General features: G+C 54.1%; 103 protein-coding genes, 2 pseudogenes and 1 other annotated feature (2 of these 106 running past the window's edge). Of the genes and pseudogenes, 27 read left to right on the forward strand and 78 right to left on the reverse strand.

Annotated elements, in window-relative coordinates:
- The 6 genes from BLO43_RS01590 to BLO43_RS01615 form a co-directional block, all read right to left on the reverse strand.
- On the reverse strand, positions 1 to 1,257 hold the 5' portion of the coding sequence (locus tag BLO43_RS01590) for a copper-transporting P-type ATPase (RefSeq protein WP_090905389.1). It extends 966 nt beyond the left edge of the window; only the first 1,257 of its 2,223 coding nucleotides appear in the window; it begins with the start codon at positions 1,255 to 1,257; its stop codon lies beyond the left edge, outside the window.
- A gap of 402 nt (positions 1,258 to 1,659) precedes the next feature.
- Positions 1,660 to 4,785 (reverse strand): efflux RND transporter permease subunit, encoded by a 3,126-nt coding sequence (locus BLO43_RS01595; RefSeq protein WP_090905391.1) that lies wholly within the window; start codon positions 4,783 to 4,785, stop codon positions 1,660 to 1,662.
- Between the two features lies 1 nt (position 4,786).
- Positions 4,787 to 6,361 carry an efflux RND transporter periplasmic adaptor subunit gene (locus BLO43_RS01600; protein WP_090905393.1) on the reverse strand — a complete coding sequence of 525 codons (1,575 nt, stop codon included), beginning with the start codon at positions 6,359 to 6,361 and terminating at the stop codon, positions 4,787 to 4,789.
- A complete protein-coding gene (locus tag BLO43_RS01605) occupies positions 6,358 to 7,743 on the reverse strand; it encodes a TolC family protein (protein WP_090905395.1) in 1,386 nt (461 codons plus the stop codon). The genes BLO43_RS01600 and BLO43_RS01605 overlap by 4 nt, the downstream gene beginning before the upstream one ends.
- Positions 7,743 to 8,243 (reverse strand): copper-binding protein, encoded by a 501-nt coding sequence (locus BLO43_RS01610; protein WP_090905397.1) that lies wholly within the window; start codon positions 8,241 to 8,243, stop codon positions 7,743 to 7,745. Before BLO43_RS01610 ends, BLO43_RS01605 begins: the two co-directional genes overlap by 1 nt.
- 175 nt (positions 8,244 to 8,418) lie before the next feature.
- Positions 8,419 to 8,754 (reverse strand): hypothetical protein, encoded by a 336-nt coding sequence (locus BLO43_RS01615; protein WP_139149211.1) that lies wholly within the window; start codon positions 8,752 to 8,754, stop codon positions 8,419 to 8,421.
- A gap of 204 nt (positions 8,755 to 8,958) precedes the next feature.
- On the opposite strand from BLO43_RS01615, the gene BLO43_RS01620 reads away from it, so the two are divergent.
- The 4 genes from BLO43_RS01620 to BLO43_RS01635 all read left to right on the forward strand — a co-directional run bounded on the left by BLO43_RS01620 (position 8,959) and on the right by BLO43_RS01635 (position 14,336).
- Entirely contained in the window at positions 8,959 to 10,926 is a 1,968-nt protein-coding gene (locus BLO43_RS01620; protein ID WP_090905833.1) for a DNA repair helicase YoaA, read from the forward strand.
- Between the two features lie 246 nt (positions 10,927 to 11,172).
- Positions 11,173 to 12,966 carry a sensor histidine kinase gene (locus BLO43_RS01625; protein WP_090905402.1) on the forward strand — a complete coding sequence of 598 codons (1,794 nt, stop codon included), beginning with the start codon at positions 11,173 to 11,175 and terminating at the stop codon, positions 12,964 to 12,966.
- A gap of 12 nt (positions 12,967 to 12,978) precedes the next feature.
- Positions 12,979 to 13,635, forward strand: coding sequence for a response regulator transcription factor (locus BLO43_RS01630; RefSeq protein WP_090905404.1), 657 nt, complete (start codon positions 12,979 to 12,981; stop codon positions 13,633 to 13,635).
- A 242-nt stretch (positions 13,636 to 13,877) separates the two neighbouring features.
- On the forward strand, positions 13,878 to 14,336 hold the full coding sequence (locus BLO43_RS01635; protein ID WP_175443814.1) for a hypothetical protein: 459 nt from the start codon (positions 13,878 to 13,880) through the stop codon (positions 14,334 to 14,336).
- A gap of 234 nt (positions 14,337 to 14,570) precedes the next feature.
- Here the strand turns inward: BLO43_RS01635 and BLO43_RS01640 are convergent, their stop codons facing one another.
- Positions 14,571 to 17,702, reverse strand: a complete 3,132-nt coding sequence (locus BLO43_RS01640; protein WP_090905406.1) for an AAA family ATPase — start codon at positions 17,700 to 17,702, stop codon at positions 14,571 to 14,573.
- A 301-nt stretch (positions 17,703 to 18,003) separates the two neighbouring features.
- On the opposite strand from BLO43_RS01640, the gene BLO43_RS01645 reads away from it, so the two are divergent.
- Together BLO43_RS01645 and BLO43_RS01650 are read left to right on the forward strand one after the other, a co-directional pair.
- Positions 18,004 to 18,294 (forward strand): hypothetical protein, encoded by a 291-nt coding sequence (locus BLO43_RS01645; RefSeq protein ID WP_074632171.1) that lies wholly within the window; start codon positions 18,004 to 18,006, stop codon positions 18,292 to 18,294.
- The gene (locus tag BLO43_RS01650) at positions 18,294 to 19,115 is read left to right on the forward strand and encodes a class I SAM-dependent methyltransferase (RefSeq protein WP_090905408.1); all 822 of its coding nucleotides are present in this window, start codon (positions 18,294 to 18,296) and stop codon (positions 19,113 to 19,115) included. The genes BLO43_RS01645 and BLO43_RS01650 overlap by 1 nt, the downstream gene beginning before the upstream one ends.
- A gap of 87 nt (positions 19,116 to 19,202) precedes the next feature.
- Here the strand turns inward: BLO43_RS01650 and BLO43_RS01655 are convergent, their stop codons facing one another.
- Entirely contained in the window at positions 19,203 to 20,570 is a 1,368-nt protein-coding gene (locus BLO43_RS01655) for an ATP-binding protein (protein WP_090905835.1), read from the reverse strand.
- A gap of 166 nt (positions 20,571 to 20,736) precedes the next feature.
- Positions 20,737 to 21,435 (reverse strand): response regulator transcription factor, encoded by a 699-nt coding sequence (locus BLO43_RS01660; RefSeq protein WP_090905836.1) that lies wholly within the window; start codon positions 21,433 to 21,435, stop codon positions 20,737 to 20,739.
- A 222-nt stretch (positions 21,436 to 21,657) separates the two neighbouring features.
- Here BLO43_RS01660 and BLO43_RS01665 point away from each other — a divergent pair, with 222 nt between their 5' ends.
- On the forward strand, positions 21,658 to 22,149 hold the full coding sequence (locus BLO43_RS01665) for a Spy/CpxP family protein refolding chaperone (protein WP_090905410.1): 492 nt from the start codon (positions 21,658 to 21,660) through the stop codon (positions 22,147 to 22,149).
- Between the two features lie 94 nt (positions 22,150 to 22,243).
- Here the strand turns inward: BLO43_RS01665 and BLO43_RS01670 are convergent, their stop codons facing one another.
- The 22 genes from BLO43_RS01670 to BLO43_RS01780 form a co-directional block, all read right to left on the reverse strand.
- Complete coding sequence (locus BLO43_RS01670; protein ID WP_090905412.1) at positions 22,244 to 23,296, reverse strand: DUF2278 family protein; 1,053 nt, start codon at positions 23,294 to 23,296, stop codon at positions 22,244 to 22,246.
- Between the two features lie 286 nt (positions 23,297 to 23,582).
- Positions 23,583 to 23,828 (reverse strand): hypothetical protein, encoded by a 246-nt coding sequence (locus tag BLO43_RS01675; protein WP_074632177.1) that lies wholly within the window; start codon positions 23,826 to 23,828, stop codon positions 23,583 to 23,585.
- A gap of 416 nt (positions 23,829 to 24,244) precedes the next feature.
- On the reverse strand, positions 24,245 to 25,231 hold the full coding sequence (locus BLO43_RS01680; protein WP_254773272.1) for a cyanobactin maturation protease PatG family protein: 987 nt from the start codon (positions 25,229 to 25,231) through the stop codon (positions 24,245 to 24,247).
- Positions 25,232 to 25,613: 382 nt separating this feature from the next.
- Entirely contained in the window at positions 25,614 to 26,504 is an 891-nt protein-coding gene (locus BLO43_RS01690; RefSeq protein WP_090905416.1) for a S8 family peptidase, read from the reverse strand.
- Positions 26,505 to 26,741: 237 nt separating this feature from the next.
- Positions 26,742 to 27,965, reverse strand: coding sequence for a hypothetical protein (locus BLO43_RS01695; RefSeq protein WP_090905418.1), 1,224 nt, complete (start codon positions 27,963 to 27,965; stop codon positions 26,742 to 26,744).
- 412 nt (positions 27,966 to 28,377) lie between these two features.
- On the reverse strand, positions 28,378 to 28,479 hold the full coding sequence (locus BLO43_RS17135; protein WP_217628006.1) for a chlorhexidine efflux transporter: 102 nt from the start codon (positions 28,477 to 28,479) through the stop codon (positions 28,378 to 28,380).
- Between the two features lie 20 nt (positions 28,480 to 28,499).
- A complete protein-coding gene (locus BLO43_RS01705; RefSeq protein WP_090905420.1) occupies positions 28,500 to 32,165 on the reverse strand; it encodes a P-loop NTPase fold protein in 3,666 nt (1,221 codons plus the stop codon).
- Positions 32,166 to 32,517: 352 nt separating this feature from the next.
- Complete coding sequence (locus BLO43_RS01710; protein ID WP_090905422.1) at positions 32,518 to 32,688, reverse strand: DUF3330 domain-containing protein; 171 nt, start codon at positions 32,686 to 32,688, stop codon at positions 32,518 to 32,520.
- A 92-nt stretch (positions 32,689 to 32,780) separates the two neighbouring features.
- On the reverse strand, positions 32,781 to 34,235 hold the full coding sequence (locus BLO43_RS01715) for an NADH-quinone oxidoreductase subunit N (protein WP_090905424.1): 1,455 nt from the start codon (positions 34,233 to 34,235) through the stop codon (positions 32,781 to 32,783).
- Positions 34,232 to 35,734, reverse strand: coding sequence for an NADH-quinone oxidoreductase subunit M (gene nuoM, locus BLO43_RS01720; protein WP_090905427.1), 1,503 nt, complete (start codon positions 35,732 to 35,734; stop codon positions 34,232 to 34,234). Before nuoM ends, BLO43_RS01715 begins: the two co-directional genes overlap by 4 nt.
- Positions 35,731 to 37,704 (reverse strand): NADH-quinone oxidoreductase subunit L, encoded by a 1,974-nt coding sequence (gene nuoL, locus BLO43_RS01725; protein ID WP_090905429.1) that lies wholly within the window; start codon positions 37,702 to 37,704, stop codon positions 35,731 to 35,733. The genes nuoM and nuoL overlap by 4 nt, the downstream gene beginning before the upstream one ends.
- 1 nt (position 37,705) lies before the next feature.
- Positions 37,706 to 38,014 carry an NADH-quinone oxidoreductase subunit NuoK gene (nuoK, locus tag BLO43_RS01730; RefSeq protein WP_090905838.1) on the reverse strand — a complete coding sequence of 103 codons (309 nt, stop codon included), beginning with the start codon at positions 38,012 to 38,014 and terminating at the stop codon, positions 37,706 to 37,708.
- Between the two features lie 4 nt (positions 38,015 to 38,018).
- Positions 38,019 to 38,528, reverse strand: coding sequence for an NADH-quinone oxidoreductase subunit J (nuoJ, locus tag BLO43_RS01735; RefSeq protein ID WP_090905431.1), 510 nt, complete (start codon positions 38,526 to 38,528; stop codon positions 38,019 to 38,021).
- 34 nt (positions 38,529 to 38,562) lie between these two features.
- Entirely contained in the window at positions 38,563 to 39,087 is a 525-nt protein-coding gene (gene nuoI, locus BLO43_RS01740; RefSeq protein ID WP_090905433.1) for an NADH-quinone oxidoreductase subunit NuoI, read from the reverse strand.
- A 28-nt stretch (positions 39,088 to 39,115) separates the two neighbouring features.
- Positions 39,116 to 40,075 carry an NADH-quinone oxidoreductase subunit NuoH gene (gene nuoH, locus BLO43_RS01745; RefSeq protein WP_090905435.1) on the reverse strand — a complete coding sequence of 320 codons (960 nt, stop codon included), beginning with the start codon at positions 40,073 to 40,075 and terminating at the stop codon, positions 39,116 to 39,118.
- Positions 40,072 to 42,837, reverse strand: coding sequence for an NADH-quinone oxidoreductase subunit NuoG (gene nuoG, locus BLO43_RS01750; protein ID WP_090905839.1), 2,766 nt, complete (start codon positions 42,835 to 42,837; stop codon positions 40,072 to 40,074). The genes nuoH and nuoG overlap by 4 nt, the downstream gene beginning before the upstream one ends.
- 2 nt (positions 42,838 to 42,839) lie before the next feature.
- Positions 42,840 to 44,168 (reverse strand): NADH-quinone oxidoreductase subunit NuoF, encoded by a 1,329-nt coding sequence (nuoF, locus tag BLO43_RS01755; protein ID WP_254773275.1) that lies wholly within the window; start codon positions 44,166 to 44,168, stop codon positions 42,840 to 42,842.
- Positions 44,089 to 44,607, reverse strand: a complete 519-nt coding sequence (nuoE, locus tag BLO43_RS01760; protein ID WP_090905440.1) for an NADH-quinone oxidoreductase subunit NuoE — start codon at positions 44,605 to 44,607, stop codon at positions 44,089 to 44,091. Before nuoE ends, nuoF begins: the two co-directional genes overlap by 80 nt.
- Before the next feature lie 20 nt (positions 44,608 to 44,627).
- Positions 44,628 to 46,406, reverse strand: a complete 1,779-nt coding sequence (nuoC, locus tag BLO43_RS01765; protein WP_090905442.1) for an NADH-quinone oxidoreductase subunit C/D — start codon at positions 46,404 to 46,406, stop codon at positions 44,628 to 44,630.
- Positions 46,407 to 46,409: 3 nt separating this feature from the next.
- Positions 46,410 to 47,084, reverse strand: coding sequence for a NuoB/complex I 20 kDa subunit family protein (locus BLO43_RS01770; RefSeq protein WP_090905444.1), 675 nt, complete (start codon positions 47,082 to 47,084; stop codon positions 46,410 to 46,412).
- Positions 47,069 to 47,497, reverse strand: a complete 429-nt coding sequence (gene ndhC, locus BLO43_RS01775) for an NADH-quinone oxidoreductase subunit A (RefSeq protein ID WP_090905446.1) — start codon at positions 47,495 to 47,497, stop codon at positions 47,069 to 47,071. Before ndhC ends, BLO43_RS01770 begins: the two co-directional genes overlap by 16 nt.
- A 217-nt stretch (positions 47,498 to 47,714) precedes the next feature.
- A complete protein-coding gene (locus tag BLO43_RS01780; protein ID WP_090905448.1) occupies positions 47,715 to 48,443 on the reverse strand; it encodes a hypothetical protein in 729 nt (242 codons plus the stop codon).
- A 288-nt stretch (positions 48,444 to 48,731) separates the two neighbouring features.
- On the opposite strand from BLO43_RS01780, the gene BLO43_RS01785 reads away from it, so the two are divergent.
- A complete protein-coding gene (locus BLO43_RS01785) occupies positions 48,732 to 51,785 on the forward strand; it encodes a galactose oxidase-like domain-containing protein (protein WP_090905452.1) in 3,054 nt (1,017 codons plus the stop codon).
- A gap of 29 nt (positions 51,786 to 51,814) precedes the next feature.
- On the opposite strand, the gene BLO43_RS01790 is transcribed toward BLO43_RS01785, so the two are convergent.
- The 7 genes from BLO43_RS01790 to BLO43_RS01820 form a co-directional block, all read right to left on the reverse strand.
- On the reverse strand, positions 51,815 to 52,600 hold the full coding sequence (locus BLO43_RS01790; RefSeq protein WP_090905454.1) for a GAF domain-containing protein: 786 nt from the start codon (positions 52,598 to 52,600) through the stop codon (positions 51,815 to 51,817).
- Between the two features lie 220 nt (positions 52,601 to 52,820).
- A complete protein-coding gene (locus tag BLO43_RS01795) occupies positions 52,821 to 53,930 on the reverse strand; it encodes an ABC transporter permease (RefSeq protein ID WP_090905456.1) in 1,110 nt (369 codons plus the stop codon).
- A 4-nt stretch (positions 53,931 to 53,934) separates the two neighbouring features.
- On the reverse strand, positions 53,935 to 55,071 hold the full coding sequence (locus tag BLO43_RS01800) for an ABC transporter permease (RefSeq protein WP_217628007.1): 1,137 nt from the start codon (positions 55,069 to 55,071) through the stop codon (positions 53,935 to 53,937).
- A 36-nt stretch (positions 55,072 to 55,107) separates the two neighbouring features.
- On the reverse strand, positions 55,108 to 56,928 hold the full coding sequence (locus BLO43_RS01805) for an ATP-binding cassette domain-containing protein (RefSeq protein ID WP_090905458.1): 1,821 nt from the start codon (positions 56,926 to 56,928) through the stop codon (positions 55,108 to 55,110).
- Positions 56,925 to 57,947: an HlyD family secretion protein gene (locus tag BLO43_RS01810; protein ID WP_090905460.1), complete on the reverse strand. Its 1,023-nt coding sequence runs from the start codon at positions 57,945 to 57,947 to the stop codon at positions 56,925 to 56,927. Before BLO43_RS01810 ends, BLO43_RS01805 begins: the two co-directional genes overlap by 4 nt.
- A 117-nt stretch (positions 57,948 to 58,064) precedes the next feature.
- Positions 58,065 to 58,484 (reverse strand): hypothetical protein, encoded by a 420-nt coding sequence (locus BLO43_RS01815; RefSeq protein WP_090905462.1) that lies wholly within the window; start codon positions 58,482 to 58,484, stop codon positions 58,065 to 58,067.
- A 15-nt stretch (positions 58,485 to 58,499) separates the two neighbouring features.
- The gene (locus tag BLO43_RS01820) at positions 58,500 to 59,378 is read right to left on the reverse strand and encodes a hypothetical protein (protein ID WP_139149212.1); all 879 of its coding nucleotides are present in this window, start codon (positions 59,376 to 59,378) and stop codon (positions 58,500 to 58,502) included.
- Positions 59,379 to 59,676: 298 nt separating this feature from the next.
- Here BLO43_RS01820 and BLO43_RS01825 point away from each other — a divergent pair, with 298 nt between their 5' ends.
- Complete coding sequence (locus tag BLO43_RS01825; RefSeq protein WP_254773277.1) at positions 59,677 to 60,960, forward strand: esterase-like activity of phytase family protein; 1,284 nt, start codon at positions 59,677 to 59,679, stop codon at positions 60,958 to 60,960.
- Between the two features lie 174 nt (positions 60,961 to 61,134).
- Here BLO43_RS01825 and BLO43_RS01830 read toward each other — a convergent pair whose 3' ends face one another.
- A complete protein-coding gene (locus BLO43_RS01830; RefSeq protein WP_090905466.1) occupies positions 61,135 to 62,070 on the reverse strand; it encodes a universal stress protein in 936 nt (311 codons plus the stop codon).
- A 466-nt stretch (positions 62,071 to 62,536) separates the two neighbouring features.
- Between BLO43_RS01830 and BLO43_RS01835 the strand changes: the two genes are divergently transcribed.
- Positions 62,537 to 63,187, forward strand: a complete 651-nt coding sequence (locus BLO43_RS01835; RefSeq protein WP_090905468.1) for a potassium channel family protein — start codon at positions 62,537 to 62,539, stop codon at positions 63,185 to 63,187.
- Positions 63,187 to 64,545, forward strand: a complete 1,359-nt coding sequence (locus BLO43_RS01840; protein ID WP_090905470.1) for a TrkH family potassium uptake protein — start codon at positions 63,187 to 63,189, stop codon at positions 64,543 to 64,545. Before BLO43_RS01835 ends, BLO43_RS01840 begins: the two co-directional genes overlap by 1 nt.
- 188 nt (positions 64,546 to 64,733) lie before the next feature.
- On the opposite strand, the gene BLO43_RS01845 is transcribed toward BLO43_RS01840, so the two are convergent.
- The 4 genes and pseudogenes from BLO43_RS01845 to BLO43_RS01860 form a co-directional block, all read right to left on the reverse strand.
- Entirely contained in the window at positions 64,734 to 65,915 is a 1,182-nt protein-coding gene (locus BLO43_RS01845) for an NAD(P)/FAD-dependent oxidoreductase (protein WP_175443815.1), read from the reverse strand.
- Positions 65,916 to 66,077: 162 nt separating this feature from the next.
- Positions 66,078 to 67,430, reverse strand: a complete 1,353-nt coding sequence (locus BLO43_RS01850) for a SulP family inorganic anion transporter (protein WP_090905474.1) — start codon at positions 67,428 to 67,430, stop codon at positions 66,078 to 66,080.
- Positions 67,431 to 67,572: 142 nt separating this feature from the next.
- A complete protein-coding gene (locus BLO43_RS01855) occupies positions 67,573 to 68,088 on the reverse strand; it encodes a hypothetical protein (protein WP_090905475.1) in 516 nt (171 codons plus the stop codon).
- A 764-nt stretch (positions 68,089 to 68,852) separates the two neighbouring features.
- Positions 68,853 to 69,079, reverse strand: a pseudogene (locus BLO43_RS01860) (IS3 family transposase); the annotation flags it as partial.
- Positions 68,869 to 68,987: a sequence feature (AL1L pseudoknot), on the reverse strand. (Overlaps the previous pseudogene by 119 nt.)
- Before the next feature lie 128 nt (positions 69,080 to 69,207).
- On the opposite strand from BLO43_RS01860, the gene BLO43_RS01865 reads away from it, so the two are divergent.
- From BLO43_RS01865 to BLO43_RS01885, 4 genes are all read left to right on the forward strand, one after another.
- The gene (locus BLO43_RS01865; RefSeq protein WP_090905477.1) at positions 69,208 to 69,414 is read left to right on the forward strand and encodes a hypothetical protein; all 207 of its coding nucleotides are present in this window, start codon (positions 69,208 to 69,210) and stop codon (positions 69,412 to 69,414) included.
- Positions 69,415 to 70,738: 1,324 nt separating this feature from the next.
- Positions 70,739 to 71,596 carry a flocculation-associated PEP-CTERM protein PepA gene (gene pepA / locus BLO43_RS01875; protein ID WP_139149213.1) on the forward strand — a complete coding sequence of 286 codons (858 nt, stop codon included), beginning with the start codon at positions 70,739 to 70,741 and terminating at the stop codon, positions 71,594 to 71,596.
- 101 nt (positions 71,597 to 71,697) lie between these two features.
- Positions 71,698 to 72,468 carry a hypothetical protein gene (locus tag BLO43_RS01880; RefSeq protein WP_090905482.1) on the forward strand — a complete coding sequence of 257 codons (771 nt, stop codon included), beginning with the start codon at positions 71,698 to 71,700 and terminating at the stop codon, positions 72,466 to 72,468.
- Positions 72,469 to 72,874: 406 nt separating this feature from the next.
- Positions 72,875 to 73,192 carry a putative signal transducing protein gene (locus BLO43_RS01885; RefSeq protein ID WP_090905484.1) on the forward strand — a complete coding sequence of 106 codons (318 nt, stop codon included), beginning with the start codon at positions 72,875 to 72,877 and terminating at the stop codon, positions 73,190 to 73,192.
- A gap of 223 nt (positions 73,193 to 73,415) precedes the next feature.
- Here the strand turns inward: BLO43_RS01885 and BLO43_RS01890 are convergent, their stop codons facing one another.
- A complete protein-coding gene (locus BLO43_RS01890) occupies positions 73,416 to 74,063 on the reverse strand; it encodes a glutathione S-transferase family protein (protein WP_217628008.1) in 648 nt (215 codons plus the stop codon).
- Positions 74,064 to 74,399: 336 nt separating this feature from the next.
- Positions 74,400 to 76,595, reverse strand: a complete 2,196-nt coding sequence (locus BLO43_RS01895) for a TonB-dependent receptor family protein (protein WP_090905488.1) — start codon at positions 76,593 to 76,595, stop codon at positions 74,400 to 74,402.
- 407 nt (positions 76,596 to 77,002) lie between these two features.
- On the opposite strand from BLO43_RS01895, the gene BLO43_RS01900 reads away from it, so the two are divergent.
- Positions 77,003 to 77,257: a hypothetical protein gene (locus BLO43_RS01900; protein ID WP_090905490.1), complete on the forward strand. Its 255-nt coding sequence runs from the start codon at positions 77,003 to 77,005 to the stop codon at positions 77,255 to 77,257.
- Between the two features lie 353 nt (positions 77,258 to 77,610).
- Complete coding sequence (locus BLO43_RS16975; RefSeq protein WP_302847668.1) at positions 77,611 to 77,760, forward strand: S26 family signal peptidase; 150 nt, start codon at positions 77,611 to 77,613, stop codon at positions 77,758 to 77,760.
- Positions 77,761 to 78,137: 377 nt separating this feature from the next.
- Here the strand turns inward: BLO43_RS16975 and BLO43_RS01910 are convergent, their stop codons facing one another.
- Together BLO43_RS01910 and BLO43_RS01920 are read right to left on the reverse strand one after the other, a co-directional pair.
- Positions 78,138 to 78,560 (reverse strand): hypothetical protein, encoded by a 423-nt coding sequence (locus BLO43_RS01910; RefSeq protein ID WP_090905843.1) that lies wholly within the window; start codon positions 78,558 to 78,560, stop codon positions 78,138 to 78,140.
- Between the two features lie 475 nt (positions 78,561 to 79,035).
- Positions 79,036 to 79,488, reverse strand: coding sequence for a cupin domain-containing protein (locus tag BLO43_RS01920; protein WP_090905496.1), 453 nt, complete (start codon positions 79,486 to 79,488; stop codon positions 79,036 to 79,038).
- Positions 79,489 to 80,015: 527 nt separating this feature from the next.
- Here BLO43_RS01920 and BLO43_RS01925 point away from each other — a divergent pair.
- From BLO43_RS01925 to BLO43_RS01940, 4 genes are all read left to right on the forward strand, one after another.
- Entirely contained in the window at positions 80,016 to 80,387 is a 372-nt protein-coding gene (locus BLO43_RS01925; protein WP_139149214.1) for a GGDEF domain-containing protein, read from the forward strand.
- A gap of 395 nt (positions 80,388 to 80,782) precedes the next feature.
- On the forward strand, positions 80,783 to 81,172 hold the full coding sequence (locus BLO43_RS16300) for a hypothetical protein (RefSeq protein ID WP_139149215.1): 390 nt from the start codon (positions 80,783 to 80,785) through the stop codon (positions 81,170 to 81,172).
- A gap of 146 nt (positions 81,173 to 81,318) precedes the next feature.
- Positions 81,319 to 82,083 (forward strand): hypothetical protein, encoded by a 765-nt coding sequence (locus tag BLO43_RS01935; protein WP_139149216.1) that lies wholly within the window; start codon positions 81,319 to 81,321, stop codon positions 82,081 to 82,083.
- Between the two features lie 96 nt (positions 82,084 to 82,179).
- Positions 82,180 to 83,100, forward strand: coding sequence for a DUF1259 domain-containing protein (locus tag BLO43_RS01940; protein WP_090905504.1), 921 nt, complete (start codon positions 82,180 to 82,182; stop codon positions 83,098 to 83,100).
- Between the two features lie 47 nt (positions 83,101 to 83,147).
- On the opposite strand, the gene chrA is transcribed toward BLO43_RS01940, so the two are convergent.
- Entirely contained in the window at positions 83,148 to 84,512 is a 1,365-nt protein-coding gene (gene chrA, locus BLO43_RS01945; protein ID WP_090905506.1) for a chromate efflux transporter, read from the reverse strand.
- 351 nt (positions 84,513 to 84,863) lie between these two features.
- Positions 84,864 to 85,184, reverse strand: a complete 321-nt coding sequence (locus BLO43_RS01950) for a hypothetical protein (RefSeq protein WP_090905508.1) — start codon at positions 85,182 to 85,184, stop codon at positions 84,864 to 84,866.
- 594 nt (positions 85,185 to 85,778) lie between these two features.
- Between BLO43_RS01950 and BLO43_RS01955 the strand changes: the two genes are divergently transcribed.
- Positions 85,779 to 86,486: a DUF4410 domain-containing protein gene (locus BLO43_RS01955; RefSeq protein WP_090905510.1), complete on the forward strand. Its 708-nt coding sequence runs from the start codon at positions 85,779 to 85,781 to the stop codon at positions 86,484 to 86,486.
- A gap of 212 nt (positions 86,487 to 86,698) precedes the next feature.
- On the opposite strand, the gene BLO43_RS01960 is transcribed toward BLO43_RS01955, so the two are convergent.
- Positions 86,699 to 87,406: a hypothetical protein gene (locus BLO43_RS01960; RefSeq protein WP_090905512.1), complete on the reverse strand. Its 708-nt coding sequence runs from the start codon at positions 87,404 to 87,406 to the stop codon at positions 86,699 to 86,701.
- Positions 87,407 to 87,862: 456 nt separating this feature from the next.
- Here BLO43_RS01960 and BLO43_RS01965 point away from each other — a divergent pair, with 456 nt between their 5' ends.
- The 5 genes and pseudogenes from BLO43_RS01965 to BLO43_RS01985 all read left to right on the forward strand — a co-directional run bounded on the left by BLO43_RS01965 (position 87,863) and on the right by BLO43_RS01985 (position 93,487).
- Positions 87,863 to 89,137 (forward strand): O-antigen ligase family protein, encoded by a 1,275-nt coding sequence (locus BLO43_RS01965; protein ID WP_090905514.1) that lies wholly within the window; start codon positions 87,863 to 87,865, stop codon positions 89,135 to 89,137.
- Between the two features lie 86 nt (positions 89,138 to 89,223).
- Positions 89,224 to 91,200 carry an ATP-dependent nuclease gene (locus tag BLO43_RS01970; protein ID WP_090905516.1) on the forward strand — a complete coding sequence of 659 codons (1,977 nt, stop codon included), beginning with the start codon at positions 89,224 to 89,226 and terminating at the stop codon, positions 91,198 to 91,200.
- A gap of 92 nt (positions 91,201 to 91,292) precedes the next feature.
- Complete coding sequence (locus BLO43_RS16980) at positions 91,293 to 91,445, forward strand: diguanylate cyclase domain-containing protein (protein WP_368086126.1); 153 nt, start codon at positions 91,293 to 91,295, stop codon at positions 91,443 to 91,445.
- A gap of 12 nt (positions 91,446 to 91,457) precedes the next feature.
- Positions 91,458 to 91,598: pseudogene (locus BLO43_RS01980) on the forward strand (IS3 family transposase); the annotation flags it as partial.
- Positions 91,599 to 91,867: 269 nt separating this feature from the next.
- A complete protein-coding gene (locus BLO43_RS01985) occupies positions 91,868 to 93,487 on the forward strand; it encodes a calcium-binding protein (protein WP_090905517.1) in 1,620 nt (539 codons plus the stop codon).
- 632 nt (positions 93,488 to 94,119) lie between these two features.
- Here BLO43_RS01985 and BLO43_RS01990 read toward each other — a convergent pair.
- The 28 genes from BLO43_RS01990 to BLO43_RS02120 all read right to left on the reverse strand — a co-directional run.
- Positions 94,120 to 94,932, reverse strand: a complete 813-nt coding sequence (locus BLO43_RS01990) for a hypothetical protein (protein WP_090905519.1) — start codon at positions 94,930 to 94,932, stop codon at positions 94,120 to 94,122.
- A gap of 158 nt (positions 94,933 to 95,090) precedes the next feature.
- Entirely contained in the window at positions 95,091 to 95,279 is a 189-nt protein-coding gene (locus BLO43_RS01995) for a hypothetical protein (protein WP_074632229.1), read from the reverse strand.
- Positions 95,279 to 95,575 carry a hypothetical protein gene (locus BLO43_RS02000; RefSeq protein ID WP_090905522.1) on the reverse strand — a complete coding sequence of 99 codons (297 nt, stop codon included), beginning with the start codon at positions 95,573 to 95,575 and terminating at the stop codon, positions 95,279 to 95,281. The genes BLO43_RS01995 and BLO43_RS02000 overlap by 1 nt, the downstream gene beginning before the upstream one ends.
- A gap of 265 nt (positions 95,576 to 95,840) precedes the next feature.
- Positions 95,841 to 96,668, reverse strand: a complete 828-nt coding sequence (locus tag BLO43_RS02005; protein WP_090905524.1) for a hypothetical protein — start codon at positions 96,666 to 96,668, stop codon at positions 95,841 to 95,843.
- A 21-nt stretch (positions 96,669 to 96,689) separates the two neighbouring features.
- Positions 96,690 to 97,025, reverse strand: a complete 336-nt coding sequence (locus BLO43_RS02010; protein ID WP_090905526.1) for a hypothetical protein — start codon at positions 97,023 to 97,025, stop codon at positions 96,690 to 96,692.
- A 129-nt stretch (positions 97,026 to 97,154) separates the two neighbouring features.
- Positions 97,155 to 97,769: a hypothetical protein gene (locus tag BLO43_RS02015; protein WP_090905528.1), complete on the reverse strand. Its 615-nt coding sequence runs from the start codon at positions 97,767 to 97,769 to the stop codon at positions 97,155 to 97,157.
- Positions 97,769 to 98,545: a hypothetical protein gene (locus BLO43_RS02020; protein ID WP_090905529.1), complete on the reverse strand. Its 777-nt coding sequence runs from the start codon at positions 98,543 to 98,545 to the stop codon at positions 97,769 to 97,771. The genes BLO43_RS02015 and BLO43_RS02020 overlap by 1 nt, the downstream gene beginning before the upstream one ends.
- A complete protein-coding gene (locus tag BLO43_RS02025; RefSeq protein ID WP_090905531.1) occupies positions 98,546 to 99,883 on the reverse strand; it encodes a hypothetical protein in 1,338 nt (445 codons plus the stop codon).
- Positions 99,880 to 100,053, reverse strand: a complete 174-nt coding sequence (locus BLO43_RS16635) for a hypothetical protein (protein WP_175443816.1) — start codon at positions 100,051 to 100,053, stop codon at positions 99,880 to 99,882. Before BLO43_RS16635 ends, BLO43_RS02025 begins: the two co-directional genes overlap by 4 nt.
- 2 nt (positions 100,054 to 100,055) lie before the next feature.
- Positions 100,056 to 100,439, reverse strand: coding sequence for a hypothetical protein (locus BLO43_RS02035; protein ID WP_090905536.1), 384 nt, complete (start codon positions 100,437 to 100,439; stop codon positions 100,056 to 100,058).
- A 147-nt stretch (positions 100,440 to 100,586) separates the two neighbouring features.
- On the reverse strand, positions 100,587 to 102,623 hold the full coding sequence (locus tag BLO43_RS02040; protein ID WP_090905538.1) for a hypothetical protein: 2,037 nt from the start codon (positions 102,621 to 102,623) through the stop codon (positions 100,587 to 100,589).
- 54 nt (positions 102,624 to 102,677) lie between these two features.
- Positions 102,678 to 103,226 (reverse strand): lysozyme, encoded by a 549-nt coding sequence (locus BLO43_RS02045; RefSeq protein ID WP_254773278.1) that lies wholly within the window; start codon positions 103,224 to 103,226, stop codon positions 102,678 to 102,680.
- Positions 103,223 to 103,510: a hypothetical protein gene (locus BLO43_RS02050; protein ID WP_090905540.1), complete on the reverse strand. Its 288-nt coding sequence runs from the start codon at positions 103,508 to 103,510 to the stop codon at positions 103,223 to 103,225. The genes BLO43_RS02045 and BLO43_RS02050 overlap by 4 nt, the downstream gene beginning before the upstream one ends.
- Positions 103,507 to 103,812: a hypothetical protein gene (locus BLO43_RS02055; protein ID WP_074632239.1), complete on the reverse strand. Its 306-nt coding sequence runs from the start codon at positions 103,810 to 103,812 to the stop codon at positions 103,507 to 103,509. The genes BLO43_RS02050 and BLO43_RS02055 overlap by 4 nt, the downstream gene beginning before the upstream one ends.
- Position 103,813: 1 nt before the next feature.
- Positions 103,814 to 103,990, reverse strand: coding sequence for a hypothetical protein (locus BLO43_RS16640; protein ID WP_175443817.1), 177 nt, complete (start codon positions 103,988 to 103,990; stop codon positions 103,814 to 103,816).
- A gap of 60 nt (positions 103,991 to 104,050) precedes the next feature.
- On the reverse strand, positions 104,051 to 104,299 hold the full coding sequence (locus tag BLO43_RS02060; RefSeq protein ID WP_090905542.1) for a hypothetical protein: 249 nt from the start codon (positions 104,297 to 104,299) through the stop codon (positions 104,051 to 104,053).
- The gene (locus BLO43_RS02065) at positions 104,290 to 104,628 is read right to left on the reverse strand and encodes a hypothetical protein (protein ID WP_090905544.1); all 339 of its coding nucleotides are present in this window, start codon (positions 104,626 to 104,628) and stop codon (positions 104,290 to 104,292) included. Before BLO43_RS02065 ends, BLO43_RS02060 begins: the two co-directional genes overlap by 10 nt.
- Positions 104,628 to 105,524, reverse strand: coding sequence for a hypothetical protein (locus tag BLO43_RS02070; protein ID WP_090905546.1), 897 nt, complete (start codon positions 105,522 to 105,524; stop codon positions 104,628 to 104,630). Before BLO43_RS02070 ends, BLO43_RS02065 begins: the two co-directional genes overlap by 1 nt.
- An 18-nt stretch (positions 105,525 to 105,542) precedes the next feature.
- A complete protein-coding gene (locus BLO43_RS02075; protein ID WP_090905547.1) occupies positions 105,543 to 106,166 on the reverse strand; it encodes a phage adaptor protein in 624 nt (207 codons plus the stop codon).
- Positions 106,163 to 106,498 (reverse strand): hypothetical protein, encoded by a 336-nt coding sequence (locus BLO43_RS02080; RefSeq protein WP_254773280.1) that lies wholly within the window; start codon positions 106,496 to 106,498, stop codon positions 106,163 to 106,165. The genes BLO43_RS02075 and BLO43_RS02080 overlap by 4 nt, the downstream gene beginning before the upstream one ends.
- Positions 106,495 to 106,881, reverse strand: coding sequence for a hypothetical protein (locus BLO43_RS02085; RefSeq protein WP_254773281.1), 387 nt, complete (start codon positions 106,879 to 106,881; stop codon positions 106,495 to 106,497). Before BLO43_RS02085 ends, BLO43_RS02080 begins: the two co-directional genes overlap by 4 nt.
- 68 nt (positions 106,882 to 106,949) lie before the next feature.
- Positions 106,950 to 108,221: a right-handed parallel beta-helix repeat-containing protein gene (locus BLO43_RS02090; protein WP_254773282.1), complete on the reverse strand. Its 1,272-nt coding sequence runs from the start codon at positions 108,219 to 108,221 to the stop codon at positions 106,950 to 106,952.
- A gap of 187 nt (positions 108,222 to 108,408) precedes the next feature.
- Positions 108,409 to 109,659 (reverse strand): right-handed parallel beta-helix repeat-containing protein, encoded by a 1,251-nt coding sequence (locus BLO43_RS02095; RefSeq protein WP_090905548.1) that lies wholly within the window; start codon positions 109,657 to 109,659, stop codon positions 108,409 to 108,411.
- Between the two features lie 82 nt (positions 109,660 to 109,741).
- Complete coding sequence (locus BLO43_RS02100) at positions 109,742 to 110,425, reverse strand: hypothetical protein (protein ID WP_254773283.1); 684 nt, start codon at positions 110,423 to 110,425, stop codon at positions 109,742 to 109,744.
- 80 nt (positions 110,426 to 110,505) lie between these two features.
- Positions 110,506 to 110,952, reverse strand: a complete 447-nt coding sequence (locus tag BLO43_RS02105) for a hypothetical protein (RefSeq protein WP_090905550.1) — start codon at positions 110,950 to 110,952, stop codon at positions 110,506 to 110,508.
- A 91-nt stretch (positions 110,953 to 111,043) separates the two neighbouring features.
- A complete protein-coding gene (locus BLO43_RS02110; protein WP_090905553.1) occupies positions 111,044 to 112,315 on the reverse strand; it encodes a phage capsid family protein in 1,272 nt (423 codons plus the stop codon).
- A gap of 11 nt (positions 112,316 to 112,326) precedes the next feature.
- Complete coding sequence (locus BLO43_RS02115; RefSeq protein WP_090905555.1) at positions 112,327 to 113,325, reverse strand: hypothetical protein; 999 nt, start codon at positions 113,323 to 113,325, stop codon at positions 112,327 to 112,329.
- Between the two features lie 423 nt (positions 113,326 to 113,748).
- Positions 113,749 to 115,343, reverse strand: partial view of a portal protein gene (locus BLO43_RS02120; protein ID WP_090905557.1) — the 3' portion only. The gene runs 253 nt beyond the window's last position; 1,595 of the gene's 1,848 nt are visible here — the last part of the coding sequence; the start codon falls outside the window, past its right edge; the stop codon is at positions 113,749 to 113,751.

Below are 115,343 nucleotides of genomic sequence, written 5' to 3' on the forward strand. Positions count from 1 at the left end.
CTCGATCGCGTCGGCATTGCGGAACAGGATGCCCACCCGCGCGCCCTGCCCCATCGCGACGGTCATCGAAATGGGGGTGGCAAGACCGACGGCGCAGGGGCAGGCGATGATGAGAACGGCGATGGCATTGAGAAACGCATAGGCAAATCTCGGTTCCGGACCGAGAAACCACCATGCAAGCGCGGTAAGGATAGCGATGGCGATGACAGCCTGGACGAAATACGCCGCAATGACATCCGCAAGCCTCTGGATGGGGGCGCGGGTGCGCTGCGCTTCCCCGACCATATGGACGATACGCGCCAGCAGCGTGTCCGCACCCACGCGCTCGGCGCGGATAACCAGCGAGCCATTGCTATTCATGGTTGCGCCGGTGACCTTGTCGCCCGGCGCCTTGGCCACCGGCACCGGTTCGCCCGTAATCATGGATTCATCCACCCGGCTCGAGCCTTCAAGTACCGTCCCGTCGACAGGAATTTTTTCTCCCGGTTTGACGCGCAGCCGGTTGCCTACGGTTACGGCCTCGAGCGGCACTTGTTCCTCCGCTCCATCGTCGCTTAAACGCCACGCCTGGTTGGGCGCGAGCTTGAGCAGCTGCTGAATTGCCCGGCTGGTCTGGCCCATCGCCCGCGACTGAAGATAGTCGCCGAGTGTCACCAGCGTTACGATAACCGCGGCCGCCTCGAAATAAATTCCCACCGCGCCATCGTGCGCGCGGAACTCCGGCGGAAACCAGCCGGGCATGAGCACCGCCGCGAGGCTGAAGAGATAGGCGAACCCAACTCCCAGACCGATCAGCGTATACATGTTGAGCGCGCGACGCACGAGCGAAAGCCAGAATTTGCGCAGGATCGGCCAGCCAACCCACAGCACCACGGGCGTACCCAGCGAGAATTCGACCCAGCTGCGTGAATGCGGCTGGAGTCCGAATGGTTCATGAATGCCGATCATGGGCGCCATTGCGAGCACCACCAGCGGGAGCGACAAGGCAATGCCGATCCATAATCGGCGCGCGAGGTCGCGCAATTCGGAATCATCGGCTTTCCCGCCGCCTGTGCCTGCGACAGGTACCAGCGCCATGCCGCAGATGGGGCAATCGCCCGGCGCATCCCGCAGGATTTCGGGGTGCATGGGGCAGGTCCATTGGGCTTCCGCCGTCGCCTTGGTGGGTGCCGGCGGTGTGGCATCCGTGTGCGGGTGACCGCGCGGCAAGTGGTCGTGCCGATGATCGTGAGCGTGTGATGGATGGGTAGGATTCATGCCTGATTCATTTCTGAATTTCGGTGAAATCGCGTTATAGAATAGAATTTTGGGCTACTCTAATTCATATTAGACCAGCTTTTACTATTTGGACAATTTTCGGAAATTATTGTATTGCCAGGCAGATTGATGGGTTGCGCTTTGCTCCACCCATCCTAGAAAAACTTCGTTATTCCCGCGAAAGCGGGAATAACGGTGTAAAGGGGAAGTAGGTGTAGGGCAATGTGCTTGCATAAATAAAAAAATAAAAATATCGTTGACAGCGAACAGAGTATCTACGCCTGCGACACTACAGAGCCATCCGAGAAAATCGCCCAATCGTTTGCTGATTGATTCCACGTGCGAGCCGACGTATTTCTCCAAGGTACGTTAGCGACACAGCAGCATGCTCATTTAGACATATCATATTTCCTCTTGCTTGCGCAGACTCCATTCCTTCACCAGCGCGTAGATCGCGGGGATGACGATCAGGGTAAGCAAGGTTGAGGACACCATGCCCCCGACCATGGGCGCGGCTATGCGCCGCATCACTTCGGAGCCGGTGCCGCTGCTCCACATGATTGGCAGCAGTCCTGCCATGATCGCCACCACGGTCATCATCTTTGGCCGCACGCGCTCGACCGCGCCCTCCATGACAGCAGCGTACAAATCGGTGACCGACGGCTTACTGCCCGTGGCCGCGCGTTGCTTCCTGATGGCTTCCCAGGCATGATCGAGATAGATCAGCATCACGACGCCCGTCTCGGCGGCAACGCCTGCGAGCGCAATGAAGCCTACGCCTACCGCGACACTGAGATTGTAGCCAAGCAACCACATCAGCCAGACGCCACCCACCAGCGAAAAGGGCACTGACAGCATGACGATGAGGGTTTCGGTAAGCCGCCTGAAATTAAGGTAGAGAAGCAGAAAAATTATCACCAAGGTAAGGGGTATGACCACTTTCAGCTTCTGCTCGGCTCGTTCCATATACTCGAACTGACCACTCCATGTCGCGTAGTATCCAGGTGGAAATTTCACCTGCTCCTCTACCGCCTTCTGCGCCTCGGCCACGTAACCGCCGATATCGCGATTGCGAATGTCGACGAAGATATACGCCGAGAGCAGCGCGTTCTCGGTGCGTATGCTTGGGGGCGCCTTGACTGTTTTGACGCTGGCAACCTGACCCAGCGGGATCATGCCCCCATTTGGGAGGGGCACCAGGATCTGCGTAGCGATGGCCAGGGGATCCTGCCGCAGTTCACGCGGATAACGCACGGTGACACCGAAGCGCTCGCGGCCCTCCACCGTGGTCGTCAGCATTTCGCTCCCCAGTGCCACCGAAATCACTTCCAGCAGATCGCCGACCGCCAGTCCATAACGGGCGAGCGCCAAACGGTCGGGCTCGATATCGAGGTAGTAGCCGCCGGTCGTGCGTTCCGCATAAGCACTGGTGGTTCCAGGCACCGTTTTCACGACAGCCTCGATCTGCCTGGCGAGCTCCTCCATTTCGCCCAGATCCTTACCGAACACTTTGATGCCGATCGGTGTGCGGATGCCGGTGGCGAGCATGTCGATCCGGTTCTTGATCGGCATGGTCCAGGCATTGCTCACCCCCGGTATCTGCAGTGCCTGGTCTAGTTCGGCAATCAGTTTGTCGATGGTCATGCCGGTGCGCCATTCACTTTCCGGTTTCAGGTTGATGACCGTCTCGGCCATCTCCAGCGGGGCCGGGTCAGTGGCCGTATTGGCGCGGCCGGCTTTGCCGAATACCGATTCGACCTCGGGGAAGATCTTGATGATTTTGTCCTGGGTCTGCAATAACTCCGCGGATTTTGTGACCGACAACGCCGGTAGTGTAATCGGCATAAACAACAGGCTTCCCTCGTTCAACACCGGCATGAACTCACTGCCCAGTTTCATCGCCGGGAATATCGAAAGTACAAGCGTGATCAGGGCCATTACAATGGTGAGTTTCTTCCAGCGCATGACCCAGGCGATGACGGGGCGGTAAATCCATATTAGAAAGCGGTTAACGGGATTTTTCTGCTCGGGCATGATCTTGCCGCGGATGAAAAGAAACATCAGTACCGGCACCAGCGTGATCGACAGTAGCGCCGCGCCCGCCATCGCAAAAGTTTTGGTATAGGCCAGCGGTGCGAACATGCGCCCTTCCTGTGCCTCCAGGGTGAACACCGGCAGGAATGAAACCGTGATGATCAGCAGACTGAAGAACAATGCGGGCCCCACCTCGCGGCACGCATCAATCATGATTTGCAGGCGCGGCGCGTTCGGGGGCGCGCGCTCCAGATGTTTGTGGGCATTCTCGATCATGACGATTGCGGCATCCACCATGGCGCCGATGGCGATGGCGATGCCACCCAGGCTCATGATATTGGAATTGAGTCCCATCATGTGCATGGTGGTGAGCGCAATGAGTACGCCGATGGGCAGCATGACGATAGCAACCAGCGCGCTCCTCGCATGCATGAGAAATATAATGCAGACCACGCCTACCACGATGCTTTCCTCGATCAGGACTCGTTTCAGATTGTCGATGGCACGATGGATCAGGTCCGAACGGTCGTAAACCGTCTGCAACGACACACCCTCCGGTAATCCGCTGGCGATTTCCGCGATCTTGCTTTTCAGGTTGTCGATGACGTCAAGCGCGTTTTGTCCGTAGCGGGCCACGGCGATCCCGGCGACCACTTCACCTTCACCGTTCAATTCCGCGATCCCGCGCCGTTCGTCCGGCGCCAGTTCGACACGCGCCACGTCGCGAATCAGCACAGGCGTGCCTTCTTGTGCCTTGAGCACAAGATTTTCAATGTCGGCTATCCCGCGCAGGTAGCCTCGGCCACGCACCACGTATTCGGTTTCCGCCATCTCGATCACCCGTCCGCCTACGTCTCGATTGCTGGCGCGGATCACTGCGGCGACCGTGTTGAGAGGTATGCCGTAAGCCTGCAGCTTGCGTGGCTCCACCGTGACTTGATAGGTTTTGACGAATCCACCCACGCTCGCCACCTCTGCGACGCCCTGAGCCTTGGTCAGCTGATAACGCACAAACCAGTCCTGTATGGTGCGCAGTTCCGCGAGCGTATGCTGGGCTGCCACGACAACATACTGATACACCCACCCGACCCCCGTGGCATCCGGCCCCAAAGTGGGGGTGACGCCGCGCGGCATGCGCCCGGCCGCAAAATTGAGGTATTCGAGTACCCGGCTCCGTGCCCAGTAGATATCAGTGTTGTCCTCGAAAATGACGTAGATAAAGGAGGCTCCAAATACCGACAGGCCGCGCACCACCCTGGATTTCGGCACGGCCAGCATGGCCGTGCTCAGGGGATAGGTAACCTGATCTTCCACTACCTGCGGCGCCTGCCCAGGGTACTCGGTATAGATGATGACCTGCACATCCGAGAGATCGGGAATCGCGTCCAGTGGCGTGCGAATAACGGCATAGATACCCACACCGATAACGAGCGCTGTCGTCAGCAACACGAGGAACACGTTGCGGGCGGACCATTCGATTATGCGGCCCAGCATGTCAGTGCCCCCGCGGCTTGCTGGCGCCTACCGATTGGATGCGAACGATGACATATTCGCCAGCCGGCTCCTCAATCATCTCGAAATCAACCTTCTGACCGGGCTTCAATGGCTGCAGCAATGCCGGATCCGTGGCACGGAAGTCCATGGTCATTGCGGGCCAATTAAGGCTGGTAATCGGATCATGGGCAATGGTTACCGTGGCATGCGCCCAATCCATCGCTTCAATCCTGCCCTCGCCGCGATGCGTCACCCGTGCAGATGCTGCCACAGATGCGCCGGACCTGGCCTGCCCATTCTCGCCAAGCGTAGAACCTGAGGGATGATGGCCGAAGCCGCCCAGTGCCGCCTTGAGGTTACTCTCGGCATCGATCAGAAAGTTCGCGCTGACCACAACCGCTTCCCCGGCGGCAAGTCCCCCCAGTACTTCAGCGTAGCCATCGGCATGCATGCCGAGTTTTACCGTGCGCGGCTCGAAGCGGCCTTCGCCGAGAGCAACCAGCACCAGCCGTCGCGTGCCGGTGTCAAGCACTGCCGAGTCGGGTACGGTAAGCACTTTATCTTTGCGGTGGGATGAAGCAAACTCGACTCTTCCGTACATGGCTGGCTTGAGCAGACCTTCGTTATTGGATAGCTCAATACGCACTTTGGCGGTGCGGGTCTCCGGCATCACCGTGGGATAGATGAACGTCACCTCGCCGTTAAATATTTTGTCCGGATACGCATCAATCCTGATGGTGGCTGTTTGCCCGCGATGCACCATGGCCAAGTCCTGTTCAAACACGTCTGCCAGCATCCATACCCTGGAAAGATCTGAAATCCGGTACAGCACCTCTCCGGGCATGAAGCGCATCCCCTGGATGGCAGGCTTTTCCAGCACCACGCCGCTCACTGGGGAACGCAAGGTGATGGTCTGTCCGATCTCACCCTTCTGCTGCAGGGTTTGCAAGTCGGACTCCGAAATGTCCCAGTTACGCAGCCTCTGCAAGGCGCTCTCCGCCAGCCGTTGTATTCCACCCTGGACATCCGGGCTGCTATCCTCGACCGACTTCAATCCCTTCCTGGCGATAGAGTATTCATGTTGCGCCGTGATCAGCTCGGGACTGTACACATCCATCAGCGGCTCGCCTTTTTTCACTGCCTGGCCGGTGGTATTGACATAGAGCCGCTGGATCCAGCCCTCGAACTTGGGCGCCACGGTGTATAGCCAACGTTCGTCCGCCTGTACTGTCGCTACGGCCCGTACGGTACGAGTGAGCTCCCGCAGCGCGGCGATCTCGGTTCTCACCCCCAGTTTTTGTATTTTTTCGGTACTGATCGTCACTACATCGGATGGGGCCGCTTCACCCTCGTACACCGGCAGGTAGTCCATCCCCATGGAGTCTTTCTTTGGCACCGGCGAAGTATCAGGGTGGCCCATCGGGTTGCGGTAGTAGAGAATCTTGCGATCGGGTATCAAGGTTTTGGGCGGATTAGCCGCTGAAGGCCCGGATTGGGTGTTACCCCACCAATAACCTGCGGCCAGCATTGCAGCGGCCAAGGCGATAACCGCCATCAATTTGGCAGTTGTTTTCATAGGGGCTCCGCTGATAGGGAGAGGCCGCCTGGTGCCGGCGGCTTGCCGATGAGCAAATCGATTTCCGCAAGCGCCTTGTTGTAGCTGGCCATGGCTGTCACTAAGCTGATTTCATAGTTGAACACCGTCATCTGGCTGTCGAGCAGCGTGAGGAAGTCGACGCGATTAACCCGGTAGGCGGCCAACGCCGATTCAACCGTCAACCGGGCCTGCGGCAGGATGGCGGTCTGGTAGAGCCGTGCCGATTTCAGGCTTTGCTCAGCCATCGCTGTCTGCTGGCGCAGACTGGCGGTCACTTCATTGCGCTGCGCCTCATGCAGGCTCTGGGCCTGATCGCGCTTCGCCAAGGCTTCCGCGACGCGCGGCGCGAGCTTGTTTTCCCGCCACACCGGCAGGTTGACCGCCACCGTCAGGGTAACCATATCGGGGCGCCGGGTGCCGTCCAGCATGTTGTCGCGTTGACCGTATGCCAGGCGTACATCGAAGTCGGGGTAGTAATTTCTGCGGGCCAGGTCCAGCGCTTTTTCGTTACGTGCCACGATACTTCGCAGCGCCAGCAATTGCGGCCGCTGCGAAAGAGCGGTTTCGCGCAGCGATTCCAGCGTCAAGGTCTCTTCCCGCAGTTGCGGCGGTTCCGGTTCCGGCGCTGCAACCGCTGCATTGCGGCCAAGCGCGCGAATGAGCTCTGCTTCGATCGTCGGCCGTTCGCGCGCAAGCCTGAGCAGTTCATCCAGCATTCTGGATACCTGTGTCTGTGCCTTCAGTGCATCGGCCTGGCTTCCCAGGCCTACCCCGTAGTGTTTCTCGGCAATGTGCAGAAGATCCTCCAGGATCAGCTTGTTTTTCTCGACCAGCCGGGTCATTTCGAGCGTAAGCCCCAGATCGAAATAAGCGATCTTGATGTCGCGTGCCACTCGGTTCATGGTTTCCTGGTAACCGTAGCCGACGCTCTGCGCATCCTGGGCGGCGACATCCTTGCGCAAACCCCGTTTACCCGGGAATGGCAGGCGCTGGGACAGGCCAATCATTTTCATGGTCATGTCTTCGCGGTTCAAAGTCGACGATGTCAGGGGCGCGTTGACCAGCCCTGCTTCGAGTACTGGGTCATCAAGTGCTTCCGCAGGTGCAATCCGCTGGCTGGCGGCGTCGCGTTCCCGTAGTGCGGCCTGAATTTCCGGGTTGTTCTCCAGGGCTTCCGAAACCAGGGAAGTCAGGAGAGTGGACTGATGGGTACTGCTCGTTGCAGAGGCTTTCGGCGGAGCGGCAGCGAAAGTCCGTGACCCTCCTTCCGCATGGGCATGCCCTGGATCTTCGGCTTGCGCATTGACTGAAATCATTGCCCCGGCAAGCACCAGGACTAGGGCAACGGTTTCGCCGCGCATCACTGCAAACCCCCTTTTGTCTCTTTTGTCCTTATAGGAGCCTGCATCCGGAATTTCACGATGATGTAATCTGAACCCGATTTTTCCAGGAAAAATTCCACCGCATTGCCTTCCTTCACAGTGCTGGCTAATGTGTGCTCCTTGAGACGAAATGACATAGTCATCCGTGGCCAACCCAGTGCGGGAATAGGGTCATGATCTATCTTTACCGTGGCTTTGGCCTGATCCACATGTAGCACGACTCCCTTCGCAGGGATGAGATTCGCAGATGTCGCGCTTTCGGCCACACCCGCAATGACTGTGCGTTCGTCTTTTCCCAATATTGGTTTCTGCTTTGGAGAAGACCGCTCATCGGAAACTGCTTGCCCGGACTGAGTCAAAGAAGCAGACGGCGCCGGATCAACTGGAACTGGCTGGGCGATTTGGCCTGCAAGTGCTAGCGCAGGCATGCCTGCAAGAGCCAGCGCCAGTTGCGATGCAACTGAGAATGGGATATTCATCCTGACCTCCTTAAAAAATCTCGTAACCACCGCACTATCGGTTTAGTGATATTGAATAGCGGGTTCAGTGTGCCGCCTGGTGAATTTATGCAAAAAGCATGACGCCGGGCGTCGAGCTAATGCAGATAAGGCGATTGATTGCCCTTGTTACAGGCGGATTTCTTCTGTCGAAGAATTAAGCGAGAGGGGGATGCTGCGGTTGCTGCAGGATGGCGGAAGTAAAGCGGGAATCAAAAGCGACGGCATAAGAGGAGCCGCCGGTGGAAATCAACGAGGCGTATGTTGCGGGAAGCAGCGTGCTGAAACTTGCGTAGCAAGGGAGGCTCTCACACGGAAGATTGGAGGTCATGTTATCGGGCGCGCTGTGCGTCGTCGAAACCTCCTCGCCATCATCATGAAGGTCGCAAGGGGCAGTAACCGCTGGAATATCAAGGCTGGTACCCATTTGTTTCGCTTGTACGCACAAAGGCATGATGGCGGCGATCGCACCTTGCAGTGGGAGCCACAGCATGATTGAAACCAGTAAAAGTTTTCGTCCGGACACCATGATTGGCTCAGTATAGGTGACTTTTCCTGTGGGGGGCAAGCTGTCTGTAAGAGGGGATCGTTCTATTTTAGTTCCGGCGCCTATATCCCCCTTTAGTCATCGGGAGTACAAAATTGGATAAATACAAGATCTTGCACTATCATGGTACCCATTGTCTCACCCTCCTCCATGCCTGATATCGATTCATTTTTTGCTTCTGCCGGCCCGCTTGCCAAGACTGTGCCGGGTTATCGCATGCGCGCGCAGCAACTCGAAATGGCACAGGCCATTGCGGGTACCATCGCCACCAATACCATCCTGGTTGCCGAAGCGGGTACCGGTACAGGTAAAACCTTTGCCTATCTGGTGCCGGCGTTGCTGGCGGGGGGCAAGGTGATTATTTCCACCGGTACCAAAAACCTGCAAGACCAGCTCTTCAGTCGGGACATTCCTACCGTGCGGAACGCGCTCAAGGCACCTGTCACCGTGGCGTTATTGAAGGGGCGAGCCAACTATGTCTGCCACTATAATCTGGAGCGCACATTGCAGGATGGGCGCGCAAGCTTCGCCAGCCGCGAGGAAGCGAAGTATCTGAAGCTGATCGAGCATTACGCGGGTGTTACCCGAAGCGGCGATAAAAGCGGTTTGAGCGAGGTGCCTGAAAACGCGGAGGTCTGGCAACGGGTGACTTCAACGCGCGACAATTGTCTCGGTTCCGATTGCCCAAACTATAAAAATTGTTTCGTCATGGAGGCGCGCAAACAGGCGCTTGCGGCGGATGTGGTGGTCGTCAACCATCATCTCTTTTTCGCCGATGTGATGCTGCGTGATGAAGGATTGTCGGAACTGCTGCCCGCCTGCAACACGGTGATATTCGACGAAGCTCACCAGTTGCCCGAAACCGCCAGCCTGTTTTTCGGCGAATCAGTGAGCACCAGTCAATTGCTGGAGCTTGCTCGCGACACGGAGGCCGAAGCGTTGCTGGGCGCGAAGGATTTCACCGCCCTGCCCCCGGCCATTGCGGCAATGGAGAAAGCGGCGCGTGATTTGCGCCTGACTATCGAAGGCGAGAATACACGCATGCCGCTGGCTGTGGTGATGCAAAACGCGAAATTTGGTGGCGCGTTGAATGAGTTGCTGGATAAGCTGGATGCGCTGGCGGCAATGCTGGAAAGCCAGGCGGAGCGCTCGGAGGGGTTGGAAAATTGCTGGCAACGTGCGCGTGAAATCGCCGGCGATATAAAGCGCTGGCGCGATCAGGCCGAAGCCGAAGGGTTCGTGCGCTGGGTGGAAGTATTCAGCCACGCGCTGCAACTCAATGCCACCCCGCTGTCCATCGCGGAAATATTCAACAAGCAGCTGAGCGGTTCGCCACGCGCCTGGGTTTTTACCTCCGCCACGTTATCGGTGAAAGGTGATTTCTCGCATTACAACAATGAAATGGGTTTGAGCACGGCGCCGAATGCCGCGCAATCCGCCTGCTGGGAAAGCCCGTTCGATTTCGCTAATCAGGCCCTGCTTTATGTGCCAGCAGGTTTGCCAGAACCGAGCAGCCGGGAATATACGCAAGAAGTGGTGAAGGCGGCTCTGCCGGTATTGAAAGCGAGCCGCGGTCGCGCATTTTTCCTGTGCACCAGTCTGCGAGCGATGCAGCGCGTGCACGAATTGCTGATGGTGGCATTCGAACGCGAGAAACTTGATTATCCGATACTGCTGCAAGGCCAGGGTTCGCGCTCCCATATGCTGGAACGCTTCCGCAAGATGGGCAATGCCGTGTTGATCGGCAGCCAGTCTTTCTGGGAAGGTGTGGACGTGCGCGGCGAGGCGTTGTCGCTGGTGGTGATCGACAAACTGCCTTTTGCCCCCCCGGACGACCCGGTACTCTCCGCGCGCATCGAAAAAATCAACAAGGAAGGACGTAATGCTTTCATGGAGTACCAACTGCCGCGCGCCGTCATCAACCTCAAACAGGGAGCGGGACGGTTGATCCGCGATGAGACCGACCGTGGCGTGCTGATGATCTGTGACCCGCGTCTCATCACCAAAGCCTACGGCAAAAGGATCTGGCAAAGCTTGCCACCGATGAAGCGTACACGCGAGTTGCTGGAAGTGGAGGAATTCTTTACGAGAAGTGATGAGTTCGCTCGAAGTGAATGACCAATGTAAACTCGAACTGGCCGTAGACCGCTCATTTATTAGATTGGCGTCATGATCCACACAGATTTCTTGGGTCACGCCACCTTTACCTTTAATAATTAGTTCGTTACAGGCTGGATTTAGGATAAACTTGGCAACTTAGTACTCTCGCGACGATGCTTTGGTGAACGAGACTAGCGGATGATTGCGGTTGCGACCACGGACCGGGCGAAAAACATCAGATTGATCGAACGATAAAAATCCTCAATGGCCTGCAAAGATAAAAGCTCCACAGACGCGGTCCGTCCTGCGACAGAAGAGCCTGCAAGCGCGGGTCAGGCACTGCGCGAGCGTCTCAAGGAGATCACCTGTCTCTATGAGATTCGCCGTGGCATGGGGCTGGAATTATCGGTGGAGATTGTCTGCCAGAACATTTTCGAACACTTGATACCTGCCATGCAGTTTCCGGAGATTGCCACCGCCATGATCGAGCTCGATGGCAGGCGCTTTACCTCCGAGAATCATGGTCAGGGCCTTACGCACGAGCTGCAGTCGAAGATTAGCGCCAACGACGAATTACGTGGTCAATTACGCGTGTTCTATCCGGAAGACAAGCCATTCCTGATGCCGGAAGAGCAGCGGCTTATCGACACTGTCGCGAGCGATCTGGAAAAGTGGCTTGAGCGCAAACAGATCGATGGGGCGCTGCGTGAGCGCCTGAAGGAAATCACCTGTCTCTACGAGATTCGCCGTGGCATGGGGCTGGAATTATCGGTGGATAATGTCTGCCAGAATATTTTCGAACACCTCATACCTGCCATGCAGTTCCCGGAAATTGCCACCGCCATGATCGAACTCGATGGCAAGCGCTTCACTTCCGAAAATCACGGCCAGGGCCTTACGCATGAGCTACAGTCGAAGATTAGCGTCAACCACAAAACCTGCGGGCAGTTGCGCGTGTTCTATCCCGAAGACAAGCCGTTCCTGGTGCCCGAAGAGCAGCGGCTCATCGACGCGGTCGCAAGCGATCTGGAAAAATGGCTTGAGCGCAAACAGATCGATGAGGCGCTGCATGAGCGTCTGAAGGAAATCACCTGTCTCTACGAGATTCGCCGTGGCATGGGGCTGGAATTATCGGTGGATAATGCTTGCCGGCATATTTTTGAATACCTGATACCCGCTATGCAATTCCCGGAAATTGCCACCGCCCTAATCGAACTCGATGGCAGGCGTTTCACCTCGGAGAATCATGGCCAAGGCCTTACGCACGAGCTGCAGGCGAAAATTAGCGCCAATAATAAACCCTGCGGCCAGTTGCGCGTGTTCTATCCCGAAGACAAGCCATTCCTGGTGCCCGAAGAGCAGCGGCTCATCGACGCGGTCGCGAGCGATCTGGAGCGATGGCTCGAGCGCAAACGCCTGGAGCAAGCACTGGTTTCCATAGCGGAAGAACAGCAGCGGCTGATCGGGCAGGAATTGCACGATAATCTCGGGCAGCAGATCGCGGCGATCAGCTATCAAGCCAAGGCCCTGGAAAAAAAGATAGCCACATCGTCGTGTGAGGATGCGGCAACGGTCGCCGCTTCCATCGCGACACAGGCACAGGTCGCCGTGATGCAATGCAAACAGATCGCACAGGGGTTGCTTCCGTTTGAACTGGAGACCAATGGCCTGACGGCCGCGTTGCGGGCATTTGCATCGAGAATCGCAATTACCTATAAGATTACTTGTGATTTTGTATGCGAAAATGAAGTCCTTATCAAGGATAAGGACCTTGCGCTCAATCTTTACCGGATTGTCCAGGAGGCCACCAACAATGCAATACGTCATGGTGGCGCGCAACATGTGGCAATTTTGCTGGCCGTCGAAGAAGAGATGCTCCACCTGTCGATAAGCGATAATGGCAGCGGCTTTGCCGGTACGGATACAAAACATGGAGTGACGCCGGGAATGGGTATTAAAATTATGCAATATCGCGCCAGACAGCATGGCGCGATGCTGGAATTCCTGTCGCGTGCGGAAGGGGGAGTGGAAGTGCGGCTGGAAATGCGAATAGTTTAGGAGTTTCTCAGTATGTTGGCCTTGAAAGCACAAGTAATGCTGGTGGACGATCATGCCATGTTGCGGCATGGCATGGCGATGCTCATTAATCTTGAATCGGATATGGAGGTATTTGCCGAGGCCGGCGATGGCGACGAAGCGCTGGCCACACTCAAGTCGGGACACCATGCCGACATCGTTTTAATGGATGTGTCTCTCAAGACCCTCTCCGGTTTTGAAGTCATAAAAAGTATGCACAACCTGATCCCCGCACTACCCGTACTAGTCGTCTCCATGCATGACGAAGGCGCATATGCGGAACGTGCTTTGCGGGCCGGTGCGCGGGGCTATGTGATGAAGCAAGAGCCGGGTGAAGTGCTGGTATCCGCTATCCGCGAGGTGTTAAAGGGAAATGTTTATCTGAGCAAGCAGATGCACGCCAGGCTGTTGAATCGGGTTGCGACCGGAAATTCGGAGCCTGAACCGTTGATCAACAGCCTGACCCCCAGTGAGTTTGAAGTGCTGCATTTGATCGGATCCGGGCATAGCAGTCAGGAAATTGCCAGGTTGCTTAGCCGCAGTATCAAAACTATTGAAACGCATCGCTTCAATATTCGTACCAAACTGAATTTGAGAGATGGTGCCGATTTGATACGTTACGCCACTCACTGGATTTCCGAGGCACAATAACAGCAGTGCCATTGCCTCAGCTACAGGCTGGAACCCGTATTTTTCACGAGGTCTGATTTATTTCAGGGCGACAGGAAGTCCGGCTGGTTTTCCTCATAGCGTGCCTACATTTACATTAGTCACTTTTTCCATGGAAATGTGACCTAAGGGTTTCCCCTAGTATAAAACCAGGGTTTCCCTAATTACTCAATAGTGTGGACTGAGTTAGGATAATTTTAATTCTATCCGGGTTCATTACTATCATGAAAACAAGGTTAGGAACATTTATTGCGGTCCTGTCCACGTTGGGTCTATTGGCTTCCTGCGCACAGATGGGGCCTCTCGAAAAGCAGAGTGATGATATTAACAAGGCTGCACAGAATGCCAGAACCTATGCCGATCATGAAAATCTGGCAAAGCAATATGCAAATACGGCCAAAGAAATACAGGTAAAAGCGGAAGAGCAAAAGAAATTGCTGCAGCATTATGAAGAAAAAAGCTATCTCTATGGTAGACAGGCGCAAGATATCCAATCACGTACCTGGGCCTTGCTGAACAAATATCAGCAAGCTGCGGAGGAAAACATACATCAGGCTGCTTTTCACCAGAGAATGGCATCCGAGCTTGCGAAGCGCGATTACGCCGCTCCCGCGGAAATACCGGGCCAGCGGAATCGGGAAAACAAGGCCAAGGTCGGATCAGATCCTAAAGACCGGATTTAACTAATTCGGCGGTTGACCACACTGATCAGACAATCTCGTACTATTTGACTCTCACCTTCCGGGTGAGGCCGCTACGAGATGAATTGCACAGTTTTTGTGGTACATAATTTCGTTGCTCACAACGCCTTGAAATGGAATGGGCATTCTGTGACATCGCACCTTTCCCTGTACCCCAAAAAATCACACACCTGCTTCACCCTGCCCAATTCCCGAAGTTAGGGTTTGCGGAGGAAATCACACTGCATCGCAGAATATATTGCCATGCGAAGAAGTGCCGTTATTTCTTTTCTGAACACGATACCCACAAAGCGTATTCATTTCGACAAAATTCGATAAATGCTTGCGCAGCGGGTCAGCGTCTTGAAGTGAGGCGAGCAGTTTTTCCACTGCGCTTTGCTTTTTAAATTCGCATTCATTAGCCCTGAGTGCTTCACCCCGCAGATGGTAAAATTTCGCAGCTGTGGCATATGCGCGCCAGGCAGCAAGCGGAATTTCCGTGCTCTCCACAATAGCGAGTGCCTCCGCAATTTGTGAATCCGCTTCATCCAGCACATTTTCCTTTATGGCGATTTCGGCAAAAAGGGAATAGCTGAGCGCGAGATAGGTGTTCTCTGGCGCGCCAGCTGAAAGGTCGTGCAACCGCTGGGCGTAATGACGCGCTTTTCCGAATTCTCCCAGCGATAGCCAGGCTTCGCAGGCTCCCTGGCAGGCTGGGAAGGAATAGTTGCGGGAGAGGGGCAACGATTCGTTTTTCTCCGCCTGAAAAAAAAATTCAAAACATCGAATCGCTCCCTTGTAGTCCCCGAGTCCGAGTAGTGCCCTTCCACGTATGGCCGAAAAATGAGCCGAGATATAGGTAGCCCAAGGTCCGGAATTCTCCGATGGGGCTTCTTCACAATAGGTTTTGGCACCTGCAAAATCGCAGGCTTCCACATGCAGCCAGGCCATCATGATCTGACGATGCAAACGGAGCGGTAAGTTTGCATCGTTGCAGTTGGATTCGAATGCACGCCTGCTCTCCTCCGCAACCTTGCGCAATTTTTGCCATTCGCCCAGATGCAGCAAAGCCAATCCGCAGTAGTAGTGTCCAACTATAAACATGTAACCATCACCCAGTGTGCGCGATAACGCCAGGGCTTCTTCAGCTGTTGCCCAGGCACTCCTGTAACGCGAAGCCAGCAATTCGATATAGATATGCTGTGTCAGCCGGGCGTGCAGTAACTGAGGATTTGCGCTGGCCCGGGCAACATCCATGGCTTCGCGGCACGCACTGGCACAGTCGTCGCGCCATTGACCAAATAATAAATTCAGTCCACCCCACATGCCCTGGACCACCGATTGAAGAATCTTGTCATCAAGATCTTTACTACGCACCAATGCTTGTTCCGCCAATTCCAGACATTGACGGCGGTCCAGCCATACCAGCACACGGCTCAGTTCGATAAGTGCCAGAACCTCTGCCCGGGAACTTCCCGAGGTTCTGGCCGTGGCAAGCATATTTTCCAAGTCGGCTTTAGCGCCGGCCATATCACCCAGCGAGCGTCTTATTGCTGACGATTGCTTCAGGAGGTCTATGCGTGTTTCCACCTGCTGTCCTGCCGGCAACTGGTCAATCATGCCCAACGCACGCACCAGGTAGTCACAGGCTTGGTGATTGGCGAAACGATGCGCGGCGTTAGCGGCTGATAACGTCAGATAGTGAACCGCTCGAATCCAATCCCACCCTTTTTCAAAATGCAAGGCCAATTCTGCGGCATGTTTCAGGTTCAGCCTGCCATGCACCTTCTCCAGACATTCACCAATACGCAAATGTAATCGGATGATCTGGCCAGGAGCAAACCGCTGATAGAGCACTTCGACGTACAAGGCATGGCGGAACGCATAGTGGCCGACAACATCGCCCTGCGAATCCTGCTCCATGCCGTCTGGAAGCAGGATCTGGCCGCGCCTGACCAAGGCATCGCAGCAGCGGTCTACGTCGGTAATCTCCATATCGAGCACCGCACCAAGCAATATCACCGAAAAGTGCGACCCTATCACGCTGGCGACATCCAGCACACGCCGTTCATCAGGGCTTAATCGTTCGATTTCGCGTTCGATCACACGCCGGATAGTATCCGGGAGTGCCTTATCCACCATTAGCTCTCGTGCAGAAGGCCAATGCTGGTGCTGATTTACCAGATATTCGATCAGATTGGAAACGAATAGCGGATGCCCTCCCGTCCTGGCAAAAAGGGCCTGACTCACCGAGTCGGGCATTTCCATGGCGGGGAAACGCCGGGTAAGGTAGTCTTTAACCTCGTCCGCAGAGAACGGATCAATGGCAATCTCACAACTCATCTCCCGTAACTGCAATTCACGGTGGACCAATGCTACGGAATGTGCCTGCAAGGCGGCATCGACCGGCCGATAGCTCGCCAATACCAGCAGGGCTGCGGACTCGCTTCGCCGTGCCAGCAAACCGAGAAAGTCCAATGTTGCGTGATCGCTCCAATGGAGATCCTCCAGCACGAGAATCAAGGGAGCATCCTTGCTCAAGGTTTCCAGTAGCTCGCATCCCTCGCGTATCATGCGCTCCCGGCTCGCGCCAAAGATTTCACGTTGAAGAGCTTCTCGTTCTTCGGGTTGCAGTACCGATGGTAGCTGTGCAAGCCAGATCGGCGCATGACGATGCAATAGCTCGATCATTTTGACGCCTTCCGGCGCGCGACAATGCTTTTCGATAGCTTCAATCATTGGAAGCAGTGCCTCACCCTGACCAAAATGTTCCACACAGCGCATGCGTAAAACCAGCGGGGCATCATTGCTTATCTCGTTGAGAAACATTTCGATCAGGGTCGTTTTGCCGATTCCCGGTTCGCCTGTCAGGAAAGCAATCTGGCGCAGACCCTTCAGCGAATGCTGCCAGATAGCCAGCAATTGGGCCTGAGCCGTTTCACGGCCGATCCACCAGTTTGCTCTGTTACCTGGCGGAGTTGCGCGGCGAATGCCGGCAGGGAATTTTTCCGCAAATTCTCCCGTTTTTTCTGATGAGTTGATCTCGGTAACGGGGGCGATGAAGCGGTAGCCGCGTCGCGCCACCGTTACGAGATAGACTGGCGCACGGGCATCGTCTCCGAGGGCCTGCCGCAACTCATTGATGCACACTTTCAGCACCGATTCACCGACATGGCGATGCTGCCACACGCTATCCAGCAACTCGTTCTTCGTCACCAGTTGCCCATGCCGCTCAATCAGGTAGCATAACGCGGCAAAATTTTTGGGCCGCAAGGGCACCACTTGATCATCATGCCAAAGTATGGCGTTGGCCTTATCCAGCCTGAAGGAATGGAACTTCCAATAGCTTGTCTGAATTCCGGTATCCATATGGGTATTATCCTAAATCCGGCAGTTGACCGCTTATTTACTAGGTTAGTAGTCTAATTAATAACAATATTTTTTGATATCTGACCCGTATCTTCGGGATGAGCCCTACTACAGCTACTGGATTTTGCATGGTTTCTCTCTCAATGACTGGCAGAAATTTAACCAATATTTAACTGTTCTTTTACGACTCCCCGCGTGAGTTTAGGTATTGTTCGGTCATACCTGTGGTGGTCCGAATGATCATTTCAGGTCAAGCATTGAACGCTTATCTATCCTGGCGGCAACTTCAAGGAAATGGATAATGAAAAAATCAGAATTGATAGATATGTTCGGCTTAAGGGGTGATTCATCAAGTAATGATCAACTGGATGATCTACTTTTTCGCCTTGAATCAGACATTCCAAATGTACTTGAAACACACTCGAAAGTCACCTGCTTGTCATCCCTTACGACGATAACCATTGCAAGTTTCGGGTCTGATGATGTTCTTGCCATTCCTGAAAGACGGAACAGAGTGGCATGTCCCGAGAAAGCCGGAGGTTTGTTGTATGAATCTCTATCGACCTCGATGAGACTGACGGTAGCGTCGTGATGATCTGCAACCCTAATCGAACAATTATTGAGCGGTTCCCGCTTCAGGCGATTCCATCGGCCGAACTTCCCGGCCATTCAGCATCGATACAAATGCTGATTGAAATGAGTGGCGTGCATGCCACGGATACCGTGCTTGACGTTGCCTGCGGTCCCGGCCTGGTTGCATGCGAGTTCGCTGCCCATGCCCGGTTTGTAACCGGTATGGATATTACATCCAGGATGATCGCAGCAGCCAGGGAAAGACAGGCTGAAAAACAACTCCATAATCTTGCCTGGCAAATTGGAGACGTTTCTCTTCTACCCTTTTCATCGAATAGTTTTGACATCGTCCTGGCTCGATACAGCTTTCACCACTTCGAGAAACCGGAAATGGTTTTGTCCGAAATGATTCGGGTTTGCAAGCCAGGAGGACGTGTTCTCGTGGCCGATGTGGTCATGCCGTCAGATAAAGCGGAGTCCTATAATCAACTCGAAAAAATTCGCGATCCATCACATGTCAAGGCGTTGGAAATATCTAAAATCGTCAGGCTCATCCATAATTCGAGGCTTCTGGATTTGAAGATCCAGCAACATAAAGTCGAGGGTGAAGTTGAGCAGCAATTAAATATTTCATCTCCTGCTCCCGGCGACGCAGACAAGATCCGTAGGTTGTTCAGATCGGATATCGATAAGGATCACTTGGGAATCAATGTACACTTCGAAGGTGAGGCGGTGCGCTTCGCCATTCCAATTGTGGTTCTCGCCGGTACAAAAGCCCGGTGCTTATACGGATTGAAACGACCGCCTGTGGCCATTCCAGATCCCTCGTTTGCCGGTTAGACGCGACGCGGTCCGTACTCCCCGCCGGATCGAGTCGCGTCCTTTCTTTAACAGAACTCTTCCCGTGGCATACTTCTTGAACCCTCATTAAATTTTGGCGCGCTGCAGGCGGATGTAAATACTCAGCCCTTCATCCGGTTCGTTTCTTGCCATGATTTCGCCGCCATATAGCTGAACAGCTCGTTCGGCGATGGCTAACCCAAGCCCGTGCCCGCCGCTTAAGCGATCCCTGGCCTCCTCTACCCTTACGAATGGCTCAAACAGATGAAGCAGCATTTCTTCGGGCACTCCGGGTCCGTGATCGCGCACCTGAACAATGATGCTATCCGGATTTCCGGCGTCTTCCCGCATGCTTATTTCAACTGTCGTATCCCGTTTTGTGTACTTGATGGCATTGCGAATGACGTTTTCAATTGCGCTGTGAAGCAGCATGGCGTTTGCTTTCACCATGACCGGAAAGGCTTTCTGCAATTTCACTTGGCAGCCCCTTGAATCCGCCTCAAATTGCGCATCCTCTATGAGGTCTTCGAGCATCTCTTGCATGTCAATCCGGTCGATATGTGCCGCGTCCACCCCCGCTTCCAGACGGGAGAGCGCGAGAAGCTGGCCGATCAACTCATTCAGGCGCTCTATTTCAAGCTCGATGCGGTCAAGCTCTTTTTCAGCTTGACCGTTTGATCGCTGCCGGGCAAGACCCAATGCAACCTGCAAGCGTGCGAGCGGGGAACGCAGTTCATGAGAGGCATCACTCAGCAATTGCCGCTGCGCGCCGAACACTTTCTCGAGCCGTTCGGCCATCTTGTCGAATGCACCTGCCAGATCGGCAATCTCATCCCGGCGATTGCCCATGGATGGGACGACCCGCTGGGTAAGGTCTCCGGCCGCAATGTGCTGGGTGGCGCGCCGCAGCCGCTCAAGCGGAAAAGTCAGGTAGCGGCTGAGGAGCAGGCAAATCAGCGCGCTTACCAGTGCTGCGACTGCCATGGGAAGCCCAATGACCCTGGGGCGTTGCAAAATTCTAAGCAAGGTAATGCTCTGAAAGTCAGGGATCATGCGGTAGGCGCTTCCATCCGGTAACCGGAGGGGCTGCTGGTGAGGCGGCCTTTTTCGTTCTCCGCGTTCCGCATGCTCCCGCCTTCGATCCAACCTTGCGATGATGTCGGCTGGAATCTCCCGTTCAAGCAGATCCTTCCCCGCCTCATCGATGAGGAAAATAGGTATGGCTTCACTGTGGTCCAAGCGATCCAGCCACTTTTTAAGGCCCGCGATACCTTTGTGTCTTGCGACTGTTTGACCCTGATTAAAGTATTCCGAGAGACGTGTACGTATGCTGCCGATATCCTGTTGCGTCCGGATATGTTCGAGATAGCTCGAAGCCGCAAACATGAGCAATGCGGCAAAGATGATCAGCGTGAGCCAGAATGACAGAAATATTTTCCAGAATAGTCTGTGCACCGTTAGCAGCCTGTCGGACTTGAAGAATTGAAGCGAAAAAGTGACTGGGCGAGCATAGATTTTGACGATTTTGAAGGCCAATAGTTGTTCTATTGGTCAAGAAAGTGGCTAGATATTGACCGGCCAGATGCTTTTGCAGCCGATTTCCTTTAAGTCCGACAGGCTCCTAGGTCCGCGAATAAATGTAACCAACACCGCGGACAGTTTTTATCCGCTCCCGGCCATCGGATAACGTCCCCAGTTTTTTACGCAGATTGCTTACGTGCATGTCGAGACTGCGGTCATAGCGGCTCAATTTCCGGCCAAGCGCCCGCTCGGACAAATTCGCCTTCGACACGACGTTGCCGGCTTCGCGCAGCAATATGTCCAAGACGCTGAATTCCGTGCTGGTCATGGATACGGGATTATTGCCGCACACTACCATACGTGAGCCCATGTGCATGACAAGATCATCCAATGCAATCTGATCGGGCCGCTCACCGCCATTTTGTAATTCGCCTTTTGTCTCCACTCTTCTCAGGATTGCGCGAATCCGTGCTACCAGTACGCGAGGACTGGATGGTTTGGCCAGATAGTCGTCCGCACCGAGCTCAAGCCCGACAATACTGTCGATGTCATCTCCGCGTGCCGTCAACATCAGCACGGGGAGTAAGGATCGCACACGCAGTTCACGCAATACGTCGAAACCGCTCCGGTTGGGCATCATGACATCCAGTATCAGTAAATCATATGGGTTGGCCAGCGCCTTGCGCAGCGCGGCATCGCCATCATGAGCCGCATCGACATCGAAGCCCTCTTTGCAGAGGTAGTCGACCAGCATATCGCTCAATTCAATGTCGTCATCTGCCAGTAGTATGCGCACCATCCGTTTTTCCAAAATCAAGTTGTTGTGAACCATCAGGTGATCCATTTGTTATGGATATTGCCAAATTACGGTAAACAAATACAGCGGGCTCTGACTTCTTTACACAAATTTACGCTTTCATCACCCACTTTGACATGGCTTGATCTTATTCTTTGCCCATATCGTGTGGGCCGTGGGGGCTTATCGCGATATTCGTAAAAACTTACTAAGAGGAATCAGCTAATGAAAATCATCACGAAAATTTCGCTAATCGGTTGCTTATTGGCAAGCAGCATTGCTCTGGCAGGCACGCAAGCTGACACGGGCTCCAAAAAAGCATCGCAGGAATGTCACCATGGTGCGCATTCCAGGATGGGGCAAGGCGCGGACGGCGGGGAACGTTTCCTGAACCGGATGACGGATCGCCTCAAACTGACTACCGAGCAGCGTTCATCGGTGGAAGCCGTTTTGCAGAAATCGAAATCTCAAATGGCGAATTTAAAAGAAAAAATACAGACAAATCGCAAGGCATTACGTGAACTCAAGCAAAATGGCGATGGTGACGGTAGCCAGGTACAAGTGCTGGCACAAGAGCGAGGTAATCTGGTGGCCGCATCAATTATTCAGCGCAGCAAGATACGCAACGAGATTCAGTTGGTGCTGACGGATACTCAGCGGGAACAAATGAAACAAATGCGCGAGGAGCATAAGCACGGGCACCACAATAAAGGGTAAAGTGCAGCTAAACAGCGGTTTGGCATATGTCAAACCGCTGTGGTGCTCTACTGTGATAATCCCGCCGGGTTCCGGTCCCAGGCACACCGGTCGTTCAGAACTTTAGCGTCCAGCCTGGATTACGTGCCTGCTCTCTGGTGTAAGCCACTCCATCCACGCGCAGGCCGCGGTCATTCAAAAGGGTAATGATTCCTCCCTTGTTGGGCAGAAAAACCGGTGGAACAAGTTGTATACGCAGCGCCTCCGCAGCCGCGATAGTCCCTGTCAGGGACATCTTGTTCTTGTCCCGATCCGCGATCATCCAGCCGTCAAGCGAGAGGGTCTCGTTGGTGGTGTTCAGAAGCGTTACGAACTCCACCTCGGGTGATTCGATGCTATTGACGAGCGCCGCGACAATGCGGATTGCCCCGTCCGGCATTTCCGGACCAGGTTGCCCGCCTGGGATAAACGGGTTGGTGACAATGTTCTTATCTGACGGCGGGCCGCTGGTTTCGGTATGAATCTGATGCCCTGTCCTGTCATCGGTATGCCAGGTCTGGGACTGGAATTTCAAAAATACCCCAACCCATTGGCTGGTCCGGGGGAAATGAAACAACAGGGCCCCATCCTGGTATACCCCGTCATCGCCGGTAAAGCGTCCCACATTGCCCTGGTTCATATGGATGTCATGGACACCATTGCCGGGGATAAAGCCGAATATCTTGTCGGTCGTGTTGTTCTCCGGTCCCCAGCGCTCGCCGAAAGCATAAACATGCGCCTCTTCGTCGGCCATCGCACGTTGCACGAACTGATCGATTTTTTCGTTCAGATCATTGTCCGGACCTGGGACATTGAAGGGAAGCACGCGCATATTGCGCGGATCGAACAAGTTGCTACGAATAAAGTCTAGCGCCACGCCGCCTGGACGGGATTGCAGCGGAAGCCATCCGAGAGGTTGATCGATCAACTCCGCCAGAATCGGATGATCGAATCTTGAATCCACAAGAAATTCAAGCTCGGAAGGAGCGAGTTGTGAAGCCACGTTTACCGCGATGCGATAATGAGTCGTATCATCGACGATGTGAATCTGGTAGTGCGGATTGGAGCCCGAGCCGAGTTGGCGGTTAACAGGGCGACCCTTTAGTACGCCATAAGAATTCAGTGGCATTTTTTGCTCCTCTTATAACGGTGCATTGTTGTGGCTCCTTGAGTATGGAGCTTTTTGCCTCGTCCGCTTCGTTGGGTTACGGCTTCGCCTAACCCAACCTACGAGCTCTGCTCCTGACCGGCATATTGGTGACCAGCAGTTCGCTGGGCGCACTAGCATCAACGTATCATGCCGGATGAAGAATGCGGGCCGGAATCTTTTGATGCTATACGCAGCCTGATCCAACGTGGGATGCAAACATCCTGCGGAATACGCTATCGTTATTCCGCTCCGCGCAGCTGGGCAATCAGGAAATCAGTAAGCCGCCGATAGTGAAGGGAGGCAGCCCTCCAAAGAAACGGCATATGAGCTCGCCTCCTCCATTCGCCCTGCATCTCAGGTAGGCGCCCACATCCGGATCCGATTGGAAACGAAGTTGCGGTATAACTCCTCCACCCCCTTCCGAGGAAGTTCCGGCAAGAGCGGCCTTCCCGCGATATATGCCCATGGTTGGAGCAAGCGATGCCTCGGCATTAAACTGTGGTATGTTCATTTTCAAATTCTCCTCATCAAAATCTTAAAGTCCGGATGATCAAAACGCTCTGTTAATCAGGGTGCAGAGCAGGATCTCTGACTTCCTCGATATCCCGGTGACCACATGCGAATCCGCATTATGCATGCCGGCTTAGGATATAGTTGCGCGGGTCAGTCCCCAGCGAAGAGTGGGACATAAGGTAGCGTCACAACTACACGCTCCTGACGCATCGTTGCAATCACAAAACAGTGTACATCCCTGATCCACATCTAGAGTTCTTATTCGTTGTGGCGTGACCGCCGAGGTGTTGGTCATGGAAACATCCTGCGCATTCATAAGGTAATTCTTACCTGTTTTGTAGATTGATGCTTCCGCAGTAAAACCTGGCATATTCATGATATCTCTCCTTTTGGGTGGTTAGCTCAACGATCATATTAACGATCATAGTATGGCGACATCTTGGTGACGAGAAATGGAAACTCCTCGGTCGCATCGACGCGCACAAAAAACTTCTCGGTAAAATCCGTGTTGCGGTGGGTGTAAGAAAAAATGGCTTTAAAGATTTTCCGGGTGCTGCTTAATGATGAAGGAATAACTTCCACTCCGGTCATTGAATAGTCACCGCCGTATTTCTCCGCCGCCTTGGCATAAATAGCGGGATAGCGCATGGCCAGATAATTCAATACACGGTGCTCATCGGTTGCCCCAGCGTTATCAGTCATTTGCATGATCCTGTCGAATAATTCCTCGGCCGCCGGACCGAATTGCTTGTCAGTCAATTTCTCCGGTTTCGGAATAGCCTTGATCAGTTCGTCGCGTCCGAATGAATAAATCTGATCGAAGACGATAATGGGCACCATCAAGCCGTTGCACATATCCGGCGGGGCAATGGGACCGCGCAGACCGATAACGACATCGATATCATTGGGTGCGGGCATGGGCCGGATCGCATCCACCAGCATATCGATATCCGCCGGGTCGCGCGGCTGCAGGAGGTAAGTTTCCAGCCCCTGTATGGTCAGCACCCAGCATAATTGGCGCACCAGATAGCGATTCTGACGTTGGGACAGAACCGCATGAAAAGCCTGTTGATCGGTTTTACCGGCCGTTTCTGTCCGCCCGGTTGCCTGGGCAAATTCCTTTTCCGCGGCGAGATTCGGAAAACGGGCTTCGACCCGGCCGATGGCATAGACATATGAGATCGTCGCGGTATCATTGAGATTCATGCCCCCACCTCCGTTTCCTCCACAACTACTACAGGTCCCCGCCCCCGCCTGCGGTGAGATTGCCGTGTTTGAACGAACCTCGGAATAAGGCGCGGGCGCTCGCATGTCATTCGTTTTAACCGGCTGGTCCAGCGATTGTTCCATCGTTTCAGTTTGCTCGGTCATGTTGCGCTCCTTGAGTATGAGGTTATTCATTTCGTCCACTTCGCCTGCCCTGCTGGTTTGTGCTATGCAACCTTCATATCCGGAACTCGTAAGTTCGCTAGGCGAAGCCGTAACCCAACGAACCGGCATATCCATGTTGGGTTAAGCGATAAAGCTGCTGGCCCAACCTGCGAGACTTCTTACCTCGACCGCCGATGGGTGAAAACCAGCCAGCGGTTGAGCCGGGCTGCCCGGTGTTCACAGCCTCCGCAAGGTGGGATTCCAAGATAGGAGCCCGTTCGCTTAATCACATCGCCAAGCCCGATCTCATCATCTGTGATAAATCCAGGTAGATGTACCCGATGGGGTTGCTGCCCATTTTTATCAGGCGCGCTGTTCGCATCATCCGCTTTTTCCACTTTGCTTGCCTTGGTCATGCTATTTGCCTTCTTGCATTGAGCGTCAGCAGGGTTTGCCAGGCGGTGTCTGCGTCCAGTAATGGAGGAACGACCGAGGCTCGCCGTGACCCTGTTATGGAGGCTTGCGTGATAGCGAGTTTGATTTGTGCGCCTGTTGCGGCGGGAAATTCCGACCATAGCAGTGCAATGGTCCCGGTGACAAAAGGCACCGCAACGCTCGTACCACCCAACGTGAGTGATTGGCCGTCAGCGTTCAGACTGGTAATGTTGTCGCCCGGCGCGCTCAACCCTCGCGTGCCTATCGAACTGCCCAGATTCGATTCGTTTATAGGCCGGCCACGCAAATCACAAGCCACGACCGGAATGACCCATGGGTGGCGGGTAATGGCGGAACTTCCGAGCGTGCCTTGGTTGCCCGCTGCCGCAACGATCAGTATGCCGCGTCTGAGGGCGAGATTGAGTGCCTCTTCCAGCGCATGCTCCCCCTTGGTGGAAGGCTGGGCCAGGGCGAGGCTCAGGTTAATGATGCGTGCGCCTGCCCCAATGCATTCAAGGATTGCCGCTGCCAGTTCCTGAGGCGTCGAGCTGGGCATGTGTTCGCGCCCGGCGGTTTTTTCGGTAAAAATGGGACGTATGAGGAGGGTACAGCCGGGACAAATGGCGGGCGCAGGGGAATTCCGTTTCGCAGATAAGATCCCGGCTATAAAGGTTCCATGCAGGCATGCTGCGCTATTGGCCTGTGTGCAGGCTGCCCCATTGTTTCCGGGAATTTCCCGGAGATTCTCGCTTGCCAGATCAGCGTGCCGGGTAAGGACAGGGCCATCGATGAGTCCAATCCTGATGTCAGAAATACCGCTGGTGCGTTCCATCAATGCCGAGAGCCTGACCAACTCCGTAGGAAGCATAGCGCGCGTCACCCCTTGAGCCCTTGATGGCAGATTGCCGGAAACCTTGCATTGGTCAATGCCAATGATCAGGCCGCTTTATTTGTGGTTAATAAGTTTTTTTGATTCCCTTTTTATAGAAATACTCTTTATCCTCGAGCCGTTCAGTGCGTTACCTAACATAGCATCCTCCAACACCTGATTCCTGTCAGGTCATTGTATTGATTTGGAATTGAGATATTATTCGCCAAAATCTATTTATTTCTCGGGAATTTTGAATCCCAGATAAGTCAGGTTGCTGATTCCCATTAAGATAAGCAAAGTCTCGGGAAATTCCGGGATAGACATGCCATCCGCCACAGAACCGACGAATACCATGCCGAGGATAAGTGTCCATATGACAACTTGAAGACGGTGAAAACTCACGCCGTTGCCGTCATCGCAAATTTCCTGCCAGAATCCCCTGGATTGCCTGCGCTGCGCCTGGTTACCCAGTTGATGGGATAGTTCCTTGATTTTTTGCGAGAGGACCGTCAACTGGCTTTCATTATCCGAAGAAAAGCCGTCCGGATTTTTTTCTTTCAACGTTTTAAGATTCTGTTCTTCCTGCCGAAGCTTCGTGACTTCGTCCTCGGCCCCGGATTTCTTGCTGTTTCCGATCAAGACTGCACTCAGCCCGGTGGCGCCACTGATGCCCAGGAGGATAAGTACTTGTTGGGGAATATATTCCATAGTACCGGTCAATATCCAGATGCCGACAAATGCCAGTGCGACCATCAATCCCCAGAAGGCCATCTGGCTTTTGCCCAGGCTGTAATAGCCGGTATCTTTGTCCTTCAGCATGTTTGTCTTATTGACGATCAAATAATAGGCAACAAATAAAAGCAGCAAGGAACCACTGACAGTGGCGAGTATTTCTGATGCCGGTGCGAGATAGACAAAAAACGGGTAGGTGGATTGCACCACTAATGGCAATTCGTTACCTATCCCTATGCCCACCTCGATTGGCATTACATACTCATCCTTGCTTTTGAACACCATGTCCCATGCCTCGCGGGATTCTTTAAGCGCAGGATTGCGTTCAAGATAGAAACTGAAGCGTAGCGTATTTCCGTTATCGAACTGGGATATGGCGGAAGGCAGATTGGCCATCCTGATCCCGTCAAACAACAGGAAAAATGTTCTTGAAGCGCCGGTCTTTTCCAGCTCGATTTTCAATCTTCTGGCAACATCGCCGGTTGCTTTGATATGGACTCTTTCGCCCATTTTAAAAACGAAATCTTCCTTGTTCTTGCCCTCGTTTTTTCCGACGATAAAAAGTTCGCCTTTCTGGCTTTCCGGTTGAGCCTGGCCCCTTGCTGCGTCAGGGGATGGGGCCGAGACGGGAGTATCAATGGAAGCTTCAACGGTTGTTTCCTGTGCAAACACCTGCGGAAAATAAGCCAGCAGCGCGGCCGTGATAATGATGGTTGAATAACGCATAAGGATTTTCCCCTTCATAGAATTGATCGCCCTATTGGCACGTATCTTTCGCCTCATATCGCTTGTCGAATATGTCGCAGGAAGGGCTATCCATGCTTTTTCGATGCGGCGATGCGCAAATAGGAGATATTAAGAAAATCTCATTATAAGAATAGCAGAGGGATCGGGTTGCGGCGGTCAAAAATAAACAGGTATCCGCAACCCCGCAGCCTGACGTGCGACAAAGGACGCTTGGGGCCGAACTGCTTTATTTGAACGATTATCGGTTTTCGGACAAGTGGAGCATGACGAATATGCTGGGCCTCAGGCATACCGCAATCGGTAAATCCGGTGACTCCTTAATAACAGCCTTTTTTACTGTCATTCCCAACATTCATGTAATAGAGATCGAGCTGTTATCAGCCTAGTTCATTTATGGTGCTGCCGATGCAGGCAGACCAAACCAGCGGTCGAACATAAAGTTAAATACGAAGGTATAGACCAGGAAAAACGCTAACAGGCCTAAATCCAGCAAAAAAGCCTACCACCTGCGCATCACGACCGGCCGACTTCGAACGAAAATCGCGCCACACGCTTCGTCCAAGGCGCGAGTACCGCAAGCCTGGTATCGGCAGGTATCTCCTCATCGTGCGTCTCCAGCCATTCGCGTAGGCGTTGCCAGCCGGCCGCATCCTCAAGCCAATCCTGATCCATCTCCTTTATGAGCCAGCCGATATCATGTGGAACTTCATTTACGGCTGCGGCCATCGCCCCGCGCTCCACCGCTGCAAAGAAATTGCGCGCCAGCATGGGCGTGCCGGTATCGACTGCGAGAAGAAGCAGCACGGCCTGGTAATGACCCAAGGGGTTGCCCGGCCGCGGGAAAGAGCGTTCCTCGTGCGGCCCGAGCCCCGCCTTGATCAACCGATACACGTTAACAAACCGCTTGAGGGCGCGCGGCGAGCGGCCGAGTATTGGCGCAAGCTTTGTCATGAAATCAAGTTCGGCAGGAATGATTTCAAGGCTCTCGAACGTCGGGTAGGCGGGTTGTTGAGCAATGGGAGTCGTGGTGGTGCCAACATTGCTCCCGGCGGATGCGGAGCCTGCCGAAGCAACCTGCTGCTGCGCTGTATGCGCCGCCGGTGCGCTTGCCCCGGATATTGGCTGCTGCGGCGTGATCGGAATCCCTGAAGACATGTCAGCGCCCGCTACGGGCGTTATTATCTTGCCAGCCGCTTTTTCTTGCTCCCCCTCTTTCGAGTCTTGATCGGGATGCTTCACGCTCGTTCGCAGCAGCCCGCGCACCATGCGGTCACTAGCGGCGGCATCCATGGGCCTCAGCCAGAATGGAATCTGGAAAATCTTCTCGAGGTAATCGTTGGGCGTCGCCGAGCCGACGAGCAGCCCCGTGTCACTCTCGTCGTTTACCGGCCTGTTGTCGACATGAAGCAATTCGCGATAGCGCGTCTGTAATGAGCGCTTGATCCAGCGCGCATCCACCCCGACGACGACAACAAAGAGCGGGAATGCCAGTAGCAGATGCACCGCTTGCAATACCTCCACCACCTTGTTTGGCGGACAGCGGTCGAGATCGTCGATATAAAGCACAATGCGATTGATGCGCTTGTCCTTGTCCTTTTCCTCTTCAGCCAGGCTTGCATACCGTTTTGGGCCATCGGTGCGGGGTGGCTCGGACGGGTCTTCAGGCGACAGCGACCAGTTTTCCTCTTCGATCAGCCCGGAAAGTTTCTCGAAATCGTCGCGCACCAGTGCCAGCACGCCGAGGTGCTTGCGATAGTCGCTGCTTGCGGCGCGGTCGGTGATGAAATTGGCAAGCAGGCGGCCGGCTGTCGCAGCCTTGAGCTCGGCATCGGCGGCGGCCTCGCGCGCCTTTGCCTCCGCATGCCTCTGCAACGCAGAATCGAGAGCCGCTGTCAGCTCGCGCAGCCTTTGCTCGGCTTGCGTTACCTTCTGCACATGCGTGGCAGTCTCCTTCGCCATCTCCTCGTCAAACTTCTTCTGCGCGGTCTCCGCTTCATCGAGCCGCTGCGACATCCACTGGGCCTGTTGCTTGAGCCAGGGAACGCCTGACGCGATCAACGTCGCCAAACCGGTGGCGTAGGCGTAGATGTCGGTAACGCTCGATCCCAGCATCTGTAATATGAAGTGCACAATGATTGCCATGACCGGCGCCCCGAGAAGGCTAAAGAGTAGCCAGTTGAACCGCCGATTCCGATCCTTGGCGTGCATGAGCGGGGCGAGAAATCGCTGTCCGCGGCCGAGCACGCCATGGATCTGCCGCAGCGCGCCTTCGAGCTCCACGGCGCTTCGGCCGACTGCTCCGAGATTGAGTTGTTCCAGTGCATTGACGACCGGCTGGTGGGCACCGCTCAGCACAAAATCTTTCCGTACGTGTTCAGCGTTCAGTTTGGCCAGTTCTTCCGTTTTTTCGTTGAGACTCTTCTGCGCGGCGTCGAGAGTCACCTTCGCGGCGGTCGCCGCTGCTTTCGCACTGTCGGCGGCGTTGCTTGTTGCCTGCGAGAGCGCCTTCTCCTCGGCAAGCTTTTTGATCAGTTCCTCCTGCAACGCCCGGCTGATTCTTGGGTCTTTCTTCGCATACAGGTTGTCGAGGATGTGCTCGACGAGGCTCGCCCAGAGATTGCCTTCGACATAGTGCCAGGCGTTGAACTCGATCTGTACGATATTTTTATAAATGGGCAAGTCGCGCTGCATCCGGTTCGCCATGCGCGCTTCCATCGCCAGGCTGTCGATAGCCGCTCGCAACTGGCGCATGAAGAACGTCTTGCCGGAGCCCCACTCGCCGAACAGGCCGATGGAGAGCGGCGGCACGACGGTTCGTGCGGCAATCAGCGCGGCGAGTGCGCGCACATCATTCTGGATATCCAGCAGATCATCGCCACCCACGCGATCGGCGATGAAGCCGCTGAAACGGCGTACCGCCAACGGTGTGCCGATAAGCAGCGCCTCCCAGGCATCATCGTCGTCCCCATGGCCCCGCAACCACTCGCATAGCGCCTCACGCACGAATACGGGGTCGAGCTCCATTTCGGCGAGGCGGTTGAGCGCGCCTGAGCGCTCTTTTGTTGTATCACTGTGCAATAGGGCTGCGAGGAGATGACGTGCATGGATTTCCGGATCGTGCGCCGTGCGCTGTGCAATGTCGCGCGCCCGTTCCAGCGCCGCGAACAGGTAGCCCGTCATCTCGACGGGAAGACTGCGAACCGCCCTTTCCGATCGCGCCTGCAGGCCCCGTGATCCACGTTTCTTGAAATAGCGGTCCCGTATTGCCTCATACTCTTCTGTGTGCCTGTCGATCAGCTCGCGCAGGAAATGTGCGACCCATGGGCCTCCCGTGTCGGTGGCTTCGGCGATCGCAAGCAGCATGAAACTGGTGGTCACGGCAAGCGGCGGCGTTACGCCCGACGCCATCTCGGCTGCCCGATTCATCAAAAATGGAATCGAGCTCGCGGTCTTGAACTCGGAGAGCCGTATCAATGGTACGGTCCCGGTATCGGGTGGAACTGGTGATTCCGGCTGCTGACGGGATTTCCTGGACGCTCCCTTCGTCAATGGCCGATTCGATTGCTCGGGTGTCTGCGCGGATGCCTGCCCTGTCGCCGGGCCTGTTGCCGGGTCTGTTGCGGCGGCCTCATTGCGGCCGTCAATGTTTGAACTATTCAAGTTCCCGTTGGGCGCCGTTTCCACCTTCGCAGGGGTACCAGCAAGTGTGGCAACCGTATCCGCTACTTGGTCAAGCTCCGCATCGCTTAGGCTCGGGGGAAAATCAGCGAGGGCCTTATCTCCCGTCATGGCAATCTTGGGCGGCAACGCGAGCCAGCCGAGGAAAAGCGTTGGGAGCCGCACAAGCACGCGGAACACGTGAGATTCCGATTGCTCTTCCAGCAAGATGCTTTGCAACACGCTCGCGATGGACTCGTCGCGCACGCAAGGGGAACCGAGCAGATCATCCGAAACAAGAAAGAGCATTATGGCCACATTCTCGACTTCGTCACGGAGCGTATCAGGCGCGCGGGCCGATTCAGCGAGATATTCGTCGCTCCATGCTTCGACGCTCAGCCCTGCCGGAAAGCGTTCCCTGTCGTTCGTACGGACAACGAGGCGATCCTCCAGCCGATGCCGCCAGTCCTCATCCCGGCTGGCATAAACCAGGATGATTCTTTTACCGGGTGCCATAATCATGATGTTTTCTTATTGGATTAATGCCTTTTGGGCCATGGTTGATCCTCGGATTCAGAACCTTGCTTTGCCCGCTTCCGGATGCTTCAATTCCGTATCAAGCCTGAATGATTAGAGTTATTATTACATAAAATCATATATTTAACATTATTACTTAATGATAAATATCAATGTGGAACATACCTTAATCTGAGTTCAATGTCCCCCAGATCGGATATTGCGTCGTAATCATCGTATCGCCTGTTACCGCCCGGTGTGAGGTTTCCTCCTCCATAAAATCAAGGTTTCGCCCAAGATGGCGAGCAGTGAACCATTATGAGGGCGTGCAACCGGATTTAATTCCGGCGTCAAACCCTCATTCCGATGTTTTTTCCTGTTTCTCCCATTTTGCATAGCACTCCAGCCCACAAAAATGCAGCACGTAGTCGACCGCTTCTTCGTTCATTGCCTCGGATATCGGGATCTCCTTCAAGCATACTTTACAGGGGACCATGTCCGGATCAGATGGTTTTTCCGGCTCACGCATTTTAAACCTCCTTTTCTAAACCCTTTACGAACCCTTTGTGCCGGCTCTTAAAGGGAAGCGACCAACGGCGGAAATGCCGGTAGCCAAGCCAGCTACACGACCGTTGTTTCAATCATATGAATGAGGAGGGCCGGATAAACGCCCAGCCATATCAGCAGCAATGTTAGCGCAGCCAGGGTTACACTTTCCGCCAGGGAAGCCGATACCGCACGCGTTGCCTGTTGTCCAGGGGCTGTCTTCGGGTCATGTGCGTACATCGCAGCAATAATCCGCAGGTAATAATACAGTCCGATCGCGCTACCAACCGCCACGACGATGGCAAGCAGCCACAAAGATGCACCGACTGCGGCTGCGAGCACGTAGAATTTGCCAATGAAACCCATCGTCAGCGGAATGCCTGCGAGTGACAGCAGCATGGCCGTAAACACCCCTGCCAGCCACGGTCTGCGCCAGAACAAACCGGAATAATCGGCAAGTGTATCGCTATCCCGTTCCGGAGCACCCTCGGACAGTACCGTAACAACGCCAAAAGCGCCCAGCATGGTAACAAAATATGCTGCAAGGTAATAAGCCACTGCCTCTACCGCCATCGCACCGAATGCCAGAAATCCAACCAACAAGTAGCCGAACTGCGCGATCGACGAATAGGCAAGAATTCGCTTGATGTTCTCCTGCCGCAATGCGAGCAGGTTTCCTGCCAATATCGTAGTGGCCGCGATCAGACTCAGCGCCAGCGTGATCGATTGCGATTGATGCGCTTCCGCCGCGGTGAAGTAGCGTAGCAGCATGGCAAGCATGGCACCTTTAGAAACCGTGGCAATGAACGCGGTCACCGGCGCGGGCGCGCCTTCATACACGTCCGGGGTCCACATATGGAATGGCACCAGCGCCAGTTTGAACCCAACGCCGGCCACTATCAGCGCAATTCCGGCGAGTCCATAAGCGTCGAGCCGCTGCTCGGGGGCGGCAAGCATGGCGCCGATCTGCGCGAACTGCATCGTTCCCAGCTGCGCGTAGATCAATGCCATGCCGAACAGCAGAAATGCGGAAGAAAATCCGGCCAGGACCAGATATTTGATGGCGGCTTCCAGCGGACGCTCGGTGTTTCGTGGATAGGCTATCAGTGCAAAAAGCGAAATACTGAGCAGTTCGAGCCCGAGCAGGAAAGAGGCAAAATGGCTACTCGCCACCAGTACCACCCCGCCCAGCGCGGCCAGCAGCAGCAGGATGTAAAGGGCCTCATGGCGACTTTCACGACCGCCGAAGTAGCGGTAGCACAGCACTGTGACAACAAAGGTCGCGGCGAGGACGAGTCCCATGTAAAACAATGCGTAGCTGTCCACGATCAGCAGTGGCGTGATCTGGCGCGGCTCGAAGTCCGCAGCTAGGGGCAACGCCGCGAACGAGAGGATCAGCCCGAGCAACGTCAACGCTATCACCGGCTGGGGGCGGCGGTAGAATGCGGCGACCAGCATCACTAACACCGCATTCGCCGCAACAATGATCAGTGGCAACAAGGCCATAAGGTCGGAACGTATCAGAATCATTCTGCGTCCGTTTGGTATTGACTGGCCGCGATGTCTCGCAGGCCATTGATGGCGGGTGCTGCCGCGTCGAGGACGGGTTGCGGATACAGGCCAAGCCAGACCGTGACGGCGGCCATTGCACCAAGGGTTGTCATTTCCCGGACGGAAAGATCGGGTATCCGCCAATCATGCGTATTCTCGCCATGAAAAGTTTTCTGCACCAGCGCAAGCGCATACACGACACTGGCGACAAATGCCACGGCCGCGACGGACGCCAGCACGCTGCTGGCGCGGTATAATCCCATCAGTATTAGGAATTCCCCGACGAAATTACCCATTCCCGGCAGCCCAAGCACGGCAATAGCAAAAAACAATCCCATTGCCGCCAGGCGCGGCATAACGCTCCACAGGCCTTCAAAGCGGCGCATATCGCGGGTGTGGGTCCGCTCCTGCAAAATGCCTGCGATTACAAACAGTGCACCCGTACTGACGCCGTGCGCGATCATTTGCATCGCGGCCCCCCCAAGCGACCAGGGATTCCAGGCGAATATTCCGAGCACCACAAAGCCCAGGTGACTCACGCTGGTATAGGCCACGAGGCGCTTGAAATCCGTCTGGGCGAACGCCAGGAAAGCGCCATAGACAACGCCGGTTGCTCCCAACGCCATTGCCACCGGGGCAAAATACGCCGCCGCCTCGGGAAACAATGGAACAACGAAGCGCAATAACCCATAGGCCCCGGTTTTCAGCAGCACTCCCGCAAGAATCACGCTTCCTGCTGTCGGCGCCTCGGTATGTGCGTCCGGCAACCAGGTGTGAAATGGCAAGATGGGCACCTTGACTGCGAACGCAATGAAAAAGCCGAGCATGATCCACAGCTCGGTGGAGGGAGACATGGCCGTATTCAACAGCTCGAAATAATCGAATGTCAGGACTCCGGTGCTGCGGTAGTGGACGAATACCAGCGCAAGAATTGCCACCAGCATGAACAGACCGCTCCCCTCGGCAAAAATGAAGAACTTGATCGATGCATACAACCGCTTCTCATGGCCCCAGATCGCAATCAGGAAATACATTGGCACCAGCATCAACTCCCAGAAGAAGAAAAACAGGAACAGGTCCAGCGCAAGGAATACGCCGACCGCCCCTGCCAGGGTCCATAGCAGGTTGAAATAAAAGAACCCCTCGCGTTTCCGGATTTCGGTCCATGAGCATGCCACCGACACCACCCCCAGGAAAGCGGTCAGCACGACCAGGATGAGGCTTATTCCATCCATGGCCAGATGAAAGCTCACTCCGAAACGCGGAATCCACTCCGCCCTGATCTCGGCAAGCCACCCTCCGTGAGCGGGAAGAGCCATAGCGCTGGCAGACTGCAGCCAAAGCCATATCGTCAATACGAGCTCGATGCCCACCGTAGCCAGCGCAACCCACTTCGCAGAGCCCGGATGCCACCAATTCGCCATCCATGACAGCAAACCGCCGGTCACCAGGATGAAAATTAATGCGGAGAGAATCACGCGAATATCCCGATGAATATAATACCGATCGATCCGGCGGCAATCGCCGCCGCGTAGCGGCGTACCTGTCCGCTTTGCGTTGCACTCAAGGCGCGATAAAGAAACAGACAAAACTCGGCCAGGCCGCTGTAGATATTGTCGATCACGTCGTGCCGATTGACCTTCTGGAGCCACCTGAGCATGCACGAAATCGCCATTCTGTAGATATTGTCGATCACGTCGTGCCGATCGGCGTACGCAAGCCAGAGATAGGGCCGGACGAACAGGAACTCATAAAACCGGTCGAAACCCCAGCCAAAATGCCAGAACTTCCGGATTCCTGCCAATGCCGGGATCAGCATCAGTTCATGGAGAAAGGCGGGATATCTCAAAAACAACAGGTACGCCAATGCGATGCTGCCAAGAGAGGCAGCAATTGCGAGCAGCTCCAGGATGGTTTCATCATTTTTACCGTCATGAACGACCTGAGCCGGCGGCAAGGCATGCTGAACAAAGCTGGAAAACAGCGTTAAATTGCCGAGAAAAGGTGGAGTTTCAATCCATCCGCCGACTAGAGAGAGTGCGGCAAGAACTATAAGCGGTATGGTTATGCGCAGCCCTGGCCGTCTGGTTTCGGGAGGCATCGCAGTCCTTGCTTCGCCAAAAAAGACGAGAAACACCACGCGAAAGATGTAGAGGCCGGTCAATATTGCACCTCCCCATCCCGCGGCCCATAACCATGCATTCCCTCCTGCTGACGACCAGGCCTGCCAAAGAATCAGGTCCTTGCTGTAGAAGCCCGCAGTAACGAGCGGCAGCGCCGCGAGCGATGCGCTGCCAATCAGAAAAGTCCAGAATGCAACGGGAAGTTTTTTTCTCAGCCCACCCATCCGGAAAATATCATGTTCCTCATGCAAGCTCATAATGACCACACCTGCGCTCAGGAACAGCAGAGCCTTGAAGAAGGCGTGAGTCATCAGGTGAAAGATGGCTGCCGACCAGGCGCCCACTCCTAGCGCGAGGAACATATAGCCGATCTGGCTGATGGTCGAATACGCGAGCACGCGCTTGATGTCTTTTTGGGCAAGTGCACTGAACCCTGCCAGCAGCAGGGTAAGGGCGCCTATTACTGCTACTGCCAGTTGTACGGGTGGGGCAAGCGAAAAGAGCACATGCGTGCGGGCGATCAGATAGACGCCTGCCGTTACCATCGTTGCAGCATGGATCAGCGCGCTTACCGGCGTGGGGCCAGCCATTGCGTCAGGCAGCCAGGTCTGTAGCGGGAGCTGGGCAGATTTGCCCACCGCACCAGCAAGCAGAAGCACTGCAGCGAGAATAGCGAGCTCCGATCCCTCCGGCCACTGCTGCGTCACGCGCTGCATCAACGGCTGGATATCAAGGGTTCCCAGATGAATGAACAGCAGAAAAAAGCCGATCGCCATAGCGGTATCGCCGATCCGGGTCACGATAAACGCTTTGCGCGCGGCGCGCCCGTTGACGGGATCCCGATACCAGAATCCGATGAGCAGGTAACTGCAAAGTCCCACCCCTTCCCAGCCAAGGTAAAGAAACAGCAGATTGTCGGCAAGAACCAGGATACACATCGAGCCGACAAAGAGATTCATGTAGGCGAAAAAGCGCGCGTAGCCCTCATCGCTAATCATGAATTCCGTGGAATAGAGGTGAATCAGGAAACTGATGATGGTCACGACCAGGACCATTACCAGTGATAACGCATCGAGATAAAAGCCGATCCTCGGCGAAAAACCGGCTATGGCAATCCAGACCCATGCTTCCTGCTGAAAGGCGAGCCCCGGCGGTCTTGCAGCGATGAAGTTGATCCCGATCAGAATGGCGATGAGTGCCGAGAGGGCCACGGAGCCCGTCCCGATTACCGCAATACTGCGCCGTCCCAGATGGCTTCCCCCTAGCGCCAGTACCAGGAAACCGGCCAGGGGCAGCGCAGGAATGAGCCACAGCAAGGGCAGCATATTATCCCCGCATTTTGCTCACCGCGTCAGCATCCAGTGTCTGGAAGCGGCGGTGCAACAGGAGCAGCAATGCGAGGCCGACAGAGACTTCCGCGGCCGCCACGGCAAGGATGAATATGAACATCACCTGGCCGTCGGCCTGCTCCCAATGTGAACCGGCAACCACGAAGGCAAGCCCGGCCGCGTTGATCATGATTTCGATCGACATCAGGATGAAAATCAGGTTGCGCCTGACCAGGATGCCTATCATTCCCAGCGCAAACAGTATGGCCGCTAGCATCAACCCGTGATGCATGGGGATTGCGGCAATGGCTTCAGCCGTTCTCATGGCCGTGCCCATCCTCCTGTCGACCCAGATGGCAAGCCCCTACCAGCCCCGCCAGCAGCAGCAATGAAGCCAGTTCAACGCCGAGAAGATACGGTCCGAAGAGAGCGATGCCGACCTCTTTGGAACCCACCGCGGCAGCGCCGGAGAGAGTGCCGCCTTGCGCGAAAATATAAAATAGCTCGGCCAGCAGCAGCGCCGCCAGAATGGCGGGCCCCACCCACATACCGGGGTTCAGCCAGTCTCGCTCTTTTGCCGCAGCAGCTTTGCCGAGGTTAAGCATCATCATCACGAATACGAACAGCACCATGATCGCACCCGCGTAGATGATGACTTCCAGTGCCGCCACAAAGGGCGCACCCAGCGCGTAGAACACTATTGCCACGGCAAGCAGCGAGACGATCAGGTAGAGCAGCGCATGCACTGCGCTCAAGCCTGTGATAACCATCAGCGTGGCCGCGATGGCGATGGCCCCGGATAGATAAAATGTGACTTCCATGGCGCCTCCTGTACTTGAGACTCTGTTTCGGAATTCAGGGCAACAGGCGATGCAGATCCACGGGTGGTGTTTCGTTTTCGGCGTCGCCCTTGTTCTTGCCCCCCTTGCCACCTATGGCAAGCCCCGCCACGCGATAGAAGTTATAGCCGGGGTACTTGCCGGGACCATCGATCAACAGATCCTCTTTTTCGTACACCAGATTCTTCCGGTCGTATTCACCCATCTCGAAATCCGGGGTGAGCTGGATCGCGTCGGTAGGACATGCCTCCTCGCAATACCCGCAGAAAATGCAACGCGAAAAATTGATCCGGAAGAACTCGGGGTAACGCCGTCCATGCTCGTCTTCCGTGGCCTGGAGAGCGATGCAATCCACCGGGCAGGCGGCCGCGCAGAGATAACATGCCACGCAGCGTTCCTCTCCATCTGGATCGCGGCTCAGGATAATACGTCCGCGCCAGCGTGGCGGGATATAGGGTTTCTCGTCCGGATACTGAATCGTCACCCGGCGCCGGAACATGTGCGAAAAGATGATCCACATTGTTTTCAGAGAATTCCACATGTCATTTTTCTCCTCGAGCCGCACGTAATCATCGGGATTCCCATGCCAGTACGATGGCTCCCGTGATCAGTAAATTGATAAGCGTCAGCGGCAACATCACCTTCCAGCCATAAGCCATCAACTGGTCGTAGCGAGGCCGTGGCAATGATGCCCGCAAAAGAATGAAAAAACCGATGACGATGGAGATCTTGAGCAGAAACCACATCAGCGGCGGCAATAGCGGCCCTAGCCAGCCGCCGAAGAACAATGTCACCATCATCGCCGAGATAAGGATGATGCCGACGTACTCGCCGATGAAGAACAGTCCGAACTTCATACTGGAATATTCGGTGTGGAAGCCAGCCACCAGTTCATTTTCCGCTTCAGGCAAATCGAAAGGCAATCGGCGCGCCTCGGCGATCCCGGCCACGGTAAAGGTTATGAGACCGAGGATTTGTGGAATGCAGAACCACAGGTCTTCCTGCGCATGCACGATGTCACGCAGATTGAACGAACCGGCCAGCATGACGACGCCCATCAACGATAGCCCCATGAAGACCTCGTAGCTCAACATCTGGGCTGCCGCCCGGAAGCCGCCTAAAAGCGAGTACTTGTCATTCGATGCCCATCCTCCCAGAGCAATGCCGTAAACTCCCAGCGAAGACATGGCGAGAAAGAACAACAACCCGATGTTCAAATCCACTACGCCGATACCAGGCGCGATGGGCACGACGGCAAACGCGAGCAGCGCGGTAACGGCGATTACCGCCGGTGCCAGCACGAACACCACCTTGTCGGCGAACGGCGGTATCCAGTCTTCCTTGGTGAGGAGCTTGATCGCATCGGCAACGATCTGCAGCATACCGAATGGCCCAACCCGGTTGGGACCGTAACGGTCCTGCCAGACGCCGAGCAGGCGGCGCTCGATCCACGACAGCAGCGCCGCGAAACTGAATACGACGATCAGAATCACGATCACGTTTGACCAGTTTCGCGCCAGTTCGCTCATGGCACAGCTCCCTCCCCTATCTTTACACCCTCCTCCATCTTTGTCACCCTGCCCCATCCCGGCAGCGTGATCCCGGTCAGGCCTGGCAGACCGGCGGGCAACCCGGCGACGCCGCGTTGCAACTCGGCCTTCAACTGCACTGGCAGCCTATAATCCGCTCGGCCTTTCCTGTTCAATTGCAATTGCGCGCTATTTCCCGCGGCCAGGCCGAGTTCTGCCGCATCCTCGGGGTTGAGTGCCAGATAGGGCCTTGCAGCAAGCTCGGCGATGCCGGGCGCGAGTGCGCTCAACTCCTCCGTACCGAAGATATGATACAGCGGCACGACCAGCCATTCGTCAGCGCGCCGGTTGAATGCCATGGGTATGTTGCTGAAGTAGGCTATTCTGCCGCTTGGCGCCGGCTCGATCAGACGCACACCGGGGTCACCACCGGTAAGCGAGCTGCCCACCTCATCCTGAAACTTGTTGACTGACTGCACCGAGTTCCAGCCCGGTGCCCAGAAACGGGGAATGAGTGCGGAAGGAGGATGGCCCAAATATCCTTCCATCGAAAACGAGAACGGCGCGTCCGGATCATCGGGTGGCTCTGGCTCATGCACGCTGATGTCGGCCAGCATGGCCGTGCGCCCGCTGTAGCGGTGTGGCTCGCGCGGGATTTTCTGGCCGTCGATGCGAAAACCCGACGCCGGTGCGGCGCTTAAAATGGGTTGCAGCCCGGGGATTTCTCTGCCACAAGCGGTGGTGACATGATCCAGGTTCAGCCAGGGATCATCCTTGTCACGCCCGGTCATGGCCATAATGTCTTGCGCCCAGCGCCAGCTTTCCTGGATGTCACCCTGGGGGGCGAATATCTGAAAGAAGCGCTGTGCCCGGCCTTCGTTGTTCACCAATGTGCCGTCCGCCTCGGCGAAAGTACCTGCCGGCAGTACCACATCGGCCCTCGTGCTGGTTTCATGGTCGGTGTGGTCGATGACCACCACATGTTGGGCGGCGTTAAGAAACCGGTCGACCGCCGCAGCGTCGGCGCGCCGATAAAGATCGTTTTCAAGGATAATAACTGTGTCGGCGGAAGTTTCAGTGGTACCACGCACCGTCTCGAATGCCGATTCGAAGCTGGCGCCGCCTATCATCGCCGCGCCCAGGCTGTTGCATTCGGTAACCGCAAAGCAAAGCTCCGCCGGATGTCCGCTATTGCACAGCGCCCACGCTACGTTGGCTGCCGCCTCAATGACGGCCGTATCGCCGCAGCCCATGCCGGAGATAACGAGGGGACGCTCCGCGTTTTTTAGTGCCTCTGAGACGGCATAGGCAAGCTTGTACATCGCATCTGGCAAGTTCGGGACCGGCGGAGCACTGGAATCGAGCGCATGCGCCACTGCGAAACCGAGACGGGCCAGGTCATCGGGCGTACCGCGAAAGGTTTGCGTGGCGACGTCATCGAGCCTGGTGCTGGTGATGGTAGCGACAAATAGCGGTCCTCGTTCCTGCTGCACCGCCTCACGCACGGCGTGGTCGTTCCAGTGCGGGATGTGCATCTTCTCGGCTATCTTCTGCGGCTGGCGCCGCACTGATTGGCGCAGCGCGAGCGTGAGCAGCGGCGCGGTATTGGTTACATCCTCACCCAGCACCAGAACAGCGTCGGCGAGCTCCACATCGTGCAACGATGGCGAACGGGCGGGTCCCTGCCTCAAAATATCCAGCATGGAGGTGAGCAGACGGCCATCTCGTTCGGATACGCCAGCATAAAACCGTTCGGGTCCAACCAGGGTGCGCAGCGCAAAGTTGGCTTCGATCGAAGCGCGCGGAGACCCGATGCCGATTGGTTTGCCCCCATTGGACAACAGCGTAGCCAGGTGCTGAAGCACCTCGCGTTTGGTGGCAGATTGCAACGGTACGTTCCTGTCTTTTCGCAGGACGGGTTGCCCGATTCTGCGCTTGCTATTGACGAACTCGTACCCATAGCGCCCGCGGTCGCATAGAAAATAGCCGTTGACCGCACCATTGAAACGATTGTGGATGCGCCGCAATGTGCCATAACGCTCGCCGGGAATCGTGTTGCAGCCTAGTGCGCAGTGTACGCACACCGATGGCGCCGTTTGGAGGTCCCACTTACGGGTGTAATGCTGCTTCAGCGTTTTGTCGGTGAAAACACCGGTTGGACAAACCTCCACCAGGTTGCCGCTGAACTCGCTTTCGAGGGTGCCGTCCTGATGGCGGCCGAAGTAGACCTGATTGCGCAGCACCAGCGCGTCCAGATCGCGCCCGCCGGCGTAGTCGCGGTAGAACCGCGTGCAGCGGTAGCACTGGATGCAGCGGTTCATCTCGTGGTTGACGAGAGGGCCCAGGTTCTGGTTGTGAAACGTACGCTTCCGGCTGCGATAACGGCGATAAGTATGCCCGGTCATCACCGTCATGTCCTGCAGATGGCATTCGCCGCCCTCGTCGCACACCGGACAATCGTGCGGATGGTTGATCATCAGCCATTCGATCACGCTGGCGCGAAACTCCCGCGCCTCGGGGTCATCAATCGAGATGCGGGTTCCGTCCGTGACTGGCGTCATGCAGGCCATGACGATTTTGCCGCGCTTGTCCTCTTCATTCTTGAACTGCTTGATCGCGCATTGACGGCATGCGCCCACTGAGCCCAATGCGGGGTGCCAGCAGAAATACGGAAGGTTAAGCCCCAGCGAAAGACACTGCTGCAACAGGTTTTCGCCATCTCTGACCGGATAGGGCCGATTGTCGATATGGATAGTCGTCACCTTCATCTCCAGGGGCAGCGTTTCTCACGGATATGCCGATCGAAATCGTCCGCGAAATACTTGAGGCCGCTTTGAAGCGGTTCGGCGGCGCCGGGCGCCAACGCGCAAAAGGTATGTCCCGGGCCCAGCAGGCGCGCGTGAGATTGCAGCCGTTCCAGATCGGAGGGCTGACCATGCCCCTCTTCCAGATCTTGCAGGATCTGTTCGACCCAGGAAAGTCCCGACCAGCAAGGCGTGCACCACCCGCACGATTCCTGGGCGAAGAAGTGTTCGAGATTGCGCAGCATGCCCACGGGGCAGGTCTTGTCATCGAGGACGATCATGGTGCCGGTGCCGAGGCGGCTGCCCGCCGCCGCCATCGAATCGAAATCCATTGCTGCATCAAGGTGGTCGGCGATCAGAAAATCGGTCGATGCGCCGCCCGGCAGGAGGCCACGAAACTGGTATCCGTCACGCATGCCGCCAGCATGCTCTTCCAGAATTTCGCGGATCGGGGTGCCCATTGGCAATTCCCACAGCCCCGGTTTCTTCACTCTTCCGCTTACGCCATACAGTTTGGTGCCGCCGTCGTCGCTACGGCTCAGGTTTTTGAACCATGCGGCGCCGTGGTGCACAATATGCGGCACGTTGCACAGCGTTTCGACGTTGTTGACGACGGTAGGCTTGCCCCACAAACCGCTTATCTGTGGATAGGGAGGCTTGGCTCGCGGATTGGCGCGCTTGCCTTCGAGCGCATTGAGCAGCGCGGTCTCTTCCCCGCATATGTAGCGCCCGGCGCTGACATGCAGGTGCAGTTCGAGGCCGTATTCCGAGCCGAGGATATTCCTGCCCAGATAGCCGTAGCGGTATGCTTCGGCAATTGCCTGCTCCAGCCGCTCCGCCGCCAGCTTGTAAGCCCAGCGCAGGAAAATGTAGCCTACATCGGCTTGGACCGCATACGCACTTACGATCATGCCTTCTATCAACTGGTGTGGATCGCCTTCAAGCAACAGGCGGTCCTTGAATGTACCGGGTTCCATCTCGTCTGCGTTGCAGATGAGATACTTGGGATGCGGTGCGTCCTCTCCCATCGGCACGAAACTCCATTTCTGTGCGGTAGGAAAACCCGCTCCGCCGCGCCCGCGCAGGTTCGACTCCTTTACTACCGCCATGACTTCGCCTGGCGCCATGCGCAACGCCTTGCGCAGCGCCACGTAGCCACCCGCCTTCTCATACTGCGTGAGATCCGGCGGTTTTTTTCCCGGCGAGATGTTACGGGTCAGCGGTGTTTCCATCAGTTGGTTCTTTTTCTTCCTGTTTTTCTTCCTGCTGATAACTGGCCAGGATTTCATCGATCCTGGCCGGATCCAGATCCTGGTAATGCGCATCATCCACCATCATGACAGGCGCATGATCGCAAGCGCCGAGGCACACATTCGGCAGCAGGGTAAAGCGGCCATCGGCAGTGGTCTGGCCCAGCCCGATGCCCAGCCGATTCGTCAGATGCTGGTGCATGCGTTCGTAACCCATGACCCAGCAACTGACGCTGTCACATAGCAGAATGACGTGCTTGCCCACTGGCTTGCGGAAAATCATGTTGTAAAAAGTGGCGACGCCCTCCAGTTCAGCCGGCGTTATCTGCAACGCCTCTGCCACGTCCGCAATGCCGTCATCCGATACCCAGCCACGATGCTGCTGTACGACCTTGAGCGCCTCGATGCATACCGCGCGATTATTCGGGTAGTGCCGCGCGTGCGCCTCTATTTCCCTCCTCTCCTGTTCACTCAGCATTGTTCCCCTCAGCGTCCAAGTTAGCGGTCCACATCGGCCATGACAAAATCGATGCTGCCCAGAATGGCGATCAAATCGGAAATCATCAGCCCGCGGCTGATCAAAGGGATCATCTGCAAATGTGGAAAGGAGGGCGTGCGAATCCGCACGCGGTAGGCCATGGTATTGCCGTCGCTGATCAGGTAATAGCCATTGTTCCCCTTGGTCGCTTCGATGCCCACAAATGCTTCCCCGGGAGGAATGACTGGCCCCCAGCTCACTCCCAGGAAATGATCGATGAGCGTCTCAATATCGTGCAAGGTATGCTTCCTGAGGGGCGGCGTGGTCAGCGGATGGTCCGCTTTATGCGCGCCAGCCGGCATGTTCTCCAGGCACTGCTCGATAATGCGCAGGCTCTGGCGAATCTCTTCAGCGCGAACGGCACAGCGGTCGTAGCAGTCACCGCGCTGGCCGGTCGGTATGTCGAACTCGAAGTTTTCATAGCCCGAGTAAGGCCGCATCTTGCGGAAATCCCACTCGAAGCCGCATGCGCGCAAGCCGGGGCCGGTTACTCCCCATTCAATGGCCTCATCCGCCGAGTAGCTGCCGACGCCGCGTGTTCGGGCTTTCAGGATGCGGTTCCCCAGGGCGATCTTGTCATACTCATCAAGCCTCGACGGCATATAGTCCAGGAAGTCCCGCACCAGCTTATCCCATCCCTGTGGCAGATCCTGTGCCACGCCACCGATGCGAAACCAGCTCGGGTGCATGCGTCCGCCGCAGATGGCCTCCACGATATCGAACACCCGCTCGCGATCGGTGAACATGAAAAATACCGGCGAGAGGGCACCCAGATCCTGCGCGTAGGTGCCGTAGAACACCAGGTGGCTGGCAATGCGAAAAAATTCAGCCATCATCACGCGTGTCACCTTCACCCGATCGGGCACCTCGATGCCGGCCAGCTTCTCCACCGCCAGCACATAGGGAAGGTTGTTCATTACCCCTCCCAGGTAGTCGACACGGTCGGTATAGGGAATATAGGTATGCCAGGATTGGCGCTCACCCATTTTTTCCGCGCCGCGGTGATGAAAACCTATTTCTGGCACCGCGTCGACGATTTCTTCGCCATCCAGCTGTAGCACGATGCGAAAGACGCCGTGCACGCTAGGGTGATTGGGACCCAGGTTGAGAAACATGAAATCTGTGCCATCATGCGCCCGCCGCATTCCCCACTCTTCCGGATGGAAACGCAGTGCCTCCTGCTCGGCGTCCTCCTTATCCTGCGGCAGGCGGAAAGGTTCCATCTCGGTAGCGCGTGCCGGATGATCCTTATGCAAGGGGTGCCCTCGCCAGGTGGGCGGCAGCAGGATACGGCGCAAGTGAGGATGGTTATCGAAAACTACGCCGAACATATCCCAAGCCTCGCGCTCGTACCAGTTCGCCGAAGGCCAGATATCGGTAATGGTCGGCATTACCAGATCATCCGCAGGAAGCGCCACCTTCAGGCGGATATCCTCGTTTCGGGCAAAGGACAACAGGTGGTAGATCACGGTGAAATTGCCTGTTGGCTGGCCTTCCCGGTGGACACGCGTGCGCTCGTCAATGGCAGTGAGGTCATACAGCATGCGGTAGGGCCGTTCCGTCTCCAGTTTCAGGTAACGCAAGATATCGGAGACCCGATTCCTTTCGATCCACTGCGTGGGCATACCATCGTGAGTCACCTGCTGCGCACCGATTGCGGCGCCGAAGCGATTCCGCAATTCGTGAAGAATGTCCGGGGCGTTCGGCTCAAGGGCAACGACGGATGAAGTTTGGCTCAAGGTTCAGACCTCGTCGGGACTGCGCAGTACGGTCTGGCGCATTCGTTCCCCTCTGTTGAGATCACGCTGCGATAGCCGGTTCGACCGTTCGATCCCTTGTGGACCGATGACCCAGCTCAACGGGCGCCGTTCCTTGCCAATCGCATCCTGCAACAGATTCAGCCCTTGCAGGAATGCATCCGGGCGAGGCGGACAACCCGGAACATAAATATCCACCGGAATGAATGCATCCACCCCCTGGACTACGCTATAAATATCATACATGCCGCCAGAATTGGCGCAGGAACCCATCGAGATGACCCAGCGCGGTTCCAGCATCTGCTCATAAAGCCGCTGGATCACTGGCGCCATCTTGATGAATACGGTGCCGGAAATCACAATCAAATCGGCTTGGCGGGGTGAGGCGCGAAGCACCTCGGCCCCGAATCGGGCAACGTCATATTTGCTAGTGAAACTGGTAGCCATTTCAACGTAGCAGCACGAGAGACCGAAGTTGTATGGCCAGACGGAATTCTTGCGGCCCCACGCGACGAGGTCCTGCAGCCGGGCCAGAAGTACGCTGCGGCGTCCATCTTCTTCAAAACCATGGTCGCTGCGGGTGATTGAAGGCTGTCGTGCTGGCTCGGTTGGCTCAGCTTGCCCGGTCGGCTCAGTTGCCTTGGTCAGGGACCATCGCATCGTTTACCCCCTTTTTGTCTATGGGAGCGATGTCCGCTGGAGCCCCAATCCAGGGTGCCCAGCCGCCATAAATAAGCGAGTGCAGCGACCAGAACGCCGATGAAGATAGCCACCTCGATATAACCGGCCCAGCCCAGCTCGCGAAAAGCGACAGCCCACGCAAAAAGGAACACGGCCTCCACATCGAAGATCACAAAGAACATTGCGATCAGATAAAATTTGGCGGACAGACGTAATCGCGCTAGACCGACCGTGACGATGCCGGATTCGAAGGGTTCGTTCGCCGCACCCGCCCTGTGGCGTTCACCCGTAAGATGCGAGAGTATCAGGACACCGGCTATCAGCGCGATAACGAGAAGGAAGTAAGCTACCAGAGGCCAAATCTCAGCCGATTGTGCTGCCGGCGTATTCAAGGATCAGGTTCCTTCCTTTCGATCGGGCCCCTTGATTGTTCTTGCGAGGGCCGGTGAGGAGAAAAATACCGATAAATTCAGTATTCCGAATCCCGCAGCAACATTCTGTACGATAGCCAACATAATGATGACTCGCCTTCCTATATGTCGCCAAATTGTAGCTTCGCTCCCAATGGGCCTATTATGCTGCGCTAATCGACCTACTTCTTTAATGGGTTCAAAGTATGGGGATATCCTCGGCAATGCCACTTAATTTTATGACTTCATAGGTCAGTTCCGCACCTGCCGGTCTTATTACGCGTCCCCGGCTGTGGATCTTGATACCCATGGTTTCGAACTCCTGCCGTCCATGGCCTCCCAGTTGAACTGGCGGCAGAATCAGGGCGAAATCCAGGCCACCCGCATCGGCATTAGGTTGAAGCGTTACTGAGATTAGTAATCCCAGAATGGTTTGCTCCTGGCTGATGTCGTCCCCCCGGAATACAAATTGACCCTCCGAACCATTGTATTCGAGCTGAGCATCCGACTTTGATTCGCTTATTCCCAGGGGACCCAGTGCTCTGGGGAAAAAGATAACGCGTTTGACGCCCTCACAGTCGCTGAAGGTATAGCGGTTGGGTTGCTGGTCGCGATCGTCGAGCCATGCTGTGATTGAATTTTGTGCGGCGTTTACCCGCACTCCCTTGACATCCGCCGGAAAGCTGTCCCATACATAAACCGCCTGGATGGAAGAAATGACTTGCGTTGCGGGGCCTTCCGGAGGATCAGCGACGAAATCAAAATCATAAATCCCATCCGGCGGCGCCTGAATATTGACGACGGGGTTTAGCTGAGGGTTGGACCAGCCCCCGGTTGGCACATTGCCCGTGGCGGTAATTCGCAGCTTGGGGGGAAAGCTTTCCAGAACCGCAAGCCTGACTTCCGTTACTTCACGAATTGTTTTCATGGCAAATCCTCCAGAATTTACGATGACTATTTTCCCTCTCCCCTGATTTATAGTTCAGCGGTCAGAAAAGACAAGAAATCATTTGGGATATTCCCGCTAGTCGCTTGTTTTTCAGTTTAATGATCTGATACAAAAAGGATTTTTATACCACTAGATCTTCAGCCATTTGGTGGATTTGGTACAGGCCAGCCTTCCGCGAAATGTCTGGATTGATGTTTTTTTTCTTGTATTTATCCCAATCTTTACTACTTTTAATCTTGATGCTTACGATAAATAGGAGGGGGGATTATGCAAGTCAGACATATCTACCTGAAAATCGAAGGGATACCGAATTACAGCCCAGTCGCACCGGATGATGCCGAGCATCATAAACACCGGCTTGACTGCATGAGAAACATGGAACATGCGGACGCGACCATTCCGCAATCGGAAGTTGACCGGCGCTCGCTGAACGCCCTGGTCTACCGCGAGTATCTCGATGCCGCCTACACTGTAATGAAAAACACGCCTCTCATTGCCGCGGATATCAACGAGCCGCGCGTCGAGCGGCGTATTCCGGGTACGGTTATTTATACGCAGCCGGATGAACGGCTTTATGTCCATGTACTGAACGGCGATACCGAGTCTCATAGCTTTCATGTGCATGGGCTGCACTATGGCATCGATTCGGATGGTTCATGGCCGTTTGGCGTGCAGGAATACGATGGGCCGAATCGCAGCGATGCAATTTGTCCAGGAGAGCAATGGTGTTACGTCTTCGATGTCAAGGAGGACACCATCGGTGCATGGCCTTTCCACGACCATCACATGCATATCGAGGAAGTCGTGAAACGCGGGCTCTTTGGCGGCATTGTGGTTCGCGACCCCCACTGCGATAAAACGGACCTTGAAGTGCCTATCTTTTTTCATCGCCTGACGGCGAATGTCGGCGCGGCGCTGTTCGACAGCGATTCGCTCAATGCGGGCGACCAATTTGACTTTACCTTCAATGAGGAAGGCACTTTCGAATACTACTGCCGTTTTCATCCGATGCAGGGGCGTGTGCGCGTCACGATGGCGGGTCCCCTCACTGCAACCATCAATATCCTGGATACGCCGGCACGCTTCGAACTCGACGATATCACGGTGGGAGTGGGTGCGACCGTCACATGGAACCATGCCGGGAATCAACCCCATACCGTAACCGAGCGTAGCGGCGCCGGTCTGGAGTCGTTCGCCATCAACGGGCGCACTTTCGTGGGGAATACGCCGACTATCGTGGCGGAATATGGCACCCGCGTGCGCTGGTATGTCTTCAACCTGGATTTGAGCATGGTATGGCACAATTTCCACCTGCACGGGCAGCGCTGGCGGTGGGGCAATGAATGGGTCGATACGCGCTCCCTCGGGCCCGCCGAATCGTTTGTCGCCGATACCGTGGTGCCGCCGGTTATTCTTCTCCCGTTGCCGCTTGAGTGTGAATGCAAGCCTCACGAGGGGCATGAGGGGCACGAGGGTCCTCATCCCACCCTGCCTGAGGATGAAGGCGGGCATGATGCACCTCACCATGGACGCGAGGTACGCCGTCCCTCCCGGCCGGAAGCCGGGCCTGACCACGAACATGAGCACGAGCATGGACACGGACATGCCCATGAACACTCCCTCCACTCTTCCTCCTCAACATCTGCGGGTGAGCAGGAACACCCATCGAAAGATGCCTATCCGGATCAATGCGGGGAAAAGCGCAAGAAATACCGCTTGCAGGGCGATTTCCTGATCCACTGTCATGTGGAAATGCACATGATGGAAGGTATGGCCGCGGTGCTTCGCGCTACGCAGGAAGTCGAGCTGAGCGATAAAGAGCTCGACAGGATTTGTTACCAACTGCCAACCGTGCGCGTGCATGAATGCCCCGAGGTAGAGCACCATCCTTGCGGCGGGGACGGCGAAGACAGTTGGGAATTGCTGGAACCGTCACCGATTTTTGTGGTGCATGGAGCGCTGTTGAATACGGGGCATGTCTTGCTATTTTCCGGCGCAGCGGAAAGGAATTATCCGCTCGAGGCCCGTATCTGGGACCCCGCAACCAAACAGGTCATGCCCGGCGTCATTACGTTGCCGGAGGATTTTTTCTGCTGTGGACATACCTTCCTGCCTGACGGCCGCTTGCTTGTCATCGGCGGCGACACAAATGGGGCGGGGCACACCAATAATCGCTGCTTCATTTTTACCCCTGATGCGGTAACCCCTGACAATGGCACGTTTGGCCCAACCGTCAGCATGGCGCACGCGCGTTGGTATCCGACAGCACTGAGTTTGAGCGATGGACGCGTACTCGCGTTTTCCGGGGGGCACCCCATCGCGGCGGAAGTCGAAGTGTTCGACGGGGGGGCGTGGACGCCGGTGGCCGGAGCAAACCGTTCATTCGATGAACTGTATCCCGGCATGCATCTCCTCCCCTCGGGGGAAATTTTCTATACCCGTGCCGGGTGGGCAGGTGCAACGGGGACCCAGACTGCTTATCTGACCATGACGGGGCCGAATAATGGCAATTGGATCGACTATGGGCAGCAGCAGTTTTATGACCGTCAGGAAGGCATGAGCCTCCTCATGATTGATACGACCGTGAACCCGGAACACACGAGCCTGTATGTCTTTGGCGGCGGTGTATCCGGCCCCGCCACGGCGCGTAATAACGCTACCGCCGAGGTAATCGAATTCAGCGGCGGTATCGCAGGCTCGGCATGGGCGCGTATCGCCGATATGAATTTCGGCCGAACAAACGTCAATGCGGTGGTGTTGCCCACCGGCAGGATACTCATCATAGGCGGTCACAGCAATGGCCAGAAATGGTCACCTACCCCCGTGCTGGAAACGGAAACCTACGATCCGGCTACGAATACATGGACATTGGGCGCTCCGTTAAACTTTCCGCGCCAGTATCACTCGGTATGCATTCTGTTGGCGGATGGAAGGGTCGTGACAGCGGGCGGCGTTGCGCCAGGCACGGCGGATCCCGACCAGCATTCGGTGGAGCTATACTCGCCCGGCTATCTTAGCCTGGGTGCACGCCCGGTGATATCGAATGCACCGCCCGCTGTCACCTATGCGAGCGCTTTTGTGATTGAAACGCCACAAGCCGCGAATATCAATGCAGTGGTGTTGATCGCGCCGATTTCGGTGACGCACCACACCGATGCCGGACAGCGATATATCAAGCTGCCGATTGGCTCCCGTACCGTCAGCACCCTGGAAACCCAGGCGCCAGCTCATGGCAATATCGCGCCACCGGGGTCCTATATGCTGTTCGTGGTCGATAATCAGGGCGTGCCGTCAGAGGCGCGGTTTGTGGCGATTTCCTAGGAATCTCTAAACAGGGATTCCTGAAATTATTATAGGGTTTCATCGGGGGGCTCTTTTTGTCCCCGCTTCATGCGTTTGCTGTGCCGCTGCAAATTGGTGTTCAACTGAGCAATGATATCCGACGCAACATTGATGACCTGGCCCGAGCCGAAACCCAGGCGGATCATTTCCTTATAGAAGGACTTTGCCATGATTTTTGCAATCTGATCCGGATTATGCAAAGCACTTCCCAGTGAATTGCTCATGTTTTTTTGGGTTTCCTGTATCAGTGCCAACTGGGCGAAACGTGAATTCAGTATGCTCTGAAGTTGTATCGTCTGAATCGACTTGCCGATGAACAGGGCAATGACATCAAGCAGATTCAGGTCACCCGGTTTGAAGGATGCTTCGTTATCGCAACCCGTGACATTGACCACGCCTGCTATGGAAGTGTTGATTCGTATTGGCGAGCAAAGCAGACTTTTATGGGGATCATTGGTGCGCCGCGCCCGATTGGCAAACTCCGATTTATTGATATCCTCGATAAATAACGATTTTCCGGTGGCGACAACATGTCCCGCAATGCCCTCCCCCTTGCGTACGGATTCCTTATACGCAGCTGCCGGTAGCGGACCATAGCCGGCGCAAACTCTCATGCGCGGATTCTGGGATTCGCCATCATTTAAAAGCATGATGGAACAATTGCTGGCACCAAGGATTTTAGCGGTCTTCTCCGCGAGCTGTAAAAGATTGTCGTCGAAATTCCCTTCTTCCAGAAAGCAGGATATGTCCTGGAGTTTGATCAGCTGATTTTCAATATTTCCAATGATGTCCATTCACACTCCATCACTATGACTATAGCCTCTTTATAGCAGTGGGCCGGCAATATGGCAAAATTGAGAATTTTCGGGCATGTTGCGTACCGGCATCGCCAGCCCTCGATGACCCCCTCGATTAAGCTGTGGGGGGGCCGGTCGTGCTGGAATTGCGCGCATGCCCCGGGGCCCCATCATGATTGAGGAACATGACATGATTACGAGAATGCCCATTCACTATTCACAAAAGACGATTGCGAAACAGCCAGGCGGCCAGGGGTAGCGTAATAGCCGAAATGATTAGAAGGGGAATCAGGTCATGGATAACGGTGAGCAGGCCGACTCCTTCCAGATAAATGCGTTGCACCAGATCGATAGCAAAGCGCAGCGGATTGGCGAGGGTGGCGATCTGGAGGATTTCAGGCATATTGCGCACCGGCGTAGCCAGCCCGGAGAGCAAAATCAGCGGCATGACCAGTACGAATGTATAGAGCATGGCCTGCTGCATGTTTGCCGAAACCGCCGAGATCGCCAGCCCGATACCGACGCTCGCAATGGCGAACAGCCCCAGCCCGGTATAGAGTGCCAGTAGCGAACCGGCCATCGGTATTTTGAACCAGAACAGCGACACCGACAGCACGATGGTGGATTGCACCATGCCGATCATGATGGTCGGGATAGCCTTGCCGATCATGATCTCGATGGGCGAGTACGGTGTCACCAGCAACTGGTCAAACGTGCCGTTTTCACGTTCGCGGGCGACCGACAATGCGGACAGCATCATCATCTGGATCATGCTGAGAGACGCGATCAAGCCTGGCAACAGGTTCCACCGTGTCTCCAGATTGGGGTTGTACCAGGCCCGCGACTCGACGGTGAGCGGCGGCCCGGCACCGCTGCGCAATGTAGTGTTGTATGACTCAATGATCAATCCGAGGTAGGCGGCAGCGGAACCTGCCGTGTTGGAGTTGCGCGCATCGAGTATCAGTTGTATCGGCGCGGATTCACCCGCATTGAGCTGCTGCTCAAACCGCGGTCCGATCTGGATCACGATCAACGCTTGCTGCGAGTCGATTACTCGGGCGATATCAGCCGGCGTTTGCAGATTCGCGACGCGGTGAAATATACCCGTACCATCCAGGCGCGCAACCAGCTCGGCCGAGATGGCCCCGCGATCCTGGTCAAGCAGGGCGTAAGGCACGTCGACCAGGTCATAGGTTGCGGCGTAACCAAATAGAAAACTCTCAATCAGCGATGGAACGACCAGGATGACCCGATTGGCGGGATCCTTGAAAATGGCAAGCAACTCCTTGCGGCACAGGCTGGCGATGCGGTGCAGAAAATCGAACATGGCATCAGTCCAGCGTTTTCCGGGTAACAAACCGCGCTAACCCCAGCAGGAGAACGGCGTAACCAGAAAGAATCGCGCAGTTCTTGAAAATCAGAGGCCACACGTTGCCTGCCAGAAACAGCGTCCTGATCAGCTCCATGAAATAGGTGGCCGGCAATATCTGACTGACAAGCTGAATGAGCGGCGGCACGTTGCGCAAGTCGAACAGGAAACCCGAGAGCATCAGCGCCGGCATGAAACTTGCCAGCAGCGCGATCTGGCTTGCGAGGAACTGGTTTTTGGTCACCGAAGAAATTACCAGGCCGAGACCCAGCGCCACCAACAGGTAGAGCATTGAGCTGATCAGCAGCATCACCAGCGAGCCGTACATTGGCACCTCGAACAGAAAGTGCGCGGCGAGCAGACACAGCCCGAGGCCCACGAGGCCGACCAGGAAGTACGGTATGATTTTCGCCAGCAGGATCTCGCCGGGCCGCACCGGCGAAACGAACAGTGCTTCAAGGGTACCGCGCTCCCACTCCCGCGCCATGACCATCGCGGTGAGGAAGGCACCCACCAGGGTCATGATCAGCACGATCAATCCTGGCACGAGATACCAGGTACTGGTATTGGCGGCGTTGAACCACATGCGTTCAATCACCGTAACCGTACCTGGGCGGGAAGTGCCTGTCGCTGTTCCACGGTCTGCCTGACGCTGCATCCACTGACCCACGGCACCGATGATATAGCTGCGGATAATCAGGGCGCGGCTGGCCTCGGAGCCATGCACCAGGAGTTGTACCTGCGCATCGCCTGCTGTGAGGCGGCGGGAAAAATCATTGGGTATGCGCACGATGCCATCCACCTCGCGTGCCAGCATCAGGCGCTCGGCTTCGCGCATGGAGGTGACCGTTACAGGAGAGATATAGGCGGAAAGCTCGAGACCTGCGATCACATCGGCTGCCAAGGGCGAAGGATCTTCCAGCACAATCGCTATCGGCGCATTCTTGACATCGAGCGAGAGGCCGTAGCCGAAAATCAGTATCAATACCATCGGCAGACCAATACCAATGGCAAGATTGCTTCTGTCGCGCAGCAGTTGGCGGATTTCCTTGCGAGTCAATGAGATCAGGCGCAGCCAGAAACCCTTATCCATCATCATCTTTCTTTTTCGGCTGGTTTGTCCCTGCCCTTGCGTTCATGGCACGATTTCCCTCGCAGCCGTTTCGCTGTCTCTCCGCCGGCCTTGCTCGACGATGCTGATAAACGCTTCCTCCATATTCAACCGGCTGTCTTTTCCACCGGCTTGCGTCCGTACTTCACGCGGCGTTCCGAGCGCCAGCAGCTTCCCGGCATCCTGTATAACGATACGGTCGCAATACTCGGCTTCTTCCATGAAATGGGTCGTAATGACAATCGTTGTGCCTACTTCCGATAGCGCGGCGATACGTCGCCAGAATTCGCGGCGCCTCTGCGGATCGGTTCCACTGGTAGGTTCGTCAAGAAACAGGATGTCGGGTTCGTGCAGCAGCCCTACCGCCATCGCGAGGCGCTGCTTGTAGCCGCCGGGCAATTGCTTGCTCGGTGACTTCTCTTTATCCTTCAGGCCGAATTGCCGCGTGACAATACCGATGCGCTCGCGCAAGCGCTCACCGTTCAAGCCATAGGCACTGCCGAAGAACTCCAGGTTTTCCATCACGGTGAGATCGCCATAGAGAGCAAATTTCTGCGATACGTAGCCAATCTTGCGGCGTGCGATTGCACGCGCATGGTGCAGATTAACACCAGCCACCTGAAGGAAACCGCCACTGGCCGGCAAGAGACCGCAAAGCATGCGAAAAGTCGTCGTCTTGCCCGCACCATTTGGTCCCAGCAGGCCGAAGATTTCTCCGCGCCGGACCGAAAACGAGATATGGTCCACCGCGGTAAAATCACCAAACTTGCGCACCAGATCGCGCACCTCGATAATCACGTCACCGGCATAATCTTCACCTTTCCCCCGCCTTTCACCTTCAACTATTTTCGGATGCACGACGGTTTCCCGCGTAGTGGCATCCAGTGGATCAGCAACGTATTGTTTGCTTAGCAGCGTCATAAACCCGTCTTCCAGGCGTTCTTCTACCGCCGTAACCGGAGCTCCGTCAAGCATGGCATCAAGATGCCGCTGATCGCTTCCCGGGCGGCGAATGAAACGTACGGCCCCCCCCTGCGGAACCGCGTCGATGACGTTCTCGGTATTGTCCAGCAGGCGCGTCTGCAGGAAACGCGGCGGCTGGTCTTGTGGCGGCGTGGCGACAAAACACAGATTGCTGGCATGATGGCGGATTTCAGCCGGAGTTCCCTGGGCCACGAGTTTGCCTTCATGCAGCACGAATACCTTGGCGCAGCGCTCGGCTTCATCGAGGTAGGCGGTACTGACCAGGACGGTTAATTGTTCATCATCTATCATTTGCTGAACGATTTCCCACAACTCCCGACGCGATAGCGGATCAACACCCACCGTCGGCTCATCCAGCAGCAGTAATTCCGGCAAACGCACTAATGTGCAGGCCAGACCCAGTTTCTGCTTCATCCCCCCGGAGAGCTTGCCCGCAAGGCGTGCGGTAAAGCGCGTCAGATTGGTCATTTCCAGAAGCCGTGCGTAGCGTTTCAGGCGCATTGCTTGCGGCACGCCATGCAGATCGGCGTAGAGATCGAGATTTTCCTGCACGCTGAGATCTTCATACAGACCAAAGCGCTGCGGCATATAACTGATGCGATCCTGAACCACCTGCGGGTCGGCCGCGACATCGATACCCAATACATGAAGCTGCCCTTCATCGGCTTTCATCAATCCAGCCATCATTCGCAGCAAGGTGGTTTTACCCGCGCCATCGGGACCCACCAGCGCCGTAAGCGAGCCCGCCTGTACGTCCAGCGAGACGTCGGTGACAGCGTGAACCGTCTGGTCGGATTCCTTGATCAGAAAACGCTTGTGGAGTCCGCACGCGGTTACCGCCGTCGTGTATGGGCGCGTCACTGTGCTGCTCCGGCCACATCACGATGATTTTCCAGGAATATATGAACGGTGGCGGGCATACCCAGGCGCAAGCGGTCTTCCGCATCTTCAACAAAGACACGAACTTCATACACCAGGCTGGTACGCAGCTCTTCAGTCTGCACCATTTTTGGAGTGAATTCGGCTACCGAAGAAATGTAGCCTACGTGACCCCGAATCGACTGATCCGGATGGCTGTCAGTAGTCACGCGCGCGCTCATACCTGGTTTGATCCGCCCCAGATCCACTTCCGTGACATACGCGCGCACCCATTTCGGGTCGGTGATCGCGAGCGCATAGACCGGCCGTTGCGGTGAGGCCATATCGCCAGGCTCCAGCAGGCGTGAGCGTACAATGGCATTGATGGGCGCCTTAAGCTCGGCGAGGCTGAGCTGATGTTTGAGTAAAGCCAGCTCAGCTTTGGAAACATTCAGTTGTGCCTCAGCCTGGGCGATGTCTTCCTTGCGTGGACCGATCACCGCCAGCTTCAGTGCCTTTTTGCGATTTTTCAGCAGTGCCTTGAAAACTTGGCGGCGCGAACGCGCATGGTCCAGATCCTGCTGGCTGATCGCCTCACCAGCCGTTTTTTCCACATTCTGCAGCCGTTTGAGCTGTTGCCCGGCAAGATCCGCCTCGGCCTGGGCGGAAGCAACGTCAGCTTTGGCCTGATCCACCTCTTCGGGGCGAGTACCATTCTTCAGCCGCAACAAGACCTGCTCCTGTACCTCGATCCCCGCTTGGGCCTGGGCGATCTGCAGCGCCAGGGTACGTGTATCGAGCGTAGCCAGCACTTGTCCTGCCTCGACCCGATCGCCTTCCTGCACGCGCATTTCAGCGACCCGTTCACTGCCATTGAAAGCCAGTGAAACCTGGCGGATGTCGACATTGCCGAACAGTTCCAGCGTATTCGTATCGCTCTCCTGGCGGAAGAAAGACCAACTCGCCAGCGTTACAACGGCGACGGCCAGCATGATGGCGACTACGATACGTCTCTTATTCATGAGTAGATGGGAAATTGTGGCATTGCGACACTGAAATCAATAATAAAGGTCTACCGGCGAACCAGCGAAAAACCGGAACGTCATTGCGAGAGTCATGAGTCTGCCAGTTTCAGATTGTCATGATTCCGAATCGGAGGATTCGACAATAGCCGCGGCGGCATCTTCCAGCGCGACGACTGCGGCGGGAATTCCCGCGACGTTGCCGGATGTCACCGCGCCGGCGAAGAGAATGAGTGCGGACGCGAGATCAAGCGCTTGTTTAAAGATTGCAATACGCCGCATCGCCGACTTTGCTTTTTTTACGCTGGACTGCAGGCGAGCAAGCGGTGTCCGGCTCTCGGCCAGTGCTAGCCCTATCGCGTTAGTATATATGCTGGACGCGGCGTTCAAAAGTGTGATTTCGCGGTCATCGAGCTCGGTCCATTGGCTTGGAGTCAGACTGGCCCGATTTTCGATGCGCCAGTTTCCGAGTGCAATTGCGGCATCGCGAAACAGGTTGCCCAGCTCAAAAGCATCATCCGGCGTAAGTTTTTCCATGCCCTGTCCTTCTTTTTATCGTGAAACGTCAAGCAAGTTCCGGTAGGCGATCCGAAGTTCGTCGATGGCTGGCTTGAACTGCCGGCCAAAATCATCCTGACCGATCCTGTTCCGGTGATCGTAAAGATATTGATGGCCTCCCGCGATTTTCTCCAGCACCGCATCGTAGCGCTGCGCACCCCGGATGCGATTGTCCACGCGGTCCAATGCTTCCACCCTAGCTTCTTTTGCGAGCGCCATTGCGACAGGCTCCACGGGATTATCCGGCGCCAGCATAAAGTTATCATAGTATCGCCCGGCCAACGCAGATTCCGTCTGTAAATCAGCCACGATGCCGCTCTTCACAATCTTGCGGGTAGCCGCTATCACGTCCTGAAGGGGTTGATTGCCATCATGGATAAGTCGTTTCATTTCATGCTGCCGGTATAGTGTCGTAACAGTACGTGCGAGCAGAGTCGAGAGTGCGCCGATAGCTTCTTTCTCGTTACGGTCCAACAATGTTGCCTCATTGAGGCTGGAGCTGAGATCGTCAAGCGATCTGTCGAAGGTTCTGATATCGCCTGCGGCAAGACTGCCTAGACCCTGCATATAGTCTGTCACGGTTTGCTGGAGTAAATCCAGGCTGGCGCGCTGTGCCTCCCGGTGAATCTTCATCGTCTCCAGATCGCCGTGGAATTTTTGCGGCTGATACTGCTTGCGTCTATCAAGCGCACCGATATAGTCTCTGGTGAGCGTCTCATAACCGGCGGCATTCGCGGAAAGTGAAGCAAACGTCCTGACTTCCTTGAAACTGGCGCATCCAGAGATGCCTGCCGTCAGTAGTACAGCGGCGACTGTGACTACGGTCAACCGGAAACCACCGCTTATCATTCGTATATGAGAGATGCTAATCATACGTCATTTTCTTGTAAGAATCATGCGAACGGCAGGCCGTGAAAGCTGATGGTTATCCGCTACGCCGCAATATAGCCGGAATTCCAATGTGGGTAAACCTGCTTATGATCCCCAGGAATCCATGCTTTTGCCAGCAGTGGCACGATGCCGCCTTGGAGGATGAGAAATCCCAAACTTGAGAGAGTGGGCGACTCGAAAGTAAGCACCGGAATAGGTAATAGTCATGTGCTCAGCGTATATTTCCCACGCTTAAGGAACTTCACGGTAGCGCCCGATGACTTCTGATAAAGTCCCGCTCATGAAAATAATCATCAATCCGTTTCGTGGCAGCAAAGGTCGAATGGCGCAAAAACTCCTTGTGGATCATCGTCTTAAACTAAAAAATAAGCACCTGGCCGCCGGATTCAGGATCGCTGTCGCTGCGGTTTTCGCCGCAAGCTGTACCGCTTGTATTCAGGGGACTGGCCATGCCGCTGATTTCAGTTTGAGCTATATAGGCCAGCAAATCGTACCCAACAAGACAAGTTTCCTCGATACCAGCGTCGGCGGTTTGTCGTCGCTGGATTATAACCCCTTCACCGATCGTTACCTGGCTATCAGCGATGACCGGAGCAGAACCCATCCCGCGCGTTTCTACGAGCTGTCTCTCGATCTTGCCCGGTTTCAGCGTTCCAACACGCCTGGCATGGCTGGCGTGATATTTCACGCCGTAACCACAATTCAGCGGCCCGGTGGTGGCGCGTTCGAACGCAGCTCGGTGGATCCGGAAGGCCTGCGTTTCGATATCGCGCGCAATAAGATTTATTGGAGCAATGAGGGGCACCGCGGCATTCTTGATTTTCAGAACCCTACGGTGCGTGAAATGAATCCAGATGGCAGCCACAGCCGCGATTTTGAAGTACCCGCTCGTTACTATCCGAGTGGTTCCAATATGGGATTATTTCCGGGCGACAAAGGCATTTACAACAATCTGGCATTCGAAAGCCTGGCGCTATCGGTTGATGGCGATACTTTATATACTGCCACCGAAAACGGCTTGATCCAGGATTCCCCGCCTTCCAATATTTTCACGGGTTCGCGTGCGCGCATTCTTGCATTCGACATCGCCAGCGGAAAGCCTGGTGCCGAATATATTTACGATGTCGGACCGGTTGTCTTCGCTCCCGCGTCTTTCATCGGCTTTGCCACCAACGGGCTGACCGACTTTATCGCCATTGGAGACCGCCAGTTCATTACTATCGAGCGTTCCTTCACGCGCGGTGCGGCCACGCCTGGCAATACGGCAACGGGCTACACCGTCCGGCTTTATTATGCCGACGCGCGCAACGCTACCAATATTACAGGGATGGAATCCATTGCGGGCAGAAGCATCCAATCTGTAAGAAAAACCCTGCTGCTGGATTTGTCGGATCTGAAAAACACGGATGGCTCGGCGCTGGCGGTCGGTAACATCGAAGGCATTACCCTGGGTCCGCGTTTCAATGGCAAACGTACCCTTGTGCTGGTAGCCGACAATAATTTCACCTGGAATCAGCTTACGCAGTTCATAGCGCTGGAAATCAATTACCTTCAAGGCGATTGATGGCCTTATCGAGCCGACCGTTCGACCATTGGTGAAACATAGCCGTTCTCCAAGAGTGGCTATTATTGCCCAATCCCTCGAAAAGGTTAAATTGGCTTTAATTTCTACTCCGGCTCGTCATCGCCCTCTTCCTGCATAGAGCGGCCAACTGTTGCCGGATTTAGGTTTAGTACTTTATGCTGATCGAGCGGTGACAACCAGGATATCGCAAGAAGTCTGATCAATCGCATGCCGCGTGACGCTGCCAAGCAAAAATTCCTCGAAACGCGATTGCCCATGTTTTCCCAGCACGATCAGATCCGGCTCCATCGTCCTGGCATAGTCACAGACAACATGCCCGGGATTACCGAAAATCACCGTGCGAGAGTGCGGACGGTTTTCGATCTGCAGATCGATTATGAATTGATTCAAATCCCATCGGGCATTTTCATGCGCCTCGATATCATATTGGTTGATCGTATCGGTGGGAACATTGATGTATCGCATTTGCTCTTCGACCACCACGTCAAATACATGCAAAAAAATTATATGAGCATCAGGCGCGATCTTCAGTGCCATCCACGCGGCGCGCCTCGAATTTTCCGAGAAGTCGACTGGAACCAATACCAGGCGATAGGCGCGCTTGGCCTGGTTTTTTACCACCAGCAAAGGAGTTTTAGTCATACGCGCCAATTTATCAGCAGTGTTGCCGATAAATAAATTAGTAAAAAAATTGCCTCCATGCATACCTATCACCGCTAAATCCGCAGGCAATTCATCTGCCCGGTCAATGATTTCTTCCTCGGGCTGCCCGAATTTGACGGTAGTAGTACAGGGAATTCCGTAATCGTCATGCAATTGGCCGGCGATAAGCCGCAACTCGCCCAGGGTACGCTCTACCAGCATGGACTCCGCTACTGCCGGTGTACTTTTTAGTACAAGCCCAAGCGCGTCGGGCAACCTGGCTTCCTTCACTGTCAATAGGTCGACTGTTTCGCACTTCAGTTCAGCACATAACATGGCGGCCCGTGTCGCGGCGCGGAAGGAATCACCGGAAAGATCGGTTGCGACAAGAATTTTTTTAATGTTAACCTCCGTCGTGCTTATGGGTTCAGCGTCGTAGTGATCCAAAATCGGGTAGTTGACTGCTTATTTATTGGATTAATAATATGATTAATAATAATATTCTTTACTATTTGCGCCCTCACCTTTTGGGTGAGCCTGCTATAGGGTGGATTGCACGGCTTTTAAGGCGCATGGAGGCGTTGCGTTTTGCCCTGCACTCTAAGCCGCATACTCCGCTCCGTCCAACTGCCGGATACAGGATAATCTGCGGTCAGCAGCCGGACGGCTGGAATAGAGCTGGAATAGGAGCGAGAATGCGCGCCCCGCCAAGTTGCATCCTGATCCGTATGCGTGCAAACTCTAGCAGAATTCTATATGGCATCATTGTACCCTGCCGGTTAGACGGAGCCCGGCTTGCATTCCGCCGAATCTGCCGAGCGGGACTTAAGATCGCATTATAAATATCAAAAGACATGCCGCGCGTACGTATTTCATTCTCTAATTCCCTTAATCATCCCCTGCAATTCTATTTATGAAGCATACCTATGCCGTTATTGGACTTGGTGTCTTTGGCTCAACGATAGCCCTCGAACTTTCACGCTTGGGCAATGAGGTTATCGGCATCGATCTCAATCCCGGTCTCGTCAGTGAAATCGCCGATAGAATCACCCAGGCCGTGATAGCTGACGCGCGCGATGAGAAGGTATTGCGTGACCTCGGCGTGCATGACTGCGATGGCGTCGTAATCGCCATCGGCGAAGACATTGAAGCCAATATTCTCGCCACCTTGATTGTAAAGGCCATGCCGAAACCCAAAGTGTGGGCAAAAGCACTTAATCCCAACCACCATCGAATCCTCGAGAAGCTGGGTACCGATCATATAGTGCACCCTGAGCATGAGATGGGCTTGCGGCTTGCCCGCGGCATGGTCTACCCTGAGGTCATGGACTACATCAGTCTCGGACACGACCAGTTTACTGTCGAGGTGCGCGCTTCGGAGCGGCTTGCGGGGCAGAACATGGATGCATTGCATTTGCCGGAGAATGATCTTCAGTGTTTGCTGGTCAAGCACCTGGATGAGGTAATGGTGCCGCCCCCACCTCGATATGAATTCAAGCTCAACGATAAAATCCTGTTACTCGGCACTCTCGGCAATCTGCGTAAAATCACCAAGTATCTGTAATGCGGCCATCGTCGCTTTCGCAATGGTTTCAGCTGGCAAAGAAGCGGTTCCTCAGCCTCACGCCACCGCAAGCCCTGATCTTATCCTATGCCGGGCTAGCCATTCTCGGTACCTTGCTGTTGAAACTGCCGGGTGCCAGCCATCAGCCGACATCATGGCTGCAGGCGCTATTCACGGCCGTGTCCGCTTCGACGGTTACTGGGCTTGCCGTGGTGGACATCGGCACGCACTTTACATTGTTCGGGCACTGGATATTGCTGTTTCTGATGCAATGCGGCGGCCTGGGGTTAATGACATTTGGCATTATCGTCATTCATCTGACACGAGGTCAACTGGGCGTGAAACAGCGTGCGGCTTTGCGCGAGACATTCAGTCACACCGGCCAAGGTGATGTATGGCGCGTATTGCTATGGGCGATCGGGTTTACTGCGATCATGGAACTGCTCGGGACACTTTTGCTGGCCTTGCAGTGGGTACCGGAAATGGGCTGGGGCAAGGGACTGTTTTACAGTTTCTTTCATACCCTCTCGGCATTTAACAGTGCCGGATTTGCGTTAGCGGCGGATAGTCTGACGACTTATGCAGGTAATCCGCTGGTGAATATTGTTATTTCTCTGCTGTTTATTTCCGGCGGCATTGGATTCGTTGTTATCGCTGATATCATAGAAAAAAGACGCTTCAGGCAATTTGCTTTGCATACCAAATTAATGCTGGTAGGCACGCTGATTATAAATGTGGTCGCCATGATTGTAATTCTGGCGCTTGAATACGGCAATCCCGCTACGCTAGCCGCGCTGCCCGACTGGAGCGCGAAACTCTGGGCCGCCTGGTTCCAGGCTGTTACTCCGCGTAGCGCCGGCTTTAATACGCTGGATACGGGAGCGCTATTCCCTTCCACCGCATTTTTCATCATGGGGCTGATGTTCATTGGCGGCGGCAGCGGCTCGACGGCTGGCGGGATAAAGCTCGGTACCTTCATTGTGGCGTTGCTGGCAACATGGGCGTTCTTGCGCCAGCAGGAACGCCCCACCATATTTGGCCGCAGCATTCAACTCGATACCATCCGTAAATCACTGGCAATCATCGTTATCTCCCTGCTTTGCGTCAATATTGGTATATTCTTGTTGACCATAACCGAAAACGGGAATTTTCTTGACTTGGCGTTTGAAGCGGTATCAGGCGCCGCCACGGTAGGATTATCGAGAGGAATAACCGCCGATTTATCCACCCCCGGACAATGCATTATCATCGTACTGATGTTGATTGGCCGGGCGGGGCCGCTGACTATCGCATTTACACTCTCTCATGCACGCGGAGAAAGTATTCAATACTCCGCTGGCCATGTGAATATCGGGTAATACAAAAGAACCGGCCGACCAATAACCTCACCCAGTCCCGGCTTACCTGTTCGGCGGCACATTTAATGAAACGGGTTAAAGCGGCCTGCCCATATTCCGGTTTCAAGGTATGCTTTCAGGATTTAGAGGCCCCGTTTGGGAGCTGATTTACATGGAACTCAGTGCAGCTAACGGCTGCTTACCGCAGCTTAGCGGAATAGAATTTTCGCCCATCCGGGTAATGTTAATAAAAAAGCTGGATCGGCCGTTTCATTAAACAACCCTTCCACCTTGCCGCGAGTCGTTTCGTTATTGCGCGTATGCTTCACCAATTTATTGGTCAAGTACGGCCATTTAAATAAGAATTCGGCTTTACGGTAGATTTCAAACTTGGGCTGAAGGGCGTCCACGCTCCGTGTGTAGGTTTGTGCCACTGCGGCACGGCCCAACTGGCATTTCGCGATAATGGCTTCCGCGGCAAGAATACCCGTTTCCATCGCTTTCCCGATACCTTCGCCAGTAAGGGGAAATGTCGCGCCAATGCATTCCCCAATGCCAAGCAAACCGCCCTTGGCAAAACGCGTGCCGGATAAACCCGTGCGAAGTGGCGCGCCTTTGAGGGGGCTAACGATCTCGCCATCACGCATCAGCTCTTGCAAGAGAGGCAGCTTGGCAATAAAATTTTCATAGTTGTGGCGGAGATTATTGTGTTTGTGCGCAGACCCGAAGAATCCTATTCCGATATTGAATATCGCATCCGGGCCTGGGAAAATCCAGCCATAGCCGCCTTTGACGGTGGTGTCGAAAACAAATACCAGTTCATTGAAATCTTTTGCCAGCCGCTCGTTACGCACATACTGGCGAACGGCGAAACTCCTGCATTCAGCACTCAATAATAAACCCGCACGCTCGATCGGTGCCGGATGAGCACCTGTTGCCAGTAATACCCATGATGCACGAGTAGAGACAACTCCAAGGCCTGTATTGAATTCGATCCGGTAATATTTTCCATTCTCGTCCAACACGCGGATGAAATCATGTCCGGGTGAAAACATGGCGCCGGTTTCGATGGCGCCATTCAACAACAATTCATCCAGCTTTTGACGCTGTATGCATGCACCGTGCGCACGAACCAGAACGTCACTGCCATCGGAGCTAATCAGGCGCATGCCGTCAACGGCATAGGATATCCCAGCTACGCGCTGGGTCAGCCCGAGTTTGCTCAGTGCGTGAAATGCATCGGGAATTAAGGCATCTCCACAGGTTTTGTCGCGGGGAAATATGGCCTTATCAAATAGGCCAACCGATAACCCAGCGCTGGACAAAGTGCGCGCAGCCGCACAACCCGCAGGACCCGCACCAATGATAGCGACATCGTAAGCCTGTTCCATTTGAATTCTGTCAAACGTAATCCATTTGAGCAAAGCAGTATGTGTGTTGCTCCTGCAGCAACCGGGCCATACATTATTGTATGGCAGCATGAATCATGACATTTGGCCAAATGGAGCTAAAATCCAATTTGTCCCGTCAGCCTGCGATCCAGTATCTTCGGGTTAATCTAGCCCTCCTCCTCCACCCGAGGAAAATTTTTGCAGGTATTTTTTAATAATAGTTTTGCTGGGCATCTTGTCGGCCTGATTGAGAACAATATAATTAATAAGACCATGTACCGTCATGGCGATAAGCAAGCCTTCGAAAATGCCCACTTTATAGACCAGCAACCCGCAAAGGGTGGCAAGAATCATGGCGTATTGGCCGTGACTCGCTACGTGCCACAGTCCCATGATCATTTTCCAGCCGGAGAAGATCATGATGGCCGCCAGCGAAAATTTGGGAAGAAACTCAAGATACTGTGAGTTCATGACAAAGAATGCGACCACGATGCCTATGACAAGAACGGAGAATTTGGTCATGGCGCCAGCCAGTTTATTGGTGGTGCTTTTTGCCAGACCGTCCAGATTGGTCATGCCGCCGAAGAAGCTGGAACCCATATTGGCTATCCAGATAGCCAACAAGCTGTTATTGGTGTTGCATTTGCGTTTTAGCGGATCTATTTTTTCGATGGCGGCGTTGCTCATGACCTGCTCTATCACGTCGATCACCGCCAGCATGGCCGCAAAACCTATAACGTACATCCAAGTCAATGCACTGTCGAAGTGTGGTATCGGCAGATCGAGACGAAGCTCCACATCATCCACGTGCAACATGGACATGGGCACGAATTGTGCGAGTACTATACTTGCCCCGATCAACAGGAAATAAGGGATCGCTGGTTTCGTGTCCTTGAATTTCGAAAACAGGTAGACAAACATGGCGAAACCAGCCAGCGATATAAGCGCTATCTGGATACGCGCGCCATTCCAGAATGTATCGGTTGATTCCTGATCAATAGGCAGTTCATAGGTAAATGTCAAAAACTTGAGGGCGATCTTCAAGCCAACCCCCGCCAACAGTCCTTCGACAAGGTAGCTGGGCACCGCCAGCAGAATATATTTCTGCCAATCGAATTTCCATATCAGGCTTTGCATAAATGCAGTCAGGAAAATGACAAATGCCATATTTTCCATGCCAAAACTATGAACTCCCATCGCCAGAACCGGCGCCAGGCCCGCCGCGACGCCAGGTGCGCCAATATAGTTGCCCGGCCTGATGAAAGCATTGATCCAGCCGATAAAACAGGCGAACGCAACGGTTGCCAAAGCGACCTTGATGGGATATTCAGACATCAAGGCAATGCCCACAGTCAGGGGAATCGCCATGGCCCCGGTTATGATCCCGGCCTGGACATCGCGGGCAATATATTTAACCTGAAATGCTGCTGATGCTGATGGATCGGCTGGCGAAGAAACTCGTTCCGTTTCTTGATCGTGTGAAGGTGTGGGTGGTTCGCGATGACTGGATGACATGAATCATTGTCTCCATGCAAGGGACATATTGGACCGCAATTCATACGGCAGCCTATTTAGAAACGGGATAACCATTACCTCATTTCGTAAAGCTGCCCTCGCAGTCCTTCTTCGTAAGGATGGGAATTCGTTCAAAAATTCCTTAAATTCCACCATTCTTTTTTCTACCTTTAAGAGAATTTTTTGGGGATATGGCTGATTCGGAAGTTCGGCGAGAGCGGGTCTTTTTCTGTTCTTCATAACCGGTTTCAATTCCGCCGTGCGCATCCGGGGAAGCGTACTGGTGCGGAGTGCCTGGCCGTATCGTATCCACGCTTGCCCGGAACTGTATTGCATCCATCCCGCTGCCCAGGGTTAAATCCACCTGACTCGAAGGTACCAAAGGGGCCAATGGCTTCGAAGAAAATGAGGGCATACTATTTTCACGGCTGGATTGCAATTCGGAAAACATTTCGATTATGCGCTGGTGATCCGACTCCCTGTCGTGCTTGAGTTGCTGGAAAGCAGTGGCCATGCGCTCCAGCGCTGGCTCCGCGACCACCATGAATTCCGAGACGATTCCACTCATGCTTTGACCGCCCGCATCGCTAATCCTGCGCAGGAGCGCGTGCTGATGATCGGTAAGTGTGATGGTAATGCGCGGCTTCGATGTGGGCATGACAAACACTCCTTAGGTGATGCACCTGATGCTAGTGCATCACCTAAGGAGTGTCAAGTCCGCTATAAGATCCATCAACGTGATACGGAGATGAAACCGGCTACAACGGGTCTGGGGGAGCAATGGAACAGTGAACCGGCTTAAGGATTTCCGGCAGGGCTTCGAAGCGAATGCAGTTTGCCCCGAGCGACCGAGATAGAATATTTACGCACGTTCAGGTTGCATTCATTAATTTACGGGCGATTAGTAGGTAATTTATATTATTACTGATACATAGATAGCTATAAAGCGCATATGCGACGGGGTTAGTCTCCTTTACAAAGTTGTTTTCTTCACATATACTTCACAAATAGTTCACAACTATTTAACAATCACAGAGCAAGCGCAAGCTTTGCTATTGATCAATATGGAGGGGCAAGATGGAAACTGCAAAAATGAAACCGGAAAATAGCAAGGATGAAAACCCCAAGCATGATAACTTGCTTGAACTGGTCCTGATCGGACTGTTAGCCGCATTGATGGGGCTGGCTTCCTGAGGGTTGAAGTGACCCGAATGACTAGGAGGCCAGCGCAAACTGTCAGGACTTCCCCGGATCACCCCGCTTAGGCGGGTTTTTTATTGCTGTCCATGGCCCACTGGCATCAAGGTAGCTAATTGAAAAAAAACTAGAATCCGTATCAAACAAGTTCTATAAGTTGCTGTAATTATTTACCTTACGCTCTACTAACGTACTTTACAATCCGAATTCTGAGTGCTCCCCTAGTTGCGCAGCATAGCGCCGGTAGCCAATCTGCAACACCCTGCAAATCGGTTCGACCCCGCAGACATCCCGACGCGCATCTATGAACGCTCTCAAGACTTGAATCACCGGTCGAGCTCCGCCTGGGCGAAAAACGCACTAGCCAGTTTCAATATCTCGTTGGCTTTGCGCAATTCTTTCACCTCGCGTTCCAGCGCTTTTACCCGCTCAGTGCTCGTCACCCCATCACGCTGACAGTCGTTATAAATTAATCGACGCTAGTTATACATTAATCTCACTTGCGCGTGGCCTATAGACACACCTATAGTTGAAGCATGCCTACTCATTGGCGACATATTGGTAAAAAAAGGAATTGATTATGGAGACTAATAGAAACGTAGGTTCCATTGCACCTATTCCTCCCCTAGCCGGAGAAACCCCAGATAAAGTCCGTTCTGCCAGCGCTCTTCAGGAGTTAAGTGAGTTCTACGAATCCGGATGCTTCGAAGATGATGAGGAAATCGAGGTGGGACTAATGATTCATCTGAGCAGCTTCCTCGATAACAATAGAGAGAATAAAGATTAAGGTTTACAGGAAAATACTCGGGAGCGGTGCTGTCCGTTACTCACCGACATTTTTTTCTAGCATGGACTTGATCGAATTGTTAAGCCAGAGTCATTTAATGAACCGCTCTTCAGTATCCAGAAAGACACTGCTATATTCCTTACCAATTGCCGTTTTCCTAATATTTGGCATTGTCGGTTTGATAATAGGCCTCTCCGCGTTCCATCTGGTATGTTCCACCGTCAGGCAATTTTTTGCTTATGATAATGGTTAATGGCAGTGAAAGACCTTCCGCACGAGAAGTCGGATACGTAGTTCCCCACTCAATGTGGCATATGTAACTCCTATGCGAATCGCACAGAAGGATTTTCAGAGAAAAGGATGATGTATCAACCGAATGCCAAGGAGACCGATATGAACGACACTCTTTTGTTTTGGGGAACTTTCATTCTTATCATTGTTGCTGGCTTGGGAATACCCGGAATAAATTAAATCTTTTGCAGATAAACACCTCTCCGCATGGGGCGAAAATGCGATTAAATTAGCTGTTGCAATGTTGTAAGCGAAAATTCCAGTATTCAAACTAAGTCAAAATATGATTGGCGGTTTTCCTGATTATTTCAAGAGAATTGGTGTCCCCTCTTCCTAGCGCGGGCTGTAATTATGGTTTCCAGGCCAAAACGCGCAGGATAGACTGCCCGCCGACTACTGGGGCAAGAGGTCCGCATCCTCATAATCACCATGGTATGACACAAGTGAATAAGTCGTAACAAGGGTTTTCTTATAGCTAAGGAGTATTTTGCGTATGTAAGCCACACGAAGCGCCTCCCATCCCAACGACATACCAGACTTTACCGAACCCTGTCCCCTATGTCGTCCGACACACCATTCTTGTGCGTCATTTTCTCTCCTCCGCATTTAGTTTTCCTGGATATCCAGGCAATAATTACGCAATCCCTGGTCAGCATTTTCACTACCCTCCTCCTTTCATGTTCCGCGGCGTCCAGTTATGAAATCATCTCATCTCATCATTAAAATATGTTGTTTTCATTTATAAGAATCTCCCTCTAGGATGCCATGGCAGTTCGGTTACTTCAAGTAATTGAAATTAGGGACTGCTGCCAATTTCCATGCGGCAAACAAACGAGCCCCATCTTTCGTAGACATGACGTCCGGCATGTATTGCTGATAGCGTGTCCGGGGGCCGACTTCTTTTCCCATATTGTTCCATTTGATGATGGCTGGATATAGCTGCGTGGCATCTACGTAAGTCAATCTATGGAATGGAAGAAAAGAAGATTTTATCTGAGCGGTTTATTGTGTAATTAACCTGGAGAAATATGTTATGAACGAGTCATTTATTTATAAAGATTTACAGATGGCAGGAATAGTGGCGGTTCTTGCTTTTGGGATCAGCTCGCAGGCTTTCGCAACCACAACTTTCACCGTCGATCCGAATGCCGCTTTTGGAGCAGTCGGCGGACCTCACCCTGGTCCCTTCCAGGCAGATCTCATCACTGGCAACTCGTCAACGCTCGTGAAACTGGATACCACTGGACCTTTTCCCGTCGGCACGACCGCTAGCGGGGCAGGATGGGTCAATTTCTCGTCCTTCGTCGATGAGAATTCCAATAATGTACTTGGGTCTGTTAGCGGTTTAAATAATAATTGGCAACTGTGGGCCGAATACAGTTATACGATCGCGCTGGATGGTGGTGCCTATGCCAAACCCAATAGCAGCTACATCGTCACCGGGCTACATGCTGATTTGTGGGCTGATCCTTCAATTGCGTCACCCACTGCCTTCATTGCCGCGACCAACGGCGGCGCAGCCGCATCAGTCGTCCATGGTGCAGACAGCTTCAAGATTGCCACTGTAGACTTGATCGAGGGGGTTGCGAATATTAATGGTCTAGGCGGAACTGGTTTTAACTCGACAACAAATTTTACACTTCTTGACCCTCAAGGGAGCGCCTTGTTTACAGCGCCTGTCCCATTTTACACAGTGCAGTTCCAGAACTTTAACAATACCAGCCAGGGCATTTTCATAGCCAGCGATCATATAACGATCAATAAGGCTAACGGCGGTGTCGATTTCCTGTCACCAGTTCCAGAGCCAGAAACTTATGCCATGCTGCTGGCCGGTTTAGGGGTAATGGGTTTCATTGCGCGTCGCCGAAGCAAGACGATTAACCCGATATAACAGCGTTTCAGCCCGTTCCGCCCTAAAAGGGAACGGGCCAATGGCCCGATAGCGACAATAATAATCTAATGAACTACGAACTAAAAGGCAGACGAAAAACGATGGCCATTAAAAATCCTTCTTCGGAAGATCAAAATAATGCGAGGTCGTCGCTCCAAGACGACATGGGGGGTAGGCGTAACATTTATACGGCTCGGGTTAGCGGCAAGATGATTCCATTTTCCATTGACCATCTCCAGCGATATTCGCGCATCATTCTGGAAGCGATAGCGGTGCGGCAGCACCTTGACCTGCTGAGATGGTTGCAGGGAGAAGTCCAGCAATACCTGCCCCATGAAATCATGCTGGCCGCCTGGGGCAATTTTGGCGCGAATGTCATTCACTACGACATTGTTTCCGCCCTGCCCGGCGTCAGGACCGCACATCTGGAACCTGAGCACCTATCGCCGCTGCTACGCGGCCTCTATCAGCGCTGGGTCGACATGGGTGGGATGCCTTGCGCATTTCGGGACTGCTCCGATACCCTGTATGAAAGCAGTGGCGCGCAATACGCCTTTGGAGGCATCCTGCAAAGCATGCGCTCATCCCTGTTGCACGGCATCCGCGATAGGCGCGGGCGCCATGACCGCCTTTACGTAATTTTCAGCTCGCACGAGGAACTCGACTGTTCCGCCCTGGGCACAATGGCAATCCTGATGCCTCATATTGACGCCGCATTCAGCCGGGTAGCGCCCTTGCCCCGCGCATGCCAACAGACATCATTCCTGGCAAATGAACTGGCAGATTCGGATACCGCCCGGAGCAAGAAGGAAGCCGAAATGAGGGAAGACAACGGACGGAGCAAGCACGAAGTCGCAACATGGGTTGAGTAAGATGGGCAAACCCGATACCGGGAATAAGCAGCACCGCTTCCGGCCATGGCATACCTCCTATGGGAAATCATTGAGTCGGTACACTGTTCCATTGCTCCCAAGACCCCATAACGAGGAATGAACAAGAGAGCGCGTTGATGGGTTTACTTATATGCTCATAGCCCGGGGATCATGTTAATGGTGGTGAATTCACTTCCCGCTCTGAAATAGGCTAAACTCAAGCCTTTCGGTACGGCGCACGTCGCTCCCGAGTGATGGCGAGACGGTTTACCGATTGGGAGAATTCATCGTTTGGTCTATGAGTGCCGGGCAAGCGGCAGAAATGGCTGCAAAACAGCCCATTAGCACTCGCGTAGCTCGGAGAGCTATCCGGGTTCAAATAAATTTATTCGCGCATCTACGGTAAATGAAGAAACTTTGTTCCGCCGCGAATCTGATGGAAGCTCATATCATGCTTGATCTTCTCGGGCATGCGTACATAGCGGCGAGGTTATTCAATGAACATGCGCAGGGTGGTATGGGAGACATCCCATTTACCCATGCTTATCCCGAGGTATGGGTTGTCAACGACAGCGATTTTGTTCGGGGACAGGCAATCGTAAGCGCTTTTGAAAAAGCTCCCATCGAAACGCGTGTGGTATTTTGCCGCGCATGTGGCGAAGAGAATCCGCATAATTTTCAATTGTGCTGGCAGTGTGGCGCCGGGCTGGAGGCGATGTCCTAGCAGCCTGCCGGACTGGCGGAATTGAAGCCAGGAAAATGTAGCTTGCACCACCTGAGCGTCGCCGCCCGCAGCCATCCCGTCTAGGAGTATTGCTTAGCGATACTCCATACTAACAGGGGTCGCTTCAAGAAATGGAAATTTACGCACGCTGAGGATGCAGCACAGCAAGTAGGGGCTTTGAGGCGGAAGGAACTTTATCCGCGCTGTGGCCGGCTTTGACGATCTATCCCGCCTCGACCCGTGCATCGTACGCGGCGACGGTGCGCTTCCACGCGGGTCGGGCCAGGCACCGATCTCGATACGACGCGACTCGCGGATATGGCACGATCAATCCCTCGTCCTTGATGCCCGAGAGCAGCACGTGCGCCATCAGGATATCGGCGACCGTGAAATCTTTTGTCGCGACGAAGTCGCGGTCGGCGAACCAGCGCTCAAGGTTCGTCAACACCCGATTGACCCAGCCGACCAGGAAATCGCGGGGCTTGCTGCAACTCCCATCGGCTGTCCAGTCGTGCACCATCAGACTAAGCAGCGGTGGTTCCACCGAGTTCATCGCGGTAAAACACCAGCGTATTACCTGCGCTTCGCCCGCGTGGTCGCCGGGAATCAAGCGGCCGGACTTCTTCGCCAGGTAGACGACGATGGCGGCGGATTCGGACAGCACCAACCCGTCATCATCGATCGCCGGAATCTGTTCGAAAGGGCTCAGCCGGCGATAGGCGTCTGTGGTCAGGTCGTGTGCGGGGTGGTCCATGCCGACCAACTCGAAAGGCAGTTGCATCTCTTCGAGCGCCCACAGCACGCGCAGGTCGCGGGTGTGCCCGCGTGCGTAAGCGTTGACCTTGGAAAAACCGTAGAGCTTAAGCATCATGACGTTCCTTCGATTCGTCTGTTTTGATTACCCAACCGCGCATTCAGTTCCACATGTTGCGAGTCTTGGTGCAATTGCGCAAACGGCCATTTGTGCAACGATACTCCACGCCAGCACGAAACCATCGACGAAACGCTATTACCGCACGTCCCGCCTCTAGGCTGGGAGCACATCAATCTGACTGGCGACTACGTTTGGCACGCCAACAGGCGGGCCGCACGAGGTGGGTTCCGTCCTTTGCGGCCAGTCAAATCGGCGTTACCAAAAGCTTAGCGTGCGTAAATTTCCGTTTCTTGAGGTGACCCCTAATAGTTCTATCAATGATCGCGCACTATCTTAGAAGGTATAAGTCGCGCTTACCCCCACCATATAGTTGCGCCCCGGCGCGGGCTCATAAAAGCGGCCGTTGCCTTCATTGACGATCACCGATCCACTATATTTTGTATCGGCGATATTATCCATGCGAACGAATTCGGTGAACTTCCAACCGCGGAACTGATGCGAATAGGCGACGCGAATATTTGCCATCGCGTACTGCTTCGCGGCTTCGGTATTGGTATCATTGACAAAGATTTTATCCCGGTAGATCGCCTCTACCGCCGCTGAAAAACCCGGTTGGCCGCGCCGCCAGGTTAACTCCGCATAAGCCGTGTTGCGTGGCACGCCGGGCAGAAAATTGCCTTCAGCCACGGTTACCGTGCGCGGCGCCGCGGTCGGGCGATAAGTATAGGCGTCCTGGAAAATTGCATCGAGATAGGTGTAGGATAGAAATGCGGAAAGATCCGGCCCGAAACGTGAATCAAGCGAGAGTTCCACGCCGCGCCGTGTCGTATCGGCCGCGTTCTGGAAGGTGGCCCGGCCGCCGGAATTCGTGGCAGGCAGGATTTCACCGGTAACGAAAGCCTGGAAAAGCGCAAGATTGATACGCGTGTTGTTCGCAGGCAGCCACTTGAGTCCCGCTTCCACGTTAAGACTCCGGCTTGGCCGCAGCGCAAAATTAAGGCCGCTGGCGCCGTCGGGCCGATAGGCGAGTTCAGCGAAGGTGGGCGTTTCGAAACCGCTGCCGGTGCTGACATACAGGTTGAGGCTGGATGTCGCCTTGTACAACAGCCCCAGCACCGGATTCACATTCTGGAAAGTGATGCCGCCGCTGTCATCGGGGTTGCCCGTACGGGTGTAGAAATCCTCGGATTTGAATTTCACCTCCGTATGGCGTACCCCGGCAGAGAGAATCCAGGATGGCACGAATTGCCACTCGGCCTGCACATACTGGCCGAAACTGGTGACCGTGTTGTTCTCGTTGCGGCGCAGATCGCCGCGCACGCCCAATGTTGCACCGATGAAGTTTTCGAAACCTTTTCGCCTTTCCTTAGAGCTATCGTAGTCGATTCCCGCCGTCAGCGTTAACGGCCGTGGGCCGCTGGTGCGATGCGTCCATCGCAAACCCAGCCCGCCAAATTGGCGATCCAGATCGACCACGCCTCCGGAATTGGTAGCCGGAATCTGCGCGCCGCGTGGAATGGCGAGAAATTGCAAAATCTCCCGCGTTCCCGCATAGCCGATCAGTTTGATTGTATTCGAGGGAGATAGCTTGTGTTCATAAACCACGCCGCCCTGCGTATTGTCGATACTCTTGCGCGTATTGAAAGTGGTAGCGCTTGCATCCGCCTGGCGTGGATCAGCGCTCATTTGGGCTCGTGTCAAACCGAGCGGGTCCTGCGTGTCGCCCTGGTGCAATTCGTTGGTCACCAGTGTAAGCGTGGCATCATGAGCGAACCGGTAGGTTAGCTTTGCGTTTGCCTGGTAACGGGTGGCTGCGCTGTGATCGCGATAGCCATGCGTCTCGAAACGGGAAATGTCCACCACATAATTGAACGGGCCTGTCCCGGTTGTCCCCGTTCCGCCGAGTGTACCGCCAAGCTTGAGCTCTCCGCGGGTCGTGCCATAGCTGCCCCCCAGCAACATAGCGGATAACACTGTGCCCGGCGGACCATCCTCGGTGAACGCCTGTATCACGCCCCCGGGGGCATTGCCATAGATGGCGGAAAAAGGTCCTCTCAATACTTCGATGCGCTGGACCGACCCCAGGTTGATGGTAGCCGCCTGGCCCTGGCCGTCCGGCATGGTGGCGGGAATATCATCGACGATCATCCGTATGCCACGAATTCCGAAAGTGGAGCGTGCGCCGAAGCCGCGGCTGGATATTTGCAGATCCTGTGCGTAGTTCTGCCTATTCAGAATTACCAGGCCGGGAATACGGGTCAATGCCTCCGAAAGATTGACAAGAGGCCGCCCATCCCGGATGACAGGCGCCTCCACCACGTCAATGGACATGGGCAGTAGAAAACTCGACTGGTCAACGCGGGTACCCGTGACGACAACCGGGTTGAGCGTGGGCGTGGTGTTCGAGGATGAAGCCGCCACAGCCTGAGGACTTTGCTGTGAGGGAGACTGGGCTGAGGAGAAGCCGGATGCAAACGCCAAAGTAACCAGGCTCACTACCCGGCAACCATCTGGTATGGGAGTCTTCAAACCTGAATCAGGTAGTTGAATGGGGTGAAGTAAGCATTTTTCCGGGAGATGAGGCAAGGCATTGCCAACAACGTGGCCATACGCCGAAAGAACATGCAGTCCGCCCTATTATGCTGATCCACCGGAAAGGCAAAATCCAAATGACGCGGAACATATACGTAGATCATAGCGCTACACTGAAAAACGAGCGGTCAATTGCATTCATTAACTTCCGACTTTTACTTAATCATGCGCAATGATAGCGACACTGCCGGTCATCAATCAACCTGCGCCGCATATCCGAAATATTGTCGCAGTACCGTCAGGATGAAATCTGCCAATTTCCCCTTCAATATTTGAATCCAGGCCTTTACAGTCCATCGTGGTTAAGATAGGATTGATTCTCATTTACATTTATGGAGGCAACCATGACAACCTTGACGCGTGCTGATGCCCAGGTTCTTGAAGCGTATACCGATGCCTTGAGAGCGCTCGTTACCGCTCTGGGGTGGCAGATCGACCCCGTACGTTTACATTCGGACCTTCAGTCGATCGCGGGTATTGCGCGGAAGGATGGCCATGGCGCGTCGGCGGGGCTGATAGATGAACTTGCGCGCACTGTCGAAGCCAGGCTTCTGACAACGAAGGTAAGTATTGAGCGAACGGTCATTCCCTTTCGCTGACAGCGAGCGTTTCAGGCCCCCGCACGCGATGATTTGACTGAATTGGTGATCAGTCAATCTCTGAGCGGGTCTTCCATGGAGCACATTGCTGGCAAAACAGGGGTATTCCGGAATGCCTCGGTGGCCTCTCGACTTGAAGGAAACCGGCTGCAAAAAAATGTCTGACCTCTCAGGTTTTCGCTCCCCTTCAGTTTTTCCAACTGATTACCGGGAGGAACGCCACTCCTGGAAACCGGCGCTCGCGCGCCGGGCTGGTAATCAAGGCGTTTGTTGAGCCGTGTGCTTCACTCTCAAAATTTCGACGGTGCACGCCTCAGTTTGCCGGGGCCGATATGCAGTTATTTCCTAGAACGATGCCCCGTTATCCCCTGGGCACCTCCCTGAGCAAAACGGAATTGCTCCTCATGTCGGATAGGGGTGCCACATCTTTTGATAGCCGGTATTTCGGGCCGGTAGCTCTTTCTCACATCAAAGGGGTGATCCGGCCAGTTATTACGTTCTAATTCTATTTTGGAAGGGTATCCACATTTTCACTGGACAAGTCTGTGGATAACTCTTCTAAACTAGCGTAATTCGAGATGCGCAGGGATAGATCAATACTTAGACAACCCATGAGCGCCTTGTGATTTGGATCTGGCCTTGGCTGCTGGTTTCCTATTTAATCCTGGTGGGAAATTCATCTGGACTTGAGGTTAAATAAGGAAAAAAAGCGTATGCCCGGCAGGAAAGGGCTGACAATCCCTTTCCGTCTATGTTGAATGCGGCATGTTTCTTACAGGCGTGCAAATTGCCCGGTGCATAAAGGCACCGGGCAATTGATTTTATTTCGGGAAAATCTTTCTCAGGATTGAGAAAAGCAGCAGGACATTCTGCCTGATTTTTACAATCCGGCTCCAGAGTTAACCAGTTGCGCACTGGTTGTGTGATTTCGATTGAGCTTGGCAGCTATTTGCCGATGCAGGGTTGCAGTTTGTATGCTGTCTCCCACACCTTTTTCGTAATCGCGAATCAACATCGAAGTGTGCGACTGAAGGTCTTGAGCTTGCCGGCCGTAAAGATAGCTCTTGTTCTCGTATTGCTCCAGCAACTTTTTTTGCTCCTTTAACTTTGCCTGCATCAGCGCAGCGGTATTCTCATAGTATATTGCAATAGATTCATGGTCGCCGCGAGTGACAGCATGTCGAGCGGCAGCGCGAATTTCCGGAGTATCGATTGGCTGGTCTGCAACGACCGAAGAGCTTGCCGAAACCAGGAGACCAATCATGGACAACGCTGCAAATACATTTCCAAATTTTGTTTTCATGATTGCAAACCCCATTAGGATTAAGACGATTGCATCCTACCTTAGTCAATAGTCTGAGTATATTGGGGAAACCCTGGTTTTTTACTAAGGATTTCCTTTAGAAGAAGCCCTTGATTGGGCAGGAGATTAGAATTGAGTTGATGGCATGTGCGTATTAATAGTCTTCATACTCTAAATACTGACCTAAGCCATGCGCATGTTTATATGTTGCAGGCGGGATGTCTGTCGCTGCTCAAAGTTACTAAGCGGCATGCCTGGTTTAGTCAGATTGCTGCTCAAGAATTATTTGTTATTGCTGCTGTCACATTCCCCGCCAGCCGCCTTCTGTGATGCATTTCGCCTGTCATGGCCCATGATCTGGAATCTTCTCAGCAATTACGGCCGCACGGTTATGGGTCAGGGATGGCCGTTGAGAACTCTCCAAATCTATACTACCCAGCCATTTTTCACTTCGGTTTCTTAAGCCGGCACGTTTCTAGTCGTAGGTGGTCAGTTGCTCGCCCGTCGGGGTGATAAGCGTGGCTAGAAGGCGCGCTGGTACAGTCCGACTGGGATTCTCCATGAACGAGTGCACCGTTCCGGGTGGTTCGCTCCAACTTTGTCCGGGATGAAATTCGATTATTTCGTTGCTGTTAAGCTGCGAACGAACCGTACCCTCGAGCACATAGACAAACACCATGCCTCCATGGCGATGGCTGCCGGTTTTAGCCTCGGGTGCGAGGTTCACTACAACTGTTGTCAGAGTAGTTTTGGGATCATCCGGAAGCACCTGCGACGTGACGGGTGTAAGGGTTATCCCGGTTGACGTTACGCCGGCCCGCACGTCGGGCGCACCGGTTATCCATCCCATCCATAGCAGACTCGCCATAAATAAAATCGAAAATACTTTAACAATATTCGGTAATAATATAATTGAATTGAATTTCACGTCATCTCCTTCGGTTGATCATTTTCGCATAAACAGATGTTTCACCCGGCACGCAGCAGGCTCGGAAAACCATCTAAATGGATATTCAGCAGCATATCCGACTTGAAGAATCGAGACGAAAATGCGAGTGGGACAAGTACAGATTAAACGACTCTGAAGGCTAATAATTATTCTATGACCGGACAAGCGGTGAAATAGGGACCCACCTGACGCTTTGCAGCAACTTTCCTCCAAATCGAGGGTAGACCCAATAGTCATGCCACAGCCGCCATTTCCATCACAATAGAGTAGAGTCAATCGTACTTCACGTCCAGAATATATTGGTTTTTGGTTCCGTTGCTGTCCACGCCTTATACAATTTTTCTGATATAAGATGAAAAATATACTTGAAAATATCAAGACTATTAAATCAGCGGGAGTAGTCAGCCATGCAACAGATCCCAAAACTACACACTCAAAATCACCGTCAAGATGCTTAGAATCATACCCCGCGTCCCGGTTGGGTGCCTGCCTGGGACATTCCCAAAGTGCAACTCCATCAGGCGGGTGACATGGTGCTATGCGAGGTGGCGCGGCGGGTGACGGAGATGCTCAGGCCTTATGATTCCTTTGGCCGTTATGGCGGAGAAGAATTACTAATTGTGTTGCCCGAATGTGATGCGACTGATGCGTTGACGATAGCAGAGAGGGTGCGATCAGGTATTGCCGATCAACCGATAACGACTAAATTTGGCTTGATACCAACCTCGATAAGCCTGGGGGTGGCAATGGCTGACAAGGAAACTTTACTTTTCGATGAACTCATTCGGCGCGCTGATGGTGCACTTTACCAAGCTAAAAAAGAGGGACGCAACCGTGTGGTGTTCGTAAGCGCAAATTTGCGTGGTGAAGTAACCTAAAATCTCCCGTTCGTGGGGTAATCCCACGTGTCATTTATACTAAATCTCTTAAGTCACAATTCGACCCGCGTGTGGGCACAGCCCTGGAACAGCCCTGAACCCCGTCTCGGTTGGTGCAGGTTGGTGCGTTCCGTGGCGGAGAGTATTGAGCGACGCGGCATAATAGTCAGTCGTCCGTGCGCAGGTATTGGTACATGCACTGACTCGACCGCTTCTTCGGGCTTGCTTTTTTATTGAGGCAATTCGACTGAAAGACGCCGACAGCAAACGATCGAAACTTGAGCTATGTTAATGAATATTCGGATCCATGGGTCTTTTGATTAACTGTTAGGTGTGAAGAAGAGAGCAACCATGTTTGGCAGTGATAGATTTACCGTCATCTTGTCCCGTTTAACATGCTGGTCCTGTTCCTTGACGAGGTTCTTGGCATCGGCGGTAACTCTGTTAGCTATGGCGAATGCGCTCCTGCCCATGCCCAACGCGTATGGATTCGCTTTTATCAGCGACCAGCGAATGGTGAATCCGGATTTCGGGGCGAGGATTGGACCGAGGTTCATACCAGTCCCGGTCCACTGGACGAACGCGACCCTGACGCCGCCACCTGTTCCTGGGGCCTTCGCTCAACGTACGCTCAATATCACGTTCAACACGACACCGAGATTCGTCGTCCCTATGGCCGACCGGCCAGCGCTCGCCAACGCGGTTACTACTTGGAGCAATCGAAACCCGGTGACTGCGAACAATTGTTGCGAATCCTGATGGCTTTCCCGCCGGAACCCCTGTGAAAGTGTTGGGAGGGCAGAACTATGATCTCGAATCGATCCTGCTGCACGAATTGGGACATGCCTTCGGGCTCGACCATCCAAATCTTGCAGACCGCTCGACGCCAGAGCTAGATCGCGCCACCGCGAGCACCAGGGGCAACAATGGAATGTTTGACCTTGGCACGGTCGATGGCATCCCAGGGAATTTCAATGACAACCGCGGGGATGATCTATCGCTTCACCTCGTCGATCAGGATAACAACCCGTTCAGTGGCTTGCCCGCGTTGGCCGGCAAAGAAGGATTTTTTCTGGATGGCCCCTTCGTAACCGGTGGGTACGCTCAGGCACCGACCCGGGTGGTCGCCAGCGCGGGCCGCATTGCAACAGGATTCGATGTCATCGCTAATCTGGAAGCAGTCATGGTTCAGGGACTTCCAGCGCTCGAGTCCCATCGTGCGTTGGCACTAGACGATGCGAAGGGCCTGTTCTACCTGGAAACCGGCGTTGATCAGCAGAGCCGCGGTGATCGCAGGGCCACCCTCCTGGATAACTACATGTTCAACTTCGTTTTTAACCCCGCAGGTGTGGCCAATGCGGGAGGTGCTCCTCCGGCGGGAACCCAGATCCTTGTAAACAACACGAGGGTGGCGCCACGACTGGGGGAGACCGTGTTCCAGCGACCACTTGCCAACGCCGTCGTCCGATACGATATTGATGCCGCGACCAATGCCGCGCTTGCGCAGACAGATATCTGGCTTGATGGGCCCATCGAGAGCTTCGGCAGCCAGATCCAGTTCGTGGATATCACTTATTATGACACCCTTGGCCCTATTGCTGCCGTCCCTGCGCCTGCGACGCTCTCGCTAGTTGCCATAGGTGCTTTGCTGCTTCTTGGCGCTAGAAATGTTCAAGTACAGCAGGATAATGTATGACGTCTTGTAATGAATGACGGCACCATCGCTGGGCAGAAACGCACAACTGTCCACCTGCGAATAGCCTGATATTTTCCCTCTCTAAGGAGGTACCGCATGTCGCACTCTCTTTTCCTACAACATTCGATACTGGCTACTGCGCTGATCTTTGGTTTGGCAAGCGCTCATGCAGCTGACACACCGGGCGTGGATGCTGTCAAGATTGAACAGATCACAGGCCTCAAAGGTAAGTTATCTCAAGAAGAAAATGTCTTCAAGGTCTCCAAGCCGCGTACCGATGTCAAAATCCAAATCGATAAGTGGACGATGGTGCCCTTCATGGGATTGACTTCCTGGGCCGGGTTTACACCTGCCCAAAATGGGCAAGTCTTGATGATGGGCGACACGGTACTGTTCGAGGATGAAGTAAACCCGGCCATAAGTGCTGCACTCGATGCCGGCCTGGAAATCACGGCCTTGCACAACCACTTTTTCTTTGACCAACCGAAAGTGTATTTCATGCACATCGGCGGTATAGGCACTGCGTCGCAACTCGCCACCGGCATCAGGAAAATTTATGACAAAGTGACTGAAATCAGGACAGCAAGACCCGCCCCTGCGACAGAGTTTCCCAAAACGATTGTCCAGGAAAGTAAGATTACAGCGGGGCCGCTAGAAACAATTCTTGGCATGAAAGGAGATTCGAATAACAGCATGTTCAAGGTCACGATAGGCCGTGACGCTACCGTACATGGCGTAAAGGTCGGTAAGGAAATGGGAGTAAATACCTGGGTGGCATTTGCTGGCTCTGATACCCAGGCCGTGGTCGATGGTGATTTCGCAGTACTCGAGGACGAGCTGCAGCCTGTTCTAAAAATCCTCCGGGCGGGTGATATCAACATTGTTGCAATCCACCAGCATATGACACATGACCGGCCCCATTATTTGTTTATACATTATTGGGGCAAGGGCAGCGCAGAAGATTTAGCCAGAACTGTCAAAACCGTCTTGGATTTTCAAGTTAATTTCCGTCAATAGCATCCCTGCATTCTCCGGGAATTTCTGGCTTAGCGTTTTCCAGATGCTCAATGAAATAGGTTCGATGCCATGCCCAGGATGCCGCAACTCAGGATAATGGGTATGACTCCCACTTTAAAACGAAATAAGGCAATCAGGGCTATAGCAGTAATCAGAACAGGAAGCCAGTCCACAGGCTGATCCAAGCCCGAAGGCCAGAATACATGATAGGCGAAGAACAGGGCAAGGTTAACGATCACTCCTACCACTGCGGCAGTAATGGCTGTGAGGGGTGCTGTCAGCTTCAGATTGCCGTGTGTGGTTTCGATAAAGGGACCTCCTAGCAAAATAAAAATAAAACTGGGTAGAAAAGTAAAAAAGGTGGCGATTGCAGAGGCAACAAAGGCTGATGCAAAGAGGGCATCAGGGCCAAAAACTTCTTTGGTCCAACCGCCGACAAAACCCACAAAAGTGACCACCATGATGAGAGGACCAGGAGTGGTCTCGCCCAGAGCAAGCCCATCAATCATCTGGATCGGCGATAACCATTGGTAATTTTCCACCGCACCTTGATAAACATAAGGCAGAACTGCGTAGGCTCCGCCGAAGGTGAGTAATGCCGCCTTGGTGAAGAACCAGCCGATCTGCGGGAAAGTACCGTCCCATCCATAACGGAACGTCAGCGCACTTATCATAGCCACCCAAAGAACCACCCCCACAGCTGTGATACGAGCCAGTTTTACCCAACTAAACAAGGCATGGGCGGGCGTGGGGGTATCATCATCAATGAGAGCGGGACCGAATTCTTTTTGAGCACTGCCATGTCCCCCGCCTGGCTTGAAGTATTGAGGAAAGATGTTTCCCCCCACAAAGCCAATCAAACCAGCCGCAAATACGATAGTGGGGAACGGTAGTTTAAAAACAAAAATCATAAAAAATGCGGCGGCAGCAATGCTCCAGGTTACGGGATTTCGTAATACCCGCGAGCCAATACGATAAGCAGCGAACAGGACAATAGCAACCACCGCCGGCTTAAAGCCGTAGAGCATGCCCGCCACTGCTGGGAGTGAGCCGTAAGCCATATATACCCATGCAAGCCCTACCAGAATAAAAAATGAAGGCAGGACAAACAATCCGCCTGCTATGATTCCGCCCCAAGTACGATGCAATAGCCAGCCAATGTAGGTAGCGAGCTGCTGAGCTTCAGGCCCAGGCAGGATCATGCAGTAATTCAATGCATGCAAGAAACGCTTTTCCGAAATCCAGCGTTTCTCTTCCACCAAATCGTGATGCATGATTGCGATTTGCCCAGCTGGGCCGCCAAAGCTGATGAATCCAAGCTTTAACCAGTACAGGGCAGCTTGTGCGAGCGTGATGGGCGTAGGGGACTTCGGGATTTGTGAGGTCTTGCTATGGTTACTTACGACGTCCATGGATTCTCCTCTGCGGGGTAATCCCCTAAGATTGGAGCAGGCCTTGGACGCAAGCGTCTTGAATGGGGAGGCTGCGAAATCCCCGATTTAGTACCCGGATGTTAATTTTTTATGGTGCAAAAAACAAGAGGCCGACCAAGTCTATATGTTGCCAAGATGGTCAGAAAAGGGCGGGAAACTGTTTTTGGCATTGCTGAGTTGCTGAAGGTGAATCGCACTATCCTATACTGTACGCTGAATCGGAGATAATGAGCCCCTGGAAGTTTGGCCGCTACGGGTGCTCACTGAAGCTTATCGTACGATTTTTTCCGAATTCTGCGTGCTCCCCAAAAACCTGCGCGCTGTCTGTCACTACAAGAAAAATTTACGCAGGCCTCTCGCACGTCCCCAAACTTTTCTTGCTGCTCTATATGTTTTTTTATAATTATTTCTCAATCGCTTGTTCTTATCATAGGTGGGATCCAAATAAGGCCAGTATGCGTTCTCGCCAGGCGTGCCATGAACCCAGGTACCGCCACCGCCGCCCCAGGTTTGTGCTTCATCAGACGCGTTCAGCAGCCTGAAATATGTGGAAGAAAGCCACCATGCACCGAAACGTGCCCTCGCGAGATCCACATAGCCGCTCAGATAATAGAGTGCCCATGAGGCTGCCCATCCAATCGTTTTACGCATGATTCCTCCTCGGGTTTGGAACCTGCCCTCGGCAGGTTATCCATGGGTCATCTTACGAGCATGGCGGATATTGACAATTGGACTCAAGTACTAGCAGGACGGGGCAATGCGGTATGGTGTTAGCCCGTATTCTGAGAGGACTACTAGGGCCTGTTAACACTTATTTCGCACCCGCGTTTTTTGTGTCAACCCGAAGAGACGGGATGGATTTCATCCAGCCCTTCGTTATTCGCCGCTTACGGAGGCCTGCTCCGCCGCGCGGCTCATGCCTCGTACTGGATGAAATCTGTCGCCGTCGCGGGTGCGAAATAAGTGTTAACAGGCCCTAAATCAGCCGAGTGCGTCCGCTGTGCAGGAGTGAGGCCGACCGTGACAGAGGATTTTCAGAAAATGCGGGGATGCCAAGGGCCTCAGCGGCGAGCCAACACAAACTCCAGATCCTCTATCATCTGTAGTAGTCGAGATTTGATCTGACACTGGTTGTCAGATTCGAGTTACTGGAACTTGTTGCTATCAAGAATATATCTGCTATAAATAAAATGAGATAAGTTATAAACTGTCATTATTGAGCTATTCCCTTCACCGGAGATTTCTATGAACCCGTTAAGCCACGTCATGGTTTGTTTGTTTGCTATAGTCGCCATTGCTGGGTGTGCGTCAAGCACCGTCAAGGAACGACAGGAATACCGGGGTGGAAAGATAGCTCGGCCCGATCACATCATCGTATATAACTTTGCAGCCACCCCTGCCGATGTGCCAGCCGAGTCCCCTCTAGCCGGCCAAAATCTTGAACATAGTACGTCGCAAACGGCGAGCCAGACCGCTACCGGACGTCGACTGGGCGCCCAGATCGCAGCAGGCCTGGTTACGAAAATTCGCGCCATGGGACTGCCAGCGCAGCAGGCTTCGACCAAAACTTCGCCGCAAGTTGGCGACCTTGTGATCAGAGGTTATCTCATTTCAATCGAAGAAGGCAGCACTGTCAAACGTGTCTCAATCGGCTTGGGGTCGGGTGCTTCCGAGTTAAAAGCAATGGCGGAGGTCTATCTGATGACGGACAGTGGACTCCAAAAACTGGGTTCCGGCCGTGTAGATTCCACTGGAGGTAAAGCACCGGGAGGAGCGATGGGGGTTGCTGCCCTCGCTGCGACAGGCAATCCAGCCGGTCTCATCATTGGCACTGGCATGAAAATGTACGGGGAGACCACTGGGAGCAGCAAAATCGAAGGCAGGGCCGAGGATATGGCCACGGAAATCGCCAATATCTTAAAGGTAAAGTTCAAAGAACAGGGCTGGATCTAATCGGGGAAAATCCGGCTGGGACCATTTACCTAGTTGTCAAAACTGACACTTGAGTTGCAGCACTTCATTGCTTCCCCAATAAGCAGACATTAGACGATACCACCGTCTGCTCTTGGGCTTTAGCGTTAATGCGAATCTGACATTGTCTGCCTGATTAAATCCAAATTAATACACATCATCGATACCGTCGATGCCCGGCTGGTCACGATTTTCTATTTGTCATGGGGTGTTTGCGGGATATTGAAGTTCAGCGTGGCGCGGTGGCGAAATGCTTCAAATTTTTGCCCTTTAAATTCCCCTGGCTGCGTTTCCAGGTGAATAACCTCCAGAACATACTGGCCAGACCACGGCGTGGTGATGCTGACCCTGCCATTTTCGTCGGTGTGGCGCTCCTGCATCCAGAAATTTGGAGCGTAGACCATGAGCTTGGCTTTTGCGAGCGGTGCGTTCCGTAAATAAACGATGAACGCGTTAGGCGATCCACTCTCCGGCAGAATGTCGAGCACGAGCTCCGGTTTGGGCGTTGAGCGCCGCAGCAGTGGACTGAAGCGGGTATAAAACATCGGCTTTACAATGCCAATACCGTGCTTGGTCCAATCCTTGACTTCGTAACCGAGTTCCTCGGCGATCAATGGGGATGTGCGGTTCGAGGTCATCCCCAAATCAAAGTGATTCCCCTTCCGCATCACTTTCAGCTCCTGCCGCTTGCCGTTCGCATCAAGCAGCCATGCCTGCGGTCCTTTTATCTCATCCAGCCTGCCACCGGTGACTTCTTTTTCCTGATCCTGGTATTCACCGAAATAAAGGCGCGCATGATTCATCTCATCCCGTTCTATCCAGATATAATGCGCGGCTGCGGGGAGCGTGTGGAATAACCCTGTTAAAACAAGGGACACACGGATAAGCAGCATCTTAAGCATGGTATATTTCCTTAAAATATGAAATAACTCCGCTTGGGAAAGCGGGCGCAATAGAAGCGGCAGGGAGGATAATCTCTATCGTAGTTTATCACCCCCCTATCATCTGCCGGTGGTCATTCTAGTCCATTGATCATTCCTGAATGACCCTGCCCAGCGCGGATACGGGAGTTCTGGAGAAAACGTTGATGTTCTCGATTTTGGCTATTTAACCTGAAACGCAATCCACTCACCTGACGCATGGCAGGCTTGTGCTGATATCCGGAACGAAGCTAAAGCAGTCGCCGGGTAGCAGCTCATTTCGGTAAACACTGTACGGCAGCATACAGACGGCTATATTACGCAATGCGTATTATTATATGGCATCCCTGTATGGTATCTGCATCGTCGGCATCTCCCTTGAGATCCAGGCTTGCGTGCCGCTGAAAATCCGAATGACAACGGGAATCTCAAGCAAACATGAGTTCTGAATCAGAAACCCGCAGTCCGGAAGACTGGATTCGCCAAAACCCCGTCGCCTCACCCAGGCATACGCCAAGTACTTTCGATTGGCGCGATGTGCTGGCAATATCCGCACTATTTTTTTTTGGTATCGCCTTATGGAGCAGAGGGCTGAGCTTGTATGCCTATTATCTTCTGGTTCTGGCCTGGCTCCTGGACGGCGGCCTGGGCAGAATCAGGGAGACAATTAAAGAACCTTTTGTATTGGCAATGCTTATCTTATGTATTGTGGTGGCACTGGGAATACTTTGGAGTGACGATTCTAAACTTGGGTTGAAGGTATGGAATAGATACTTTGCATATTTGATCTTTATTCCCTACTTATCCCTTCTAAGTAAAACACGGGTGTCTTGGGCGATTAGCGGCGCGCTTATCGGTTATTCTGGTGTGCTCCTCATAGGCATATACCAGTGGATAGTTATAGGCGCACAGGGTATTCCCCCTCTTGGAATAACTTACCTGGACTTTTCCACAATGCTCGGGATCGGAGTCATATTGACGCTTTATCTGGCAGGCACCAGCAACGGTAAAAAAGCAAGAACTTGGTTATGGATACTAGCGGTTTTTCTGCTGTTTATGCAGTTTAACCAGAATGGACATGCATTGCTTATCGCCACTCTTGTTTCATCGGTACTTTTGCTTTTTCTGCTGCATAGAAAAGAAATCAGAAAACTCCTCGTTGCTACGGCAGCGTTACTCGTTGCGATAGTATTTTTTGCGTACAGCAGCGACAGCTTCCAGCAAAGGCTCATTCAAGCCAGGAGCGATATTGAATTATCCAAGCAGGGGAAATATGACACTAGCCTCGGATACCGCTTTGCCATCTGGGACGTCGGCCTGCATGGAATCGGGGAACAGCCGGTATGGGGTCATGGCACGGGAATGGCGGCTCCCTACTTTGATAAGACTGTCGAGACCTACAAGGGCGGGCTCTACAAGGATCTACCGAATTTTCTCAAAACCTACCACTACCACAACGACTGGATCGAGATCGGAATGCAGATGGGCGCACTTGGCATGCTGGCGTATGCTTTCTTCTTATGGAGCTGGTTTCGAACGCTGAAAGCATACCAGTTAGGCATTCCAGGGGCAGCCTTTACGTGTTTCATCATTCTTTTCGGATTAACGGATGTGCTTGTAATATTCAGGCAAAATCTTTATCTGCTTCTTGTCATCACCGCCATTGGGGTCGCGTGGCAGAAAGCATATGCGACACGATTTCTCTCCGAATGAAGAACGTAAACTCCTCAATGTCACAAATCCATTACTGACTAACGTCATGTATATGTCTACAATGGCATTTACGTGGAGGAGCTTACATGAAACTGGTGCGTGCACGAATTCAGAATTTCCGAAGCATTGACGATTCTGATGAGTTCAGTCTTGATGAACATCTTACTTGCTTCGTTGGGAAGAATGAATCAGGCAAGACTACTCTGCTGACGGCCCTCCACCGGCTCAATCCAATCTTCGACGATGCAAAGTTTGACCGGCAGAAAGACTACCCGCGCCGCCATCTATCGGATTATGAAGAACGCCACGAAGGTGAAGACGCGGTCGTGGTCACGACATGGTGGGCCATCGATCCAGCGGAAAAACAGGCGATTACCGATGTGTTTGGAGCCGGGGCGCTGGCGAGCGACAAGGTGGTGGTGCAGAAGGATTACAGCAACCGGACCCGCTGGACGGTGAGCTTCGATGAAGCCGCGATCGTTCAATATCTTATCGATACCAGCGGCTTTCATGATGATGAGAAGGCGCAGATCGGTACGGTCCGCACGGTAGCGGAACTGAAGGCGCAAACGGAATCGCTTCATGAAACATCACCAGGGCGGACACATTGCCTTCATCGAATCGGGCGGGATTTTCCCGAAGGCTCGGTTTCACAGGGCATTGTGCAGCTGCTGGATTTGCCGAAATTCATGCTGTTCTCCCAATATCAGCGGATGCAAGGTCAAGTGAGCCTTGAGCAGATTCGGGAGAGGGAATCGAGCAACACGCTTGAATCCTCCGACCAGGTGTTCATCGCGCTTTGCGACATGGCCTCCACAACGGTCGAGCAAGTTGCCTCGATCCAGGATTTCGAGAGCCTGGTTTCGCGCTTCGAAGGCGCCTCCAACAAGATTTCGGCTGAAATGTTCCGTTATTGGAGCCAGAATAAATTTCTCAAGGTGATTTTCCGGCTCGACCATGCGCTGCCCGGCGACCCGGCTCCCTTCAACAGCGGTCGCATTTTTCGGACACGTATTTTAAACAAGCTTCATGACGTGACGGTTCCGTTCGACGATCGCAGCACGGGTTTCGTGTGGTTTTTCTCGTTTCTTGCGCTGTTCTCACAGGTGAAAAAGCGGAACCAGAAGAAGATAATTCTACTGTTGGATGAGCCGGGGCTGAGTTTGCATGGTAAGGCGCAGGCCGACCTGCTGCGATACTTCAGGGAGCGTCTGGCGCCTGACCATCAAGTCATTTACACGACACATTCGCCGTTCATGGTGCCGGCCGATGATCTTCCTTCCGTACGCACCGTGGAGGACGTGGTAATTTATCATCAGGATGAAGCGCCTGAGGTTCGAGGCACCAAAGTGGGCGGCGATGTGCTAAGTACGGATCCGGACACGCTCTTCCCCTTGCAGCATGCGCTGGCCTACGAGATTACCCAAGCTCTTTCCGCCAGTGAGCATACGCTGCTCGTGACCAGGCCATCCGATCTGCTTTATTTGAGAGCCATGTCGGAAGTGTTGCGCTCGCATAAGCGCACTCCGCTCGACCCGCGCTGGACCATTTGCCCGGCCGGTGGTATCGAGAAAATTAGCGCTTTCATGAGTCTTTTCGGGGGTAATCGATTGCAGGTGGCAATACTGACGGACTTGGCTTCAGACCATGAAAAGGTCGAAGACCTGCGCCGCTGGAAAATTCTGCGTGATGGCCATATTTTCACGGCGGGCGCGTATGCCGGTCAACGCGAGGCGGATGTTGAAGACATGCTCGGCGCAGGGCTTTATGCGGAGATCGTGGGCGCAAGTTTCGGTCTCAAGGGAAAACAGGCCGTCGCCGCCCTGCCCGCCGGATCACGCATTGTAACTCACACAACAGAGCGTTTCCGGACACAGCCAGAAACGGCCCCGAATACGGTTCCGGAATTCGATCGTTACGTGCCCGCCGTCTATTTCACGGAACATCAATCCGACATCGTCAAGAAACTGTTTGGAGCGGATTTAAAAATGACGCTTACCCGCTTTGAGCAGTTATTCAGCGACTTGAATGCGCTGTTGCCGGAAACCAGACCGGCTTCCTAGCCCGCGATCCCAATTCCGAATTCCATCGATCCGGCGAGAGATTCCTCGAATGTGGCCAAAAAATCCGCAGTGCTATCAGCCAACCCATAAAAATAGAGAGCTGCAGCCTGTGCATACTGCCGAGCATCGGAATAGCACTTTACCCTGATCATGGGGACGAAGCGCATCAACTTCTCAAGCATGCTGACAAGGCCATGTATTTTGAGAAGAGGAACAATGTTCTTAAAAGCCGTAGCCCATCCTGAAATGCCCTCGCCATTTTCAAGCGCATCTACAAAACACGAGATCTCGCTCGCGCCGATATTTTCGATTACATCGAGGTCTTCTACAATAGGAGCCGCCGACACAGTCATCTAGGCGGCATGAGTCCCGAAGCGTTTGAACGCGCTTCGTTATGAGGTCACGGAGTGTCTACCGTTCCGGGGGAAGTCCAAACTGAATAACCATACTGATCCTCCGGTGTACCTTAGTCCAATAGGCAATACATTCAATACTTGTATGATTTGATCCCACAAGCGGCAGCGTTGTTGGATGTCGCACTCTGAAATATAAAATGAAAAAGTTAAAAGCATTAATCCTAATTGGTGTAATGCTTCTTTGAACTTGCTTTTAGCCATGTTTAGCCATGTCTATGCCGATATGTTGGACTACCGATTAGGAACTTGTCATGACAATAGTTACGACCACAGGTGATAGCTCTAGTTTGTTAAATGCTCAAGTTGGTGTTTTTGACGATGTTGCATACAATACGGCGTCTTTTTTTGAGCAGACTTTTTCTTATACCTATCTAGATGCTTATTATGGATCCATGATTATTGGCTATTCAAGTAATACCCAAATTCAGGGATATTCACCAAGCGCAAACGGTAATTTATCTGCAGAAGGGACCAATTTTTACGGCACAAGTGGCTCGGTAAAATTCTTAGCGTTTGATAATGGGGCTGACAATTCATATTGGATGGGTTCTGGAAATGGTAGTTTCAGAGAGAACCCATACGGTGGTATAGAACTCAATGGAAAATTTAACGAGTTAACCATCAGTTTAGATAACGGAACGAATGAAGGGCTCTATTTGAAGGGACAATTCAGCTTCGACAGCAATTTCAATTTGATTGGCAAATTCACCCAGGAAACCATTACATATGGAGATTGGAGCCTTACCTATACTGGAAATGTATCCATAGGCAGCTCCGGCCTGACAGGAACCATCAAATCAATTATGTTTTCTGATACTGCTGGCGCGTCTATTCGAGTTCAAGGTAACTTCTCAGCTTCAACTTATTTTGCTGTGGCTGATTCAGTAAATACTGTAGATGAACTGTTAAATTTGCAGATTCTTCTGGCTGGTAGCGAGACATTCAATGTTCCAGATGCGGCGCGCGCATGGCATGGCTATGGCGGCAACGACAAACTATATGGTGGTAGTCTTGATGATGAGCTATATGGGGATGAGGGAAACGATAAGCTTTATGGATATGCAGGGAGCGATCTACTTACAGGTGGCAATGGTAATGATCAGATTGATGGCGGGGACGGTAATGACTCGATTAATGGAGGTGAGGGTAATGACAAGATTATTGACATGTCAGGAGATAATCTGATCGTTGACGATATCGGCAACGCCAATATTGTTTTGGGCAATGGAAACGATGTGGTGACCACGGGCCTTGGCAATGACAAAATTGTGGCGGGAGATGGCAACAACACTATCTCTGCTGGCGGTGGTAACAATAAAGTGACGGCCGGTCTTGGAGATGACACCATCACGACTGGGGCTGGGAATGACAATATCAATGCAGGGACTGGCAATAACACCGTCTCCGCTGGGGATGGTGCTGACAAGATTAGTACAGGTTTTGGAAATGATACCCTTAATGGTGGAAATGGAAATGACACCATCATCGCAGGGGGCGGTAATGACATCCTAATTGGTGGTACGGGGGCAGACAAACTTACAGGTGGATGGGGTGGTGATCAGTTTATTTTTGACAATATTGCTCAAGGCGGAATTGATAAAATCACTGATTTCCACTCTTCTGATGGAGATAAACTGGTCTTTGATGTAAGTATCTTTACTGCCCTGTCTGGAGGAATCACCGCTGAAAACCTAGTAGTGGGTACTGGTACCATTGCAATTGCTGGTGATGGTAATGACTACCTTATTCTTAACACTCGCGGTGGCAAGCTCTATTATGATGCTGATGGAAGCGGCTTGGGGGCAGCTATTCAGATTGCGACTCTGACGGGAGTTACAACTTTGGAGTATACAGACTTCATGATAATTTAGGAGCCATGAGTCTGGGCTCAACATTTCAGTTTGCAACGCCACATGATTGGCCAGCAGAGAGTAGGCGACGACACACTCATCCTTGCCGAAATACTTGCGTGAGTAGGGGTCTCCTCGTTTTCCGTGCAATAACTGACGACTGGAAAACCTCTCTTAGTCTAGACGAGTTTGTACAATGCATTGAGTCTAAAAAGGTTTCTGTTCGCTGTTTTATCGCCTGAAAACCGCATGGATGCTAAAGCGATAACCACGCTAACAACGAAAACCGATCACCTATTGGTGTAGCTTTCCAAGCGACTAAGAAGCAGACAGAAATACTACATTAATAGACAGTTGATGCGGTCACCTCAAGCCACCACTAAATGTCGCGATAACTACCGCCATAGCTGAACTCAACCAAGCATTCACGCTCGAAACTCGTATTACAGAATAGACAGTAATGCCCCGTTTATTTAGTTAGTATTATACTAAATTACCCCGCGTCGTTACTCGCTTTGCGTACCGCCACTTTTTGCACGGAGAACGAGGGGATCCCCAAACTGGATACCGTTTTCCGCCCCCATAACGTTTATACTGTTTGCTGGCCGGATCAATAGTTTGCTTGTTGGCGCTGGGCTTGGTAAGCGCCTGATCTATCGGGAAAGTATGGACGAAGGAAAAAACCGGATCGCCAATTCCTTCAAGTTTACGTCCTGTTCAGCGCCATCCTCGAATTTGAATTTCCAGCTGCTTTGCGGATCATCCGGATTCGCTGATATCGGATCATCCGCGAGATTTATGCCCCCTTTCTTCAGAATTGCCCTGGCGCCCTTTGCATCGCCGCTTAACAGCAAGCTCAAGGCATCGGGAATGCGCTTTTTCTTTGCTTCCCAGACTTTGTTCATCCATGGCGCCATTTCCGCCAAGAGGCCATGTTTTTTGTAGATGCCTGCCATTCGCGTCAGTTCATCCGGGTCATCCAGGAGATTGCCGGTCAGCATGCGCCTGGCGATCATGTCGTCGGCCGACGTCGGTGCACCGGGACGGTGCTTTTGACCAGCGGATTCCTTGTGCAGGCTCATCAGGCCCGCACCATGATCCGCCGGGGCCACGGGAATCTCCGATTGAAGCCCGCTCACTGAATATCCCCCGGTGGATTGCCGGGAAATAGGGTTTACCTCGAGAAGCGCATCCGGGCCGGAGCTTGGCAGACCCGGTTTAAGTATGCCGGATGGCTGCTGCTGTATCGCTTCCTCCCAACCCGCGGCTATTTCATCATTGGCCGCTTTTAGCCGGTCGCGCGTGTCCTTATGATAAGCAGCCTTATCCATTCTTGCCTCGTGAATTTCCGCTTCGCGCTCATCGGCTCTCGCTATCCGCGCCGCCTGTTTCTGCCTGAGCGCCATATTCTGGCCGCTACGTGCGCCTTGCGCCAGCCCGCCCGCAAATGCACCAAAGTTAAACATGTATTCCTCCGTTCATGGTTCCCTTTATTCGCTATCGCACTATTTCAGTGCTGGCGCTCCAATCGGTCCAGCCCACCCGCAAATGCACCAAAGTTAAACATGCGTTCCTCCGTTCATAGCCGCTGCCCCATTGTTTCAGGCTGGAGCTCCATCGCAAATTACTTGAGCCGCTTGAATTCGCTTGCCCGCATGAGCAGTTCCAGCGTTGTTTCGAGTTTGATCACGCGCTCTGTCAGATTTTCAATCTTGTCCTGCTGGGTTTTGATCACCTCGCTTTGGCGAACGACCCTGTCCTCCAGCTTTATCATCGAGGTCAGGGCACCCCATACGCGATCCGTCACGCCCATCAGATAGCCTTGCCCATATTTCCGGACGCCTCAGCTTCCATTGCGGCTATCCGCTTATTGCTGGCTTCCACGAACGCCAGTACCTCGTCGATCGACTCGGATGCCCGGTCCGCGGCGGCCTTGGCCTTATCGGCAAGGATGCCTAATTCTTCATCCGCCGCGGCGGATTCATACGCCGTGGCACCGCGACGCATCAATTCCGCGACAGGAAGCCCCAGCTTCTTGGCCTTAAGCATGATCATTTCTTTTTCCTGGGGTGTGGCTTGCACCACAATTCTTTCAATCGCTGCTGCCATGAAAACTCCTTTAGTCATTAATAAGCTTATCCTGTACATGTACAGTATATGTACATCTAACGGCTGTCAATGATATTTCCGGTGTTCTCATCTTAATGGAAAGGAGTGGGGCTGAAAAAGGGCCATTAACGGGCTGGAATGTGTAACATGCATGACAAAGCGGGCATCAGCCCCTTAGTCCATGAGCCGGCTTTTCCATGGATCCGCCAGTATGCAGTGTCGATCTGTGGCGTGTACGAATGGTAGTCCGCATTACACCGCTTTTTCACAGCTTCTTCGTGATAGCGGCCGAGCCGAGCTGGCCAAGCAGGCTCCCGAGCCCCGCAGCCCCCAACGCTGAATTCTGGTTCGCTTGCCGCCACGCATCGAGTTGCCCCTGGTATTGCCCCAGCCCCAGATTGCCGGCGGACGCATTTGCGCTGGTTGCACCGCCAAACCAGTTTTGCGCGGCATTCATCCCCGCGTTGTGCAGTTCCGCGCCCGTCGCGATATTGCCCGTGGCGGAGTTGGCGGCATTAAGCGCTGCGGCATCGGCGGCAAGCCCCGTGTTCGGCATGTTGCGCCCGAATTTCGCCGCCCCTTCGCGCATTGCCATCCCCTGCAGTTCCGTATCGCGCCGAGCCTTGTTCATTGCGCCGGCGGTATCCCTGGCCAGTCCGAGGTTGATATCCTGCGTCAATGCCTGGAATCTGCCCGAGTTCGGGTTGACACCCAATCGCCCCAACGCCCGCTGGTTCGACTCCAGCGCTCCCTGATAGCCGCGCGAGACATCCGCCGCCGCTTCTCCCGCCATTCTTTCCTGGCGGCCGGGGGAGTCGAATTCGCTCGCATCCCCGACCATGCGCGCTTCCAGCGGGGCGAAAAGATCGCGATAGATTTGCCACTGCGATTCCGCACGGCCGGCATTGGCATCGCCCAGGGCAATCTGCTGGTCGACGATTTTTTCCATCAACGGGTCCTGCTTTGCAGCGCGATTTTTCTCCCAGGCCAGCTGATCGCGCGCGACCCCGGCCATTTCCCTGGCGAGTTCCGCGTTGGACATGGCGGCCTGGCCGATAAGCGGATCAGGTTTCGGCGGTTTTGCGCTACACATTTTCGACCTCCAGTATTTTGGTTAAACCATTCTCGACATGACAGTACCCGGAAGCCGGAAGAATCTTCCAGCCTTGTCCACTGTCTTCACTGAAATATTGATTTCGCTGACCCCCAGCAGAGATTCCGTATCGCGCCGTGCCCTGTTCATTGCGCCGTCGGTATCCAGCCAGGCCAGGTTGATATCCTGCGTCAATGCCTGAAATCTGCCCGAGTTCGGGTTGACGCCCGACCGCTCTAGTGCCCGCTGGTTCGACTCCAGCGCGCCACGAGAACCACGCGAGACATCCGCCACCACTTCTCCGGCCCTTTTTTCCTTGCCGGGTAAATCGAATTCGCTGGCATCCTCGACCAGCACGCTACCAGCGGGGCGCGATTTTTCTCCCAGGCCAGCTGATCGCGCGCAACGCCGGCCATTTCCCTGGCGAGTTTCGCGTTGGACATGGCGGCCTGGCCGATAAGCGGATCGGGTTTCGGCGGTTTTGCGCTACACATTTTCGACCGCCAGTATTTTGGTTAAACCATTTTCCACATGACGGTAGCCCAGAAGCCGGAAGAATCTTTCCGCCCTGTTCACCGTCTTCACGGAAATATTGATTTCGCTAACTCCCAGCAACCGCATTGCATTCTCGACATATGTCACAAAACAGTTTGCAACCCTGCCCTTGCGTGCCTCCGGCAACAGATAAAGCGTATCTTCCGTGGCGATAAGCGTTTGCGTATGTGCGCTTTTATCCAGGTACAGGGCGCAGTTACCCAGTAATCGCGTTTCGCTTCTCAGCGTGAAAAGCACGTAGCGCCCGGCACGCTCGTAGCGGATGAATGTCTCGTAATCCGGGTTGAAGGGCAGCTCGTGCCGATGTTCTTCCGTTTCATCCCAATGCGCCCGGTGCAGAGGTTCGATTTCATCGGTAATGCCTTCAATGCGTTCAACGGAAAAGGCAAGGTCCCCGTGCTGTTCCGGCTCGATCCGTTGAATATTTTCTGCTGGTATCAGCGTGGCCAGGCGGTCTGCGGCGAGACAGATATCGGCCGCCAGCTCGGGCGTGAGAGGAAGGCCCATGTTAACCTTCAGGAGTGCAAGCAATTGATGATTGGTCATCAGCTGTCCAGTCTCGCAAGAATATTTTCAACCGCTGTGCGTATTTCATTGGTGTAAGCGTAAAGCGCCTCGCATTCCGCTTTGGTCGGGGATGCCGAGAAGGTTAATGCCTGAAATTCAGGAACCCCGATCGCGTTACCCCGTCGTCCGATGACGATTTCCAGAAGGGTCTTGAGCCATTCCGGCGTTCCGGCGGGTATGCCCGGCTTCTTGACACGGATGATTCTGTCCATGCCGGTCATGAGACCGGGTTCTAAAACCGTCCCGATTTGGGCGATTACGCCAGTCCCGCCAGGATTCACCTGCATCGAGGGCGCGGCCGCCAGATTCCCGCTGCTGAGGCTCATTGCGCTCGCCTCGCCCGGATTGGCCTGCGTGGATGCCGCCCCTGCCAGTACATGGACTTGCGTAACAGCGACAGCGATTGATGGATTGACCTGCATCGATGCAGAAACAGCCAGCACATGGGGCTGATCTATGGCTGCCACGCTGCTGACATCGGCCTGAGCGGCGTTGGCGGCAACGAGATCATTGACTGCGCTCAGTGTGATAGCGCCGGTGCTGCCGGCATTTGCCTGGATCGCACTCGCTTCGGCAAAAGCATGCGCCTGAATAATCCCTGCCGTGCCGCTGGTGTTAGCTTGCGTGGAGTTCGCACCGGATAGGCTGTGTCCGGTGGACACCGTTTCATTAACGAATGCGCCACCGGGTATCTGTGCTTGCCGCGTACCGGTTTCGTTAACGAAAGGCCCGCCCGGTATCTGCCGTTGGGTCATCTATGCGACCGTTACCAGCGGATCGACATATATCGTGTAGCTGGCTTTCCCCATGTAGACCCGCACCTGGATAAAGCCCTTTTCCTGCGGGGTGAACGTCACCGATAGTTTCTGTTTGTTCGGGTTTGACAAGCCAGATGTTGTCCATGTGACCGCGCTTGACGACTGCGCCGCCGCTGAGGCCAAAACATCTGATTTTGAATCGCTTATTGTTGAACCGAGCGGAAATCCCGAGGTTCCCAATTGCTGGACCTCCAGCCACACTTCATCGTCATTCAGCGCGGTCGTGCTGTCATGGACGATCTCAACCGTTGCGGTTAGCGGGCTCCCCACAGTATCGTTCCAGCGCACAATCGCCGGCGTGCAAAACCGGCCCGATAAAAAATTACAATTTGCCGTACTCGTCAACTTCCACGACAGCGGGGTCGTGCCATCGCTTGCGCCGCCAGATCTGACTATCGTCGTTTCCTGAATCAAATCCCCGGCAAAGTCTGAGATCCATATCCGGTAATTCGTATCGGCTGAGTCGCAGTTGTACATCGCTGCACGGAATGTCGCCAGTCGGGTGCCTGTCGCGAGCAGGCCGGACCACGGAGACGGTGAAGCTGGCAGCTTGCAGTTAATAAAAGTTATATCCAAGCCATTCGCGATCAGGCACAGGTTCGCCGCTGCGGCAAGGCCTGACAGATCAACATTTCTGATGACCGCCACAGCAGCGCTCGCAGTTGCGCTTGTAAAGAGCGAAGTCACATCTGTGCCCCCGGCGACAATGCTTCCACCGTCCCATTCAAAGAAACCGCCGTTTACTGATATTGCCTGACTTGTGTGTGCAAACTTAACAGTACAATCTTTCCACTTCACAGAGGAAATGATCGATCCGGAGGCATTCACGGCATATATACGGTTACCACTGTTTGATCCGCCGAGCCGGAAGCTGCAAGCCTCATAAATTTGTCGATCCCTGTCCCCATTGCCAATACGAAAAATAGCAGCATTATTGCCGTCTCCCGCTGCGAATGTAATTCCGTAAAAACGGGCATGTCCACTGATATTTATGTCACTTGCGCCCGTTGTGGATACTGTTGCGGTAGCGGCCAGCGAGGTAGGAGGTTCTGCCGCATCATTGCCACACAACACCTGTACCGGATTGGAGATTGTTCCCGCAAGCGTGATTGTCTGCGCGGTGGCCGCAGCTTCGGCATGAGCCTGAGACAGAAATATTCTGTCTCCAGCAGTATCGATAGCCACAACCCCGGCGAGTGTCGCTTTAGCTAAAGGCCACGTTGCGCCGCTATCCCCATCGCTGCCATCGGCGGACCTGACGTAACGGTCTGTCATGCGACACCTGTCATCGCAGGGCAAGCGACAGGCATCCCATCCGTATCCAGCCCGATAGCGGCAAGATGCTCGTGCTCATGCGCGAACCCAAGGTGGCCGGGATGGCGCTCACGAACCCGTATGCGACCATCACCCTGTGCAGAGTTGATCCGGCTAGATATGGCCGGCATGGTCATGTCGGTTGATTGCTGGTGTAAGTGAGCGCCGGAAAGTTGACCGTGTTGCCGCTGGTCACCACCTGATCGCTGGTTTCATCCGTCACCCAGAGCACCTTGCTCACGTTATCGGTGAAGGCAATGTGCAGATCCGGTGTTGCGCCCGAGTTTGCGGATGCCGTGCTGCTCTTCGCGCCCGTCGTGCAGACGCGCGGGTTATTGGCCGAGCCTGACAACGTATAGTCGCCGGACGCCATCGTGACCGTACAAACGGCATTTGCGACGACCGTGGCGTAACTGTCTCCCGCCGTATAGGCCTTGATCAGGATCATGCGCGTAGCATTGTTCCTGATCGCGTTCAACCCGCCGTCAAGAACATCGGAATGTGCCCATTTAGTCATTTGAGTCCCCCAATAAAAAACCGCTCGAACGAGCGGTTTGGTTAAGCATTCAGTTGAGTTTGTTTCTTGTGCCCGGCAGCAGGCTTGCTTCAACAACGAAAAGGAATAGCGAATTTATCAATACGCATGTTTTCGCGGAAATTTCGGTCAAGCCTGCTTCAGCCCATCCATGGTCTCAGCGAGCACCACTCCCGTCACTTTCACGTTGCCGGATAATGCAATCTCCACGTTATCGGACTTGTAGCCGCCCGGGAGCCGGAAAGCACGGCAGCTCTTGACCTGTCGGGTAAACTTCAGCACGCCATCCGCCCACAACTGGAATTGCAGCGAGTCAATGGAGAGGGGCGGAATCGCCTGCATTTCATCACCGTCAATCTCGTATTCGCCCAGGTAAGGATCGGCAATTCCGTCATTCATTATGCCCGCAGCAACAAGCGCCTGGTTTGCGGCAATCGCGGCGGCATATGATGCGCTGGCAGAACCGGATTCCTCCTCCGACATCTCGAAATCCGCATCGACCTTGGCCGCGCCGTAGTTCAGTGGCGGCTGGCTGATAAACCTCTTGCTCTTCCATTCATAGGCAAGCTTGGTGCCCGCATCTCCTTCCCATTGGTATATCTTTTTATCCGCCGCCACGTAGAGTTTGCCGGTCCATGGATCTGCCCATATGGCGGTTATTTTCTGGTTCACCTTGACGAATGACGCGTTCTCGGCCTTATCGATCACGAACATGAGCGAGCTGTCATCAACAGTGTAGCCGGCGTAATACCGGTTATCGGCGGATGCGGCAATGAACGATTCGGGATTAAGCTCAGCCCACTCTTTCTGCGTGAACAAGTCTTTGGTGACGATGTCCGTATTCATTCCGGCGATCACCAGCCCTTGCGGCGCCGGGTATCCTACGCCGAATGCGAAACTCGCCATGCCGCGCTTCGCCATGCACGGCCACGCCACGCCCAGTTTTTCCATACCGCCGCCCATGGTCACAGGCTCAACGCCGGTAATGGTGAAAGGGTTGCCCCGGGTCATGCCTACCAGGGTCGTGGCGGTGATCCCTATTGCAACGATGTCCTGATCGTAGGTTTGACGATAGGTGGCCGGCCATGCGTAAGGCTTGAACGGTTCCGAAAAATGCACTTCGTTTCCGGTGAAGCCGGCTGCAATCCCGTTTGCCAGAATGACAATGCCCTTCATGCCGGCTGGCGGCATGGCCCATGACGCGGAGGGAAGCACTTCTCCCAGTGCGGCATTGGTATCGGAGGTCGTATCGCTGTATGTCGAGGTTATGGCAGTGATGGTGGCAATGTAGTGGTACTCGGTACCCGCCGGGGTCGTCAGCGTGCGGTAAATCCGCTTGTTCATCCCGGTGGTATTGTGTGGCGCCATGCGTGCCCAGGTGCCGCCTGCAATAAAAGTTTGAGTGGTCGAAAGCGATACGGCCACCTTGCGTGTTGCGGGGTCCACGCTCACGAGGATGAATGTGGCGTTGAGGTCCGTCATGCCGGTCACAGTCGCAAACGTGACGGTTTCGCCAGCGCGCAATCCAAAAACCGAATCAAGCGTCACCTGGGCATATCCGGCCGACGGCGTATCCTTCACCGCGGCTGATACCGCACCGGAATTCGGCGGCGCGGCGTCCATGGCGGTCAGCGCCCAGGTAGCGTCAACCTTTCCGGTTATGACAATCGAAGGGGGAGATGGCGCAGACTCTTCTCCCCATTGCGTGACGAAAGTATATACGTAGGAGCGAGTAACACTGACCCCCGCACCGCCAAAGGGCGTCACGGCCGCCGCGGTAACCGGGGGCGTCACCCCCAGCACATAGCAACCGGACGGATAAGGCCCGGCACCCACGGTCGCCATGTCGTAATCCGATGCACGAGGCTCGCCGTCGCCGGTGTAATAGAACCGTCTGGCGGTATTGCCGGCAACAGGGGAACGCGCCACGTCCACGTCCTTATCCCATGCCAGCCATTTTTCGTTACCATCCTTCTCCATGCGAAACATGGATTTTATGTCATTGCCGATGACGGGCGAAAATACATGCAGCGAGCCATTCCTTGGACGCAAGTCGCCGGATGTCAGGTTGCAGTTCGTCGCAACCTGCGCCTGATTCGGCGCAAGCAACTGCTTTGCCAGCCTCGGCACAAGCCCGGAAAACCCGGCGATTCTGAATGCGGTCATTATCCTAGATCCGGCAACTGGACACGGTGGGGTGCAATCCGCTCAAATGAGCGGTCAGCCACTGGATTCGGGATTCATGCCACCCAATGATTGGAGCGATTTTTTCCCCTCGCATATGGCTCGTTCCTCTGCTCGTCTTTTTACCAGGCCCGGCAATACTTTCCTGCCTGGTCCGTATTTGAACGCCTCGATGCGCTTGCAGGCTTCCGCATATTTCCCGGCGTTGATCAGATCAATCAGATTGGGCGGCTTCCCCGGCTTTGCCTTCTTGCAGAATGTGCCGACGCCGATGTTATAGGCGAGCGACACATACGCCTCATACTCATGCTGATACAGCGGCGCGGTCACGCACTTTTTCACCCCGGCCGCGTAGACGCCCTCGACTTCGTCGAGTAACCGCACCAGCGAACGAGTGGGCGTGGTCCTGTCACCCATCCTGACACCGGCGGTCGTTCCAAAGCCGATAGTGGGCACATCGCCGGGTGCGGGGATATAGGCCTCGTCCTTGTAGTCTTCATGCAAGGCGATTCCGACGAGGGTCGACGCCGCCAGCACCATGACCGCAATCGTGGAGCGAACCTGCGTGGGAGACGGATTAATCATTTGGCATTCTCCTGGAGGCAGTCAAGTTTCGCTTTTATGGTCGCCTTCAAATCGCCGGCATCGAGATTCGCGCAGGGCGAGACGTCGGATGTGGATGGCGCCACCGGCCTGGGTTTCAGCTTGCGCCCCTCGGCCCGGCTTTCCGATGCTTCGGGATTTGCCTCGAGAGTTTTCACGGGATTTGCCACCGGGGGGGTGGACTGTTCAACAGCATGATCATCTATGGGTGCAGGCGTGAATATGGTGCAGGACGCCAGAAACAGGACAGCGACGAGGTACCTCATTGTTTTCTCCCGCGAGGCCACTGCTCGATGATTCTATCGAGCTTTTCGTTAAACTCCTTCATCGTTTCCCGCTGCTCGACTCTTACGGATTTGATCTCGTCGCTCAAACGCTCATTGGTTCTCTCCTGATACAGCTCTCCGCGTTTCAAGCTGGCGATATCATTCTGCACCGCGTTGTAAGTCGCCACACCGGATGCAAGCAGACTGGCTATTGCGATAATCCCGCCGAAGGATAGCGTGGAAGTGGATGGGCCGCGCCGCCGCTCGGGTTTGTGATCGCTGTCAGGATCCTGGCTTGCCATGTCAGAACAGGTTCCACAAGACTACGATCACCATTACCGCAGCGACGGCGAGCAGGATCGCGCCCGTCCACTTCGAAGCCCGCAGCTTGTCGAGAAATCTGTCCGCGCCTGCATCAACCGCCGCATTTTGCTTCTCGATTTCTTCCTTGATACGCTTGCGCTGGAACTGGGTCATCATGAACCTCCAATAAAAAAGGCCGCATATGCGGCCTTGTTGAACATCGTTTAAAAAGCGTCTTTAATCTCTGCCACCGTGGGTAGTGGACAGCACAGACGGCTGCGATGCTGCTGCCCAGCGATCAACTATCCACTGGAAAGCTGTAATGGCCTCCAGAGGGGCGTTTGCCGCAGTGTCGTACTCGATATGCCCGCTCATGCCATTCCACTGTATCGCACGAATTTCCGGCGGTAATGCGGACAGATCGACCTGCCGGAACAACCCATCCACCCCGACCACGCCATCGTCCCGAATGATCGTTATTCGCATGCCTTGCCCTCCCCTTGCAATAGCTTTTGTTGTGTTGCCACGAATAATGCCTCCTGCACCTGTTGCGACTGCGCGCTCCGCTTCACCATTTCATTGCGGAATGACTCGGTGGCCGCCACCCCCTTGCGTGATTCGTTGGCTGTATTGATCATCAACGCGGGCATCCAGGCAATGGCGCAGCCCCAGTTGCCGGTTTCCTCGCCGGTATTCATATCGACCCCGCGTACCTGCACATACCAGGGGCAGCGGTAAAGCATGGGTTTTCCCGCCTCGATCTTGATCTCCTCGCACTTTGCCCCGAGCGGACAATCGGCAATCCGGGTCTCCATTAATTCTTGCTCGCCAGGATCATGTCGATATATTGCACAGCGAGGTTAATGGCGGTACCCGTGAATGCATGATTATGGGAACCACCGCCACCGGTGCCTCCATCTGTCGATGGGGTTCCTTGTATGGATCCCCCGCTACCCCCACTAGGGTTCGCCCCTGCGCCAGCAGTGTTATACACAGACAGTCCATGCGTATGCCAGGGTATTTGGGCCGCCGTCAGTGTCGTTGCGCTATTCGAACCGGTAACCGCCTGCAAGGCGAAAGCGCTGGTAAACGCCACCGATCCGCCCGATCCGCCCCCGGTCCCGCCGACGATCCGCATTGCCTTGTTGTGGTGCGTGGTTACCTGCGTCCAGCCGACGGGTGCCGCAGCCTGAAAAAATGCCATGACAGTGCCGGATGGAATCAGCGTAGCCGCAGCGGCCCCCAGCGTCGTACGCGCCGCCACCGCATCCGTATCATCCAGCAAGGTTCTGGCAAACTCGCTCAGGCTGGTCAGCGCGGCGGCGCCCTCACCGGGGAAGTACGGCAGGGTATCGGCGGATGACGCAAGCCCGCCCAGGGCGATGAGGTTGGTATTGGATAATGACTCTTCCAGCGCCGCGCGGGTGATACCCGCCACAAAATAATCGCCTGCCGCCCAGGTTCTGGCCGTGGTGCCGTCCAGTCCGCGTCCGCCTGCGGCGATGGTGAAGCTGTCCATGCTGCGGATGTCGATTTTCACGATTTCCCGGTTACCGGAAGCATCCTTGAAGGTTCCATAGAAATAATCACCCGCACCGAGTACCGGAAAGAAAATACCTTTACCCGCCTCCACCGTGAAATTCAAGCCTGCCGTTCCATCTGGGGCGGAACCGACTTTCGCCTTGCCGAAATTTGAAAACTTGAGTCCCATTCCCATCCCCCGTTTTACTTATCTTCTGGCCATGATCGTGGTTCGCAGCGGAGCACGCGTGTAGCTTCTGGCCACGCGCATGCCCGCCGCCGCCGTGCTGATGCCGAATTGCCGCTGGTGGTGGGTGGCGAGTTGCGCATTGGTATAGGGCTTTTCAGGCGAAAGCATAAGCTGCGCCAAGGCGCCATGAATAATGGATTCCCGGAATTCATTGAATAACGCATCGTCGATTCCCGTGCTGCTTGCGGATGGTTTTAGTGCTACCACCATAGTCAGGATTCCGGCCGTATCGGGGATCGGCACCAGTATGGCCACCGTTGCACCGCCCAGAACATAGAGTGGCGTACCTGACTGATTGCGCCAGTTCTGGATGGTTATGCCGGATTCTCCCGCATGGGTCTCGATTTCCTCTCCATTCAGTACCGCATGGGTAACGCAATGCACGGCGGCGCCCGCCGGTGGAAGGAAGGCGTACTCCGCTGTTCCGGCTATTACCGGGATATCGGGATGGTTAAACCGCCAGGCCAGCGATTGTTCGCAAAACACCATGGCAGATTGACGCAGGGCGTTATCAACCATCACGAACGGGCAGCCCGGCAGACCCGGCATGACCAGGTCATAAAAATCACTCCATGGCTTCATAATGCCGCCCCTGAGGCAAAGAGCTGCATGAACATGGCCGCGCGCCCGGCGTTAATGTATTCATCGTCAGTCATCTCAGCTCTTGCCGTGACATAATCCGCCAGGATTTGCACGTACTCGCCGGAGAGCGGGAATACATCGGTGAGCAAGTGTTCGCCGTGGGGCGGGTTGTCAAATCGACCTGCGAACAGATCCGGGCGCCGCATGAAGATTTGCAGCATTCCGTGATTGGCAAACGATAATAAAGCGGCATCCGGATACCGGTCCTTACCCGCATCGTTGAGCGGAATTCGCGCGAGATCGACGGCGGACTGATAGGTAAAGGCCATCATTCACCCCATTCAACCTGATGGTGCCTGGCAAACAGGTCGATGAGCTTGTGCCGGATAACGCCTTCATTCTGGCGTTTGTCCAATCGTTCGTTGTAATTACGCGCGGCGTACTCGACCATGGCTTTTTTGTCCATGGCATGGAAATCAACCACCGGCAGCGGCTCTTCAACCGATTTCTCCTCCGGCGCCAGCCCGATTGGCTCGTCTACTTTAAGCGCGCATGGTGCTTCTTCCTTTTCCCGCGCCCAGGTATCGGAAAACGCTAAAAGCCTTTCGGCGACCTCGGCGGTTACGTTTCTGACTTGTCCCGGTTCCCAGTGCAAACCAACGTTATTGATGCTGTCTTTTTTAACGCAGGCGCCTACGTATTTCACTTGAGGCATATCAGGCTCCATAAAAAAAGCGATCCAAAGATCGCCTCATTACTGCTGTTTGCTATTAAAGTCGCTTTTCAGCGTTGTGTGATTGCCAGATACTTCCTGGTGACCGACAAATCATCCACCGCGCCAATGTTGGGCGGATTATAAAACTGCTTTCCGTAAAAATCCTTTCCTCCCACATAAGTTCCCGTCCTTTTGACGGTTACGGTCTGCGGTCGATAATGCGCGTCGACTTTCGCATTGCCGTCAAGATGGGTGTAATTTGTTGCTTTGGCATACGCGAGGACAGGGGTGGAACCAGTGGACTGTATAAGATTGTTCATTGCCACATTTTTGGTACCGAGAAGCTCTATGGCTCTCTGATGCGCCATGATCGTATTCTGCCTTGCATTAACCGTCGCACCCGATGTGCAGCCTATCCCTATCGTATTGCCACCCTGTCCCATCACAATATTGCTGTCGATATCCGCGGTACTTGTAGCACCCAGGATATAGATGCCTTTATCCCCGATGAGCTTATTCCTGCGGATCTTGACGCCAGTCACAAAATTCACCGATAACGCTCCCGCCCCTTCCGCATTGCCGATCAATTCGCAATCTTCAACAACAATATCGCTCGCAGAAATCAGAACACCTGTTCCGAGCACCATGGGCTGCTTCTGGGTATTATTCGAATGATCGAGCAGGCATCTGCGCCAGCGGGAATTAGACCTGCAATAATGATGCGCGATGCAATCGCCCAGACCTCCACTGGTATTATTGATTCTTCTGACTACGATATCTTCGCCTGTTACACTGCCGGCATGGCATATCCCATCGCCAGCGCAATCCTCAATCAGAATATTGTTATATCTCACGCCTGACCCTTGAATCCAGATTGCAGCCAGGTCATACGCATAAATATGATGAATATACAGATTCTTTAACTGGACAGCAGTTACAAAATCCACTTTCTGATCGACGGTTCCGGTGGAGTGCCCCTCATAAATTCCATAATTCTGGCAGTTGTAAACCTCGAAGCCATCCATCAGAACGTTATAGCGATCCTGCATGTTAATGCCTATGGTATTCCCATTGCCATTGACCCTTGCCGCACCCTGAATGCCGGTGATGCGCTCACCTGTCTGGGCACGGTAAACGCCCATTATTATCGGCGCCGTAGCGCTTGCGCCATTCCTGCTGCATCCGATGGTTCCGGTAAAAATAGTACCCTGTTTTTGCAAAAGAACATCGCTGCTGCCTGCGCCTGCAGCGGCCCACGCGCTGCTCCAGGTATTGAACGGAGAGGCAAGGCTGCCCGTACCATTCGTTGATGCTGTGGGATCTACACAGTATGTAGCCATTATTCAGTATGGTTCTGTAATTGAGGAAATACACCGCCAGTGACCTTGATTTCTTGACCCGATTTCCCGAGAAATCGAGCAAACGGAGGAGTTCCAGCAAAATCTTGCAAGAACTCCCCGTAAAAATCATATGACAGTCATGGTTGGATTTCCTGGGAGGAGCCGATTATCCCCATTGCGGGTTCAATTACTTCGTGGCAAACGATAGCTCATCCACCGCTCCGATATTGGGGGGATTGCTAAACTCACTACCGTAATAGTCCTTTCCTCCAAGATAAACACCGGCCCCTTTCACTGCGGGCGTTTGCGGGCGGTAGAACAGATTGAGCGCGGGGTCGCCCTCGACATTGGTATAATTATTCGCTTTGGTATACGCGATAATCGGCGAAGGACCGGTAGAGTAGACGATGTTATTTTTCGCCATGTTGTTAGTCCCGGTAAGCTCTATACCCCTTTGATGGCCGATAATAGTGTTATGCCGTGCATTGACCGTTGCACCCAATGTGCAACCAATGCCAATGGTATTTCCACCCTGTCCGATAATGATATTGCTGTCGATATCGGCAGAGCTGGTGACTCCCAGAACATAGACCCCCTTGTTCCCGGTGAATTTATTCCTGCGGATCGTAACCCCGGTTACAAAATTTACCGATACCAGCCCAGCCCCTTCCGCACTGCCAATAAATTCGCAGTCTTCAACAACAATGTCACTCGCAGTAATCAGAACGCCCGTTCCGAGCACCATGGGCTGCTTCTGGGTATTATTGGAATGATCAAGCGAACATCTGCGCCATACGGAATTGGATCTGCAATATTGATGCGATATGCAATCACCCAGACCTCCCGCGGTGTCGTTGATCCTCCGGATAGTGATGTCTTCGCCGATAGCGCTGCCGGCATGGCATATGCCATCACCGGCACAATCCTCGATCAGAATATTGTTGTATTTAACGCCTGAACCCTGGATCCAGATTGCGGCCAGATCATATGCAAATATATGATGCACATATAAATTCCTAAACTGGATAGCGGTCACATAGTCGGCCTTTTGATCCAGGGTTCCCGTGGGATGTCCTTCGTAAATCCCATAGTTCTGACAATTGTAAATCTCGAAGCCATCTATCAGTATGTTGTAGCAATTTTGCAGGCTGATGCCGATGCTACCGCCATTGCCATTGATCTTCGCTGCCCCTCTTACCCCCACGACACGTTCTCCGGTAATGGCGTTATAAACGCCAACAACAATTGGAGCGTCGGCGTTTGCGCCATTTTTACTGCATCCGACGGTGCCGGTGAAAGTCGTGCCCTGTTTTTGTAAAAGTACATCGCTGCTACCAGCGCCAGCCGCGGTCCAAGCGCTGGTCCAAGTATTGAAGGGTAGGCCGAAACTGCCCGTGCCATTGCATGGAGCAGTCGGATCTACGTAATATGTGGCCATAATTTTTATTCCTATAAAAAAATTTAACAACGAATAATAAGCTGCCGCCCTTAACTGAATTGCATACAGACGGCTAACCTGCTCAGTCTCCCAGGAAATGCAGAGCCCGGTAGTACTCCAACACCAAACTATCCCCGCTACTCGCCCTCTGCCCGATGAGTTCGACAGTGTTGGTCACGGAGAAATCGATTGTTGCAACTGCTGGAAAACCTGCTCCGGCAGAGAAATAACCAGAATTTGCAGAGTACGGAAGAATCTGCGAATTCAGGGAATTCCGGTTTATCATTACCCACAACGGGGCCTCCGCCATGGCGGTTGTGCGCGTCACGTTAAACAGCACGGTCCCACCTATGGCAATTCTCAAAAACTTGTTGTTCGCGCTGCTGGTGAATGTCCATAGCGGTTCAATCTGCAGGATACTGTTAACCCCCAGCGTTCCGGCTGGAATGGGAAATGATGCGAGTACCTCATTGATACCGGCTGAAGTGCATGGTGCCGCAACCGCCGTACTGGACAATACTTCGATCGAGCGCGAGATTATCGGGTAGGTATCGCCGGCGTTTCCCACCAATCCACCGATGTCGCCGAATGAATCCGTGGTTAGCCATACGTCAGAGGCCGCCTCTACCCAGGAGTCCGGATATGCCAGCAGTCTTTCCGCGTCTCCAAGGGTCATATTCCGCGTTTGGCCCGGTTCCCAGCTCATCAGCGATCCGGGTATGGAATCCACCTTACGAACCGTTCCGATATACCTTACCAGTGGCATTTCGCCTCCTCAGACGTACCAGGCAGCCTCTTTTCTGCTTTTGCATAGACGCCACCTGGTATTGTTTGCGATGATCTGACTTACTTGATTCCTGCCGCATCGCCCTTGACGATCGCGGTTACCTTGCCCGCTGCGAATGTTGCCGCTGCCGCCGAAAGCGTGATGGTCAGAAATACCGGTTTCTCGAACTTGATTGGCTGAAATGCCAATGAAGTACGCCCGGCTGTATTGAGAAAGGTTTTTCCTGCCGCGGCAAAATAGTCATCGACGGCTGCAGGCCCATCCGCCGCATTGAGCGGCGCATAGCCTACCTTGCAGGCGATAGTTGGGGAAACATTCGAATCGAGATCATCATTGACGATGTCAACGTCAGTCACATCCGTGCCGGCTGGAATGATGACGGAACGATAGATGTCACCCACGGCGCCAGCGGTCGGTGTCACCGAGCCATAAACGACGGTCGTATTGCCATATCCCCCCATGTGACGCGATTTGCTGTACAAATCCGGTGCATTGAAAGTAGCCATGGTAAAAAACTCCTTGAGAATGAATGGACGTGAAGGCAGAGGAGCGTTGAAAAGACTCCGTTTATCTGTCCTGGATTAAAAAGCTGCGGAATTAAAGAGAAACGACGGAATCGACCGCAATTACGCCGAAGTCGGTCGGTACCTTCGTGCCGGTACCGTCATTGATCGACAGGCGTACTTTGCCCTTGCCGCATACCCGCTCACCCATGACCTCCAGATTGCTCTCAAAGTTGTACCAGTGTTCCTTCCAGCCGAACTGCATGCCGCTGACCCCTGTTTTGCCGTAAGCCACCCCAAGTGCTTGCGCACCCAGCAAAAGGCCGCGCTCGACGGCATAACCGGCGCTCAGCGAGGCATTGATGGCCTGGTCGGTTTCGGCTGCGGTCGCCGCATTGGCGGCGGTGACGACTTTCGTGTTTTCGCCGGGCAGAAAACGAATGGCCCGCTCGTTTTTTATTACCAGAATACCGTTCCACATGCCGGCCTCACCGGCAAACAACGGATGGCGGGTATCCAGATAGGCGGCGCGATTCACGGCGTTCTGCTGGAATGCCCGCAGAGAGCCTTCGGCCAGCAATATCGAATACTGGTTCGGCGTGGCGAGAAATACCCACATTTTCGACGTCTGTGCCGCCCGGTCGCCGGCAAGCTTCACTGACTGCAAGGGCTGGTCCATGTCGTCCAACCGCTTGCGCAGATTATCCAGATGCATCAATTTGAATTGATCGGTGGAAACGATGGACCCCAATTGCTGCCCACCGGCGGTAAGGTTGGCGCCGTTCACGACGAAATGCCGGTTATAGGTCGGTGCCTTGACCGGGTTTACCATAACCGAAGCGAAATTGGCGCTGCTCTGGAGCGGTATCGTCCAATCCGTGCCGATCTGCGACCCGCGCGAGCCCGCCAGATGCACCAGCGATTCCTGCGTATCGAAGCGCGGGAAATAACCGGATAGCTGCGCCAGCGCGATCTCACGCAGGTTATGCTTGGTGCGTTGCTGCGACATGCTGCCGCCCGCATCGATCACCTTGCTCGCCAGATCGATCTTGATTTCCATCGAAGAAAATGACAGCGTGTCGCCCTTGCCTTCGCGATTGATATCTCCCATCAACGGTTCTCCGCTGACGGTATCGACCAGATCGAGCGTAACGATATCACCGGCATTTTTCATCAGATTGTCAATCCTGACGATCGGCATGCCCGGTTGCGTCTGCCCGGCGATCTTCTCCATCGCGGCGGATGGTTCCACCGGCCCAGCCAGATTCTCCATCGCCGATGCGCCCTTCAGGGTATTGGCAAAAAGTGCGGCGCTATAATGTTTCACCGCAATCGAGCTGCCGCTTGCTACATTGGTTTCAGCCATTTCATATATCCTTAGTCAAGTTCGGATCTCAAGGCTGCCGCCTGTTGCGAGGGCATCTTCATCAATTGCCTGGCCAGTTCATGCGGACTCAGGTTCTCGAGTTGCTCACGCTCGGAAGCGGGGTTTACGCCTCCTTGAATATCCGATAGGGTTGTGGGTTTCCTGGCCGGCGCGCGCTCAAGCTTTGCTTTTGCTTCGGCTTTTGTTTGCTCGGGATCGGTTTGTTTCTTTGGTAATGAAGCTTCTGGCATAATCGCCCTGACACGCCGGACAACTTCCTCAAATCTTTCGGAATAAGGCTTTGCAGCCCACTTGCCGCTCGTTCTCAGAATCTCATCCTGTTTGATGGCTTCATCCCACGCTTGCGGATCGTTGCTTTCCCAGTACACCAGATCAGAGTTATTGTCCTTGGCCTCGGCTACCTGCTCTTCAATGCGCAGTTGTCTCGTACGATCGGATTCCTCCTTTTCGCGTTTCAGTTCCGCAAGTGTTTTTTCAAGCTTTTCGCCTTGCCTGCGGCTTCCTTCAAGAACAGCGCTAACCACCTGGTACAGCTCGGGCATGTCTTCCTTGATACGCTCCAGGTGCACGTCGATGGCTTTATCGGCCAAGGTGATGCCGGCACCTGTTGCGTTTTCCTTTTGCTGCAGAAGCGCCTCCAGTTTTTCAGCCGCTTTGTTGCTTTCCAGCCGTGCGGCCTGTAACTGTTCGCGTAGCGCCGAGTTCTCCACCCGCAGTTCCTTGTGCTTCTCATAAGGGATCACGCCTTTGCCGCTCTTGTTCAGAACGACCGGCATATCCTCCCCCACGGCGGACGGCACACCACTGGTCGAGTCATTGAGCGCGTTCCGCTTCTCCTCCTGTCCGGGCTCGTCTTTTGCCCTGGTTTTTTCCTCCTCCTTCTGATTGCCCAGAATTTCTGAGAGACGGTCCGGGTCGCTCTCCAGCATCTCGATCTGTTCCGGCGTCAGATTTGCAATTTGTTCATCCGTAAGCTGATCTACTTCCATCGCCGTTTTCTCCTACTGCTTAACCCAGTGAGCGGGCCGCCCGGGTATGAGCGGGTTGATAAAACTTCGGTATTGCCGTAAGCGCGCTTGAGTTATCCGGAAATCCGGATAACTGAGTCTGGCAGTCCGGGAACGAAAAAGCCGCTCGAAAGCGGCTGGGGAGCGGGTGGATATAGGATGGGCGCGTTTGATTCTCCGGCTTGCTATCTTGAGCAGGCCCGCGGAATCCGTATCAATTGATAATCTCTTCCGCCACAGAGTCCTTTATATCGGTATCCAGTAGCGCCGCATGAAAATCTCTTTTCTTCATGATCATAAGATAATCATTTAATATTATTAAATATCTTCATGTTTAATATAATGTTATTCATATTTTAGATCGGCATTCGGATGACTCTTTACCGCCTGAGTCATCACTTGGAGCTATTGCTGCGTGGCAGCCTGGAATGGTTGGCGCATGACGAGTGCCTGCTGATCCTCTCCTATACCACCCGCCCTGCGCAACTGATCAGCCAGTTCATGCCGGTTCGGCACATCGGATAGTTCCAGAATGGCCGGATACAGCACGGCCTGGTATGCAGGCGGTGCCGCCTGCACGATCTGGGTGAAAGCTTGCAGCTGCTGTGCCCTGAAACTCGGCGTAGCCGGTATGTCTTCCAGCACGATCCTGACCTGGGCGGTCTCGATATCGTTCTCGATCACAGGGCCGGAATGGGTCATGACTTCGCGGTTGAAATAAACCGTCTTCTGTTTGTTGCCCCGCTTCACCGCTATGGCCGTCTGCCTGCCCAGCAAGTCATACTTGATGAATGCCAGAAGCTGTTGTCCCACCAGCCGCCGGGCATAGCGGAAATTATCGTTGGGTTCCGCCAGCACGGTGGAGCCCTGCTCCACCAGATTGTTGATAGCAACACCGCTCGCGGCCTGCGTCGATGCACCAAGCATTGCCCGGTACACGCCGCTCACCGCTTCAATCCTGTGCTTGCGCTCTTCCACCAGTTGAAACACCTGCGCGGCCAACGCATGCTCGCGCGTCACCTTGAATCCGCCTGCATTCCTGCGCTGGGCATTCAGAACGGTCATCGAGCGCAGGCTGCTGATGTTGTGCGCAACCTCCTGATAGGTATTCTGGCTCAAATCGAGCGCATCGTTATCCACTTCGACTTTTACCGAATTCAGGACTTCGTACAGCAAAATATCCAGATCGAGGATCTGATCCTGCGGTCCCCGCATATCGCGAATCAATCCATACGGTACCCGGCTGCGGTCCTTGCGGAAGCACCAGAACGGGACATAGGGAAAATCACGATGCGGCAGCGGGCTGGGTACATCCATTAATTTGTGCGGTCCCAGCCAGATTGCCACGCGCATTCTCGGCAGCACGGATCTCTGAACGTGCACCAGGCCAGCGCTGAGCGCTGCCTCATGGTATGGATTATCTTCGCGGTATTCAATCGCCTTGCCGTCGGGCAATACCAGAACGTAGGCATCCTCGAAATGCCGGTACCACAGCTCGGATAAACGTACCATGCCCGAGTTGCGGTTGAGGTAATCCTCCTGGCTATGCCCCCACGTCTGGCCCCATGCCTGCTCGATTTCGTATGCTCTGGCCATGCCCGTATCGGCGCCGTCGTATATATCCAGATTATTCCAGCCGTTCCAGCTATTGCCGATAAGCGCCTGCTGTTCTGGAAACGTCCTCGCCACCTGCGCACGGTCAACCCACTTGTCGCGCCTTAAATAGCGCGCATCCGACAGATCCGGCTCCTTCGACGTCCAATCCCACCAGATTTCGTTGCGATGAATCTCCCGCACCCGGTACGGATACCTGAGCGGATCGAATTCGCGTGAGACCTCAACCCATCCGACGCCTGCCCGGATCATGCTGGAATAAGCGTCAGACATTGCCCTGTCCGCCCTGGATTCCGCTTCGACCTCCTTGATTTTCGCAGAGAACCCCTCGGCAATCTCGGCCTGCTGCTCATCGTCGGACGTGATCTTGTAATCCGTGCGGCTGC

It is taken from the genome of Nitrosospira sp. Nsp13, assembly GCF_900101945.1.
GTDB lineage: Bacteria > Pseudomonadota > Gammaproteobacteria > Burkholderiales > Nitrosomonadaceae > Nitrosospira > Nitrosospira multiformis_D.

Bases quoted from the DNA above. Each gene is read 5' to 3' on its own strand.
- BLO43_RS02020 (WP_090905529.1), bottom strand. From the start codon at position 98,545: ATGACCCAACGGCAGATACCGGGCGGGCCTTTCGTTAACGAAACCGGT.
- BLO43_RS02005 (WP_090905524.1), bottom strand. From the start codon at position 96,668: ATGTGTAGCGCAAAACCGCCGAAACCTGATCCGCTTATCGGCCAGGCC.
- BLO43_RS01815 (WP_090905462.1), bottom strand. From the start codon at position 58,484: ATGGAAAAACTTACGCCGGATGATGCTTTTGAGCTGGGCAACCTGTTT.
- BLO43_RS01795 (WP_090905456.1), bottom strand. From the start codon at position 53,930: ATGTTCGATTTTCTGCACCGCATCGCCAGCCTGTGCCGCAAGGAGTTG.
- pepA (WP_139149213.1), top strand. From the start codon at position 70,739: ATGAACGAGTCATTTATTTATAAAGATTTACAGATGGCAGGAATAGTG.
- BLO43_RS01600 (WP_090905393.1), bottom strand. From the start codon at position 6,361: ATGAAAACAACTGCCAAATTGATGGCGGTTATCGCCTTGGCCGCTGCA.
- BLO43_RS01640 (WP_090905406.1), bottom strand. From the start codon at position 17,702: ATGGATACCGGAATTCAGACAAGCTATTGGAAGTTCCATTCCTTCAGG.
- BLO43_RS01835 (WP_090905468.1), top strand. From the start codon at position 62,537: ATGAAGCATACCTATGCCGTTATTGGACTTGGTGTCTTTGGCTCAACG.
- BLO43_RS01645 (WP_074632171.1), top strand. From the start codon at position 18,004: ATGAAAAAATCAGAATTGATAGATATGTTCGGCTTAAGGGGTGATTCA.
- BLO43_RS01780 (WP_090905448.1), bottom strand. From the start codon at position 48,443: ATGAAAACAATTCGTGAAGTAACGGAAGTCAGGCTTGCGGTTCTGGAA.
- BLO43_RS01635 (WP_175443814.1), top strand. From the start codon at position 13,878: ATGAAAACAAGGTTAGGAACATTTATTGCGGTCCTGTCCACGTTGGGT.
- BLO43_RS01990 (WP_090905519.1), bottom strand. From the start codon at position 94,932: ATGTTTAACTTTGGTGCATTTGCGGGCGGGCTGGCGCAAGGCGCACGT.
- BLO43_RS01855 (WP_090905475.1), bottom strand. From the start codon at position 68,088: ATGCCCACATCGAAGCCGCGCATTACCATCACACTTACCGATCATCAG.
- BLO43_RS01705 (WP_090905420.1), bottom strand. From the start codon at position 32,165: ATGATTATGGCACCCGGTAAAAGAATCATCCTGGTTTATGCCAGCCGG.
- BLO43_RS01690 (WP_090905416.1), bottom strand. From the start codon at position 26,504: ATGCTTCCTACGGAGTTGGTCAGGCTCTCGGCATTGATGGAACGCACC.
- BLO43_RS01625 (WP_090905402.1), top strand. From the start codon at position 11,173: ATGGCCTGCAAAGATAAAAGCTCCACAGACGCGGTCCGTCCTGCGACA.
- BLO43_RS01605 (WP_090905395.1), bottom strand. From the start codon at position 7,743: ATGCGCGGCGAAACCGTTGCCCTAGTCCTGGTGCTTGCCGGGGCAATG.
- BLO43_RS01630 (WP_090905404.1), top strand. From the start codon at position 12,979: ATGTTGGCCTTGAAAGCACAAGTAATGCTGGTGGACGATCATGCCATG.
- BLO43_RS16300 (WP_139149215.1), top strand. From the start codon at position 80,783: ATGCTGGTCCTGTTCCTTGACGAGGTTCTTGGCATCGGCGGTAACTCT.
- BLO43_RS01680 (WP_254773272.1), bottom strand. From the start codon at position 25,231: ATGAATAACCTCATACTCAAGGAGCGCAACATGACCGAGCAAACTGAA.
- BLO43_RS01650 (WP_090905408.1), top strand. From the start codon at position 18,294: ATGATCTGCAACCCTAATCGAACAATTATTGAGCGGTTCCCGCTTCAG.
- BLO43_RS02040 (WP_090905538.1), bottom strand. From the start codon at position 102,623: ATGACCGCATTCAGAATCGCCGGGTTTTCCGGGCTTGTGCCGAGGCTG.
- BLO43_RS01770 (WP_090905444.1), bottom strand. From the start codon at position 47,084: ATGCGATGGTCCCTGACCAAGGCAACTGAGCCGACCGGGCAAGCTGAG.
- BLO43_RS02090 (WP_254773282.1), bottom strand. From the start codon at position 108,221: ATGGCTACATACTGTGTAGATCCCACAGCATCAACGAATGGTACGGGC.
- BLO43_RS01615 (WP_139149211.1), bottom strand. From the start codon at position 8,754: ATGCTGTGGCTCCCACTGCAAGGTGCGATCGCCGCCATCATGCCTTTG.
- nuoJ (WP_090905431.1), bottom strand. From the start codon at position 38,528: ATGGAAGTCACATTTTATCTATCCGGGGCCATCGCCATCGCGGCCACG.
- BLO43_RS02045 (WP_254773278.1), bottom strand. From the start codon at position 103,226: ATGATTAATCCGTCTCCCACGCAGGTTCGCTCCACGATTGCGGTCATG.
- BLO43_RS02015 (WP_090905528.1), bottom strand. From the start codon at position 97,769: ATGACCAATCATCAATTGCTTGCACTCCTGAAGGTTAACATGGGCCTT.
- BLO43_RS01940 (WP_090905504.1), top strand. From the start codon at position 82,180: ATGTCGCACTCTCTTTTCCTACAACATTCGATACTGGCTACTGCGCTG.
- nuoE (WP_090905440.1), bottom strand. From the start codon at position 44,607: ATGCTGAGTGAACAGGAGAGGAGGGAAATAGAGGCGCACGCGCGGCAC.
- BLO43_RS01660 (WP_090905836.1), bottom strand. From the start codon at position 21,435: ATGGTGCGCATACTACTGGCAGATGACGACATTGAATTGAGCGATATG.
- BLO43_RS01900 (WP_090905490.1), top strand. From the start codon at position 77,003: ATGACAACCTTGACGCGTGCTGATGCCCAGGTTCTTGAAGCGTATACC.
- BLO43_RS02050 (WP_090905540.1), bottom strand. From the start codon at position 103,510: ATGAGGTACCTCGTCGCTGTCCTGTTTCTGGCGTCCTGCACCATATTC.
- BLO43_RS01670 (WP_090905412.1), bottom strand. From the start codon at position 23,296: ATGCCACTGAATTCTTATGGCGTACTAAAGGGTCGCCCTGTTAACCGC.
- BLO43_RS01995 (WP_074632229.1), bottom strand. From the start codon at position 95,279: ATGGGCGTGACGGATCGCGTATGGGGTGCCCTGACCTCGATGATAAAG.
- BLO43_RS01965 (WP_090905514.1), top strand. From the start codon at position 87,863: ATGAGTTCTGAATCAGAAACCCGCAGTCCGGAAGACTGGATTCGCCAA.
- BLO43_RS02025 (WP_090905531.1), bottom strand. From the start codon at position 99,883: ATGACAGACCGTTACGTCAGGTCCGCCGATGGCAGCGATGGGGATAGC.
- BLO43_RS01800 (WP_217628007.1), bottom strand. From the start codon at position 55,071: ATGATGATGGATAAGGGTTTCTGGCTGCGCCTGATCTCATTGACTCGC.
- nuoF (WP_254773275.1), bottom strand. From the start codon at position 44,168: ATGAAATCCTGGCCAGTTATCAGCAGGAAGAAAAACAGGAAGAAAAAG.
- BLO43_RS02115 (WP_090905555.1), bottom strand. From the start codon at position 113,325: ATGGAAGTAGATCAGCTTACGGATGAACAAATTGCAAATCTGACGCCG.
- BLO43_RS16975 (WP_302847668.1), top strand. From the start codon at position 77,611: ATGCCCCGTTATCCCCTGGGCACCTCCCTGAGCAAAACGGAATTGCTC.
- BLO43_RS01970 (WP_090905516.1), top strand. From the start codon at position 89,224: ATGAAACTGGTGCGTGCACGAATTCAGAATTTCCGAAGCATTGACGAT.
- BLO43_RS01595 (WP_090905391.1), bottom strand. From the start codon at position 4,785: ATGCTGGGCCGCATAATCGAATGGTCCGCCCGCAACGTGTTCCTCGTG.
- BLO43_RS01710 (WP_090905422.1), bottom strand. From the start codon at position 32,688: ATGCGTGAGCCGGAAAAACCATCTGATCCGGACATGGTCCCCTGTAAA.
- BLO43_RS01790 (WP_090905454.1), bottom strand. From the start codon at position 52,600: ATGGACATCATTGGAAATATTGAAAATCAGCTGATCAAACTCCAGGAC.
- BLO43_RS02105 (WP_090905550.1), bottom strand. From the start codon at position 110,952: ATGGCTACTTTCAATGCACCGGATTTGTACAGCAAATCGCGTCACATG.
- BLO43_RS02065 (WP_090905544.1), bottom strand. From the start codon at position 104,628: ATGGAGACCCGGATTGCCGATTGTCCGCTCGGGGCAAAGTGCGAGGAG.
- BLO43_RS01675 (WP_074632177.1), bottom strand. From the start codon at position 23,828: ATGAACATACCACAGTTTAATGCCGAGGCATCGCTTGCTCCAACCATG.
- BLO43_RS01950 (WP_090905508.1), bottom strand. From the start codon at position 85,184: ATGCGTAAAACGATTGGATGGGCAGCCTCATGGGCACTCTATTATCTG.
- BLO43_RS01785 (WP_090905452.1), top strand. From the start codon at position 48,732: ATGCAAGTCAGACATATCTACCTGAAAATCGAAGGGATACCGAATTAC.
- BLO43_RS02035 (WP_090905536.1), bottom strand. From the start codon at position 100,439: ATGACTAAATGGGCACATTCCGATGTTCTTGACGGCGGGTTGAACGCG.
- BLO43_RS02100 (WP_254773283.1), bottom strand. From the start codon at position 110,425: ATGCCACTGGTAAGGTATATCGGAACGGTTCGTAAGGTGGATTCCATA.
- BLO43_RS01665 (WP_090905410.1), top strand. From the start codon at position 21,658: ATGAAAATCATCACGAAAATTTCGCTAATCGGTTGCTTATTGGCAAGC.
- BLO43_RS02080 (WP_254773280.1), bottom strand. From the start codon at position 106,498: ATGATGGCCTTTACCTATCAGTCCGCCGTCGATCTCGCGCGAATTCCG.
- BLO43_RS16640 (WP_175443817.1), bottom strand. From the start codon at position 103,990: ATGATGACCCAGTTCCAGCGCAAGCGTATCAAGGAAGAAATCGAGAAG.
- BLO43_RS01850 (WP_090905474.1), bottom strand. From the start codon at position 67,430: ATGTCATCCAGTCATCGCGAACCACCCACACCTTCACACGATCAAGAA.
- BLO43_RS02070 (WP_090905546.1), bottom strand. From the start codon at position 105,524: ATGGGACTCAAGTTTTCAAATTTCGGCAAGGCGAAAGTCGGTTCCGCC.
- BLO43_RS01820 (WP_139149212.1), bottom strand. From the start codon at position 59,378: ATGATTAGCATCTCTCATATACGAATGATAAGCGGTGGTTTCCGGTTG.
- BLO43_RS01910 (WP_090905843.1), bottom strand. From the start codon at position 78,560: ATGAAAACAAAATTTGGAAATGTATTTGCAGCGTTGTCCATGATTGGT.
- BLO43_RS01985 (WP_090905517.1), top strand. From the start codon at position 91,868: ATGACAATAGTTACGACCACAGGTGATAGCTCTAGTTTGTTAAATGCT.
- BLO43_RS02075 (WP_090905547.1), bottom strand. From the start codon at position 106,166: ATGAAGCCATGGAGTGATTTTTATGACCTGGTCATGCCGGGTCTGCCG.
- BLO43_RS02095 (WP_090905548.1), bottom strand. From the start codon at position 109,659: ATGGCCACATATTACGTAGATCCGACTGCTCCATGCAATGGCACGGGC.
- nuoH (WP_090905435.1), bottom strand. From the start codon at position 40,075: ATGAGCGAACTGGCGCGAAACTGGTCAAACGTGATCGTGATTCTGATC.
- BLO43_RS01845 (WP_175443815.1), bottom strand. From the start codon at position 65,915: ATGGAACAGGCTTACGATGTCGCTATCATTGGTGCGGGTCCTGCGGGT.
- BLO43_RS01935 (WP_139149216.1), top strand. From the start codon at position 81,319: ATGTTTGACCTTGGCACGGTCGATGGCATCCCAGGGAATTTCAATGAC.
- BLO43_RS01825 (WP_254773277.1), top strand. From the start codon at position 59,677: ATGAAAATAATCATCAATCCGTTTCGTGGCAGCAAAGGTCGAATGGCG.
- BLO43_RS02110 (WP_090905553.1), bottom strand. From the start codon at position 112,315: ATGGCTGAAACCAATGTAGCAAGCGGCAGCTCGATTGCGGTGAAACAT.
- BLO43_RS01610 (WP_090905397.1), bottom strand. From the start codon at position 8,243: ATGAATATCCCATTCTCAGTTGCATCGCAACTGGCGCTGGCTCTTGCA.
- BLO43_RS01840 (WP_090905470.1), top strand. From the start codon at position 63,187: ATGCGGCCATCGTCGCTTTCGCAATGGTTTCAGCTGGCAAAGAAGCGG.
- nuoI (WP_090905433.1), bottom strand. From the start codon at position 39,087: ATGTGGAATTCTCTGAAAACAATGTGGATCATCTTTTCGCACATGTTC.
- BLO43_RS01955 (WP_090905510.1), top strand. From the start codon at position 85,779: ATGAACCCGTTAAGCCACGTCATGGTTTGTTTGTTTGCTATAGTCGCC.
- BLO43_RS02000 (WP_090905522.1), bottom strand. From the start codon at position 95,575: ATGGCAGCAGCGATTGAAAGAATTGTGGTGCAAGCCACACCCCAGGAA.
- BLO43_RS02085 (WP_254773281.1), bottom strand. From the start codon at position 106,881: ATGCCTCAAGTGAAATACGTAGGCGCCTGCGTTAAAAAAGACAGCATC.
- BLO43_RS01715 (WP_090905424.1), bottom strand. From the start codon at position 34,235: ATGATTCTGATACGTTCCGACCTTATGGCCTTGTTGCCACTGATCATT.
- BLO43_RS01695 (WP_090905418.1), bottom strand. From the start codon at position 27,965: ATGCGTTATTCAACCATCATTATCACGGCCGCGCTGCTGGCTTATTTT.
- BLO43_RS16635 (WP_175443816.1), bottom strand. From the start codon at position 100,053: ATGCCGGCCATATCTAGCCGGATCAACTCTGCACAGGGTGATGGTCGC.
- BLO43_RS02060 (WP_090905542.1), bottom strand. From the start codon at position 104,299: ATGCGAATAACGATCATTCGGGACGATGGCGTGGTCGGGGTGGATGGG.
- BLO43_RS01885 (WP_090905484.1), top strand. From the start codon at position 72,875: ATGAAGAAACTTTGTTCCGCCGCGAATCTGATGGAAGCTCATATCATG.
- chrA (WP_090905506.1), bottom strand. From the start codon at position 84,512: ATGGACGTCGTAAGTAACCATAGCAAGACCTCACAAATCCCGAAGTCC.
- BLO43_RS01620 (WP_090905833.1), top strand. From the start codon at position 8,959: ATGCCTGATATCGATTCATTTTTTGCTTCTGCCGGCCCGCTTGCCAAG.
- BLO43_RS01880 (WP_090905482.1), top strand. From the start codon at position 71,698: ATGGCCATTAAAAATCCTTCTTCGGAAGATCAAAATAATGCGAGGTCG.
- BLO43_RS01960 (WP_090905512.1), bottom strand. From the start codon at position 87,406: ATGCTTAAGATGCTGCTTATCCGTGTGTCCCTTGTTTTAACAGGGTTA.
- BLO43_RS01890 (WP_217628008.1), bottom strand. From the start codon at position 74,063: ATGATGCTTAAGCTCTACGGTTTTTCCAAGGTCAACGCTTACGCACGC.
- BLO43_RS01865 (WP_090905477.1), top strand. From the start codon at position 69,208: ATGGAGACTAATAGAAACGTAGGTTCCATTGCACCTATTCCTCCCCTA.
- BLO43_RS02055 (WP_074632239.1), bottom strand. From the start codon at position 103,812: ATGGCAAGCCAGGATCCTGACAGCGATCACAAACCCGAGCGGCGGCGC.
- BLO43_RS01810 (WP_090905460.1), bottom strand. From the start codon at position 57,947: ATGAATAAGAGACGTATCGTAGTCGCCATCATGCTGGCCGTCGCCGTT.
- nuoL (WP_090905429.1), bottom strand. From the start codon at position 37,704: ATGCTGCCCTTGCTGTGGCTCATTCCTGCGCTGCCCCTGGCCGGTTTC.